This is a genomic window from Actinophytocola sp. KF-1 (assembly GCF_054661535.1).
Window position 1 is genome coordinate 54,024 of the sequence record NZ_BAAFVK010000015.1, and the last position, 115,343, is coordinate 169,366.

At 71.0% G+C, this 115,343-nt stretch carries 99 protein-coding genes, 2 tRNA genes, 1 pseudogene and 1 riboswitch (2 of these 103 cut by a window edge); of the genes and pseudogenes, 66 read left to right on the forward strand and 36 right to left on the reverse strand.

Translation table 11 applies throughout. From position 1 onward, the window contains the following. Positions 1-21: pseudogene (locus ACYQ77_RS36850) on the reverse strand (bifunctional lysylphosphatidylglycerol flippase/synthetase MprF) (its annotated part extends 1,452 nt beyond the left edge of the window); the annotation flags it as partial. A 155-nt stretch (positions 22-176) separates the two neighbouring features. Here ACYQ77_RS36850 and ACYQ77_RS36855 point away from each other — a divergent pair. From ACYQ77_RS36855 to ACYQ77_RS36875, 5 genes are all read left to right on the forward strand, one after another. After that, positions 177-890: a hypothetical protein gene (locus tag ACYQ77_RS36855; RefSeq protein ID WP_459720207.1), complete on the forward strand. Its 714-nt coding sequence runs from the start codon at positions 177-179 to the stop codon at positions 888-890. Between the two features lie 76 nt (positions 891-966). Then, positions 967-2,325 (forward strand): pyridoxal phosphate-dependent decarboxylase family protein, encoded by a 1,359-nt coding sequence (locus ACYQ77_RS36860; RefSeq protein ID WP_459720210.1) that lies wholly within the window; start codon positions 967-969, stop codon positions 2,323-2,325. After that, entirely contained in the window at positions 2,315-3,136 is an 822-nt protein-coding gene (locus ACYQ77_RS36865; protein ID WP_459720213.1) for a putative RNA methyltransferase, read from the forward strand. Before ACYQ77_RS36860 ends, ACYQ77_RS36865 begins: the two co-directional genes overlap by 11 nt. Beyond that, the gene (locus ACYQ77_RS36870) at positions 3,136-4,383 is read left to right on the forward strand and encodes a Gfo/Idh/MocA family protein (RefSeq protein ID WP_459720216.1); all 1,248 of its coding nucleotides are present in this window, start codon (positions 3,136-3,138) and stop codon (positions 4,381-4,383) included. The genes ACYQ77_RS36865 and ACYQ77_RS36870 overlap by 1 nt, the downstream gene beginning before the upstream one ends. Before the next feature lie 1,275 nt (positions 4,384-5,658). Continuing rightward, on the forward strand, positions 5,659-6,039 hold the full coding sequence (locus ACYQ77_RS36875) for a hypothetical protein (RefSeq protein WP_459720217.1): 381 nt from the start codon (positions 5,659-5,661) through the stop codon (positions 6,037-6,039). Between the two features lie 16 nt (positions 6,040-6,055). Here the strand turns inward: ACYQ77_RS36875 and ACYQ77_RS36880 are convergent, their stop codons facing one another. The 6 genes from ACYQ77_RS36880 to ACYQ77_RS36905 form a co-directional block, all read right to left on the reverse strand. Further along, positions 6,056-7,576 (reverse strand): beta-N-acetylhexosaminidase, encoded by a 1,521-nt coding sequence (locus tag ACYQ77_RS36880; RefSeq protein ID WP_459720608.1) that lies wholly within the window; start codon positions 7,574-7,576, stop codon positions 6,056-6,058. 105 nt (positions 7,577-7,681) lie between these two features. Continuing rightward, the gene (locus ACYQ77_RS36885) at positions 7,682-8,512 is read right to left on the reverse strand and encodes a carbohydrate ABC transporter permease (protein ID WP_459720220.1); all 831 of its coding nucleotides are present in this window, start codon (positions 8,510-8,512) and stop codon (positions 7,682-7,684) included. Next, a complete protein-coding gene (locus tag ACYQ77_RS36890) occupies positions 8,509-9,486 on the reverse strand; it encodes a carbohydrate ABC transporter permease (RefSeq protein WP_459720222.1) in 978 nt (325 codons plus the stop codon). Before ACYQ77_RS36890 ends, ACYQ77_RS36885 begins: the two co-directional genes overlap by 4 nt. Further along, positions 9,486-10,772, reverse strand: a complete 1,287-nt coding sequence (locus ACYQ77_RS36895) for a sugar ABC transporter substrate-binding protein (RefSeq protein WP_459720225.1) — start codon at positions 10,770-10,772, stop codon at positions 9,486-9,488. The genes ACYQ77_RS36890 and ACYQ77_RS36895 overlap by 1 nt, the downstream gene beginning before the upstream one ends. Before the next feature lie 226 nt (positions 10,773-10,998). Then, on the reverse strand, positions 10,999-11,442 hold the full coding sequence (locus ACYQ77_RS36900; RefSeq protein ID WP_459720228.1) for a hypothetical protein: 444 nt from the start codon (positions 11,440-11,442) through the stop codon (positions 10,999-11,001). A 9-nt stretch (positions 11,443-11,451) separates the two neighbouring features. Continuing rightward, positions 11,452-12,720, reverse strand: coding sequence for a hypothetical protein (locus ACYQ77_RS36905; protein WP_459720231.1), 1,269 nt, complete (start codon positions 12,718-12,720; stop codon positions 11,452-11,454). Between the two features lie 121 nt (positions 12,721-12,841). Between ACYQ77_RS36905 and lpdA the strand changes: the two genes are divergently transcribed. Next, complete coding sequence (lpdA, locus tag ACYQ77_RS36910) at positions 12,842-14,230, forward strand: dihydrolipoyl dehydrogenase (protein WP_459720232.1); 1,389 nt, start codon at positions 12,842-12,844, stop codon at positions 14,228-14,230. An 84-nt stretch (positions 14,231-14,314) separates the two neighbouring features. Here the strand turns inward: lpdA and ACYQ77_RS36915 are convergent, their stop codons facing one another. After that, on the reverse strand, positions 14,315-15,931 hold the full coding sequence (locus tag ACYQ77_RS36915) for a protein-arginine deiminase family protein (RefSeq protein ID WP_459720234.1): 1,617 nt from the start codon (positions 15,929-15,931) through the stop codon (positions 14,315-14,317). A gap of 256 nt (positions 15,932-16,187) precedes the next feature. Then, on the reverse strand, positions 16,188-18,074 hold the full coding sequence (locus ACYQ77_RS36920) for a propionyl-CoA synthetase (RefSeq protein ID WP_459720236.1): 1,887 nt from the start codon (positions 18,072-18,074) through the stop codon (positions 16,188-16,190). A gap of 144 nt (positions 18,075-18,218) precedes the next feature. Here ACYQ77_RS36920 and ACYQ77_RS36925 point away from each other — a divergent pair, with 144 nt between their 5' ends. After that, positions 18,219-20,060 carry a serine/threonine-protein kinase gene (locus ACYQ77_RS36925; protein WP_459720611.1) on the forward strand — a complete coding sequence of 614 codons (1,842 nt, stop codon included), beginning with the start codon at positions 18,219-18,221 and terminating at the stop codon, positions 20,058-20,060. A 154-nt stretch (positions 20,061-20,214) separates the two neighbouring features. Here ACYQ77_RS36925 and ACYQ77_RS36930 read toward each other — a convergent pair whose 3' ends face one another. Further along, positions 20,215-21,786, reverse strand: coding sequence for a dolichyl-phosphate-mannose--protein mannosyltransferase (locus ACYQ77_RS36930; protein WP_459720239.1), 1,572 nt, complete (start codon positions 21,784-21,786; stop codon positions 20,215-20,217). Positions 21,787-21,891: 105 nt separating this feature from the next. On the opposite strand from ACYQ77_RS36930, the gene rsmI reads away from it, so the two are divergent. Together rsmI and ACYQ77_RS36940 are read left to right on the forward strand one after the other, a co-directional pair. Next, the gene (rsmI, locus tag ACYQ77_RS36935) at positions 21,892-22,725 is read left to right on the forward strand and encodes a 16S rRNA (cytidine(1402)-2'-O)-methyltransferase (protein ID WP_459720242.1); all 834 of its coding nucleotides are present in this window, start codon (positions 21,892-21,894) and stop codon (positions 22,723-22,725) included. Positions 22,726-22,795: 70 nt separating this feature from the next. Further along, positions 22,796-23,764, forward strand: coding sequence for an aldo/keto reductase (locus tag ACYQ77_RS36940; RefSeq protein ID WP_459720614.1), 969 nt, complete (start codon positions 22,796-22,798; stop codon positions 23,762-23,764). On the opposite strand, the gene ACYQ77_RS36945 is transcribed toward ACYQ77_RS36940, so the two are convergent. The 4 genes from ACYQ77_RS36945 to ACYQ77_RS36960 all read right to left on the reverse strand — a co-directional run bounded on the left by ACYQ77_RS36945 (position 23,754) and on the right by ACYQ77_RS36960 (position 26,868). Further along, complete coding sequence (locus ACYQ77_RS36945; RefSeq protein ID WP_459720245.1) at positions 23,754-24,059, reverse strand: antibiotic biosynthesis monooxygenase family protein; 306 nt, start codon at positions 24,057-24,059, stop codon at positions 23,754-23,756. The two genes, ACYQ77_RS36940 and ACYQ77_RS36945, sit on opposite strands and share 11 nt — an antisense overlap. A 409-nt stretch (positions 24,060-24,468) precedes the next feature. Beyond that, on the reverse strand, positions 24,469-25,236 hold the full coding sequence (locus ACYQ77_RS36950) for an ABC transporter permease (RefSeq protein ID WP_459720248.1): 768 nt from the start codon (positions 25,234-25,236) through the stop codon (positions 24,469-24,471). Continuing rightward, positions 25,226-26,200 (reverse strand): ATP-binding cassette domain-containing protein, encoded by a 975-nt coding sequence (locus ACYQ77_RS36955; RefSeq protein WP_459720251.1) that lies wholly within the window; start codon positions 26,198-26,200, stop codon positions 25,226-25,228. Before ACYQ77_RS36955 ends, ACYQ77_RS36950 begins: the two co-directional genes overlap by 11 nt. A gap of 74 nt (positions 26,201-26,274) precedes the next feature. Next, complete coding sequence (locus ACYQ77_RS36960; protein WP_459720254.1) at positions 26,275-26,868, reverse strand: PadR family transcriptional regulator; 594 nt, start codon at positions 26,866-26,868, stop codon at positions 26,275-26,277. Positions 26,869-26,927: 59 nt separating this feature from the next. Between ACYQ77_RS36960 and metG the strand changes: the two genes are divergently transcribed. From metG to ACYQ77_RS37000, 8 genes are all read left to right on the forward strand, one after another. Next, entirely contained in the window at positions 26,928-28,721 is a 1,794-nt protein-coding gene (metG, locus tag ACYQ77_RS36965; RefSeq protein ID WP_459720256.1) for a methionine--tRNA ligase, read from the forward strand. Further along, positions 28,714-29,571 carry a TatD family hydrolase gene (locus ACYQ77_RS36970; RefSeq protein ID WP_459720259.1) on the forward strand — a complete coding sequence of 286 codons (858 nt, stop codon included), beginning with the start codon at positions 28,714-28,716 and terminating at the stop codon, positions 29,569-29,571. Before metG ends, ACYQ77_RS36970 begins: the two co-directional genes overlap by 8 nt. A 262-nt stretch (positions 29,572-29,833) precedes the next feature. Further along, positions 29,834-31,354 (forward strand): transglycosylase family protein, encoded by a 1,521-nt coding sequence (locus ACYQ77_RS36975; RefSeq protein ID WP_459720262.1) that lies wholly within the window; start codon positions 29,834-29,836, stop codon positions 31,352-31,354. A gap of 1,316 nt (positions 31,355-32,670) precedes the next feature. Beyond that, positions 32,671-33,519: a 16S rRNA (adenine(1518)-N(6)/adenine(1519)-N(6))-dimethyltransferase RsmA gene (gene rsmA, locus ACYQ77_RS36980; RefSeq protein ID WP_459720617.1), complete on the forward strand. Its 849-nt coding sequence runs from the start codon at positions 32,671-32,673 to the stop codon at positions 33,517-33,519. Positions 33,520-33,606: 87 nt separating this feature from the next. Continuing rightward, positions 33,607-33,696, forward strand: a riboswitch (SAM riboswitch). A 195-nt stretch (positions 33,697-33,891) separates the two neighbouring features. After that, positions 33,892-34,908, forward strand: coding sequence for a methionine ABC transporter ATP-binding protein (locus ACYQ77_RS36985; RefSeq protein ID WP_459720264.1), 1,017 nt, complete (start codon positions 33,892-33,894; stop codon positions 34,906-34,908). A gap of 33 nt (positions 34,909-34,941) precedes the next feature. Next, positions 34,942-35,907 (forward strand): 4-(cytidine 5'-diphospho)-2-C-methyl-D-erythritol kinase, encoded by a 966-nt coding sequence (locus ACYQ77_RS36990; RefSeq protein WP_459720267.1) that lies wholly within the window; start codon positions 34,942-34,944, stop codon positions 35,905-35,907. Positions 35,908-36,465: 558 nt separating this feature from the next. Further along, the gene (locus tag ACYQ77_RS36995; RefSeq protein ID WP_459720270.1) at positions 36,466-38,235 is read left to right on the forward strand and encodes an ABC-F family ATP-binding cassette domain-containing protein; all 1,770 of its coding nucleotides are present in this window, start codon (positions 36,466-36,468) and stop codon (positions 38,233-38,235) included. A 20-nt stretch (positions 38,236-38,255) separates the two neighbouring features. Further along, positions 38,256-39,926: a fatty acyl-AMP ligase gene (locus tag ACYQ77_RS37000; RefSeq protein WP_459720273.1), complete on the forward strand. Its 1,671-nt coding sequence runs from the start codon at positions 38,256-38,258 to the stop codon at positions 39,924-39,926. Here the strand turns inward: ACYQ77_RS37000 and ACYQ77_RS37005 are convergent. The 7 genes from ACYQ77_RS37005 to ACYQ77_RS37035 all read right to left on the reverse strand — a co-directional run bounded on the left by ACYQ77_RS37005 (position 39,910) and on the right by ACYQ77_RS37035 (position 47,996). Further along, positions 39,910-41,481, reverse strand: coding sequence for a DivIVA domain-containing protein (locus ACYQ77_RS37005; protein ID WP_459720275.1), 1,572 nt, complete (start codon positions 41,479-41,481; stop codon positions 39,910-39,912). The two genes, ACYQ77_RS37000 and ACYQ77_RS37005, sit on opposite strands and share 17 nt — an antisense overlap. 9 nt (positions 41,482-41,490) lie before the next feature. Beyond that, positions 41,491-42,078 carry an aminoacyl-tRNA hydrolase gene (gene pth, locus ACYQ77_RS37010; RefSeq protein ID WP_459720278.1) on the reverse strand — a complete coding sequence of 196 codons (588 nt, stop codon included), beginning with the start codon at positions 42,076-42,078 and terminating at the stop codon, positions 41,491-41,493. A 54-nt stretch (positions 42,079-42,132) separates the two neighbouring features. Then, the gene (locus tag ACYQ77_RS37015; protein WP_459720281.1) at positions 42,133-42,756 is read right to left on the reverse strand and encodes a 50S ribosomal protein L25/general stress protein Ctc; all 624 of its coding nucleotides are present in this window, start codon (positions 42,754-42,756) and stop codon (positions 42,133-42,135) included. Positions 42,757-43,595: 839 nt separating this feature from the next. After that, a complete protein-coding gene (locus tag ACYQ77_RS37020) occupies positions 43,596-44,576 on the reverse strand; it encodes a ribose-phosphate diphosphokinase (RefSeq protein WP_459720283.1) in 981 nt (326 codons plus the stop codon). After that, a complete protein-coding gene (glmU, locus tag ACYQ77_RS37025) occupies positions 44,573-46,054 on the reverse strand; it encodes a bifunctional UDP-N-acetylglucosamine diphosphorylase/glucosamine-1-phosphate N-acetyltransferase GlmU (protein WP_459720286.1) in 1,482 nt (493 codons plus the stop codon). The genes ACYQ77_RS37020 and glmU overlap by 4 nt, the downstream gene beginning before the upstream one ends. Positions 46,055-46,117: 63 nt before the next feature. Then, on the reverse strand, positions 46,118-47,719 hold the full coding sequence (locus ACYQ77_RS37030; RefSeq protein WP_459720620.1) for a GGDEF domain-containing protein: 1,602 nt from the start codon (positions 47,717-47,719) through the stop codon (positions 46,118-46,120). A gap of 206 nt (positions 47,720-47,925) precedes the next feature. After that, positions 47,926-47,996, reverse strand: a tRNA-Gln gene (locus tag ACYQ77_RS37035). Between the two features lie 217 nt (positions 47,997-48,213). On the opposite strand from ACYQ77_RS37035, the gene ACYQ77_RS37040 reads away from it, so the two are divergent. Together ACYQ77_RS37040 and ACYQ77_RS37045 are read left to right on the forward strand one after the other, a co-directional pair. Further along, positions 48,214-49,179, forward strand: coding sequence for an acyl-CoA desaturase (locus ACYQ77_RS37040; RefSeq protein ID WP_459720288.1), 966 nt, complete (start codon positions 48,214-48,216; stop codon positions 49,177-49,179). A 110-nt stretch (positions 49,180-49,289) separates the two neighbouring features. Next, positions 49,290-49,889, forward strand: coding sequence for a TetR family transcriptional regulator (locus ACYQ77_RS37045; protein ID WP_459720291.1), 600 nt, complete (start codon positions 49,290-49,292; stop codon positions 49,887-49,889). Here ACYQ77_RS37045 and ACYQ77_RS37050 read toward each other — a convergent pair whose 3' ends face one another. Together ACYQ77_RS37050 and ACYQ77_RS37055 are read right to left on the reverse strand one after the other, a co-directional pair. Then, positions 49,890-50,564, reverse strand: a complete 675-nt coding sequence (locus tag ACYQ77_RS37050; RefSeq protein ID WP_459720294.1) for a TioE family transcriptional regulator — start codon at positions 50,562-50,564, stop codon at positions 49,890-49,892. A gap of 2 nt (positions 50,565-50,566) precedes the next feature. Beyond that, on the reverse strand, positions 50,567-51,790 hold the full coding sequence (locus tag ACYQ77_RS37055) for a PQQ-dependent sugar dehydrogenase (RefSeq protein ID WP_459720297.1): 1,224 nt from the start codon (positions 51,788-51,790) through the stop codon (positions 50,567-50,569). Positions 51,791-51,854: 64 nt separating this feature from the next. Here ACYQ77_RS37055 and ACYQ77_RS37060 point away from each other — a divergent pair, with 64 nt between their 5' ends. Together ACYQ77_RS37060 and ACYQ77_RS37065 are read left to right on the forward strand one after the other, a co-directional pair. Next, on the forward strand, positions 51,855-53,354 hold the full coding sequence (locus ACYQ77_RS37060) for a hypothetical protein (RefSeq protein ID WP_459720300.1): 1,500 nt from the start codon (positions 51,855-51,857) through the stop codon (positions 53,352-53,354). 12 nt (positions 53,355-53,366) lie between these two features. Continuing rightward, positions 53,367-54,119, forward strand: coding sequence for an enoyl-CoA hydratase/isomerase family protein (locus ACYQ77_RS37065; protein WP_459720303.1), 753 nt, complete (start codon positions 53,367-53,369; stop codon positions 54,117-54,119). A gap of 7 nt (positions 54,120-54,126) precedes the next feature. On the opposite strand, the gene ACYQ77_RS37070 is transcribed toward ACYQ77_RS37065, so the two are convergent. Together ACYQ77_RS37070 and ACYQ77_RS37075 are read right to left on the reverse strand one after the other, a co-directional pair. Continuing rightward, positions 54,127-55,026 carry a CU044_5270 family protein gene (locus ACYQ77_RS37070; protein ID WP_459720305.1) on the reverse strand — a complete coding sequence of 300 codons (900 nt, stop codon included), beginning with the start codon at positions 55,024-55,026 and terminating at the stop codon, positions 54,127-54,129. After that, positions 55,019-55,594, reverse strand: a complete 576-nt coding sequence (locus tag ACYQ77_RS37075; protein WP_459720308.1) for an RNA polymerase sigma factor — start codon at positions 55,592-55,594, stop codon at positions 55,019-55,021. Before ACYQ77_RS37075 ends, ACYQ77_RS37070 begins: the two co-directional genes overlap by 8 nt. A gap of 207 nt (positions 55,595-55,801) precedes the next feature. On the opposite strand from ACYQ77_RS37075, the gene mfd reads away from it, so the two are divergent. From mfd to ACYQ77_RS37105, 6 genes are all read left to right on the forward strand, one after another. After that, a complete protein-coding gene (gene mfd, locus ACYQ77_RS37080) occupies positions 55,802-59,353 on the forward strand; it encodes a transcription-repair coupling factor (protein WP_459720623.1) in 3,552 nt (1,183 codons plus the stop codon). A 24-nt stretch (positions 59,354-59,377) separates the two neighbouring features. Next, positions 59,378-60,340, forward strand: a complete 963-nt coding sequence (locus ACYQ77_RS37085) for a hypothetical protein (RefSeq protein ID WP_459720311.1) — start codon at positions 59,378-59,380, stop codon at positions 60,338-60,340. Further along, positions 60,337-61,272: a nucleoside triphosphate pyrophosphohydrolase gene (locus ACYQ77_RS37090; RefSeq protein WP_459720314.1), complete on the forward strand. Its 936-nt coding sequence runs from the start codon at positions 60,337-60,339 to the stop codon at positions 61,270-61,272. Before ACYQ77_RS37085 ends, ACYQ77_RS37090 begins: the two co-directional genes overlap by 4 nt. A gap of 263 nt (positions 61,273-61,535) precedes the next feature. Then, positions 61,536-64,757: a S41 family peptidase gene (locus tag ACYQ77_RS37095; protein ID WP_459720317.1), complete on the forward strand. Its 3,222-nt coding sequence runs from the start codon at positions 61,536-61,538 to the stop codon at positions 64,755-64,757. A gap of 112 nt (positions 64,758-64,869) precedes the next feature. Next, positions 64,870-65,502 (forward strand): DUF4188 domain-containing protein, encoded by a 633-nt coding sequence (locus tag ACYQ77_RS37100; protein WP_459720320.1) that lies wholly within the window; start codon positions 64,870-64,872, stop codon positions 65,500-65,502. Positions 65,503-66,554: 1,052 nt separating this feature from the next. Further along, positions 66,555-67,400, forward strand: coding sequence for a class I SAM-dependent methyltransferase (locus ACYQ77_RS37105; protein WP_459720323.1), 846 nt, complete (start codon positions 66,555-66,557; stop codon positions 67,398-67,400). Here the strand turns inward: ACYQ77_RS37105 and efeB are convergent. The 3 genes from efeB to efeU are packed head-to-tail and all read right to left on the reverse strand — an operon-like array spanning position 67,393 to position 70,651. After that, entirely contained in the window at positions 67,393-68,658 is a 1,266-nt protein-coding gene (gene efeB, locus ACYQ77_RS37110) for an iron uptake transporter deferrochelatase/peroxidase subunit (RefSeq protein WP_459720326.1), read from the reverse strand. The two genes, ACYQ77_RS37105 and efeB, sit on opposite strands and share 8 nt — an antisense overlap. Beyond that, positions 68,655-69,794, reverse strand: coding sequence for an iron uptake system protein EfeO (gene efeO, locus ACYQ77_RS37115; RefSeq protein ID WP_459720329.1), 1,140 nt, complete (start codon positions 69,792-69,794; stop codon positions 68,655-68,657). Before efeO ends, efeB begins: the two co-directional genes overlap by 4 nt. Continuing rightward, complete coding sequence (efeU, locus tag ACYQ77_RS37120) at positions 69,791-70,651, reverse strand: iron uptake transporter permease EfeU (RefSeq protein ID WP_459720332.1); 861 nt, start codon at positions 70,649-70,651, stop codon at positions 69,791-69,793. Before efeU ends, efeO begins: the two co-directional genes overlap by 4 nt. 222 nt (positions 70,652-70,873) lie before the next feature. Between efeU and ACYQ77_RS37125 the strand changes: the two genes are divergently transcribed. Then, positions 70,874-71,695 (forward strand): lytic transglycosylase domain-containing protein, encoded by an 822-nt coding sequence (locus tag ACYQ77_RS37125; RefSeq protein WP_459720335.1) that lies wholly within the window; start codon positions 70,874-70,876, stop codon positions 71,693-71,695. On the opposite strand, the gene ACYQ77_RS37130 is transcribed toward ACYQ77_RS37125, so the two are convergent. Next, on the reverse strand, positions 71,692-72,078 hold the full coding sequence (locus ACYQ77_RS37130) for a tetratricopeptide repeat protein (protein WP_459720338.1): 387 nt from the start codon (positions 72,076-72,078) through the stop codon (positions 71,692-71,694). The two genes, ACYQ77_RS37125 and ACYQ77_RS37130, sit on opposite strands and share 4 nt — an antisense overlap. Positions 72,079-72,237: 159 nt before the next feature. On the opposite strand from ACYQ77_RS37130, the gene eno reads away from it, so the two are divergent. The 4 genes from eno to ACYQ77_RS37150 all read left to right on the forward strand — a co-directional run bounded on the left by eno (position 72,238) and on the right by ACYQ77_RS37150 (position 76,067). Beyond that, positions 72,238-73,524 (forward strand): phosphopyruvate hydratase, encoded by a 1,287-nt coding sequence (gene eno / locus ACYQ77_RS37135; protein ID WP_459720341.1) that lies wholly within the window; start codon positions 72,238-72,240, stop codon positions 73,522-73,524. A 7-nt stretch (positions 73,525-73,531) separates the two neighbouring features. After that, positions 73,532-74,050, forward strand: a complete 519-nt coding sequence (locus tag ACYQ77_RS37140) for an FtsB family cell division protein (protein ID WP_459720344.1) — start codon at positions 73,532-73,534, stop codon at positions 74,048-74,050. Beyond that, positions 74,047-74,523: a DUF501 domain-containing protein gene (locus ACYQ77_RS37145; RefSeq protein ID WP_459720347.1), complete on the forward strand. Its 477-nt coding sequence runs from the start codon at positions 74,047-74,049 to the stop codon at positions 74,521-74,523. Before ACYQ77_RS37140 ends, ACYQ77_RS37145 begins: the two co-directional genes overlap by 4 nt. Positions 74,524-74,840: 317 nt before the next feature. Next, a complete protein-coding gene (locus tag ACYQ77_RS37150; RefSeq protein ID WP_459720350.1) occupies positions 74,841-76,067 on the forward strand; it encodes a lytic transglycosylase domain-containing protein in 1,227 nt (408 codons plus the stop codon). 97 nt (positions 76,068-76,164) lie between these two features. On the opposite strand, the gene ACYQ77_RS37155 is transcribed toward ACYQ77_RS37150, so the two are convergent. Further along, complete coding sequence (locus ACYQ77_RS37155) at positions 76,165-76,929, reverse strand: SDR family oxidoreductase (RefSeq protein ID WP_459720353.1); 765 nt, start codon at positions 76,927-76,929, stop codon at positions 76,165-76,167. A gap of 74 nt (positions 76,930-77,003) precedes the next feature. Here ACYQ77_RS37155 and ACYQ77_RS37160 point away from each other — a divergent pair, with 74 nt between their 5' ends. The 7 genes from ACYQ77_RS37160 to ACYQ77_RS37190 all read left to right on the forward strand — a co-directional run bounded on the left by ACYQ77_RS37160 (position 77,004) and on the right by ACYQ77_RS37190 (position 85,548). Beyond that, positions 77,004-77,948, forward strand: a complete 945-nt coding sequence (locus ACYQ77_RS37160) for a Ppx/GppA phosphatase family protein (RefSeq protein ID WP_459720356.1) — start codon at positions 77,004-77,006, stop codon at positions 77,946-77,948. A 224-nt stretch (positions 77,949-78,172) separates the two neighbouring features. Further along, positions 78,173-79,807 carry a peptide ABC transporter substrate-binding protein gene (locus ACYQ77_RS37165; protein WP_459720359.1) on the forward strand — a complete coding sequence of 545 codons (1,635 nt, stop codon included), beginning with the start codon at positions 78,173-78,175 and terminating at the stop codon, positions 79,805-79,807. A 70-nt stretch (positions 79,808-79,877) separates the two neighbouring features. Further along, the gene (locus ACYQ77_RS37170; RefSeq protein ID WP_459720362.1) at positions 79,878-80,804 is read left to right on the forward strand and encodes an ABC transporter permease; all 927 of its coding nucleotides are present in this window, start codon (positions 79,878-79,880) and stop codon (positions 80,802-80,804) included. Beyond that, positions 80,797-81,759, forward strand: coding sequence for an ABC transporter permease (locus ACYQ77_RS37175; protein WP_459720363.1), 963 nt, complete (start codon positions 80,797-80,799; stop codon positions 81,757-81,759). Before ACYQ77_RS37170 ends, ACYQ77_RS37175 begins: the two co-directional genes overlap by 8 nt. Positions 81,760-81,788: 29 nt before the next feature. Further along, positions 81,789-82,778 (forward strand): ABC transporter ATP-binding protein, encoded by a 990-nt coding sequence (locus ACYQ77_RS37180; RefSeq protein ID WP_459720626.1) that lies wholly within the window; start codon positions 81,789-81,791, stop codon positions 82,776-82,778. Next, positions 82,771-83,802 carry an ABC transporter ATP-binding protein gene (locus ACYQ77_RS37185; protein ID WP_459720365.1) on the forward strand — a complete coding sequence of 344 codons (1,032 nt, stop codon included), beginning with the start codon at positions 82,771-82,773 and terminating at the stop codon, positions 83,800-83,802. Before ACYQ77_RS37180 ends, ACYQ77_RS37185 begins: the two co-directional genes overlap by 8 nt. Before the next feature lie 30 nt (positions 83,803-83,832). Then, a complete protein-coding gene (locus ACYQ77_RS37190) occupies positions 83,833-85,548 on the forward strand; it encodes a S8 family peptidase (protein WP_459720368.1) in 1,716 nt (571 codons plus the stop codon). Positions 85,549-85,746: 198 nt separating this feature from the next. On the opposite strand, the gene ACYQ77_RS37195 is transcribed toward ACYQ77_RS37190, so the two are convergent. Further along, positions 85,747-87,210, reverse strand: coding sequence for a S10 family peptidase (locus ACYQ77_RS37195; RefSeq protein ID WP_459720371.1), 1,464 nt, complete (start codon positions 87,208-87,210; stop codon positions 85,747-85,749). Between the two features lie 23 nt (positions 87,211-87,233). Between ACYQ77_RS37195 and ACYQ77_RS37200 the strand changes: the two genes are divergently transcribed. The 15 genes from ACYQ77_RS37200 to ACYQ77_RS37270 all read left to right on the forward strand — a co-directional run bounded on the left by ACYQ77_RS37200 (position 87,234) and on the right by ACYQ77_RS37270 (position 97,465). Beyond that, a complete protein-coding gene (locus ACYQ77_RS37200) occupies positions 87,234-87,932 on the forward strand; it encodes a uracil-DNA glycosylase (RefSeq protein ID WP_459720374.1) in 699 nt (232 codons plus the stop codon). Beyond that, a complete protein-coding gene (locus ACYQ77_RS37205; protein WP_459720377.1) occupies positions 87,929-88,405 on the forward strand; it encodes an HAD domain-containing protein in 477 nt (158 codons plus the stop codon). Before ACYQ77_RS37200 ends, ACYQ77_RS37205 begins: the two co-directional genes overlap by 4 nt. Before the next feature lie 59 nt (positions 88,406-88,464). Beyond that, the gene (locus ACYQ77_RS37210) at positions 88,465-89,115 is read left to right on the forward strand and encodes a DUF4129 domain-containing protein (protein WP_459720380.1); all 651 of its coding nucleotides are present in this window, start codon (positions 88,465-88,467) and stop codon (positions 89,113-89,115) included. Then, a complete protein-coding gene (locus tag ACYQ77_RS37215; RefSeq protein WP_459720383.1) occupies positions 89,112-89,561 on the forward strand; it encodes a hypothetical protein in 450 nt (149 codons plus the stop codon). The genes ACYQ77_RS37210 and ACYQ77_RS37215 overlap by 4 nt, the downstream gene beginning before the upstream one ends. After that, the gene (locus ACYQ77_RS37220; RefSeq protein WP_459720386.1) at positions 89,558-90,532 is read left to right on the forward strand and encodes an AAA family ATPase; all 975 of its coding nucleotides are present in this window, start codon (positions 89,558-89,560) and stop codon (positions 90,530-90,532) included. The genes ACYQ77_RS37215 and ACYQ77_RS37220 overlap by 4 nt, the downstream gene beginning before the upstream one ends. Continuing rightward, the gene (locus ACYQ77_RS37225) at positions 90,529-91,902 is read left to right on the forward strand and encodes a DUF58 domain-containing protein (RefSeq protein WP_459720389.1); all 1,374 of its coding nucleotides are present in this window, start codon (positions 90,529-90,531) and stop codon (positions 91,900-91,902) included. Before ACYQ77_RS37220 ends, ACYQ77_RS37225 begins: the two co-directional genes overlap by 4 nt. After that, a complete protein-coding gene (locus ACYQ77_RS37230) occupies positions 91,899-92,411 on the forward strand; it encodes a hypothetical protein (RefSeq protein ID WP_459720391.1) in 513 nt (170 codons plus the stop codon). Before ACYQ77_RS37225 ends, ACYQ77_RS37230 begins: the two co-directional genes overlap by 4 nt. A 78-nt stretch (positions 92,412-92,489) precedes the next feature. Then, positions 92,490-93,815, forward strand: coding sequence for an NAD(P)/FAD-dependent oxidoreductase (locus tag ACYQ77_RS37235; RefSeq protein WP_459720393.1), 1,326 nt, complete (start codon positions 92,490-92,492; stop codon positions 93,813-93,815). 144 nt (positions 93,816-93,959) lie between these two features. Then, positions 93,960-94,033: transfer RNA gene (locus ACYQ77_RS37240), tRNA-Leu, on the forward strand. A gap of 240 nt (positions 94,034-94,273) precedes the next feature. After that, complete coding sequence (locus ACYQ77_RS37245) at positions 94,274-94,600, forward strand: ArsR/SmtB family transcription factor (RefSeq protein ID WP_459720396.1); 327 nt, start codon at positions 94,274-94,276, stop codon at positions 94,598-94,600. Next, positions 94,597-95,034 (forward strand): SRPBCC family protein, encoded by a 438-nt coding sequence (locus ACYQ77_RS37250; RefSeq protein ID WP_459720397.1) that lies wholly within the window; start codon positions 94,597-94,599, stop codon positions 95,032-95,034. The genes ACYQ77_RS37245 and ACYQ77_RS37250 overlap by 4 nt, the downstream gene beginning before the upstream one ends. After that, positions 95,031-95,516, forward strand: coding sequence for a pyridoxamine 5'-phosphate oxidase family protein (locus ACYQ77_RS37255; protein ID WP_459720400.1), 486 nt, complete (start codon positions 95,031-95,033; stop codon positions 95,514-95,516). Before ACYQ77_RS37250 ends, ACYQ77_RS37255 begins: the two co-directional genes overlap by 4 nt. Continuing rightward, positions 95,513-96,166 (forward strand): DUF899 domain-containing protein, encoded by a 654-nt coding sequence (locus tag ACYQ77_RS37260; RefSeq protein ID WP_459720629.1) that lies wholly within the window; start codon positions 95,513-95,515, stop codon positions 96,164-96,166. The genes ACYQ77_RS37255 and ACYQ77_RS37260 overlap by 4 nt, the downstream gene beginning before the upstream one ends. A gap of 41 nt (positions 96,167-96,207) precedes the next feature. After that, on the forward strand, positions 96,208-97,020 hold the full coding sequence (locus ACYQ77_RS37265; RefSeq protein WP_459720402.1) for an alpha/beta fold hydrolase: 813 nt from the start codon (positions 96,208-96,210) through the stop codon (positions 97,018-97,020). A gap of 25 nt (positions 97,021-97,045) precedes the next feature. Continuing rightward, positions 97,046-97,465 carry a PPOX class F420-dependent oxidoreductase gene (locus ACYQ77_RS37270; RefSeq protein WP_459720405.1) on the forward strand — a complete coding sequence of 140 codons (420 nt, stop codon included), beginning with the start codon at positions 97,046-97,048 and terminating at the stop codon, positions 97,463-97,465. An 11-nt stretch (positions 97,466-97,476) separates the two neighbouring features. Here the strand turns inward: ACYQ77_RS37270 and ACYQ77_RS37275 are convergent, their stop codons facing one another. The 4 genes from ACYQ77_RS37275 to ACYQ77_RS37290 are packed head-to-tail and all read right to left on the reverse strand — an operon-like array spanning position 97,477 to position 101,861. Beyond that, positions 97,477-98,334 (reverse strand): hypothetical protein, encoded by an 858-nt coding sequence (locus ACYQ77_RS37275; protein WP_459720407.1) that lies wholly within the window; start codon positions 98,332-98,334, stop codon positions 97,477-97,479. 53 nt (positions 98,335-98,387) lie between these two features. Then, positions 98,388-98,741 carry a VOC family protein gene (locus ACYQ77_RS37280; protein ID WP_459720410.1) on the reverse strand — a complete coding sequence of 118 codons (354 nt, stop codon included), beginning with the start codon at positions 98,739-98,741 and terminating at the stop codon, positions 98,388-98,390. After that, positions 98,738-100,732, reverse strand: coding sequence for an SDR family oxidoreductase (locus ACYQ77_RS37285; protein ID WP_459720413.1), 1,995 nt, complete (start codon positions 100,730-100,732; stop codon positions 98,738-98,740). The genes ACYQ77_RS37280 and ACYQ77_RS37285 overlap by 4 nt, the downstream gene beginning before the upstream one ends. Before the next feature lie 16 nt (positions 100,733-100,748). Beyond that, the gene (locus tag ACYQ77_RS37290) at positions 100,749-101,861 is read right to left on the reverse strand and encodes a polysaccharide deacetylase family protein (RefSeq protein ID WP_459720415.1); all 1,113 of its coding nucleotides are present in this window, start codon (positions 101,859-101,861) and stop codon (positions 100,749-100,751) included. A gap of 214 nt (positions 101,862-102,075) precedes the next feature. On the opposite strand from ACYQ77_RS37290, the gene ACYQ77_RS37295 reads away from it, so the two are divergent. Then, positions 102,076-102,876, forward strand: a complete 801-nt coding sequence (locus ACYQ77_RS37295) for a Bax inhibitor-1/YccA family protein (protein WP_459720418.1) — start codon at positions 102,076-102,078, stop codon at positions 102,874-102,876. Positions 102,877-102,879: 3 nt separating this feature from the next. Here ACYQ77_RS37295 and ACYQ77_RS37300 read toward each other — a convergent pair whose 3' ends face one another. After that, positions 102,880-103,857 carry an ArsR/SmtB family transcription factor gene (locus ACYQ77_RS37300; protein ID WP_459720420.1) on the reverse strand — a complete coding sequence of 326 codons (978 nt, stop codon included), beginning with the start codon at positions 103,855-103,857 and terminating at the stop codon, positions 102,880-102,882. Positions 103,858-103,912: 55 nt separating this feature from the next. Here ACYQ77_RS37300 and ACYQ77_RS37305 point away from each other — a divergent pair, with 55 nt between their 5' ends. The 11 genes from ACYQ77_RS37305 to ACYQ77_RS37355 all read left to right on the forward strand — a co-directional run. Next, entirely contained in the window at positions 103,913-105,115 is a 1,203-nt protein-coding gene (locus ACYQ77_RS37305) for an MFS transporter (protein ID WP_459720422.1), read from the forward strand. A gap of 236 nt (positions 105,116-105,351) precedes the next feature. Further along, a complete protein-coding gene (locus tag ACYQ77_RS37310) occupies positions 105,352-105,771 on the forward strand; it encodes an NADH-quinone oxidoreductase subunit A (protein WP_459720425.1) in 420 nt (139 codons plus the stop codon). A gap of 12 nt (positions 105,772-105,783) precedes the next feature. Then, on the forward strand, positions 105,784-106,332 hold the full coding sequence (locus ACYQ77_RS37315) for a NuoB/complex I 20 kDa subunit family protein (RefSeq protein WP_459720428.1): 549 nt from the start codon (positions 105,784-105,786) through the stop codon (positions 106,330-106,332). 6 nt (positions 106,333-106,338) lie between these two features. Next, complete coding sequence (locus tag ACYQ77_RS37320) at positions 106,339-107,172, forward strand: NADH-quinone oxidoreductase subunit C (RefSeq protein ID WP_459720431.1); 834 nt, start codon at positions 106,339-106,341, stop codon at positions 107,170-107,172. Continuing rightward, positions 107,169-108,542, forward strand: a complete 1,374-nt coding sequence (locus tag ACYQ77_RS37325; RefSeq protein WP_459720434.1) for an NADH-quinone oxidoreductase subunit D — start codon at positions 107,169-107,171, stop codon at positions 108,540-108,542. The genes ACYQ77_RS37320 and ACYQ77_RS37325 overlap by 4 nt, the downstream gene beginning before the upstream one ends. After that, positions 108,539-109,423, forward strand: a complete 885-nt coding sequence (gene nuoE / locus ACYQ77_RS37330) for an NADH-quinone oxidoreductase subunit NuoE (protein ID WP_459720436.1) — start codon at positions 108,539-108,541, stop codon at positions 109,421-109,423. The genes ACYQ77_RS37325 and nuoE overlap by 4 nt, the downstream gene beginning before the upstream one ends. After that, a complete protein-coding gene (gene nuoF, locus ACYQ77_RS37335) occupies positions 109,420-110,727 on the forward strand; it encodes an NADH-quinone oxidoreductase subunit NuoF (RefSeq protein ID WP_459720439.1) in 1,308 nt (435 codons plus the stop codon). Before nuoE ends, nuoF begins: the two co-directional genes overlap by 4 nt. Beyond that, positions 110,724-113,216, forward strand: a complete 2,493-nt coding sequence (locus ACYQ77_RS37340) for an NADH-quinone oxidoreductase subunit G (RefSeq protein ID WP_459720441.1) — start codon at positions 110,724-110,726, stop codon at positions 113,214-113,216. Before nuoF ends, ACYQ77_RS37340 begins: the two co-directional genes overlap by 4 nt. 4 nt (positions 113,217-113,220) lie before the next feature. Next, entirely contained in the window at positions 113,221-114,534 is a 1,314-nt protein-coding gene (gene nuoH / locus ACYQ77_RS37345; protein WP_459720444.1) for an NADH-quinone oxidoreductase subunit NuoH, read from the forward strand. Beyond that, the gene (gene nuoI / locus ACYQ77_RS37350) at positions 114,521-115,069 is read left to right on the forward strand and encodes an NADH-quinone oxidoreductase subunit NuoI (protein ID WP_459720446.1); all 549 of its coding nucleotides are present in this window, start codon (positions 114,521-114,523) and stop codon (positions 115,067-115,069) included. Before nuoH ends, nuoI begins: the two co-directional genes overlap by 14 nt. Further along, positions 115,066-115,343, forward strand: partial view of an NADH-quinone oxidoreductase subunit J gene (locus tag ACYQ77_RS37355; RefSeq protein WP_459720449.1) — the start only. Its footprint extends 568 nt past the window's final position; only the first 278 of its 846 coding nucleotides appear in the window; its start codon is at positions 115,066-115,068; its stop codon lies off the right edge, out of view. Before nuoI ends, ACYQ77_RS37355 begins: the two co-directional genes overlap by 4 nt.

Sequence of the window (115,343 nt, forward strand, 5' to 3'; positions counted from 1 at the left end):
GCGCAACAGGTGGGCTGGCATCGGGTCCTCCTTGTTCGGCACACGAACAAGCCTCGCCCGGACCACGCGAGGAGACACTGGCGCCACCACCCGAGTTGGGGGTAGGGCTAACCCCCGTCTACCGTGAGCACGGGTCTCGTCGACCGACCACTCTGGACACTTGGAAAGACACGCGAATGAGCCGTTACATCCGGGCCACCGTGGCCCTCGCCTCGGCAGTGGCCGGGGCCGTCCTGTTCGCCGCGCCTGCCTTCGCCCAGCCGGCCGACGACCCGGTGCCGGGGGACGACCGGGCAACCGCCCACTCGGGGAACGCCCGCCCCCAGGACTGCTCCAAGCTCTACCCGGGCAGCCACGACGTGACCGCCGACCTGACGGCCACGGACGACGGTCCGGACGACAACGTCCAGGACGGCACGTACGTCGACATCACCGCGGTCGCGGACGACGTCGAGGTCGTCGGTGTGATCGTCAAGGGTGGCCCCGCGTACAACCGGTACGACGTGGCCGACCTCGGCGACCTGCCGTGGCTCGACCTGCACTCGCCGCTGAACCCCAACGGCAAGCCCGCCGGGATCAGCCACTGGTTCGCCTGCGGCGTCGACAAGGACACGACGACCACGACGACGACCACCACCACGGGCACCGAGACCACCACCACGACCACGACGGGCGGCTCGTCGTCCGAGACCACGACCACGACGGGCTCGGGCTCGGAGTCGAGCGGCGCCTCGGTCACCACGACCTCCGCCGACGTCTCGCCCGCCGCCGAGGACGAGGACCTCGCCTCGACCGGTGTCAACGCGGGCTGGATGGTCGCGCTCGCCGCGGGCCTGCTGCTCGCCGGTGGCGCGGTGCTGACGCTCCTGCGGATCCGCGCTCGCGGCTGACCCCTTCCCGGCCACACGGGACGCCCCTGACCTGGGGCGTCCCGTTTTTGTCGGTGGGGCATGTCATCGTGTTGGCATGACAGAACTTCCGACGTGGCTGCGGCAGGGGGTCGACGCGATCGCCGCCTGGCAGGACTCGTTCGCGCCCTACGAGGCGCACCCGAGCGGGCACGTCGACCCGGACGCGTTCAAGGCAGGCTTCGAGGAGCTGGTCGACCGGCTGGGCGCCGCCAACTACCCGTACTTCCACCCGGACTACGCCGGGCAGATGCTCAAGCCGCCGCACCCGGTGGCGGTCGCGGGTTACCTGACGGCCATGCTGGTCAACCCCAACAACCACGCCGACGACGGCGGCGCGGCCACGTCCAGGATGGAGCGTGAGGTCGTCGCCGAGCTGGCGGGGATGTTCGGGCTACCCCAGCACCTCGGCCACCTCACGGGCGGCGGGACGGTCGCGAACCTGGAGGCGCTGTTCGTCGCGCGCGAGTCCCACCCCGGGCGCGGGGTGGCCTACAGCGCGGACGCGCACTACACGCACTCCCGCATGTGCCACCTGCTCGGCATCGAGGGGCACGCGGTGCCCGTCGACGCGGCGGGGCGGATGTCCATGACCGCGCTCGCGGAGCTGCTGGAGACCGGTGCGGTGGGCACGGTCGTCCTGACCGCGGGCACCACCGGCCTCGGCGCGGTCGACCCCATCGACGAGGCGCTGGCGCTGCGGGACCGCTACGGCGTCCGGTTGCACGTGGACGCCGCGTACGGCGGGTTCTACACGCTGCTGCCGGACCTGGCGGACGCGGCGGCGTTCCGCGCCATCGCCCGGTGCGACTCGGTGGTCATCGACCCGCACAAGCACGGGCTGCAGCCGTACGGGTGCGGTGCCGTGCTGTTCGCCGACCCGTCGGTGGCGCGGTACTACCACCACGACTCGCCGTACACCTACTTCACCGAGTCCGACCTGCACCTCGGCGAGATCAGCCTGGAGTGCTCGCGGCCGGGTGCCGCGGCCGCCGCGCTGTGGCTGACGTTGCGGGTGCTCGGCACGCAAGGGCTGCGGCGGGTCCTCGCGGCGAACCGGCGCGCGGCCGAGCACTGGTCGTCGCTGCTGGCGGAGTCGGAGGCGCTGACGCTGTACCAGGAGCCCGCGCTGGACATCGTCACGTACTTCCCGGCGCGGGACACGCTGTCCGGAGTGGACGCGGCCACCGCACACGTGCTGACCCAGGGCATGAACGCCGCGCGGGACCCGGTGTTCCTGAGCGTGCTGCGGATGCCGGCCGACGCGTTCGCGGCGCGCGGGCACGCCGTCACGGCGGACGCCGACGGGGCGCGGGTGCTGCGCAGCGTGCTGATGAAACCCGAGTCCGAGCAGCGGGTGCCGCGATTACACGAGCTGGTCACGGGGCTGGCGGCAGGGGCGCCGGGTGCTCGCTGACGTCCTGCCGTACCTGTCCTGCCCGCACTGCTCTGCGGCGCTGGACCTGGCCGGCGGCTCGGTGCGCTGCGCGTCGGGGCACGCGTTCGACGTGGCACGGCAGGGGTACGTGACCCTGTTGCCCGGCAAGGCGTCCGTGACGGGCGACAGCGCGGAGATGGTGGCGGCGCGGGACGAGTTCCTGTCCGCCGGGCACTACGCGCCGATCGTCGACGCGGTGGTGGCCGCCTGCGCGGGGGAGGGCTGCGTGCTCGACCTGGGCGCGGGCACCGGCCACTACCTCGCCGCGGTGCTCGACGCGTCGCCCGGCCGGGTGGGGATCGCGCTGGAGATCGCGAAGCCGGCGCTGCGGCGGGCGGCCCGCGCACACGCGCGCCTCGGGGCGGTGGGCGCGGACACGTGGCGGCGGCTGCCGGTGCGGGACGGTGTGGTGCCGGTGGCGCTCAACGTGTTCGCGCCGCGCAACGCGGCCGAGATCGCGCGGGTGCTGACGCGGGACGGGCGGCTCGTGGTGGTGGCGCCGACGTCCGCGCACCTCGGTGAGCTGGTGTCCGCACTGGATCTGCTGACCGTGGCCGAGGACAAGGCGTCCCGGGTGACGGCGTCGCTGCCCGGCTTCACGGTGTCCGGTTCGGACACCGTGGAGTTCGCGATGTCGCTGGGACACGAGGAGGTGCTGGCGCTGGTCGGCATGGGCCCCAGCGCGTGGCACGTGGACACCGGCGCGCTGCGCGCGAAGGTGGCGGCACTGCCGTCGCCGGTGCGGGTGACCGCGTCGGTGACGGTGACGACGTACGTGAAAGGGGAGTGATGGTCCGGTACGCGATCGTCGGGGCGGGACAACGCGGAGCCGGGTACGCGGCGTGGGCAGGCAGGCACGCCGACCGCGCGCAGGTGGTCGCGGTGGCCGAGCCGCGCGCGGGCAGGCGGGAGCGGCTGGCCCGCGAGCACGGGGCGGCGCACGTGTTCGAGTCGTGGCAGGACCTGGCCGCGGCGCCGCGGCTGGCGGACGCGGCCATCGTGTCCACACAGGACGCTGAGCACGTCGAGCCCGCGATCGCGCTGGCGCGCAAGGGATACCACCTGCTGGTGGAGAAGCCGCTCGCGCCGACGGCGGAGGAGTGCGTCCGGCTGGTCGACGCGGTCACCGAGGCGGGCGTGCTGTTCGCGGTGTGCCACGTGATGCGGTACCGCCCGTACACGCGGCTGGTGAAACAGCTCGTCGACGACGGCCGGATCGGCGAGGTGGTCAGCGTGCAGCACCTGGAACCGGTGGGGCACTGGCACTACGCGCACTCGTACGTGCGCGGCAACTGGCGCCGCACGGACCTGGCGTCGTTCATGCTGCTGGCCAAGTCGGGCCACGACATCGACTGGCTGCGCCACATCGTCGGCAGGCCGGTCGAGCGGGTGTCGAGCTTCGGCTCGCTGCGCCACTTCACCGCAGGCCAGGCGCCGGCGGGCGCGGCGGCCCGCTGCCTGGACTGCGCGGTGGAGCCGACGTGCCCGTACTCGGCGAAACGCCTGTACCTGGGCATGGTCCGCGCGGGCCGCACCGGGTGGCCGGTGAGCGTGCTGACCGACGAGGTGAGCGAGGAGTCGGTGACGCGGGCGCTGCGGGAGGGCCCGTACGGCCGGTGCGTGTACCAGTCGGACAACGACGTGGTGGACCACCAGGTGGTGGCGATGGAGTTCGCGGGCGGCACGACGGCGACGTTCACGATGACCGCGTTCACCCCGCACGTCGACCGCCGCACCCAGATCTTCGGCACGCGCGGCTTCCTGGACGGCGACGGCACCGAGGTCCGATTACACGACTTCCTCACCGGCTCGACCGAGGTGCTGACGGCCGCGGGCACCGGCCTGGACACGGAGTCGGGCCACTCGGGCGGCGACGCGGGCCTCATGGACGCGTTCACCACAGCGGTGGACACCGGCGACGGCAGCCACATCCTGTCCGGCGCCGAGGAGTCGCTGGAGTCGCACCTGGCGGTCTTCGCGGCGGAACGCGCCCGGCTGGCAGGCACGGTGGAGCGGGTCCAGCCGGGCCGGGTCTGACCGGCCGGGGCTCGGCCGGGCCCGCGTCGCTGCGCTGATCTCGTGAACCGGCGTGGCTGCGCCAGCTGACTGGGTCGGTGGCTGACGCACCGGGCTCGACCGGCGTGGTTGGGCTGGGCCGGTGTGGTCGGGCTGGGGCTGGGCTCGACCGGCGTGGTTGGGCTGGATCGGCGTGGTCGGACTGGACCGGCGTGGTCGAGCCGGGGCGGGGGGCCGGGCTGGGCTGGTGTGGTTGGGGTGGGCTGGCGTGGTCGGGCTGGGGTCGGGCTGGGCTGGTGTGGGTGGGCTGGATCGGTGTGGTCGGGCTGGGCTGGCGTGCTTGGGCTGGACTGGCGTGTCGGGCTGGGGCCGGGCTGGCGGGCGGGGCCGGTGTGGTCGGGCTGGGCTGGCGGGCTGGTGTCGGGCTGGGGCCGGGGGTCGGGGTGGGCTGGCGTGGTCGGGGTGGGCTGGTGTGGTCGGGCTGAGGTCGGGCTGGGCTGGCGTGCTTGGGCTGGACCGGCGTGGTCGAGCCGGGGCCGGGCTGGCTGGTGTGGTTGGGCTGGATCGGTGTGGTCGGGCTGGGGCCGGGCTCGACCGGCGTGGTTGGGCTGGACCGGCGTGGTCGAGCCCGGGCCGGGCTGGGCTGGTGTGGTTGGGCTGAGGTCGGGCTGGGCTGGCGTGCTTGGGCTGGACCGGCGTGTCGGGCTGGGGCCGGGCTCGACCGGCGTGGTTGGGCTGGACCGGCGTGGTCGAGCCGGGGCCGGGCTGGGCCGGTGTGGATGGGCGTGGTCGGGCCGGGGCTGGGCTGGCGGGCGGGGCCGGTGTGGTCGGGCTGGGCTGGCGTGGTCGGGCAAGGGCTGGGCCGGTGTGGTTGGGCTGGTGCCGGGCCGGGGCTGGTGTGGTTGGGCTGGGGTCGGTCGGGGCAGTTTGGTCAGACCGCGGCACGCGCTGGATGTGGGTGGCTGTTCTGGCCTGGCTGACTTCGTGGTGGCTGGGCGGTTGGTGGGTTGGGCTGATTCGGGTGGTGTGGTCAGGCTGGTGGGTGTGGCTGGCTTGCTGGTCGCTGGGCCGTTCCGGCTGGGGTGCCGGGCTGTTTGGCGGCGGCGGTTGGCCAGGCGCTGCAGGCCTGGTGGGCAGTGGTCAGCCGAACAGGCGGGAGCGGTGGCCGGGCCCTGCCGCCCGGGCAGGGTGGCCGGGCAGGGTGGCCGGGCAGTGGAGGCCGTTCGGCGTAGGGAACCTTCCGCTCACTTCGCCGGTCGAAGCGGTCGCCACTGCGACCACCCGAGAGGACCCGCCATGCAGGTGCGCTACAACCCCGCTCTTCCCATCACGTTCCTCGTGCTTGGGGCGGGCAACACCGCGCTCGGCCTGCTCCTGCTGCGGACCGGCGGTGCGGTGGGGATCTCGCTGTTCCTCGGGCCGCTGTTCACGGTGATCGGGCTGTTGCAGCTCACCCGCACGTACTTCGAGTTCGACCCGGCCACCAGGACCATCGCCCTCAAGGCACTTCTCGGCCCGGTGGTGCGGCGGTTCGGCGGCGCCGTGGGCGGCACGCTGCACGTCGACGGCAACCGTGTCCTGTGCACCCGCGCGGACGGCACCGTCAAGAAGGTGCCGGTGAGCCGGCTCCTGGCCCGGGGGGACCAGTGGCGTGCGGTCATCGGCCGGATGGCGTGACCGCACGCCCCCTACCTCACCAGTCGATCTTCGGGGACCGGTAGAAGTCGATCCCCATGGCCTCCCAGCGCGGGGCTTCCGCGGCGAGCCGGCTCCGCATGGCCTCCCAGTCGTGTGTCGACCACGGTGACCAGGCCAGTTCGGCGAGCACGGGCAGCCTCGGGAACGCCATGAACTCGATGTGGTCGCTGTTCTCGAGCGTCTCCGACCACAGCGGCGCCTCGACACCCAGCACGGCCGACTCCGGCACGCCCCGCAGGAACGTGCCCGGGTTCCAGTCGTACGCGTCGTCGACCTCGGTGTAGCCCGCCCACGACAGGCCGAGCGGGGTGTTCTCGTCGTACTTCATGTCCATGTACGCCTTGCTGGCTGGCGACATCAGGACCTTGTGACCGCGGGCCGCGGCGTCGGCGACCAGGTCGTTCGTGTCGGTGGTGCCCCAGTACTGGGCGACGGCCGAGGTCGGCGGGGTGGCCTTCATGTACTCGTGCCAGCCGAACAGCCGCTTGCCGGTCGCCTCGACCATCGGGAACACGCGGTCGAAGAACTTGATGAAGTCCGGGTCGGTCGTCGAGTGCGCCTCGTCGCCGCCGAGGTGCAGGTACGGGCCGGGGGTCAGCTCCGCCAGCTCGGTGATCACGTCCTGCACGAACCGGTACGTGATCTCCTTGTCGATGCAGAACGAGCTGAAACCGACCTCGATGCCGGTGTACAGCGGCGGGGCGACGCCGTCGCAGTTGAGCTCCGCATAGGACGCCAGCGCCGCGTTCGTGTGCCCCGGCATGTCGATCTCCGGGACGATCGTGATGTTGCGGGCCGCCGCGTACGCCACGAGGTCGCGGTACTGCGCCTTCGTGTAGTACCCGCCGGGTCCGCCGCCGACCTCCGTCGAACCGCCGTACGTCGCCAGGCGCGGCCAGCTCTCGATCTCGATCCGCCAGCCCTGGTCGTCCGCGAGGTGCAGGTGCAGGTGGTTGATCTTGTACAGCGCGATCTGGTCGATGTAGGTCTTCACCTGGTCCGGGGTGAAGAAGTGCCGGGCCACGTCGAGCATCGCGCCGCGGTAGGCGAACCGCGGGTAGTCGACCACCTTGCCGCCCGGCACCACCCACGGGCCGCGCTGCTTCGTGCGGGACTCCACCGCGGCGGGGAGCAGCTGGCGCAGGGTCTGCACACCCGTGAAGAGCCCCGCCGGCGTCCGCGCCTTCAGCGACACACCACGCCGGTTCACCGACAGTTCGTAACCCTCGGTTCCCAGCCGGGCCGGGACGTACCCCAGCGACAGATCGATGCCACCGCCGTGGCGACGGTCCGTCACCACCGGCAGCCGGTACCCGGTCGACGGCCGCAGCACGCCGGCCAGGAAGTTCCCCACGCCCTTCGCGGCGCGGTCGACGGTGATCACGGTGCCGGGGGTGATGGTGAAACCGCCGTGGCGGTCAGGTGTGACCGACACGGGGGCCGGTATCACCTGGGTCATGCGGGACTCCTCCGGTGTGGTGGCCCCGGCGGGGACGCCGAGGCCGAGCAGGGCCATGCCGCCGATGGCCAGGACGGAAACGGCACGGGACGCGAGCGACCTGGACACGAGAACCTCCCGAATGGTCCGTACCTCCAGGTCTAACTGGTCCAGACCACCAGGTCAACCCTTGAGCGCCCCCGCGGTCGCGCCGGACACCAGCTTGCGCTGCACGATGAGGAAGAACACCAGCGCGGGCAGCGCGTACATGACGGACGCCGCCATGATGCCGCCCCAGTCGGTACCGAACACCGTCTTGAACGTCGACAGCCACACCGGCAGCGTCTGCTTGTCCTTGTCGCGCATGAACACCAGCGCGTACAGGAACTCGTTCCACGCCGTGATGAACGCGAACACCGACGTCGCCACGATGCCCGGGCCGAGCAGGGGCAGCACGACCCGGCGGAACGCGCCGAACCGGCCGCAGCCGTCGACCATCGCGGCCTCCTCCAGCTCGTACGGGATGCCCTGCACGAACCCGCGCAGCGTCCACACCGTGAACGGCAGCGTGATCGCGAAGTACACGAGCAGCAGCGACGGCAGCTGGTTGAGCAGCCCGGCGTCCTGCATGAGCAGGAACATCGGGATGAACAGGGCCTCCATCGGCGCCATCTGCGCGATCAGCACCAGCAGCAGGAACCCCTTGCGCCCCCGGAACCGCAGCCGCGCCAGCGGGAACGCCGCCAGCACGCCGGCCACGAGCGAGCACAGCACGGCCCCGACCGTGACGATCAGGCTGTTCGTCAGGTGCGTGAGGAAGCCGGGCTTGGCCCACGCGCTGACGAAGTTGTCGAACGTGACCGAGAGCGGGATCAGGTCGTAGTCCGGCGTCAGCATGTCGGTCGACGGCTTGAACGCGCTGGTCAGGAGCCAGTACGTGGGGAAGGCGAAGAAGATCGCGACGACCACGCCCGCCGTGTTCAGCGCGATCCGCTTGCCCCTGGTCGTCTTCACGAGACGTCACCCTCCCGAGTGCGCAGCAGCAGCTGCAGGTAGCGCGCGGTGAGCACGACGAGCACGAGGATCATCAGCACCGCGATCGCCGACGCGACGCCGAAGTGCCGTCCCGCGATGCCCCGCAGGTACAGCAGGACCGGCAGCGTGGTGCTCTCGCCGTCCGGACCGCCCTGGCGGATCGCCCACACCTGCGCGAACACCTTGAAGTCCCAGATCACCGACAGGAACGTGGCGAGCGTGACCATGGGCCGGATCGTCGGCCAGGACACGGTCGAGAACGTCTGCCACGAGGTCGCGCCGTCCATGGCGGCCGCCTCGTACAGCTCCCTGGGCGCCTGCAGCAGGCCCGCGTAGATCGTGAAGCAGACGAACGGGACCGCCTGCCAGACGATCAGGATCCCGATGACGGTGAGCGTGCTCGCGCCGGACGAGAACCACGAGAAGCCCTGGAAGGAGTCGAAGCCCAGCTTGACCAGGGTCTTGTTGAGGATCCCGTACTGCTGGTCGAAGATCCACTGGAACACGGTGGTGGTCGCGAGGATCGGCGTCGCCCACGCCAGCACCAGCGTGACCTGCACGAACACCCGGACCGGCCCGGACAGGTGCCGCATGAGCAGCGCGATCAGCAGCCCTGCCACGACCGTGCCCGCCACGACCGCCGCCGTGAACACGACCGTCCGCACGGTGATCGTCCAGAACTCCGGGTCGGACAGCACGTCCGAGTAGTTGCCGAACCCGACCCAGACCAGTTCGCCGCGCACCAGCTCACCGAGGTCGAGCTTGCGGAAGCTGATGCCGATGACCTGGATGGCGGGCCAGGCGAGCAGCACCAGCATCACGATCACGGCCGGTGCCAGCAGCAGGTAGGGGATCGTCTTCTCACCGAGACCGGCGCGCCCGCGCCCCGACGCGCGCGCCGGTGCCGGCGGGGAGGTCCCCGCCGGCACCGTGGTGTGGATGGTCGCCGTCATCAGCCGGTGAAGGCGGCGTCCAGCGCGGTGTCCGCGTCCTTGGTCGCGGTGTCGATGTCCTTCGCGCCGGTGAGGTAGGCGGTGAGCATGTCCTTCAGCGGGTTCTGGCCCGCCTCGATGGTCGCCCACGTCGGGGTCGCGGGGACCGCCCTGCCGTTCTTCGACGCGGCCGCCATCGCCTTGCTGACCGGGTTCGCGTCCAGCGGGGACAGGTCGGTCGAGGCGCCCGGCACCATGCCGGCCTCGGCGAACTGCTTCTGGTACTTGTCGGACAGCATCAGGCGCAGGTAATCCTTCGCGAGGTCCGGGTTCTTGCTGTTGACCGGGATCGCGAGGTTCGAGCCGCCCTGGAACACGGGCGCGGTCTCACCGGCGTTCTTCGACGGGATCGGGAACGCCGAGGAGTTCTTCTCGATGTCGGGGTTGTCCTTCGCGGCCGTGCCCAGCTCCCACGGCAGCGCGATCATCATCGCGACCTTGCCCTGGCCGTAGATGCCCGCCTGCTCGGGGTTCTGCTCGTCGTTGTCCTTCGGCGCGGTCGTGCCCGACTTCTCGACCAGCTCCTTGTAGAACTCGAGACCGGCCTTGGCTTCCGGCGTGTTCATGGTCGCCTTGAACTTGGTGCCGTCGGCCTTGGCGATGTCGCCGCCCTCGTCGTAGATGAAGGACAGCAGCGTGTACCAGTTCTGGCCGGGCAGGTAGAGCGCCTGGAACTGCTTGTCACTGCCGAACTTGGCGCGCAGCTTGGCGATCGCGTCCAGCCACTCCTGCCGGGACGTCGGCGGGGCCGTGATCCCGGCCTGCTGGAACATGTCGGTGCGGTAGATGACCGACCGGTTCGCGGCGTAGAACGGCGTGGAGTACTGCTTGCCGTCCCACTCGCCGGAGGACTTCAGCGACTGCAGCCACGCGTCACCGTTCATGCTGTCGACGTCGGCCGTGAGGTCGGTCAGCACCCCGTCCGCCGCGAACGACGGCGCCTGGGTGTTGCCGAGCTCGATGACGTCCGGCGGGTCCTGGCTGGCCAGGGCCGTGGTGAGCTTGTCCTGGATGCCGTTCCACTCCTGGACCTCGTACTTGACGGTGACACCGTCGTGGGCGGCCTCGAACTCCTTGTTGAGGGCGTCCGTGAGGGTCTCGGGGGCCGAACCGTTCATCAGCCAGACGGTGAGCGTGCGCGGGCCGCCGCTGCTCTCCTCGCCGCCGCTGCCACCGGAACCGGCACACCCGGCCGTGGCTAACGCGATGGCCGCGGCACCGGCCATCACCTTCGTCAAGCGCTTCACGATCTCGTCCTTCCGTGCGCTGGCCGCGCGATCAACCCAGTGGTTCAGACCTACTGGTATAGACCTAGTGGTTTAGACCAATGGGAGAACTCTGGGCCTGTCGGCCCGCCGTGTCAAGACAATCCGGAAAGACGTTGCCCGTCTGTTTTTGTTGAGAGGCAACGAGATGTGCAATTGGTGCGGGAACCGCTCACCGACATCGTTGTCACCACGGGGGTTGCGGCGGTCAGCGCCGCAGCCGTAGCGGGTTGGCGAAGAACTCGTCCTCGTCCACCGGTTGGCGGGGCGCTTCTTCCGGTTGCGGTGCCGGGAGGTGCGCGGGGAAGACGCCGATCTCGACGAGCTTCGCCACGCTGGGCGGCGGGGTGTTCCGCAGTGCCTCGAAGGCCGCGGCCGTCTCGCGGTCCGCGCCGCCGTGGGCCAGGCCCTCCACCACCTGCCGCCACGTCAGCTGTCCGCGGTCGATGCGGTCCAGGACCGGTTGCCACTCGTCGGTGCGGGCGTGGCCGACGACGAACGCCCTTACGCGCTCGACGTCCTCGTCGGTCACCGCCACCGGCTTGCGGTCCAGCGACGCGACCTGTTCGCGGACGCGGCCCGCGACGCGCAGCGCGTACTCGACGCGGCCGTCGAGCTCGCGCTCCGCCTGTGTCATCTCCGGCGTGTACATGGTGATCTCCTAACCGGCGTGCGCGCCGATGTCGTCCAGTTCGGTCAGGGCGTCGTCGGCGTCGGCGACGCTGTCGGTCAGTTCCTTCCTCGTCTCGGCCAGGTCCGCGCGGTGTTCGCGGATGGCCTCGGCGGTCGCCGCGGCCTCGGTGAGGCTGCCGACGTCCGGGATCCGCCTGACCGTCGCGACGAGCTCCTCGACCGTCGTGAAGTAGCCGGACATGGTCGAGACGATGTCCTCGATCGCGGTGAACAGGTCGAACACGGCCTGCGCGGTGTCGACGATCTGCTTGATGTCGTCGTAGAGGTCGTCGATGTCGATGCCGAACGCCCAGCCGATGTACTTGGCCGCCGACTGGATCGCGGTCCACGCCCAGCCGACGATCGGCAGCGCCTTGGTCGCGATCTTGCGGGCGGCTTCGATGATCAGCTTGATGCAGTCGATCGCGAGCTGGGCGATCTTCTTCGAGACCTCCGCGATCTTGGCGAACCCCGCCGCGACGAACTCGCCCATGCGCTGCCCGGCCCACACCGCGCCGCGGTGCCAGAACAGGTCGACGAACTGGCCGAACGCCTCCGACGCCGGGCCCCGCCAGTGGTTGCCGGCCAGGTTCGTCGTGTTGTCGCCCAGGTTGGCGGCGAGCAGGCCGAGGTTGTTGCCGACGCTCTCCCACGCCTTGCCGTTGGCCTCGATGCTGTTGTAGTTGCCCGCGAGCGGCGCGACGATCGAGTCGGTGAAGCCCTTGCCGCCGTCGACGTCGAACTCCGACCAGATCCAGTCGAGCACGCCGAGCACGGCGCCGGTGTCGAGGTCCGCGGAGTAGTCGGTGTCCGGCCGGTCGATGGCCTCGAGCTCGAGCCGCGTGTACGTGAACGGCGACGGGCCGCCCTCGGCGTGCAGGAAGTAGCCGCGGTGGGGGTCGTGGTTGCCGTACCCGGAGCCGAAGTTGACGTCCTCGTCGGTGTCCCCGGCCAGCCCGGTGCGGTCGAACAGGGACCGGTGGTCGTACTCGGTGTGCCCGTAGTCCTGCGCCACGTCGATGACCGCGTCGCCGAGGTCGCACAGCTTGCGCTGCATGAGGCTGAACGCCGACCCGACGAGCACCGACGCCTCGCCGGTGACGATCTCGCCGAGCGGGGCGAGCAGCCCGGTGAACCCGTCGGCGCTCATGCCCTCGTCGCGGGCCAGCCGCTCGATCTGCGGGACGGTGACGCCTGCCTCCGCCGCCAGGTACAGGCCGAAGTCGGCCACCACCTTCTCGTGGACCTCGAAACCCATGCTCGACTCCCTCGTTGTTTGCGTGTGCGAATCGCGGGGACGGGTGGTCACCGCGCGGGTGGTGTCAGTGCTTGCCGACCGTGGGCGGCGCGGGTGTGCCCGGTTCGCCTAGGGTTGGGTCGTGAGCACACATTTCAACGTCGTGGTTCTCGGGGCCGGGCCCGGTGGGTACGTGGCCGCTGTGCGGGCTTCGCAGCTGGGGCTCTCGACCGCGGTCATCGAGGAGAAGTACTGGGGCGGTGTCTGCCTGAACGTGGGCTGCATCCCGTCCAAGGCGCTCCTGCGCAACGCCGAGCTGGCGCACATCTTCACCACCGAACAGAAGACGTTCGGCATCGAGGTCGACGGCACGGTCCGGTTCGACTTCGGCGCGGCCCACGCCCGCAGCCGCACCGTCGCGGACGGCCGGGTCAAGGGTGTGCACTACCTCATGAAGAAGAACGGGATCACGGAGTTCACCGGCCGTGGCACGTTCACCGGGCCGAACGCGATCGAGGTCAACGGCGAGACCGTGACCTTCGACAACTGCATCATCGCGGCCGGCGCGTCCGCGAAGCTGCTGCCCGGCACGTCGCTGTCCGAGCGCGTCGTGACCTACGAGGAGCAGATCCTCACCGACGAGCTGCCCGGCAGCATCATCATCGCCGGCGCGGGCGCGATCGGCGTCGAGTTCGCGTACGTGCTCGCCAACTACGGCGTCGACGTGACCATCGTCGAGTTCCTCGACCGGATGGTGCCGCTCGAGGACGTCGAGGTGTCCAAGGAGCTGGCGCGCCACTACCGCAAGCTGGGCGTCACCGTCATGACCTCGACCCGCGTCGAGTCCATCGACGACTCCGGCGAACAGGTCACCGTCGAGGTCACCGACGCCAAGGGCGGCAAGAAGACCCTCAAGGCCGACAAGGTCCTGCAGGCGATCGGTTTCCAGCCGAACATCGAGGGCTACGGGCTGGAGAACACCGGGGTGGCGACCACCGACCGCGGTGCCATCGACGTCGACGAGTACTGCCGCACCAACGTCGAGCACATCTACGCCATCGGCGACGTCACCGCGAAGCTCATGCTCGCGCACAACGCCGAGGCCATGGGCATCGTCGCGGCCGAGACCATCGCAGGCGCCGAGACCATGCCGATCGACTACCGCATGGTGCCGCGCGCCACGTACTGCCAGCCGCAGATCGCGAGCTTCGGCTACACCGAGGAGCAGGCCCGCGAGGCGGGCTACGACGTGCAGGTCGCGAAGTTCCCGTTCACCGCGAACGGCAAGTCGCACGGCCTCGGTGACGCCCGCGGGTTCGTCAAGCTGCTGTCCGACGGCAAGTACGGCGAGCTGCTCGGCGGCCACCTGATCGGCCCGGACGTCACCGAGCTGCTGCCCGAGCTGACGCTGGCCCAGCAGTGGGACCTGACCGTCCACGAGGTCGCACGCAACATCCACGCCCACCCGACCCTGGGCGAGGCCGTCAAGGAGGCCGTTCACGGCCTCGCCGGCCACATGATCAACCTGTGACCCGCGCCCCGGCCGCTCCCGCGTGTTCATGATCGTGGGAGCGGCCGGGGGCGGGGCTCGTTCCTGCGGGTAAGAACCCCGTAATCAGTCGACCGCGCGCCACGCGTTGGTCGTGCAGTGGACCTCGCCGCCGCCCAGGTGCGCCCAGCCGACGTCCTCCACCCAGTGCACGTCCACGCCCCGCAGGGCCCGTTCGGTCGCGGTCTTGAAGATGTCCTCGCCGTCAACCACGGGCGCGTGCGGGTCGGGGGCGGCGAACGTGTGCGCGTCGAGGGACAGGCCGTTCGGGATGCCCGGCGTCGCCGCCATGAACAGGCCGACCTCCCGCGGTTTCGTGAACAGGACCGGCACGCGGACCAGCTCGCCGGCCCGCAGGCCGGTCTCGCGCAGCAGCACCGCGACCTGGTCGTCGATGTGCCGGGCGGCTTCCTCGTTGTCGGCCATCAGCTGCCGGTCCGCCAGCACCTCGTCGATGGTGGCGGTGAGCCTGCCCGCGGTGAACCGCGCGTCGCCGTGGTCCTGGTTGGCGCGCAACGTCGCCACCGCCAGCCGCGGGTCGGCCACCATGATCGTCCAGCCGCGGGCGTTGCGTGCCTTCACCACGTGGGTCGTCTCGTCGGCGTGACCCACCAGCAGCCACGACGTGTCGATCACGACGGGCGGCTGCGCGTGCTGGCTGGTCAGGAACCCGATGAACGCCGGGTCCGGGGTCAGCGCACCGCGCGGGTCGGACCCGTAGACGAGGCGCCCGTCCGGGTAGCCCCGGTACGGCGGCAGCGACTCGATGTTGCCGGTCGCGTTGCGCAGGTCCTTGATCGCGTCGCGGCCGTCGTCGGCCATGGCCTGCACGACCGCGACGTCCGGTCCGCGCAGGTCGCGGAACACCGCGCGCGACGCCGGCCGCGGGGTGCGGACGCCCACGTCCCAGATGTTGGCCGAGCGGATGGCGAACCGCATCGTCCGCCCGTTGGCCGTGGCGTAGGCGGGTTCGAAGAAGTCCTGCCACCAGTTGTCCTGCCACCACAGGCCGGTGCCGGTCAGGTACCGCATCGGCGCGCCCGCCTCCTCGAGGTCGCCGCTGAACGACTCCCAGTCGTGCGGTGCCCAGGCGTCGTCCAGCCACTGCCAGCCGTCGGGCCGGCCCTGCCCGGGGCCCGGCCTGGCAGCGAAGACCGTGGTGGCGCGCTGCAGGTCGTGCTGCAACATCAGCGGAGCCACGGTGAGCCGGTGCCGGACCGTTCTGGTGGTGGTCAGCGTGACGGTGATCCGGCCGTCCCAGCCCGGGCGGCGCACGTCCGTGGCCTCGACGCCCAGCTCCACACCCCGCCGGAGCTCGGCGGCGGACAGCTCGGTCGCGGGCACCCACCCACCGCCGCGCCGGACGAACACCCGCGCCCGGCCCTCGACGGTGACACGGCCGGCCGTGGTCGCGTGGGCCTGGAGCCGCGCGAGGTCCTTGGCGTCGGCGCGCCCGTTCACGACATCGTCGGCAGCGTCGTGGCAGGCGGCCAGCTCGGCGTCGACCGCCGGACCGAGCGCGTCCATCTGTTCTGTTGTGACCTGACATCTCCTCCCGTCGTCGTCCAGGTTCGGCAGCACGACGTCGTCGCCCCGCAACGCGACCGCCGTCGCGCTCGCGGTGGGCACGAACACCATCCCCGCCGCGATCGCCAGCACTCCTGCGAAACCCTTGTACCGCAATGGTTCCCCCTCCCAGGTCTCCTGTCATCGAACCTAGGGTGGAACTTCGGTGCCGTCGTCCGCCTTAGGTCGGAGGGAGGGTCGGCACCTCGGGGGACGGGCGCGGTAAACGGCATGACAGCCCGCGCGCATACCGCAGAGCCCGGTCACCGGCGGCTGCGGGCAGGAGGTACTGGCCGCACCTGCGCGGGTGGCGGCGACCGCCGAGGTCGTCACCGACGAGGAGACCGGCGACGTGCTGCTCGAACTCCTCGTCTCACTCTGCGTGCGTGCCGCGGAGGATGGGGCGCAGCGCGTCCAGCACGCCCGGGTCCTCGATGGTCGACGGGACCGGCTCGTCGCGGCCGTTGGCGATGCCGCGCATCGTCTTGCGGAGGATCTTGCCCGACCGCGTCTTCGGCAGGCCGTCGACGACGGACACGTCCCGGAACGCGGCCACCGGGCCGATCTGCTGGCGCACCGCGGCCACCAGCTCGTCACGCAGCGTGGACTCGTCGACGTCCACACCCGCCTTCAGCACCACGAACCCGCGCGGCAGCTGCCCCTTCAACGCGTCCGCGACACCGATCACCGCGCACTCCGCGACCGCCGGGTGTGACGCCAGCACCGCCTCCATCGACCCCGTCGACAGGCGGTGGCCGGCCACGTTGATCACGTCGTCGGTGCGGCCCATGACGAACACGTAGCCGTCCTCGTCGATGTAGCCGCCGTCGCCGGTCAGGTAGTAGCCCTCGTACCGCGACAGGTACGACTCGACGTACCGGTCGTCGTCGCCCCACAGCGTCGGCAGGGTGCCCGGCGGCAGCGGGAGCCTGATGGCGATCGCGCCCTCCTCGCCGCGCGGCATCTCCTCGCCGGTCGCGTCGAGGATGCGCACGTCGTAGCCGGGGACCGGGACGGATGGGGAACCCGGCTTGATCGGCAGGTCGTCGAGGCCGCGGAGGTTCGCGCAGATCGGCCAGCCGGTCTCCGTCTGCCACCAGTGGTCGACGACCGGTACGCCGAGCTTCTCGCTCGCCCAGTGGTAGGTCTCCGGGTCGAGCCGCTCGCCCGCCAGGAAGAGGGTCTTGAAACCGGACAGGTCGTACTTCGCGAGCTCGGCCCCGGAAGGGTCGACGCGCTTGATCGCGCGGAACGCGGTCGGTGCCGTGAACAGCGCCTTCGCCCCGTGCTCGGCGATGACCCGCCAGAACGCGCCCGCGTCCGGGGTCCCGACCGGTTTGCCCTCGTAGAGCACGGTCGTGGCGCCGATGAGCAGCGGCGCGTACACGATGTAGGAGTGGCCGACGACCCAGCCGACGTCCGACGCGGTCCACCACACCTCGCCGGGGTGGAGGTCGTAGATGTTCGGCAGCGACCACGCCAGCGCGACCGCGTGCCCGCCGTTGTCGCGGACGACGCCCTTCGGCTTACCGGTCGTGCCCGACGTGTACAGGATGTAGAGCGGGTCGGTCGCCGCCACCGGCACGCAGTCGGCCGGCGACGCCTTCGCGACCGCGTCCTCCCAGTCGACGTCCCGGTCACCGAGCGTCGCGCGGGCCTGCTCGCGCTGCAGCACCACGACCGCGTCCGGCTGGTGCGACGTCGTCCTCAGCGCCTCGTCGATGATCGGCTTGTACTCGACGATCCTGGTCGGCTCGATGCCGCAGGACGCCGCCACGATCACCTTCGGGGTCGCGTCCTCGATGCGGCTCGCCAGCTCCTTGGGCGCGAACCCGCCGAACACCACCGAGTGGATCGCGCCGAGCCGGGCACAGGCGAGCATCGCGACGACCGCGCGTGGGACCATCGGCATGTAGATGATCACCCGGTCGCCCTTGCCGACCCCGAGGTCGCGCAACGCGCCGGCGAACACGGCGACCTCGTCCCGCAGCTCACGGTAGGTGAACGAGGCCTTGCTTCCCGTCACGGGCGAGTCGTACACGAGCGCCGTCTGGTCCGCGCGACCACCGGCGACGTGGCGGTCGAGCGCGTTGTGGCACGTGTTCAGCACGCCGTCGGGGAACCAGCGGTACAGCGGAGCCGTGGTGTCGTCGAGGGCCCTGGCCGGCGCGGTCTCCCAGTCGATCGACTCGGCGGCCGCCAGCCAGAAGGCTTCCGGGGCCGCGAGGCTCCGTCGGTACGCGTCCTGGTAGCTACCCATGGAAAGTCAACTTAGACCTCTACGGCAACCTGGTCACTGTCGTCAGCGTCGACATAACAGGTCGACATAGGGTGGATCCACGAACGTGTTCGTCTGGTCTCATGGACAACAGGGAGGGGAGGAACAGTGAACCTGCTCGTCGAGATGGGTAGCTCGCTGATCTCCCTCGCCCACGATCTCTTCCAGCCCAAGTTCTGCCCGGGTGACTGGGTGTGGGCCACGATCATGGCCGGTTTCCTGGTGGGGCTGCTGCCGCCGCTGGGCGCCGTGCTGATCGCGCTGGTCCGCAAGGGCACGGGCAACACCTACAACGCGGTGACGCTGTCCGTGTTCGGCCTGCTCGGGGGCGTGTTCGCGTTCCTGCTGCCGTGGCTGTACACGATGGGCACGTCCGAGACGTTCCTCACGGTGTTCACCAACCGGCAGGCGGACGTCCGCCGCAGCACCGGGACCGGGCTCACGATCGAAGAGGCCGACTCGATGGAGCGCGGCTTCTGCGGCTGGGTCAGCAACCAGGACTACTTCCTCGGTGGCCGCCCGACCGTGTACGAGGTGCTGTTCCACCCGTTCGAGAGCGGCCCGATGCTGCTGCTCCGGTACGTGATGCTGCTGGTGGTGCCCGGGCTCGCGCTGCTGTTCGTGTGGATGCAGGCGCGGCTCGCGTTCCGGCGCGGCGCGAAGTGGCCGGGCAGGCTGTTCTGGCTGCCGTTCCTCGCGGCGCTGCTGCTGAGCGTGGCCGTGAAGGTCAACGTCGCCACGTACATGTGGATCGGGTTGCTGCTCGCGAGCGTGCTCGGGCTGCTGCCGTTGCTGGTGGTGGGGCCGCCGAGCTGGTCGGTGATCGAGCGGCGGCAGAAGGCGGAGGGCGCCGCCGAACAACGCCGCGCCGACGCGCAGCAGCGTGCGATGCAGCCGCCGCCACCGCAGCAACAGCACCGGCCGCCGCCCTACCAGCCGCCGCCACCCCCGCCGCCGTACGTGCCGCCGTCGCACAACCAGCCCGTGCGGACGCCCCCGCCGACGAAGGTCGCGCCGCAGCTGCGCGAGCCCGAGCCGGACCGGCAGGCGCTCGCCGCGCTCGCGGCCGACCCCGGTCCGCTGCCGTTCCCGTCGGAGAAGCCGACGTCGGTGCTCAAGCCGGCGAGCGGGCGGTTCCAGAAGCTGCGCCAGCTCGGCACGGGCGGCTTCGGCACCGTGTGGCTGGCGAAGGACACGCAGCTCAACCGCACGGTCGCGATCAAGATGGCGCACGCGCCGGACGCCGAGACCGAGGAGCGGATGCTGCGGGAGGCGCGTGCGCTGGCCGCCGTGCACCACCCGAACTGCGTGCGCGTGTACGACATCGTCTCCGAGGCCGACGGCCTCGGGCTGATCATGGAGTACATCGAGGGTGACCAGCTCGCGGAGGTCGTGCACGGGCGGGGCACGCTGTCCGACCTGCAGGCCGCGCGGCTGTGGCTCACGATGGCCGGTGCGCTCTCGGCGGCACACGCGAAGGGCGTGCTGCACCGCGACGTGAAGCCGGCGAACGTGATCGTCGACCCGGACGGCAACCCGCACCTGATCGACTTCGGCATCGCGCGGTCCAAGGGCGACCAGACGCTCACCGCGGCCGGGATGATGGTCGGCACCCCCGACTTCCTCGCCCCGGAGACGGCGACGGGCGCGACGGCCACCCCGGCGTCGGACGCGTGGCAGCTGGCGGCGACGGTGAGCTTCGCGCTGGCAGGCCACCCGCCACGCGGCGTCCGCGAGAACGCCATGGCGGCCCTCATGGCAGCGGCGAAGGCCGAGCCCCTGTCCCACCTGCCGCAGCGCAGCACCCACCTGCGCCTGCTGCAGGCGTCCCTGGACAAGGACCCGGCCCGCCGCCCGACCCTGGCCGCCGTCCAACGCGAGATGACGGCGTGGATCGCCCGAGCGGGCCAGGAAACAGCGGGCCCGGTGACGCAGGTAGTCCCAAGAGCCCACATAAACCCGAAGTAACCCCCCGAGCCCCGCCCCCAACCCTCGCGAGTCGCGCTCTCACGCACACCGAGTTGTCAGTTTCGTGCACACAGGTCAGGACCAAGATCTGCACGAAAACGGAACTCGGTATGCGCGAGAGCGCGACTCGCGGTGTTCTGGGGCTCGCGGGGGGTCAGCGCCAGCTGGGGAGCCACAGTTCTTGTTGCCAGTGTGACTCGGTGATCGAGTCGCCGTTCAGGACGGGCCACAGCCAGACGAAGTTGGCGACCACCAGGCCCACGTACAGGGAGACCACGAGCAGACCGGTGCCCCTGCGTTCGTAGCCGTCCTGGGTGGTGCCCATGATCTGGCCCAGGACCAGGACTATGCCGAGCACCAGGAACGCGGCCATCGGGGTCGCGTAGAAGAAGTACATCTGGCGGTCGAGGTTGGTGAACCACGGCAGCAGGCAGGTCAGGTAGGCGACGACGAACGCCGCGAACCGCCAGTCCAGCCTGCCGATCATCCGCCACAGACCCCAGCCGAGCACCGGCAGCGACACCCACCACATCGCGGGCGTGCCGATCAGCATGGTGGCGCTGACGCACCGCTCCTCACCGCAGGAGACGGTGCCGCTGTCGTAGTAGTACAGCATCGGGCGCAGGCCCATCGGCCACGTCCACGGCTTCGACTCCCACGGGTGCTGGTCGGTCGCCGGCGTCTTGAGGTTCTCGTGGAAGTCCAGCACGTTGCCCGAGTACTGCCACAGCGACCGCAGCGCCGTGGGCAGGAAGTCGTACCAGCCGTGGTGGTTCGCCTGGTCCGCGAGGTGCCGGTCGACGCCGGTCTCGGACATGAACCAGCCCCACCACGTCGCCAGGTACACGAGCAGCGCGACGACCACCAGCGCCCACAGGCCCGCCAGCACGTCCCGCATGATCGAGCCGACCCACGGCCGCGCCACCCCGGCCGCGCGCCGTGCCGTGGCGTCCCAGATGACCGTCATCAGGCCGAACGCCATGATGAAGAAGACGCCGGACCACTTCGACCCGCACGCCAGGCCCAGCGACACCCCGGCCAGGAACCGCCACCAGCGGAAGCCGAGCCACGGCCCGTACGGCGTCTCGTGCGCCCAGCCCTCCCGGACCGCCACGGCCAGCCGTTGCCGCACCTGGTCGCGGTCGAGCAGGAGGCAGCCGAACGCCATCAGCACGAAGAAGGCCAGGTAGATGTCGAGCATGCCCATGCGGCTCTGCACGTGGGACAGGCCGTCGCAGATGAGCAGCACACCGGCGATGCCGCCGAGCAGCGTGGACCTGGTCAGCCGCCGCGCGATCCGGATGATCATGAGGATCATCAGCGCGCCCGCGAGTGCCGCGGTGAACCGCCAGCCCCAGCCGTTGTACCCGAACAGCCACTCGCCGATCGCGATCAGCTGCTTGCCGAGCGGCGGGTGGACGGTCAGCTCGTAGGCCGGGTTGTCCTCGTACCCGCCGTTGCGCAGGATCTCCCACGCCTGCGGCACGTAGTGCTTCTCGTCGAAGACCGGCGTGCCCTTGTCGGTGGGGAAGCCCAGGTTCTGCAGCCGCACGAACCCGCCGAAGAGCGCCAGGATGCCCGCGACCAGCCAGCCACGCAGGCGGTCGGCCGGCATGGGCTTGCCGATCAGGTGGATCTCGGCGAGGTCGCCTTCGGACAGCGGTCTCCCGCCGGCGCCACCCACGTCGGGTGACACCGCGGCCTGGCGGGTGACGGTGAGACTCACGGGCAGAGATGGTAGGCGGCCCGATGTGGCATCCGCGTCGGGATCGCCGAGAAGGGGCGTGTTGACTGTGGGTGATGTCCGAGCGGAGCTCGCGGAGCGAACGTCATGGTTGAGAAGAACGGCAAGCTCGTGCTCGCGGCGACCCCGCTGGGCGACGCGCGGGACGCGTCGCCGCGGCTCGCGGATGCCCTGGCGACCGCGGACGTGATCGCGGCGGAGGACACCCGCAAGACCCGCGCGCTCGCCGCCGCCCTGGACGCCGCCCCCACCGGCAAGGTCGTGAGCTTCTACGACGCGGTCGAGACCAGCCGCGTCGGCGGGCTGGTGGCGGCCGTCGAGCAGGGGCAGACGGTCCTGCTGGTCACCGACGCGGGCATGCCGAGCGTGTCCGACCCGGGGTTTCGCCTGGTGGCGGCGTGCGTGGAGAAGGACCTGCCGGTCACGTGCCTGCCCGGTCCGTCCGCGGTGACGACCGCGCTCGCGCTGTCGGGGCTGCCATGCGAGCGGTTCTGCTTCGAGGGGTTCGCGCCGCGCAAGGACGGCGAGCGGCGCCGGTTCTTCGCCGCGCTGGCCGAGGAGCCGCGCACGGCCGTGTTCTTCGAGTCACCGCACCGGATCGCCGCGACCCTGGAGGTGGCGGCCGAGGTGCTGGGCGCCGACCGGCGCGCGGCCGTGTGCCGGGAGCTGACGAAGACGTACGAGGAGGTGCGCCGCGGCGGTCTCGGTGAGCTGGCCGGGTGGGCGGCGGACGGCGTGCGCGGGGAGATCACGGTGGTGGTCGAGGGCGCCGCGCCACGACGGCGGGACGTCGCCGACCTGGTCGACGAGGTCCGCGGGCTCGCCGACGAGGGCATGCGGCTGAAGGACGCGGCGGCGCACGTGGCGGCGGCGCACGGCGTGAGCAAGAAGGCGCTGTACGACGCCGCTGTTTCCGTTTGACTTGGAGCGCGCTCCAGGGTGTTGGCTGGTGGCCGAGACCAACACCGGAGGAGTGATCGTGGACAAGCGCATGCTGGGCGACCTGGAGGTTTCGGCGCTCGGGCTGGGCTGCATGGGGATGTCGCAGGTCTACGGGCCCGCTGACGACACGGAGTCGATCGGGGTCGTCCACCGCGCGATCGAGCTGGGCGTGACGTTCCTGGACACGGCCGACGTCTACGGCCAGGGCCACAACGAGGAGCTGGTGGGCCGGGCCATCGCGGACCGGCGCGACCAGGTCGTGCTCGCGACCAAGTTCGGCATCCGCCGCGTCGTCGGCGGCGGGGTGGTGGAGGTGGACGGCAGCCCGGCGTACGTCCGTGCCGCCGTCGACCGGTCCCTCGCCCGGCTGGGTGTGGACGTGATCGACCTCTACTACCTGCACCGGCGTGACCCGGACGTGCCGATCGAGGACACCGTCGGCGCGATGGCCGAGCTGGTGGCGGCGGGGAAGGTCCGGTACCTGGGCCTGTCGGAGGTGAACGCGGAGACGCTGCGGGCGGCGCACGCCGTGCACCCGATCACCGCGCTGCAGTCGGAGTACTCGCTGTTCAACCGCGACCTGGCGGACACGGTCCTGCCGACGGCGATCGAGCTGGGCGTCGGCGTGGTGCCGTACTCGCCGGTGGGCCGCGGCATGCTGACCGGCGACCTCGACACGATGCGCAACCTGCCGGACGACGACTTCCGCCGCGGCCTGCCGCAGTTCCAGGGCGAGAACCTGGGACGGAACATCGCACTGGCGGAGCGTGTCCACGGCGTGGCGAAGACGCTCGGCGTGACACCCGTGCAGGTGGCGCTCGCGTGGCTGCTGGCGCAGAACGAGCACATCGCGCCGATCCCCGGCACCAAACGGGTGAAGTACCTGGAGGAGAACGCGGGCGCGGCGTCCGTGCGGCTGACGGCGGACCAGCTGGCGGAGATCACGTCAGCGGTACCGGCCGGTGCCGTGTCCGGCGCCCGCTACACCCCGGAGGGCCTGCAGGCCGTCAACCGCTGACGCGGACGTCCCGGTGCACCACCGCGGGGTCGCTGTCCTCGAGCATCGCCAGCGCTTCGGGCTCGACCTTCGCGGCGGTCGGGTCGTCGCCCGCGAAGGCGCGGATCGCGTCGAGGGAAGCCCAGGTGGTGTGGGCGGTGATCTCGATTAGTCCGTCGAGGGGGCGGGTCGCGAGCTGCGCGCCGACGAAGCCGGTGCGGGTGCGCAGCTCGGGGAGGAGGGTGTGTTCGAAGTAGTCGCAGTACTGCGCGGCGCCCGCCTCGGTCGCGCGTGCGGACCAGGTTCTGAGGATCATGCGGACAGTCTTCCGGGCGGGTTGTCCACAGGTCATCCGGTTGTCCACAGGCTAGATCGACATCCCGGGGGGTGTCGGTGGGCACCGGTAGACTGGACAGCGGGGTGCCCCCGGGAGTGGTGGGGGCTGCCCGTACGTACTGGGCGGTGTGTTTTCGCAGGTCAGCGCCGTTGTGGCGGTCTGTGTTCCCGGGTTTGGTGGTGTGCCTTGCGCGGGGTTTCCCTCCGGGGGGTCCTCGCCGGACGGGCTGGTCTCCGGGATGGCGGGGGTCTTGCACGGGGATGGGTTGGCAAGGACTGGTGTCCGGGGGGATGGCAGGCAGTCCCTTGGTGGTGAGCTGCGCTCGGCTTGGCGGGTGGGCCCGCTTCGCGGGTCGGGTGGGTGCTGTCGCGGGCACCCACCCGATCGGCTACGCGTTCTCCTTCTGGAACGTGCGTGCGCCCCACCACACGGCGAGCACCGTGATCACGAACAGCACCACGCTCCCCGTCAACAGCCCGTCCACCGAGAAGTCGCCCCGGAACGACGCGCGTTCGGCGTCCATCACGTGTGCGAACGGGTTGATCCGCGACAGTACGTACAGCCAGCGCGGCGCCAGGTCGGTGGTGATCGGGATCAGGATGCCCGTCAACAGCAGCAGCGGCACCGAGATCGTGGTCAGCAGCGCCGGGAACGCCTCCTCGCTGCGTACGAGCAGCGCCATCGCGTACGACGCCGACGACAGGGTCACCGCCAGCAGCATCACCATGATCAGGCACAGCAGCACCCCGGCGACGGGTGCGCGCATGCCGAACACCAGGTACGCGACCAGCAGCAACAACAGTGCCTGTACCAGCAGCTGCACCGTGTCGTGCAGGACGCGGCCCAGCAGCAGCGCCAGCCGCGACACCGGGGTCACCCGCATCCGTTCGACGACGCCGTTGCGCAGGTCGGCCAGCAGCGCGAAGCCCGCGAACATGCTGCCGAACAACCCGAGCTGCACGAGCAGCGCAGGCGCGAGGATCTGCCAGCTGTCGCCGGGCGGGAAACCCGGTGTCGACGACACGATCTTCTCCATCAGCGGGCCGAACAGCAGCAGGTACAGCAGCGGCTGCATGATCCCGATCAGCACCCACGCGGGGTTGCGCAGCGAGATCGCCATGTGCCTGCGGAACACCAGCCAGATGTCACGCAACATCGGAGCCCTCCCCGGATTCGGCGTCCCGCAGGGTGCGGCCGGTCATGGTCAGGAACACGTCGTCCAGCGACGGGCGCTGCACCTGCAGCGACGTCATCGGGATGCCCTTGCCGTCGAGTGCGCGCAGCAGCTCCGGCAGCGCCGTGTCGCCGCGCGGGACGCGGAAGCGCACCGTGTTCTCCGCGGTGGTCACGTCGGTGGCGCCGGGCAGCCGGCCCGCGACCTCGGCGGCGACCGTGACCGACTCGGCGGGCACCTCGACCGTCACGCCGTCGCCGGACACGCGTGCCTTCAGCTCGTCCGGTGTGCCCTCCGCGACGATCTGCCCGTGGTCGATGACGAGGATCCGGTCGCACAGCGAGTCCGCTTCCTCGAGGTAGTGCGTGGTCAGGAACACCGTCACGCCGTGTTCGGCGCGCAGCGACCGGATGTGCTCCCACAGGTTCGCGCGGCTCTGCGGGTCGAGACCCGTGGTCGGCTCGTCGAGGAACACCAGCTCGGGGCCGTGGATGAGCCCCAGCGCGATGTCCAGCCGCCGCTTCTGACCGCCGGACAGCGTGCGCACGAGCCGCTGCTCCAGCCCCGCGATGTCCAGCTGCTCCGCCAGCTGCGCACCCCGCCGGACCGCGTCCGCCCTGGACAGCCCGTAGAACCGGCCCTGGATCTCGATTTCCTCGATGACCCGGCACTCGGGCGCGGTGCCGCCGCCCTGGGCGACGTAACCGATCTTCTTGCGCACCCCGACCGGGTCGGCGAGCAGGTCGACGCCGCCGACCTTCGCCGTGCCCGCGGTGGGGCGCAGGAGGGTGGTGAGCATGCGCAGCGTGGTGGTCTTGCCCGCTCCGTTCGGACCGAGGAACCCGACCAGCTCACCCGCATGGACGTCGAGGTCGACCCCTCGTACGGCCTCGACGGTACGGCCTCGGGACGTGAACGTCCGCGCGAGACCGCGTGCTTCGATCATGTCCGTCCTTTCGTAGTCAAGTTTGACTAGAGCGTGGACAGCATGGTCCTTCGGCCGCTTCTAGTCAAACTTGATCAGCCGGGCGTGCCGAACGCGACCTCGTCGTCGTCCGCCATCACGTAGTGGCCGGCCGCGAGCCGGTCCACCAGCTCCCGCAGCCACTTCTCCTGCGCCTCGATCGACGCCAGCCACAGCCGGTACAGCTCGTTGACGTGCGCGGGCTGACCCCAGTCCGTCCCGTGTTCGAGCAGGTCGGTGGCGCTCGCCCGCTGTCCGCCGAGCTGCGTGAGCCGGTGGCGCAACAGGCTCAGCGCCTTGTCCCTCGGCAGCGCGGGCAGGAACGTCACCGCCGCGGCGAGCCGGTACGCGCCCTGCGCCGAGTCGTCGCTCTCCGCCAGGTACTTCGCGAGCAGCAGCTGGAACTCGGTCTCGCCGTCGTGCGTGAGGCGGTACGCGGTGCGGTCCGGGCCGCCCGGGTGGGCGTAGCTCGACGCCACCTCCAGGAGCTTCTCCGTCTCCATCTTCTTCAGCGCGTGGTAGATCGAACCGGGCGCGACGTTCGCCCACTTGTCCGCCGACCAGGTCAGCAGCTCGCGCCGCACCTGGTACCCGTGGGCGCTGCCGTGCATGCGCACGACCCCGAGCACCAGAAGCCGGGTGGCGGACAAGCGTGCCTCCTCATAACCCGTTCGAAACCGATAGACGCTGCTCCGTAGGCTATTCCGACATGAGCAACCCCGTGCTGACAGCGGTGGCCTGGCCCTACGCCAACGGCCCCCGCCACATCGGTCATGTGTCCGGATTCGGAGTCCCGTCCGACGTCTTCTCCCGGTACATGCGCATGGCCGGGCACAAGGTGCTCATGGTGTCGGGCACGGACGAGCACGGCACGCCGATCCAGGTCCAGGCGGACAAGGAGAACGCGTCGCCGCAGGAGACCGTCGACAAGTACGCCCGCCAGATCGGCGGCGACCTGCAGGGTCTCGGGCTGTCCTACGACCTGTTCACCCGCACCACGACCGGCAACCACTACAAGGTCGTGCAGGACCTGTTCTCGGCGCTGTGGAAGAACGGGTACGTCATCCCGAAGACCCAGCTGGGCGCCATCAGCCCGTCCACGGGCCGCACGCTGCCGGACCGCTACATCGAGGGCACCTGCCCCATCTGCGGTTACGAGTCGGCGCGCGGCGACCAGTGCGACAACTGCGGCAACCAGCTCGACCCCGCCGACCTCAAGAACCCCCGGTCGAAGATCAACGGCGAGGTGCCGGAGTTCGTCGAGACCGAGCACCTGTTCCTCGACCTGCCCTCGTTCGCGGGCGCGCTCGGGACCTTCCTCGGCAGCAGGCAGGACTGGCGGCCGAACGTGCTCAAGTTCAGCCAGAACCTCCTCGAGGACCTCAAGCCGCGCGCGATCACCCGCGACCTCGACTGGGGCGTGCCGATCCCGCTCGACGGCTGGCGGGACAAGCCGATGAAGCGGTTCTACGTGTGGTTCGACGCGGTCATCGGGTACCTGTCGGCGTCGGTCGAGTGGGCCCGCCGCTCCGGCAACGACGACGCGTGGCAGGAGTTCTGGACCAACCCGGACGCCCAGGGCTACTACTTCATGGGCAAGGACAACATCGTCTTCCACTCGCTGATCTGGCCCGCGCTGCTGCTCGGCCAGAACGGCGCCGGTGACAAGGGCGGCGAGCCGGGCGTGTTCGGCACGCTGAACCTGCCCACCGAGGTCGTGTCGAGCGAGTTCCTCAAGATGAGCGGCGCCAAGTTCTCCACCTCGCGCGGCACGGTCATCTACGTGCACGACTTCCTGCGCGAGTTCGGGCCGGACAGCCTGCGCTACTTCATCTCGGTGGCGGGCCCGGAGACCCAGGACGTCGACTTCACGTGGGAGGAGTTCGTCCGCCGCACCAACTTCGAGCTGGCCAACGAGTGGGGCAACCTGGTCAACCGGTCGATCTCGATGGCGCACAAGAACGTCGGCGCCATCCCGAACCCGACCGCGCTGACCGACGACGACGAGGCGCTCAAGGCCCAGTCGCGCGCCGCGTTCGACGTCGTCGGCGCCCACCTGCGCCAGTCGCGGTTCAAGCAGGCCGCGTCGGAGGCCATGCGCGTGGTCAGCGCGGCGAACAAGTACATCTCCGACCAGGAGCCGTGGAAGAAGAAGGACGACCCGGCCCGGCGCGACACGATCCTGCACACCGCGCTGCAGGTCGTGCAGGACGCCAACACGATGCTGACGCCGTTCCTGCCGCACGCCGCGCAGAAGATCCACGAGGCGCTCGGCGGTACGGGTGTATGGGCCGCGCAGCCCGAGCTGCAGGACGTCGAGGACCTCGACCGGCCGGGTCAGATCAACCCGATCCTGACCGGTGACTACGCCGGTGAGCAGGCGAAGTGGGGGTCGACGCCGATCGAGGTCGGCCGTCCCCTGGAGAAGCCGTCGCCGCTGTTCGCCAAGCTCGACCCGAAGCTGGGCGAGACCGGTCCCGATTGGGCGCCGGTCGTTGACTGAGCGTCGCGGGGAGCGTCCTCCGGTTCCGGAGGCGCTCCCCTTTCCCATTGTCGACGCGCACACGCACTTGGACGCGTGTGGCGCCAAGGACGCCGCTGACGTCGCCGAGATGGTCGACCGGGCCGAGGCCGCGGGGGTCACGCGGGTCGTGACCGTCGCCGACGACCTCGCGGCCGCCCGGTGGGCCGCCGAGGCGGCCACGTGGGACGAGCGGGTCTGGGCGGCGGTCGCGGTACACCCGACCCGCACCGCGTCGTTCACCGACGCCGACCGCGCGGTCATCGAGGAGCTGGCCCGGCAGCCGCGCGTGGTGGCCGTGGGGGAGACCGGTCTCGACTACTACTGGGACTACTCGCCGCCCTCCGCCCAGCAGGAGGCGTTCCGGTGGCACATCGACCTCGCCAAGCGGGTCGGCAAGCCGCTGATGATCCACGACCGGGACGCCCACGAGGACATCTACCAGGTGCTGGAGGAGGAGGGCGCGCCCGAGAAGGTCGTGTTCCACTGCTTCTCCGGCGATGGGGAATTCGCCAGGAAGTGCGCGGACAAGGGGTACGTGCTGTCGTTCGCCGGAACGGTGACATTTCGCAACGCCCACGCCCAACGTGACGCAGCCGCACTCATTCCCAGTTGCCAGATCCTCGTGGAGACCGACGCGCCCTTCCTGACGCCGCACCCGTTCCGCGGCAGGCCGAACGAGCCCTACTGCGCCGCCTACACGCTCCGTGCCCTTGCGCAGCTCAGGAAGGTCGATCCGGCCGACCTGGCCGCCGAGGTGAACGCCAACGCGGAACGTGTGTTCGATCTTCCGGCGACTACCCCTCGTGACCTCGGCGGTCGCGAGGGGTGAGGACTGCGATGATCGGGCGACGCGCGCTGCTCCATCCGTGGAGTGGCCAGGATCACAACACTGTTGGATGTGTTTGCGCAACCTGCCCGTCACCGTTACTGTCCCGTGACCGTACCCGGGACGAGGTGGTCCAGGGGACACCCGCGGTGAGGCCGGAGCAGGTCGGGGACCGGTGGCCAGCCACGGGAAGTCGTAACAAACGAAAGCGCGTATGCCGCGCAGTAGATGGGCTCGGCTACGGCCTTCTGGAGGTATCGACCCAGTGACTGGTTCCGGAAACAGACCGGTCGGCAACGGCTTCGCCGACACCGACTGGTTCACCCCGGTAGACGCCGGCGCCGCCGTGAGCACCGCGGTCCTCGACCTCGAGGACTCGGACTTCCGCAAGTGGCGCGCCGAGTTCCCCGACTTCCACGACCTGCCGGACGTGGACGAGAACGCCTACTCCGGCACCCTCGCGATCACGGACCACGACGTCCGGCTCGCGCTCGGCCCGCAGGCCGACGAGCTCATGGCGGCGGCCGACGTCGACGTCGACGAGCTGATCCGGCTGATCAACGCCGAGACCACCGTCCTCCCCGTCATCCCGGACGAGCTGTCCGGTGGACGTGCGTACGCGCTGCCGCTGACCGAGACCGACGAGGCCCCGCCCGAGGTCGTCACCGGCATCAAGCGCTGGAAGAAGACGGTCCTCAAGGCCACCATCGCGTCCATCCTGGTCTCGCTGATCGGCGGCGGCGCCGCGGCGATCGCGATGAACAAGTCCGTCACCGTCGACATCGACGGTGAGGCCCACCAGGTCAGCACGTACGCCGACACCGTCGGCGAGGTGCTCGAGGACGAGGGCATCCAGGTCGGTGCCCACGACGCCCTCTCCCCGTCCCCCTCCGCCGCGATCGGCGACGACGGCAAGATCGTCCTGCAGCGTGGCCGCCAGCTCCACCTGACCATCGACGGTGAGAAGCGGGACCTGTGGGTCCGCTCCACCACGGTCGGCGAGGCGCTGCAGCAGCTGAACCTGTCGGTCGAGGGCGCGAAGCTCTCCCACGGCGAGGACCACGAGATCCCGCTCAACGGGATGGCCCTCGAGATCAAGACCCTGAAGAACATCACGCTCTTCGACGGCGGCAACGCCCCGAAGGCGATGCAGACCACCGCGGTGACCGCCGGTGAGCTGCTCAAGGACCTGAAGCTGTCCCTCGGTCCGGACGACACCATCACCCCGGCGTCCGACCTGAAGATCACCGACGGCGCCGAGGTCCGCATCACGCGCAACGGCGTCACGGTCGTCAACAAGACCGAGAAGATCCAGCCGCCGGTCAAGGAGGTCGAGGACCCCAACGCCCTCGAGGGCACCGAGACCGTCGTCGACCCGGGCGTCGCGGGCGAGCGCATCGCGACCTACCGCATCACCGTCAAGAACGGCAAAGAGGTCGGCCGCGAGGAGATCGGCTCGAAGGTCACCAAGCAGCCGAAGCCGAAGATCGTCAAGGTCGGCACCAAGCAGCCCCCGCAGCCGGTCATCTCCGACGGCGCCGTGTGGGACCAGCTGGCGATGTGCGAGTCGACCGGCAACTGGGCCATCAACACCGGCAACGGCTACTACGGCGGCCTCCAGTTCGACAAGCAGACGTGGGACGCCTACGGCGGCAGCCAGTACGCGTCGTACCCGCACCAGGCCACCCGCGAGCAGCAGATCGCGATCGCGACCAAGGTCCGCGACGAACGCGGCGGCTACGGCTCGTGGCCGCACTGCGCCGCTCAGCTCGGCCTGCCTACGTAAACCCGGTTTCCCGCCGTGGGCCGGCTCCTCGTTGGGGCCGGCCCACGGTTGTGTTTCGGGGGTGGGCGGCCTCCGGCCCCCGGAATCCAGCGTAACGGCGAGCACCGACAGCGGCGGGCGCTCCGACTGGGGTTGTCCACAGGCTCTGGCGCGTTTCGAGTTCCGGCCCTCGGGAGTCTTGCCTTCGGGGGTGCGCCTTTCGGGAGTCTTGCTTTCGAGTGTGCGGGTTTTGGGAGTTTCGCTTTCGGGAGTCTGCCCTTCGAGAGCTTCGCCTCGGGGATTCGTCGTTGGGCGTCGCGCTTCCGTTGTGCGGCCTTCGGGAGTCTCGTTGTCGGGGAGTCTCGCCTTGTGGGCTCGCCCTAGGGAGTCGCGCGGCCTTTGGGAGTCTCGCCGTGGTAGCTCGCCCTTGGAAGGCGCGTTCGTTGCGCGGCCTTTGGGATTCTCGCTTTGGGGAGTCCGCCCATCGGGAGTCTCGCCTTGGGCATCTCGCCCATGGAAGTCGCGCTTGCGCTGCGCGGCCCTGTGGGAATCTCGCCTTCGGACGTCTCCCTTCGGGATCTTCACCTTGGGGTCTCGACCTCGGGGGTCTCGTGGGCGGATGCCCCGCGATAGGGAGTCTCCCCATCGGGGAGTCCGCCCTCGGCGGCTTCGCCTTGGATGTCTCGCGGTCGGGGATCCCGCCTTGGAGAGTCTCGCTTGCAGCAGTGCGCCCCTTCGCGAGCTTCGGCTTGGGCGTCTCGCCCGTGGGAGTCCGCTTCAGGTGTGCTCCCTTCGGAGCCTCACCTGCGGGAGCCCGCCCTTCGCGGGCTTCGCTTCGGGAGGTTCGCCCTTCGCGGCTCGGCCCGTCGGGCGTCTCCCCTTGGAGGTCTCCCGTTGGGAGTCTCGCTTCTGAGCGTCTCGCCGCCGGAAATCTCGCCCTTGGGAATCTCGCCGTCGGGAGCCCCGCCTTGGCGAGTCTCGTCTTCGGACGTCTCGCGAGCCGCCTCCGGGAGTCTCGCCATTGGAGGCCCCACGGCCCGGACCTTCGCCCGGAGAGAACCTTCCCCACCGCGCGTCCCGGGAGCTTCCCCGACCGGAGCTTCAGCGCCCCAAAGCCCCGCCGCCGGAAAGGGCGCGGCCTCCGGCCCCCCGGAATCCAGCGTAGTGGCGAGCACCGACACGAACGTCCGCCCGCGACGACCGCTGTGGACAACCCCCTGACCTGTGGACAACCGCTCCCGAGCCGCGCGGACATGTCGGTCCCCTCTGGCAGACTGGACACCGGGGGCCGGAGGCCGCCCCCGCCTGGCTACGCTCGCCGGGTGACCGAGGCCGACGTGAGTGCGCTCCTCGGCCCCGCCGACATCCGGCGGCTGGCCGCGGAGCTGGACGTCCGCCCCACGAAGAAGCTCGGGCAGAACTTCGTCCACGACCCCAACACGGTCCGCCGCATCGTCGCCGCCGCCGGGGTCGGGGCCGACGACACCGTCCTCGAGGTCGGGCCCGGGCTCGGCTCGCTCACCCTCGCGCTGCTGCCCGCCGTCCGCCGGGTCGTGGCCGTCGAGATCGACCCCGTCCTCGCCGGCCGGCTCCCGCGGACGGTCGGCGAACGCGCGCCGGACGTCGCGGACCGGCTCACCGTCGTCAACGCCGACGCGCTCAGGACGACCGCCGCCGACCTGCACGCCCCGACGGCCCTCGTCGCCAACCTGCCCTACAACGTCTCCGTGCCGGTCGTCCTGCACCTGCTGGCCGAGCTGCCGACCATGACCCGCGCGCTCGTCATGGTCCAGGCCGAGGTCGCCGACCGCATGGCCGCCGGACCCGGCTCCAAGGTCTACGGCGTGCCCAGCGTCAAGATCGCGTGGTACGCCGAGGCGCGCCGGGTCGCGACCGTGCCGAGGAGCGTCTTCTGGCCGGTGCCCAACGTCGACTCCGCGCTCGTCCTCCTCACCCGCCGCGAGCAGCCGGCAGGCGACCGGGCCGCCGTGTTCGACGTCGTCGACGCCGCGTTCGCGCAGCGTCGCAAGACGTTGCGGGCGGCGCTCGCCGGCTGGGCCGGGTCGGCCGACCTGGCGGAGAAGATCCTGGTTGGCGCGGCTGTCGAGCCGGCATCGCGCGGCGAAACACTGTCGGTGGACGACTATTCCGCCATCGCCGAGGCCGCGCGTAAGGTCCGGCCGTAAGGGATGTGATCTGCCGGATATAGGGACTCAAATAGGGGTCCCGCGGGTTGCAATCCGGTGGGCATGTCAGGTGTACTACTTAGCGGTATTCCATCCCGAGCGGCCGAGAGACCTGGCTCTGTGACGCCGCAGCAACCACCCGTCGCGGGCAGGTGCTACCGCCAGGAGCGATGGAGGAGTGAGAACGGTGCAGATCCTCACCACCAGGCGAGTCATAGACCAGTGTCGTCGCACGGTCACAGGCTGTCGTCGCATGCGCTCAACCTTCTGAAGCTGATTCGAGCCATCCGACTTCGCTGAGCCCCCGCCGACCGGGGCCCCTCACTCACACGCGCGAGCTGTCGTTCGCGCGCGCCTGGACTGGAGCACATCGTGATCACCGTCGAGAACCTGACCAAGTCGTTCCGAAGTACGACCGGCGCCGTCGTCGCGCTGGATGACATCAACCTGGACGTGCGCGCCGGCGTCATCGCCGGTGTCGTCGGGCCATCGGGGTCCGGCAAGTCCACCCTCGCCCGCGTGCTCGCGCTCCGCGAGCGGCCCGACAGCGGCGTGTTCCGCCTCGACGGGCTCAACACCGCGGCACTCGACCAGCGGAGCCTCCGCGCCGCCCGCGCCCGCATCGGCCTCGTCCCTGCCGGTGACTCGCTCCTCCCGCAGCGCACCGCCGCCGGCAACATCGCGCTCCCGCTCGAGCAGGTCGGCATGGAGGGTCCGCGCCGCCGCGAGAAGGTCGGCAAGCTGCTCGACCTGATCGGCCTCACCGACAAGGCCGCCACCTACCCCGACCAGCTCACCGCAGGTCAGCGGCAGCGGATCGCGATCGCGCGCGCGCTCGTCGGCGACCCGACCGTCGTGCTGGCCGACGACCCGACGGGCGGGCTGGACGCCACCGGCGCCGCCGGCGTGCTGGCCGTGCTGGACCGCGCCCGCGGCGAGCTGGGCACAACCGTCCTCGTCACCACGCCGGACGCGAACGTGGTCCGCAAGATCGCCGACGACGTCGCCGTGCTCGAGGACGGCCGCGTCATCGAACAGGGCAGGCTGCTCGAGCTCGTGCAGGACCCGGACAGCCGAGTGGCGCGTTCGGTGCTGCCCGCGATCGAGACGACCGCGCGCGGCGACGCCGACGTGGTGCTCGTGGGCTTCGCGTCGATCGGCGCGCTGCTGCCGGAGGCGGCGAGCCGGTTCGGCATCGACATCGCGGTGGCGGGCGGTGGCGTGACCAAGATCGGTGAGACGCCGGTCGCACGCTTCCGGCTCGGCATCACCGGCGACCGCGGCGACGCGGCGCTCGGCTGGCTGGCCGAGCGCGGTGCGCACGTGCAGCGCGCGCTCACCGGACCGCGGGCGGTCGCGGCGTCGGTCGCGGCGGCGTCGGCCGCGTAACGGCCGGTCCGGGCGGGCCGTAGGCTTGCCTGCGTGCTTGCGGTAGTGCCCCGCCCGGTGACCGTCCGGGTCCCGTCGAAGGTGAACCTGCACCTCGCGGTGGGCGACCTGCGCAGGGACGGTTTCCACGAACTGACGACCGTCTTCCAGTCGCTGTCGCTCACCGACGAGGTGACGGTCGCCGTCGCCGACGAGCCCGGGGTCGAGGTCCAGGGCGAGGGCGCGGCCGCCGTGCCGACCAACGGCGCGAACCTCGCGTGGCGTGCCGTGGAGGAGCTGGCGCGGTACGTCGGCAGGGACGTCGACGAGCTGAAGGTCCGCGTGATGATCCGCAAGGGCATCCCGGTGTCCGGCGGCATGGCGGGCGGCAGCGCCGACGCGGCGGCGACCCTCGTGGGCCTCGCGAACCTGTGGAAACTGGAGATCGGCCGCGACGAGCTGGCCGGGATCGCCGCCAACCTGGGCAGCGACGTGCCGTTCATGCTGCACGGCGGCACCGCGCTGGGCACCGGCCGCGGCGAGTCGATCGTGCCGGTGCTGACGCGGCACACGTTTCACTGGGTGCTGGCGTTCGCGCGCGGCGGCCTCGCGACGCCGAAGGTGTACGGGGAGCTGGACCGGCTGCGCGCCGAGGGTGACCCGCCGCGCGTCGGCGAGGTCGAGCCGGTGCTGGAGGCGCTCGCGTCCGGGGATCCTCGGCAGCTGGCGTTGTTGCTCGGGAACGACCTGCAGGCGGCGGCGGTGTCGCTGCGACCGGGGTTGCGGCGGACGTTGCGGGCCGGGGTGGCGGCGGGCGCGCTGGCGGGCACGGTGTCGGGGTCGGGGCCGACGTGCGCGTTCCTCTGCGCCGATGCCGACGACGCCTTGCGGGTGGCTGCCGAGTTGTCGGGGGCCGGGGTGTGCCGGACGGTTCGGGTGGTCCACGGGCCGGTGCCCGGCGCGCGCGTGATCGGCGGCGACGATGAGCCGCGTTCCGCGCCGCCACAGGTGCATGCCTGAGCAGTTGTCCACAGGTGGGGTCGTTGTCCACAGCCAAGATCGACTTCCGTCCCTCTGTCGGTGGTCACCGGTAGACTGGACAGCGGGGTGCCCCCGGGAGTGGTGGGGGCTGTCCGTACGTACTGGGTGGGGCGTTTTCGCAGGTCAGTGCCGTTGTGGTGGTTTGTGTGCCCCGGGCGTGGTGGTGTGCCTTGCGCGGGGTCTTCCCTCCGGGGGGTCCTCGCCGGACGGGCTGGTCTCCGGGATGGCGGCGGGTTGGGCACGGGGCTGGGTTGGCAAGGACTGGTGTCCGTGGTGGTGCCTGCCATCCCGTCGACCTCCCACGGGCTATCACACCGCGTCAAGGGGGCCCGGCGGCTTTGGGCACGGGGCTGGGTTTGGTTTCGGGCCCCCTTGACACGGTGTGATCGGGCTTCGCCAGGTCGACGGGATGGCAGGCAGCAGTCCTTGAGTGGTGAGGTGCGCTCGGCTTCCCGCGTGGTGGTGCCATGAAAGGCGACCCACTCTGGCGACGCCCGGATCTCGAGGGGCTGATCCGGCTCGGTAACGTTGCCGCTCGTGGTCAACCTGGTCAATCTCGAGGTGGTCGCCAAGAGCTACGGTGTGCGGCCGTTGCTTGACGGCGTTTCCCTCGGCGTGGGTGCCGGTGACCGCATCGGGGTGGTCGGCCTCAACGGGGGTGGCAAGACGACCCTCCTCGAGGTGCTCGCCGGGATCGAGCCGCCGGATTCGGGGCGTGTCAGCCGGGGGCGGAACCTCCGCCAGGCCGTCGTCACGCAGCGGACCGAGTTGCCCGCTGGGTCCACCGTTCGCAACGCCGTGCTGGATCCGCTCGGCATCACCGCCGAGCACGAGTGGGCTGCCGACCCGCGTGCCCGGTCGATCCTCGGTGGTCTCGGCATCACCGCGTTCGGGCTCGACTCGCCTGTTGCCGACATGTCCGGTGGCGAGCGGCGGCGTGTCGCGCTCGCCGCGGCGCTCGTGCAGGAGCTCGACCTGCTGATCCTCGACGAACCGACCAACCACCTCGACGTCGAGGGGGTGCACTGGCTCGCCGACCACCTGCTCGCGCGCGGCACCGCGCTCGTCGTCGTCACGCACGACCGGTGGTTCCTCGACACCGTCTGCACCCGCACCTGGGAGGTCGTCGGCGGTCGGGTCGAGCAGTACGAGGGCGGGTACGCCGACTGGGTCTTCGCCCGCGCGGAACGGGCCCGGCTCGCCGCGACCCTCGAAGAGAAGCGGCGCAACCTGGCCCGCAAGGAACTCGCGTGGCTGCGGCGTGGGCCGCCCGCGCGGACGTCGAAGCCGCGGTACCGGATCGAGGCCGCCGAGGCCCTGATCTCCGACGTGCCGCCGCCCCGGGACTCCGTCGAGCTGCTCGCGTTCGCCAAGCGGCGGCTCGGCCGCACCGTGCTGGAGCTGGAGGACGTCACGCTCCGCGCGGGGGACAAGACCCTCGTCGAGGGCCAGACGTGGCGCATCGGGCCCGGCGACCGCATCGGGCTCGTCGGCGTCAACGGGTCCGGCAAGACGACGCTGCTGCGGCTGCTCGCCGGGGAGACCGAACCCGAGACCGGCAAACGGATCCAGGGCCAGACCGTGCGGATGGCCTACCTGTCGCAGGAGCTGCACGACCTGCCCGCCGAACTGCGCGTGCTGGAGGCGGTCGAGGAGATCGCGCGGCGGGTGACGCTCGGCAAGCAGGAGATGTCGGCGTCGCAGCTCGCGGAGCGGTTCGGGTTCCCCGCCGCCCGCCAGTGGACGCCGGTCGGCGACCTGTCCGGCGGCGAGCGGCGGCGGCTGCAGATCGCGCGGCTGCTCATGGCCGAACCGAACGTGCTGCTGCTCGACGAGCCGACCAACGACCTCGACATCGACACGCTGCAACAACTCGAGGACCTGCTCGACTCGTGGCCGGGCACGCTCGTCGTCGTCTCGCACGACCGGTACCTGGTCGAACGCGTCTGCGACACGGTCGTCGCGCTGCTCGGGGACGGGCGGATCACCGACCTGCCCGGCGGCATCGACGAGTACCTGGCGCGCCGGGACGCGGCGATCGTGGCGCCGCCGCCGTCGAAGGCCGCGCCGGCCGAGAAGCCGAAGTCCAGCGCCGCCGAGCGCCGTGCCGCGCAGAAGGAACTGGCACGCCTCGAACGGCAGCTGGACAAGCTGTCGACGCGCGAGACCGAGCTGCACGAGGCGCTGGCGGCGGCCGCGACCGACGCCGGGAAGCTGCTGGCGCTGGACGCCGAACTTCGCGCCGTGGTCGCCGAGAAAGCAACTCTCGAGGAACGTTGGCTGGACGTGGCGGACGAGGCCGAATAGTCGCCTATACGCTTTTGGGTATGAGTCGTTTCGTCGACAAGATGGTCGCCACCGCCACCGACGGCGGGCGGCGGCGCGGCGTCACCACCGGTGCGCCGGGCAACCCGGTGCACACCACGTGGGCGCAGGTGCACGAGCAGGCCAGGGCGATGGCGGGTGCGCTCGTCGCACACGGCCTGACCAGGGGAGAAGCGGTCGCGGTGCTCGCCGGGGCGCCCGCCGCGATCGGCCCGGCCGTGCAGGCCGTGTGGCTGTCCGGCGGCAGCGTCACCATGCTGCACCAGCCGACGCCGCGGTCCGACCTCGCCATGTGGGCCGAGGACACCGTGCGCGTGCTCAACATGATCTCGTCGAAGCTCGTGCTGCTCGGCGAGCCGTTCGACCAGCTCGCGCCCGTGCTGGAACAGCACGGCATCGGGTACCTGCTGATCAGCGACCTGGTCGGCGGCACGCCATTGGAGACGTTCGTCGAGGTCGACGAGGACGCGCCCGCGCTGCTGCAGCTGACCAGCGGCTCGACCGCCGACCCGAAGGCCGTGCGGATCACCCACGGCAACCTGCTCGCGAACATCACCGCGATGGCCGACCGCGCCGAGCTCGACCCCGAGCACGACGTGATGGTGTCGTGGCTGCCGATGTTCCACGACATGGGCATGGTCGGCTTCTACACCACCCCGATGGCGTGGGGGATCGAGCTGGTCAAGGTCACCCCGGTCGACTTCCTGACCGCGCCGCTGCTGTGGGCGAAGCTGATCTCCGACTACGGCGGCACCATCACCGCCGCCCCGAACTTCGCGTACGCGCTGCTCGGCAGGCGGCTCGGGGGCGTCGACAACGACGACGAGTACGACCTGTCGAAGCTGCGGATCGCGCTGAACGGCGCGGAACCCATCGACGAGAAGGCCGTCGCGGCGTTCGTGACCGCGGGCGCCCGCTTCAAGATGCCCGCCGAGTGCGTGTTCCCGGCGTACGGCATGGCCGAGGGCACCCTCGCGATCTCGTTCGCGTCGCCCATGATCGGGCTGCGGCTCGACCACCTCGACGCGGTGGCGCTGGAGGAAGAGAACCGCGCCGTGCCGGTGCCTGCTGACGCGCCTGAGTCGGAACGCCGCACGTTCGCGATCCTCGGCCCGCCGCTCGACGGGTTCGAGGCCAGGATCGTGCTCGACGGCGCCGTCCGGGCCGAACGCGAGGTCGGCGAGATCCAGGTGCGCGGCCCGTCGGTGACGCCCGGCTACCTGACCGTCGACGGTCCACTCGCGACACAGGACGAGGACGGCTGGCTCCCGACCGGCGACCTCGGGTACATAGTGGACGGTGAGATCGTCATCTGCGGCCGCGCGAAGGACGTGATCATCCTGGCGGGCCGCAACATCTACCCGACGGACATCGAACGCGCCGCGACCTCTGTGGACGGTGTGCGCGCGGGCAACGCGGTCGCGGTCCGCCTCGACGCGGGCACCCGCCGCGAGCGGTTCGCGGTGGTGGTCGAGTCGCGGTTCGCCGGTGACGCGGACAAGGAGAAGGTGCTGCGCAAGGAGGTCGGCGCGCGGGTCTTCGAGGCCGTGAACGCCCGCCCGTCGGCGGTGCTGGTGCTGCCGCCGGGGACGCTGCCGAAGACCCCGTCGGGCAAGCTCCGCCGCGCCGCCGCCGGTGAGCAGCTCGCGGACTCGATCAAGGCCGCTTCGTAGCGAGGGCGTCGAGCCAGGCCTGGCGGAGCGCGTCGATCGTGCCCGTGTGGTAGCCGCCGGTGGCGGTGGTCGTGAGGGTGAGGCCGGCGAGCTGCTCGCGATCCGGTGAGTTCGCGAGCAGGTTCGCCAGCCGCGCCACGTCGGCGGGCGCATAGCCCGGCTCACCGGGCGGCGCGGGTGGGAACGGGAACGCCGGGTGCTCGCCGCCTGCCGGTTCGGGTGTCTCGGCCTGCTCCGGTTCGCGAGCCGGTTGAGACGCGGGTGCCTGGGCTTGCCTCGACGGCTCGGGCTGCTGCGGTGTGGTGGCCTGGTGCGGGGTTTCGGCCTGCTGGGGTGGCTCCGCCTGTCGGGATGGCTCGGGTTGTGGCGGCGCGGGTGCCTGGGCGTGCTTCGGTGGCTCGGGCTGTTGCGGTGTGGTGGCCTGGTGCGGGGTTTCGGCCTGCGGGGGTGGCTCCGCCTGTCGGGATGGCTCGGGTTGTGGCGGCGCGGGTGCCTGGGCGTGCTTCGGTGGCTCGGGCTGTTGCGGTGTGGTGGCCTGGCGTGGGGTTTCGGCCTGCGGGGGTGGCTCCACGTGTCGGGACGGCTCGGGTTGTGGCGGTGCGGGTGGTGTCGGTGCCTGGGCTTGGCTCGGTGGCTCGGGCTGTTGCGGTGTGATGGCCTGGCGCGGCGATACCGGCTGGTGCGGCGGCATGGGCGGGTGCGCTGGAGCGGCCTGCCGGGATGGTTCGGCCGGTTGCGGCAGAGGCTGCTTCGGCGCGTAGTCGGCGAGGGTCCTGGGTGCGGGCGGCTGCTCCTGCACCTCCGAGGTGGAGCCCGCGCGGAAGGCCGACGCCGCCTGCCCGGCGGCTACGGACGCCTCGCCCGTCTCGTTCGGCTTGGTCTCGCGTGGTGCGTCGGTGGTCGTCCGCGTAAGTGGCTGTGTGCTCGGCGACGGCAGCGACGGCGGCACCACGAACAGCATGGGGTTCGTCTGCTCGGCGGGCGTGGGCGGAGGAGCCGACCGCGGCGTCGCGGGGAACGGGACCCAGGCGACCGGGGTGCTCGGGTCGGCGGCGGGCAAGCCCCGCGCGGGCGTCCCGGGAGCGTGCTGCGCAGGGCCAGGGAAGCTCGCCGGAGGCGCGGTGAGGTGGGTGGTGGGGGCGTGGGTGCTGCTCGGCAGACCTGCGGGCACCGCGCTCGCACCGTTCGTCGGGGCCTGGGTGCCGGTGGTGGCGGGCGCGGTGTCGACGGCCGGCGCGCCGGGAGCGGCCGGGGCCGCCGTGGGTAAGCCGGGTGTCGCGCCCGCGCCGCCGTTCTCCCGGCGGGTCAGTTCCTCCACCACGAGGTCGAGGAACTCGTCGACCTGGTCCTCGTGGTACCCGCGGCGGATGAACGGCGCCGCGTCGAACTCGGCTGCCCGGACGTCCGCCGCGGTCAGGTTGTCCTTGCCCGCGAGGGTGGCCTGCACGCGGTCGAGGAGGTCGTCGACCTGGTCCTCGTTGTAGCCACGTCTGCCCAGCGGCGCCCGGTCGAACGTCACGACGTCGACGACGATCGGGGTCAGTGGCACGTCCATCGGCACTCCCTAGCGGGCGTGGAAGAGGTTCTGCGCCGCCTCCAGGCCCTTGCCCACCAGCGCCTCCGTCGCGTCCGCGCAGTGATCGACGGCCAGCGCCAGTTCCTTGCGTTCGGTTGCCGAGAAGTCCCGCAGCACGAAGTCGGCTGGGTCCATGCGTCCCGGCGGTCGTCCGATGCCGAACCGTACCCGCAGGTAGTCGCGCGTGCCGAGGCTTTTGGAAATCGAGCGCAGGCCGTTGTGGCCGTTCTCGCCGCCGCCGAGCTTCAGCCGCACCGTCCCGTACGGGAGGTCCAGTTCGTCGTGCACGACGACGACGTCGGCGGGGGCGACCTTGTAGAAGCGGGCGGTGCCCACGACCGGCCCCCCGGAGACGTTCATGAACGACCGGGGCTTCGCCAGCACGGCACGGCGGCCACCGAGACGGCACTCGAGCACTTCGGCACCGCCCTTGTGGGCCTTGAACTTGCCGCCGACGCGGGCCGCCAGTTCGTCGACCACCAGGAAACCGATGTTGTGCCGGTTGCCGGCGTAGCGCGGGCCGGGGTTGCCGAGCCCCACGACCAGGACCGGCTCGTCAGCGGAAGCGGAAGTCATGGCAGAAACGCTAACCGGGCGGCCCCCGAAGGGACCGCCCGGTCAGGAGAACTCTCAGGCCTCGGCGGCCTCGGGGGCGGGGGCCTCGGTCTCCTCGGCCTCACCCTCGGCGGTCTCGCCCTCCATCTCACCGGCGGTCGGCGCGACGTTCACGGCGACGATCAGCGTGTCGGGGTCGGTGACCAGCTCGGCGCCGGACGGGATCTTGACGTCCTTGGCCAGGACCTGCGTGCCGGCCTCGGCGCCCTCGAGCGACACCTCGAACTGCTCCGGGATGTGCAGCGCCTCGACGGACACCTCGATGGTGGTGGCGTCCTGGGTGACGAGCGTGCCGGGCTGGGCCTCTCCCGTGATGACCACCGGCACCTCGACGTTGACCTTCTCGCCGCGCTGGACGAGCAGCAGGTCGACGTGCTCGATGTAGTTCTTGATCGGGTGGGTGGTGACGGTCTTCGTGAGCGCCAGCTCGCTCTTGCTGTCGATCTCCAGCGTCAGGACGGCGTTCTGACCGTGCTCACGCACGACGCGGGCGAACTCGATCGCGGGCAGCGCCAGGTGCTTCGGGTCGGAACCGTGACCGTAGAGCACCGCGGGGATCTTGCCTGCGCGTCGCGTGCGGCGCGCGGCGCCCTTGCCGAACTCGGTACGGGCTTCGGCGGCGAGACGGACCTCGGACACGGTGGTGCACTCCTTGCTACAAGAAACCTTGGGGGCGGCGGCGACCTGCGGCGACGGGGCATGAGCGTGCGGCAGTCAAGCCGCCGCGTCGATCACGCCGGGCATGACGCCCGCCCTCGCCGAGGCAACCCGGATAGTCTACGCGGCCCGTTTTGGCAAGGGCACCAGGGGGCCGGTTCGCATGTACCGTGCGGCCGAGTTGTCCACAGCCGCCCTGGTTATCCACAGCTCGCGGCGCTGGCCTGGAATTGTCGGTCCCCACTGGTAGACTGGCATGGCGGGTGGCCCCCGGGATCGGGTGGGGGTTGCCATCGCGCGCGAGCGGCGAGGGCCGACCCCAGGATGGCGACCCCGGCGTGAGGATCGGAACCCCGGAATGAGGACGCCGACCCCGGCATGCCGGGCACGCAGCGCCCGAACCCTGCGAAGCGGGGCGAAGCCCCATAACCCCGTGAGGGGTGTCTGCCATCCCGTCGACCTGGCGAAGCCCGATCACGCCGGGTCAAGGGGCCCGGATGCCCAACCAACCCTGTGCCCAAGCCTCCCGGGCCCCTTGACGCGGTGTGATAGCCCATGGGAGGTCGACGGGATGGCAGGCAGCCACGGACACCAGTCCTTGCCAACCCAACCCCGTGCCCGACCCGCCGCCATCCCGGAGACCAGCCCGTCCGGCGAGGACCCCCCGGAGGGAAACCCACGCAAGGCAAGTCCCACCCGACTTTGACGGACCTTGGCGAGGCTCGCGAACGAAGAACGCGCGAGCGACCGCTCGACAAAGCGCGCGCAGCAGATCGAGATCGCCGCCCCCGAGCCGAGGACGGCGACCGCAACCGCAAGCGTCAGGCGTTGCCGTCGAACAGGCTGGTCACCGAACCGTCCTCGAAGACCTCCTGGATGGCCCGCGCCAGCAGCGGCGCGATCGACAGGACGGTCAGCTTCGGGAAGCGCTTGGCGTCGGGGATCGGGAGCGTGTTGGTGAACACGACCTCCTTCGCGCCGCACTGGGACAGCCGTTCCGGCGCCGGGCCGGACAGCACGCCGTGCGACGCGGCCACGACCACGTCCGCGGCGCCCTCGTCCAACAGCTGGTCGACGGCCTTCGCGATGGTGCCGCCGGTGTCGACCATGTCGTCGATCACCACGCACAGCCGGTCCCGCACCTCGCCGACCACGCGGTTGGCGACGACCTCGTTGGGTCGCAGCGGGTCACGGGTCTTGTGGATGAACGCGATCGGCACGCCGCCGAGGTCGTCCGCCCACTTCTCCGCCAGCTTTGTGCGGCCCGCGTCCGGCGACACGACCGTCACGTTGTCCGCGCCGTACTGCTCCTTCACGTAGTGCGACAGCAGCGTCTGCGCGAACAGGTGGTCCACCGGGCCGTCGAAGAAGCCCTGGATCTGCGCGGTGTGCAGGTCGACGGTCATGATCCGGTCCGCGCCCGCGGTCTTGAACAGGTCCGCGATGAGCCGTGCCGAGATCGGTTCGCGGCCCTTGTGCTTCTTGTCCTGCCGGGCATACGGGTAGAACGGCATGATCACGGTGATCCGCTTGGCCGACGCGCGCTTCAGCGCGTCCACCATGATCAGCTGCTCCATGATCCACTGGTTGATGGGCTCGCAGTGGCTCTGGATGACGAACGCGTCGCAGCCGCGGACCGACTCCTCGAACCGGACGAAGATCTCGCCGTTGGCGAAGTCGTACGCCGACTGGGGCGTGATCGACACGTTGAGGTGCTTCGCGACCTCCTCGGCGAGCTCTGGGTGCGCCCGCCCGGAGAAGAACATCAGGTTCTTCTTCGGCGTCCCGGACTTGGCGTTCATGGTTGCTGCTCCTCCGACTCGGATGTGATCCCGAGCGCCCGCCGCGCGGCCTCCGCCGCCGGCGTGCCCGGTCGCTTGCGCAGCACCCAGCCCTCGATGTTGCGCTGCGAGCCGGCCGAAACGGCCAGCGCACCCGGCGGCACGTCCTCCCTCAGCACGGCCCCCGCCCCGCTGTACGCGCCGTCCCCCACGTTGACCGGCGCGACGAACATGTTGTCGCTGCCGGTGCGCGCGTGCGACCCCACGGTCGTCCTGCGCTTGGTCACCCCGTCGTAGTTCACGAAGACGCTGGCGGCCCCGATGTTGGAGTACTCGCCGATCGTGGCGTCGCCGACGTACGACAGGTGCGGCACCTTCGTGCCCTTGCCGATCTCGGAGTTCTTGACCTCGACGAACGTGCCGATCTTGCCCTTGTCGTGCAGCACGGTGCCGGGCCGCAGGTAGGCGTAGGGGCCCACGTTCGCGCCGTCGCCGATCGTCGACTCGCTGCCGTGCGTGCGGATGACCTTGGCCTCGGCGCCGACGCGCACGTCGGTGAGCGTCGTGTCCGGGCCGATGGTGGCGCCCTCGCCGACGGTGGTGGCGCCGCGCAGCTGCACGTTCGGCTCCAGCACCACGTCCCGGCTCAGCTGGACGCCCGCGTCGAGCCACACGGTGGCCGGGTCGGTCATGGTGACGCCCGCCCGCATCCACTGCTCGGTGAGGCGGCGGTTCAGCTCGCGGCCGAGCGCGGCGAGCTGCACGCGGTCGTTGACGCCCTCGACCAGCCACGGGTCGTCGCAGGTCCACGAACCGCAGCGGTGCCCGTCGCCGCGTGCGATGGCGAGCACGTCGGTGAGGTACTGCTCACCCTGGGCGTTGTCGGTGGACAGCCGCCCCAGCGCGTCGGCGAGCACGGCCGCGTCGAACGCGTACACGCCGGAGTTGATCTCGGTGATGGTCGCCTGCTCCGGCGTGGCGTCCTTCTGCTCGACGATCGCGGCGACCGTGCCGTCGGCGTCGCGGACGATCCGGCCGTAGCCGTGCGGGTTGTCGACCCGCGCGGTCAGCACGGTGACCGCGTTGCCCTTCTCGCCGTGCTCGGCGAGCAGCGCGGACAGGGTCCGCGTGTCGAGCAGCGGCACGTCGCCGTAGGTCACGAGCACCGTGCCGGTCAGCTCCGCGGGCAGCACGTCGAGCGCGCAGCGGACCGCGTGCCCGGTGCCGTGCTGCTCCTCCTGGACGGCGACGGTGACGGTCGCGTCGATGCCCTTCTCGACCTCGGCGAGGTGCTCGGTGACGGCGTCCCTGCCGTGGCCGACGACCACCGCCACCCGTGCGGGACGCAGGCCCGCGGCGGCGCGGACGGCGTGCTCGACCAGCGAGCGGCCCGCGATCCGGTGCAGCACCTTCGGGGTGCGGGACCGCATCCTGGTGCCCTCGCCGGCGGCGAGGATGATCGTGCTGACTTCTCCGAGCCCGGACGAGCCCTCCGGCATGGCAGCCGTCTCCCTTGGCCTGAGATCGATTTTCGAGGCCCGGACGAGCCCCGGGACTCGATCCTACGTGCCCTCCGGGAGTACCCACGCAGGGTCGGTCGAAGGCTCCTCGGCGACCTCCGGTGCGTCCGTTTCGTCCCCGGAGACGGCGACCACGTCGTTGCCGCCGCCACGTTTTGCCTGGTACATGGCGGCGTCGGCGCGGGCGAGCGCACGGGCGGCGGTTTCACCCGGCCGTAGGGACACGACACCCACGGAGAGTGTGACGCCGTGGCTGAGGTCCTGCGGGAGCCGGGCCACCGCGTCGGCTGCGCGGCGCAGCGCGGCGGCCGCGGGCTGCAGCGGCGCTCCGGGCAGCAGCACGATGAACTCGTCGCCGCCGTAGCGGGCCACCATGTCCGAGCCGCGCAGGGTGTCGCGGACCGTGCTGGCGATCACACGCAGCACGTCGTCGCCGTCGGCGTGCGACATGCGGTCGTTGACGCCCTTGAACCCGTCGAGGTCGACCAGCGCGATCGCGAGCGGTTTCTCCCCGACCTGCGCCGACAGCTCCTCGAGCCGTTCGTCCAGTGCGCGGCGGTTCGGCAGGCCGGTCAGCGGGTCCTGCAGCGCCTGCCGGGCGATCGCGCCGTGCTTGCGGGACAGCCGCTCGTGCTCGCGGCGGGTGTCGAGCGTGGTCTTGCGCGACAGCCGCTGGTCGGACAGCTGCGCCTCCAGCTCGGCCACGTACAGCTGCAGCGCGCTGGCGGTCCGCTCGCCGCCGTCGTCGGCGCCCGCGATGCTGGACAGCCGCGCGAACTCGCGGATGAGGCACAGGTACAGGCCCTGCTCGATGGTCGAGGTGTAGAGGCGTTTCTGCACGGCGCCGAGGGCCTCGACCGCTTCCTCGACGTGCCCGCAGTGCTCGAGGCAGCGGGCGAGCGCGATGGCGACGAAGATCAGCTCGCGCTGCGGGGCCAGCTCCAGCAGGCCCGCCAGCCGCTCCAGGTGCACGCTCGACGGGTTCGCGAGCGCGTGCGCGGCGCCGATCACGGGGACCTGGTCGGCGGCCGGCCGGTCGAGCCTGCGCCGGAACAGCGACTCCTGGAACGGCAGCTCGATGCCCTTCGCCATGGCCGCGGCCTCGGCGAAGTGCTGTGCCGCCTCGTCGTCCTGGCCCGCGCGTTCCAGCCGCAGGCCCCAGCCGAGCTGCAGCCGGGTGCGCGTGAGCAGGTGCACGGAGATGTCGTGGCTGCCCGCGCCGTTGCGGATGTGCCGGTTCGCCTTCTTCATCACCTGGTCGGCGACCTCGTACACGCCGAGCTGGGCGAGGACGGTGCCGAGGTCCATCAGCGTGGACGTCATCAGCACGTGCCAGGTTCGGCTGCCGTACAGCGGGTCCGGCTCGATCTTCTCGTCGAGCATGGCGAGGCCGACCGCGACCTCGGACAGCGCGTCGTCCTCCTCGCCGATCATCAGCAGGCGGGTGCCGCGCAGCGCGTGCGCGTCGGCCTCCAGCACGACGAGCTTGTGGTTGCGGGCGTGCGCCAGGAACTCCTCGGCCATGTCACCCGCGTCCGCCGCGGACTCGGTGTCGACGACGCGGATCGCGGTCGCGGCCCGCAGCAGCTGGCCGACGAGCCTCGGCTCGTCGCGGCGGCGGGCCTGGGCGAGGAGGCGGTCCATCTCGTCGACGTGGCGGGCGTGGTCGCCACGCTCACCGGCCTGGGTGATCGCGAGCAGTTCGCGGGCGCGCCCCACCAGCCACGCGTCGGAGCGCTCGTCCAACGCGGGCCGGTCAGCGTCGACCCGCACGTCGGTCCGCTCGCCGCCATCCACGTGGATTGTCCACCTCTACCGAACCGGAAGCCCTGCCCGCCGGGCGCGGACAGCTCCGCCGCCAGGGATCGAACCTGGACCATCAGAACCAAAATCTGAGGTGCTGCCTTTACACCACGGCGGATCGCGGACGGAGTAATCCGCCCACGGTTGGACATCGTGGCATGCATGTCCTCCCCGTGGCAGTGGTACCCGGTCGATCGGAAGGAAGCGCGTCCAAATGGGTGTGACGCGGCTCACGTGAGTGGTCGCGTCGTGGCTTCGCCTGGTTCATTGGGACACGTAAGTTACGGTTGCGTAGGCGAGGCTCGCCTAACATCTGGAAGACGGGGTAGCTAGGGATGACGACGACCCTCGACGAGTCCGCGGGCGGTGCCGCGCCACCGAAGAAGAGCCCGAAACCGATCACGGTCGGGGAACGGAAGACGTACGCCCAAGTGGGCGTGTACATCTTCATCCTCCTGCCGTTCGCCGCGCTGATCGCCGCGGTGCCACTCGCGTGGGGCTGGGGCCTCACGTGGACCGACGTGATCCTCGCGTTCGCGTTCTTCTACTTCACCGGGCACGGCGTGACCGTCGGCTACCACCGGTACTTCACGCACGGCTCGTTCAAGGCCAAGCGGCCGTTGAAGGTCTTCCTGGCGATCGCGGGCAGCATGGCCATGCAGGGCCCGCCGATCATCTGGGTCGCCGACCACCGGCGGCACCACGCGTACTCCGACAAGGAGGGCGACCCGCACTCGCCGTGGCTGTTCGGCACCGGCCCGGTCGCGCTCGCGAAGGGCTTCTGGCACGCGCACATGGGCTGGCTGTTCGACCGCAGCCTCACCAACAAGGAGCGCTTCGCCCCCGACCTGCTCGCCGACAAGGACATCGTGCGGGTCAACAACACCTTCGCGATCTGGACGGCGCTGACGTTGCTGCTCCCCGCGGTGCTCGGCGGGCTGATCACGTGGTCCTGGTGGGGCGCGCTGACCGCGTTCTTCTGGGCCGGTCTCGTGCGGGTCGCGATCCTGCACCACGTGACCTGGTCGACCAACTCGATCTGCCACATGATCGGCGACCGGCCGTTCGTGTCCCGTGACAAGGCGGCCAACGTGTGGCCGCTCGCGATCCTGTCCTTCGGCGAGTCGTGGCACAACCTGCACCACGCCGACCCGACCTGCGCCCGCCACGGCGTCAAGAAGGGCCAGATCGACACCTCCGCCAGGATCATCTGGTTCTTCGAGAAGTTCGGCTGGGTGCACAGCGTCCGCTGGCCCACCAAGGCACGCCTCGCCAAGATCTCGGCGGGTGCGGAGGCGTAATTGCCCGCGGACCGTCGGTGGTTGCCTCTAGGGTGACTCAAATGGCGGTCAGGCGGCGGACCCGGACGGCGCCTCCCCGACGTGGGGAGGCGCCGGCACCACGGGTGCGCATGACGGGTGAAGAGCGGCGGCAGCAGTTACTCGACGTGGCGCGGTCCCTCTTCGCCGAGAAGGGGTTCGACGGCGCGTCGATCGAGGAGATCGCACACCGCGCGAACGTCTCCAAACCGGTGGTCTACGAGCACTTCGGCGGCAAGGAAGGCGTCTACGCGGTCGTGGTCGACCGGGAGATGCACTACCTGCTGACGTCGATGACCACCGCGCTGGCCGAGGACGCGCACCCCCGGCTGCTGCTGGAACGTGCCGCCGTGGCCCTGCTGGACTACGTCGAGGGGTCCGCCGACGGGTTCCGCATCCTCGTGCGCGCGTCCCCGGTCGCGTCGTCGACGGGGACGTTCTCGTCGTTGCTGAACGACATCGCCTCGCAGGTCGAGAACATCCTCGGGGTGCAGTTCTCGTCCCGCGGCTACGACGCGAAGCTCGCCGCCCTGTACAGCCAGGCGCTGGTGGGGATGGTCGCGCTGACCGGGCAGTGGTGGCTCGACTCGCGCAAGCCCCGCAAGGAGGAGGTGGCCGCGCACCTGGTCAACCTCTCGTGGAACGGGCTGTCACACCTGGAGAACGCGCCCGTGCTGCGCGAAGAGCACTGATCAGCCCAGGTAACCGTGCAGGAGGGCGGCGCCCGCCAGCATGGCGCGCGTCCGCGCGACCAGTGCCGACCGCCGCGTCTCCACCGCCGCCAGCAGGGCGTCGCTGCTGCCGGACTCCCGCAGGCCGGCCAGGATCGGCTGGATCTGCTCCAGGCCGTACCCGTTCTGCCGCAGCATGGTGATCATCCGGGCGTCGCGGACGTCCGCCGGGGTGTAGAAGCGGTAGCCCGTGCCGCGTTCCCGTGCGGGCACCAGCAGTCCCGCGTCCTCCCACACGCGCAGCGCCGACGTGCGGACGCCCAGCACCCTCGCCACCTCGCCGATGCGCAGGTTCGAGCGCGGCGGTGGCTCCGTCGACGCGACCGCGGTGAGCGCCTCGGCCGTCGCCGCGAGCTTGCGGGTCTGGTCGTGCACGTCCGCGTGTGCCTCGTTCACCAGGGCGAGCGCCGCGGGCACGTCGCCGTCGTGGACCGCGTTCATGATCGCCTTGGCGGCCGCCCAGCCGAACCCCTTCGCCAGTGCGCGGTAGGTGAGCAGCGCGTCCCGGTGCCGTTCGTCGAGCACGCGGTAGCCCGACTCGGTGCGCGGCGCGGGTGGCAGGACGCCCCAGTCCACGTAGTTGCGGACCTGCTGCGTGGAGACCCCCGCCGCCCGCGCGAGGTCGATCGGCCGCACGGTCAGGCCGGGGTGACGCGCAACAGCTTGTCGTCCGTGCCGTTGCTCGTCGTCAGGTAGAGGGCACCGTCGGGGCCGGTCCGTGCCGCGCGCAGGCGGCCGAACGTGTCCGTGAACTCCTTCGGCACCGACACGGTCTCGACGTCACCCTGTTCCGTCAGGGTCAGCAGGATGACCTTCGCGCCCTTCAGCGCCGTGATCACCAGGGCGCCGTCGAGCGCGCCCCACTGGTCACCGTCCAGGAACGTCGCCGCGCAGACCGCCTCGGTCATGTCGCCCGTCTGCCACTTCGCGGGCACCGCGTCCGGGAACCGCTGGAGGTCGGTCATCTCGACGCTCTCGTCGTAGCCGCCGACCGTGCCGCCCCGCGACGGGTCCCAGCCGTAGTTCTTGCCCGCCTGGATCAGGTTGACCTCGTCGTTCTTGCTCGGGCCGTGCTCGGCGGTGAACACCTGGTCCGAGTCCGGCCGCAGCGCGACGCCCTGGATGTTGCGGTGGCCGTACGTGTAGACGTACCGCTCGCGCTCGTTCGCCGAGCCGATGAACGGGTTGTCGGGCATGGGTTCGCCCGTGTTCAGGTCGAGCCGCAGCACCTTGCCGCCCAGGTTCGTGCGGTCCTGCGGGAACGTGCCGTGCGCGGTGTCGCCGGTGCCGACCAGCAACGACCCGTCGCGGGCCAGCGTCGGGCGGCAGCCGGAGTGCCTGCCGGACTGGGCCAGCGGCAGGCCGGTCAGCAGCTCCTTCTCGCGCGTCGCGACCAACTCGTCCTCGGTCAGACGCCACGTGACCAGCCGGATGTCGGCCGGCTCCCCGTTCTCCGTGTGCGTCTGGCAGGTCGTGAACCGGCGCGTCCGCTCGAAGTCCGGGTGCACCACGAGCCCCATCAGGCCGCCCTCGCCCTGGACGAACACGTCGGCCAGGTCGGCCTTCAGGGTCGTGACCTTCGCGCCCGGCTCGCTGCTCGACAGCAGCGCGATGCGCGCCGGCCGCTGCGTCACGAGGACCTTGCCGTCCGGCAGGAACCCGACGTCCCAGCCGTGCGACAGTCCACCCGCGACCGTCTCCACCTTCAGCTGGGGTGTTTCCGCGGCGCTCGGCGTGGTCGGCGCGCTCGTACCGCTGCGCGGGACCTGACCCGTGCCCTCACGCTCCGCGGGCGCGTCGGTGCAGGCGGTGAGCACGGCCAGTGCCGCTCCGACAACGAGAAAACTCGTCCGGGTTCGCATGGGTCCAGAATGCTGCCTCGCGCGTCGCACTGCTGTGTGGTGACGCCGGCACGGGAGAGGGCGAATGAGCGACGACTGGTGGACAGAGCGGCAGCAGAACAAGCGGCTCGCGGGGCTCGAGGAGGACCTGAGCTACGTCTCCGCCTCGTTGTCGCAGGCCCGGGCGTCGCAGAACCGGCTGAAGGCCGAGCTGTCGAAGGTCAGCGGGTCGCTCGAACAGCGGCTGAACCGGCTCTCCGCCGCGTTCGACGCGTTCGTGGAGATCAGCGACCTGCGGGTGACGCTCGGGCTGTTCGACGCGCACGGGCGGGTGCGGCACCAGGCCAAGCAGCTGCTGGCGGGTGCGGGCATCGCGGACGTGTCCGACGCCGAGGGTTACTGGCTCGCGCCCGCGCTGATCGCGCTGCGCGGTGTCGCGGACGGCGTGGTCGACGACGAGGCCCTCGCACTGGCCACCGCCCGGGACCCCCTGCGCACCAGCGTGTTCCACGTGTTGCTCACGTCCGTGCTCGGCGGCCGCTCGACGGTGCCCTCGCTCGCACCGGCCCTGCCCGCGCTGCCCGAGGAGGTGCCCGCCTACCAGCGGGCCGTGTGGCTGCTCGCGGCCGACGGCTTCTTCGGCGCCGACGGGTGGGACCTGGCGCGGCAGCGCTGCGCGGAGTTCGTGGCGGGCGTGACCGACGGTTCCCTGGTCACGGCGCTGCGGGACGTGGCGGCGCCCAGTGCCGTCGTGCAGGTGCCCAAGGAACTGGACGGCGGCGGGTCCATGGCGAACTCGCTGCACGCGTGCGAGAAGCTCGCCGTGCTGCGGACGTGGGTCACCGAGGCGCTGGACGGCTACACGAACGAGCCGGACGGTGAGCCGGACGAGCTGGCCCGCACGTCGTTGAACCTGCTGGTCGACGAGGGCAGCCCGGTCGAGCTGCCGCTGCTCGCGCGGGAACGGGAGCTGCGGGCGGTCATCGAGGGCGCCGCGACCGCGAAGTCCACGTGGGACAGCCCGGCAGGCACGGCACGCGAGCTGCTGCGTGCGGACATCGCCTCGGACCGCCCCAACCGCAGGGCGCTCGCGGCCCGGGCGAGCGCACCGGTGCTGGTCACCGTGGCCGAGGAACTGGCGGCGGCGGCACGGGTCGAGGCACCCGCCTCGCTGGAGGTCCGCACCCGCTTCGGCCGCGTGACGATCACCCCGGCCGGCCCGGACTCGACGTCGATGCGGAAGGCGCTCGAGCTGGCGGAGCGGTCGGGACAGGTCGACTCCAAACGCCGCGAGGTGGCGATCGGCGCCGCGGTCGTCGGCGTGATCTTCCTGGTCATCGGCCTGCTCGCCGGGTGGGGCTGGCTGTTCGTCGCCGCCGCCGCTCTCGGCGCCGCCGGGTACCAGTGGCTGGCGGCGGGCAAGGAGCAGCGCGACGCGGCGGCACAGGGGGAGCAGGCGCAGCAGACGCTCACCGCCGACGTGGCGAAGCGGGTCGAGGCCTTCGCGAAGACCCGCCGCGAGCTGGAGGACCGGCAGTCCGCGGTGGCCGGCGACCTGACCGCCGTGCGGGCCGCGCTCGCGTGAGATCGTGAGCGGGTGACGCTCAGGCTGGAGATCGAGGACGCGGTCGCGACGCTGACCATCGACCGCCCGTCGAAGCGCAACGCGATGAGCTTCGAGATGTGGTCGGCCGTGCCCGGCCTGCTCGACAAGGTCGCGGCGGACGACGCGGTGCGGGCCCTGGTCATCCGGGGCACCGACCACTTCTCCGCGGGCGCCGACATCAGCGAGTTCGCGACGCTGCGCGCCGACGCGGCGGGCGCGGAACGCTACGGCGCGGCCGTCCTCGCCGGCGAGCGCGCCATCGCCGACCTGCCGAAACCGACGATCGCCGCGATCACCGGCGTGTGCGTCGGCGGGGGCTGCGAGATCGCGCTGGCCTGCGACATGCGGGTCGCCGCGCCGGACGCCCGCTTCGGCATCACCCCGGCCAAGCTCGGCATCGTCTACAACTTCACGTCCACCAAGCAGCTGGTCGACGTGGTCGGGCCGGCGTGGGCGCGGCAGATCCTGTTCACCGCGGAGATCCTCGACGCGGCCACCGCGCTGCGGATCGGCCTGGTCAACGAGCTGACCGACGATCCGGTGGCCCGCGCGCTCGAACTCGCGGCGACCATGGCGTCACGCGCGCAGGTCAGCGTTCGCGGCGCCAAGCGCATCATCGCCAAGATCACCGAGGGCGACCACGAGGACGACGAGGTCCGCGCCCTGTACACCGAGTCGGTGCAGAGCGCGGACTACGCCGAGGGCGTGGCCGCCTTCCTGGCGAAGCGCACCCCGCGTTTCTAGGCCGCGGCTACGGCCGCTCGCCGACGGCGTCGACGATCGCCTGCTCCACCACCGCGTCCATGCCGGTGACCCCCAGGAACGCGTGGGTCTTCCGGTCGAAGACGAGCGTCTCGGTGTACCCGTGGCGGGTCCAGCGCACGCCGATGCCCGGCCTGCCCGCGGCGTCCACGGCGTCGTCCACGACGGTCAGGCCCGGGAAGTCGGCCATCGCCTCGAACAGGGCGGCCAGCGACGCGGGCGGCACGTACGTCTCCCCGAACGTGAAGCGGATCAGGCCGCTGACGTCCTCGGGTTCGCCCGGTTCGCCGCCGGTGTCCTGGCTCAGGTACGCCCGCATGCCCGCGGCGTCGGTCGGCAGGTCGGCGCGGTACGCGGGGCTCGGGGTGCATGACTCGAACACCCCCGGCAGCGGCTGGTCGCCCTTGATCACCGCCATCCTGCCGTCGCGGCAGCCCGCGAGCGGGATGTCCTCGCCCTCCTGCGAGATCCGGCCGTCGTGCGTGCCGTCCGCCGACAGCCACGACTCCCGCACCGAGCCGTACGTGCGGTGCGTCTTCGTGTAGATGAACTGGTCCGGTCGTGGTGGGGTGGCGGGCAGTTCCCGGACCGCGTCGGCGGCCTGGTGCAGGATCTCCGCCGCGCTGGCCTCCGGCTGGTCGACACCGACCGGCGCCAGCCCACCCAGCGAGACCACGGCGGTGATCGCCGCGGCCAGCCCGACCACGATGCCCGCGGACACCACGAGACGTCGACGGCGCGGCCTGACCGGTTCGCGGGTCGCCGTGTTCGTCGCGGTGGGCGCCCCGGTGATCGCCGCCATCAGGCGGGCGCGGGCGGGGTCGAGGTCGGCGGCGGACGGCAGCGGGGTGCGGTCGGCCACGTCCTTGAGGAGTGCGAGGTCATCCATGGTTTGCGGGCTCCTTGGTCGATGCGGTGAGTGCGGCGCGCACCTGCTTGCGCGCGCGGTTGAGCCGGGAACGGACGGTGCCGACGGGGATCACGAGCGCCCCGGCGACCTCCTCGTAGGTGAGGCCTTCCCAGGCGATCAGCAGCAGCACGTCCCGGTCACCGGCCGACAGGCCGGCGAGCGCCTCGGCGAGCATCCGGTGCATGGCCGCCGCCGTGACCTGCGCGGCCACGCGGTCGGCGTGGCCGTCCTGGTCCGGCTCCGGCGCGATGCTCGCCCGCAGCCGGTACTCGCGGGCCTCCTCGCGGTGGTGCTGGCGCACGAGGTTCGTCGCGATGCCGTACAGCCACGGCCGGGCGTCTGGGCGGGCCGGGTCGTAGCCCGCCCGCTTGCCGAACGCGACCAGGAACGTCTCGGCCACCAGGTCGTCGGCCACCTGCGCGCCGAGCCGGCGCGCGAGGTAGCGCTGGATGTGCGGCGCGTGCCGGTCGAAGATCGCGGCGAACCGCTCGGGGCGGCCCAGCGATCGCGCGATGATCGCCGCGTCGTCCTCGTCGGGTTGATGCATGGGCTCCTCTTCCGCCTGCGACAGGGTCACCCGCTATCCGCGCCATCCCCGCGACGAGTTCACGGGCACCGCTCACCGACCGGGGGTCGGCGCGCATGAATTGGGTCGCACCGGGCACGTAGGGTGGGTGTCGAGAACCCCTCCGCCGGGCTCGTCCGGGGCAGGGGTGTGTCCGTGCGTGTCCTCCGAGGGGTATCTCCAGTGTCGTTGTCCGGTCTGTTGCGAGCCGTGCTGCCCGACCCCGCCCTCGTCAAGATCGCCGAGTCGGTCGGGGCACCCAGCCTCGAACTGGAAGGTCCGACCGCCGTCCGGCCGCTGGTCACCGCCGCCGTGGCCGCGCGGAAGCACGTCCTCGCGATCACCGCCACCGGCCACGAGGCCGACGACCTCACCGCCGCGCTCCGCGACCTGCTGGGCCGCGACGCGGTCGCGAACCTCCCCTCGTGGGAGACGCTGCCGCACGAGCGGCTCTCCCCGAGAGCGGACACCGTCGGCCGCCGCCTCGAGGTGCTGCACCGCATGCGCCACGACGACCCGCCGCAGGTCGTGGTCGCCACCGTGCGCAGCCTCATCCAGCCGATGGCGCCCGGCCTCGGCACGCTCGACCCGGTGCACCTCGTGGTCGGCGAGGAGCACGACTTCGACGGCGTCGTCGAGCGCCTCGTCGAGCTCGCCTACACCCGCGTCGACATGGTCGAGAAGCGCGGCGAGTTCGCCGTCCGCGGCGGCATCCTCGACATCTTCCCGCCCACCGCCGAACACCCGGCCCGCGTCGAGTTCTGGGGCGACGAGGTGTCGGAGATCCGGTGCTTCTCCGTCGCCGACCAGCGGTCGCTGCCCACCGAGATCACCGAGGTCAACGCCCCGCCCTGCCGCGAGCTGCTGCTCACCGAGGACGTCCGGCAGCGCGCGATGGCGCTCGCCGAGGAGCAGGCCGCGGCCGGCAGCGCCGACGCCCACCTCGCCGAGATGCTCGGCAAGCTCGCCGACGGCATCCCCGTCGAGGGCATGGAGGCCCTGATCCCGGTCCTGTGCGAGGGCGAGCTGGACCTGCTCACCGACGTCCTGCCCGACGGCGCCCACGTCCTCGTCATCGACCCCGAGAAGGTCCGCACCCGCGCCCACGACCTCGTCCGCACCGGCCAGGAGTTCCTGGAGGCGGCGTGGATGGCCGCGGCGGGCGGCGGCTCGGCGCCGCTGGACCTCGGCGCCTCGGCCTACCGCGGCCTCGGCGAGGTCGCCCAGCACGCCCGCGACACCGGCCACCCGTGGTGGACGCTCTCCCAGCTCACCACCCCCGACGAGAACGTCGTCCAGCTCGACATCGCGGGCGTCGAGGGCTACCGGGGCGACGTCGCCCGCGCCTTCACCGACCTGCGCGCCCACACCGCCACCGGCGGCGCGGCCGTGCTCGTCGTCCCCGGGGCAGGCACCGCCCGCCGCGCGGTCGAGCAGCTCTCCGACGCCGACGTCGCCGCCACGTTCGCCGAGGAGGGCCTCACCGAGCCGCCGGCAGGCGGCATCGTCACCGTCGTCCGCGGTGCGCTCGAGGAAGGCTTCCTCGCCCCGGAGCGGGCCCTCGTGGTGCTCACCGAGACCGACCTCACCGGCGGCAGGCACGGCACGTCCACCCGGGACCTCTCCGCGAAGATGCCGTCCCGGCGGCGCAACGCGGTCGACCCGCTCGCCCTCAAGGCCGGCGACTACGTCGTCCACGAGCAGCACGGCATCGGCCGCTACGTCGAGATGGTCCAGCGCACCGTCGGTGGTGCGACCCGCGAGTACCTACTGCTCGAATACGCCTCCTCCAAGCGCGGCCAGCCCGGCGACCGCTTGTTCGTGCCCACCGACCAGCTCGACCAGGTGTCCCGCTACGTCGGCGGCGAGCTGCCCACCCTCAACAAGCTCGGCGGCTCGGACTGGAAGAACACCAAGGCCAAGGCACGCAAGGCGGTCAAGCAGATCGCCGCCGAGCTGGTGCAGCTCTACGCCGCCCGCCAGTCCGCGCCGGGGCACGCGTTCGGCCCCGACACCCCGTGGCAGCGCGAGCTCGAGGACGCGTTCCCGTTCACCGAGACACCCGACCAGATGGCGGCCATCGACGAGGTCAAGGCCGACATGATGCGCAGCGTCCCGATGGACCGCGTGATCTGCGGCGACGTCGGCTACGGCAAGACCGAGATCGCCGTGCGCGCCGCGTTCAAGGCGGTGCAGGACGGCAAGCAGGTCGTGGTGCTGGTGCCCACCACGCTGCTCGCCCAGCAGCACCTCAACACGTTCACCGAGCGCATGGCCTCCTTCCCGGTCACCGTGAAGGGCCTGTCCCGGTTCACGCACGGCCAGGACGCCGACGCGGTCATCGAGGGCCTCGCCTCCGGCGAGGTCGACGTGGTGATCGGCACGCACCGCCTGCTGCAGACCGGCATCCGCTACAAGGACCTCGGCCTCGTGATCGTCGACGAGGAGCAGCGGTTCGGCGTCGAGCACAAGGAGCACATCAAGGCGCTCCGCACCCACGTCGACGTGCTCACGATGTCCGCCACCCCGATCCCGCGGACCCTCGAGATGTCGCTCGCAGGCATCCGCGAGATGTCGACCATCCTCACCCCGCCCGAGGACCGGCACCCGATCCTCACCTACGTCGGCGCCTACGACGACAAGCAGGTCGGCGCCGCGATCCGCCGCGAGCTGCTGCGCGACGGCCAGGTCTTCTACGTGCACAACCGGGTCTCCTCGATCGAGAAGGCCGCGCGCCGGATCCGCGAGCTGGTGCCGGAGGCGCGGGTGGTCACCGCGCACGGCCAGATGAACGAGGACCGCCTCGAGAAGATCATCGAGGGGTTCTGGACCCGCGAGTTCGACGTGCTGGTGTGCACCACGATCGTCGAGACCGGTCTCGACATCGCCAACGCCAACACGCTGATCGTGGAGCGCGGCGACATGCTCGGCCTCGCCCAGCTGCACCAGCTGCGCGGCCGCGTCGGCCGCGGCCGCGAACGCGGGTACGCCTACTTCCTCTACCCGCCGGAGGCGCCGCTCACCGAGACCGCCCACGACCGGCTCGCCACGATCGCCCAGAACACCGAGCTGGGCGCGGGCATGGCGGTGGCCATGAAGGACCTCGAGATCCGCGGTGCGGGCAACATCCTCGGCGCCGAGCAGTCCGGGCACATCGCGGGCGTCGGCTTCGACCTCTACGTCCGGCTCGTCGGCGAGGCGGTCGAGGCGTTCCGCAAGCACGCGGGCGCCGAACCCGGCGAGGAGGAGGAAGAGCTCGCCGAGGTGCGGGTCGACCTGCCGGTGGACGCGCACATCCCGCACGACTACGTGCCGGGCGAACGGCTGCGGCTCGAGGCCTACCGCAAGATCGCCGCCGCGGCCGACGCCGACGCGCTCGCCGGCGTCGAGGAGGAGCTCAAGGACCGGTACGGCAACCCGCCGCTGCCGGTGCAGCGCCTCTTCGCGGTGGCGGCGTTCCGGCAGAAGTGCCGCGAGCACGGCGTCACCGAGGTGACCCTGCAGGGCAGCTCGATCCGGTTCGCGCCGCTGTCGTTGCGCGACTCGCAGATCGTGCGGCTGAAGCGCCTGCACCCCAAGGCGAACTACAAACCGGTGAGCGAGCTCGTCACCGTGCCGAGGCCGACGGAGGGCGCCGCGGGCGGCCGGATCGGCGCGCCGCCGCTGCGCGACGTCGAGCTGCTGGAGTGGTGCGCGAAGCTCCTCGAGTCGCTGGTGATCGCCCCCGCTCCGGTCGGCTAGCAGGCTGTGAGAGGCTTGGCGACCGTGACGAGTGTCCTTCGCCGTGCCGTAGCGCCGTTCGCCGCCGTGACCGCGCTGGTCGCGACGCTGTCCGCGTGTGGGACCGGGCCAAGCCAGGTCAACTCCGCAGTCATCATCGACGACCACGTGATCTCGGTCGACGAGGTGCAGTCCTTGATCGACAAGGTCGTCAAGGAACCGGCGGCCCGGCCGCTCGCCCAGCAGCACAAGCTCGACCTCGTGGCCAGGGAGATCGTGACGCAGCTGGTCACGCACCAGGTCCTGACCGAGGTCGCCGAGGAGGAGAACCTCAGCGTCGACCAGGAGCAGCTCGCCATGCTCCGCGAGCAGGACCCGCTCGGCCAGGAGCTGCCCGCCGACGGCAGCGTGCCCGCCGACCAGCTGGTGCCCGCGCTCGTGAACCGCGCCCGCGGCTTCGACGCGTACGCCAACGACAACCTGCTGCTCGTCGAGCTGGCGCAGAAGTACCTCGGTCGCGCGGACGTGAAGTACAACGTCGCGGGCCTCACCGACTACGACGACGCCAAGGCGCTGGCCGAGAAGATCGCGGCCGACCCGGACAACGGCCCGTCGCTCATGCGGTCCGCGTCGTCCGAGGAGCTGCCGCCGCAGCTGAACTCGAACACCGGCCCCGGCCCGCTCGCGCTCCAGCTGCTGGTGCCGGACGACTCCGTGCTCCTCATCAACGAGCCGGCCACCGCGCAGAGCCCGGGCGGCTTCTTCGTGGTACAGGTGCTGTCGAGCGAGGTCGCGTCGAGCGCGTCGCCGGAGTCCGACCCGAGCCAGATGGACCCGAACCAGCTGCCGACGTACGGCAAGTACCTCCTTCGCGACGAGCTCGCGGGCAAGGACGTGCGGGTCAGCCCCCGCTACGGCGAGTGGAACCTGGCGGAGATGAAGGTCATGCCGAAGTCCGAGGCCGGTGTCGCCGGGCTCCTGCTGATGCCAGAGACCGACAAGTCGTGACCCGAGCGGCCGAGGCCACGTCGGCGGGAACGGCGGTCGTGCTGCTCGGACCCGGCGATTCGGTTCCGGTGGCCGCCCTCCCGCTCGTGCGTGCCGCGGCCGCCGTGTACACGGCAGCGGACGCGCCACCGCCCGGCAGGCTCGCGGACGAGGCACTGTCCGGTCCGGTCGTGCTGCTGGTCGCGGACCTGGACGACCCGGGTGCCGCGGAGCTGGTGGCTCGTGGTGCCGAGGTTGTGCGGCCCACGCCGGTGTACGGCTCCGGCTTGCTGGACGCGGTCGCCGTGATGGACCGGCTGCGTTCGCCGGGCGGCTGCCCGTGGGACGCGGAGCAGACGCACGACTCGCTGAAGCAGTACCTCGTCGAGGAATGCTTCGAGCTGCTGGAAGCCATCGAGGACGGCGACCGGGCCGCGCTGCGCGAAGAACTCGGCGACGTGCTGCTGCAGGTGCTGTTCCACTCCCGTGTCGCGCAGGAGTCGCCGGACGCCCCGTTCTCCATCGACGACGTGGCCGCCGAGCTGGTGGCGAAGCTGGTGGGCCGCCATCCGCACGTGTTCGCGGGCGGGGACCCGGCGGTGCGGGACGCACGGACACAGGAACACCGCTGGGAACAGTTGAAGCAGCAGGAGAAGAAGCGCGCGTCGAGTGTCGACGGCGTGGCCATGGGACAGCCCGCGCTGGCGCTGGCCGCCAAGCTGGTGCAGCGCACGAAACGCGCCGGGCTGCCGGCCGGCCTGCTGCCGGACTCGCCGCTGTTCGGGGCGGCGGCGCGGTCGAAGCTCGCGGGCGACGATCCGGAGGGTGCGCTGCGCGCGGAGGCCAGGAAGTTCGCGGCGGACGTGCGTGCCGCGGAGGACGCGGCCCGCTCCGCGGGCGTTGATCCCGCGGCGATGTCCGAGTCGGACTGGCGTCGCTTCTGGCCGTCCTGACGGTGCCCGCTGCGGTCGTGGTCATCGGTGTCATGCCCCCACCATGCGGCCGACCTGCGCCGTTGTCACGAACTTGTCCGTACGAATGGGACACTCGTTCGAGTTTTTCGTTGCTGGGCCCGGTTTCGGGTCGGTCGTCGATGGCGCGGAAGTGCATGTCCGCGGGGCGAAAATCGCGTGAATGGACCGTTCGTTCGCACTCGTCCGGCTGACTGCCCTTTTTGGCCGTCATTTCGTCGGTGATCGCGGCTAACGTGGCGGCCGTGAACGACGCGTACCTCCGATTCCCACACCTCCACGGCGAACTGGTCACCTTCGTGGCCGAGGACGACGTCTGGCTGGCGCCGCTCGGCGGCGGCCGGGCCTGGCGCGTGTCCGCCGACCAGACCACGGTCAGCTCGCCGCGCTTCTCCGCCGACGGCACGCACCTGGCATGGACCAGCTGGCGGGACGTCGAGCCGGAGGTGCACGTCGCGCCCGCCGACGGCGGACCGAGCCGTCGGCTGACCCACTGGGCGGACGTCAACACCGAGGTGCTCGGGTGGACGGCGGAGGGCGAGGTGCTGGCGATCAGCACCGTCGGGCAGCCGAGCATCCGCCGCACGTGGGCGTACGCGATCGCCCTGGACGGCAGGACGCGGAAGCTGCCGTACGGGCCGGTCGGCGGCGTCGCCACCGGGCCGGGCGGCGCGGTTCTCCTGCTGGGCGCCGCGTCCCGGGAACCGGCGTGGTGGAAGCGGTACCGCGGCGGCACGATGGGCAAACTGTGGCTCGACGCCGACGGGGCCGGTGAGTTCAGCAGGTTCCTCCCGGACCTCGACGGCAACCTGGCGTCGCCGATGTGGGTGGGAGACCGGATCGCGTTCCTGTCCGACCACGAGGGCGTCGGCGAGCTGTACTCGTGCCTGCCGGACGGCTCCGACCTGCGCAAGCACGGCGTCGACGCGCCCGGCGGGTACTACGCGCGCAACGCGACGACCGACGGGCGCCGGGTGGTCTTCCACCGCGCCGGGCGGCTGTGGCTGGTCGACGGGCTCGACAGCGAGCCGCGTGAGCTGGACGTCCGGCTCGGCGGACCACGGCTCGCCCGCGCCCCGTACCCGGTGCGCGCGGCCGACGAACTCGGCGACGTCGGGCCCGACCACACCGGCCGGGGCAGCGCCATCGAGGTCCGCGGCACCGTGCACTGGCTGACACACCGGGACGGGCCGGTGCGTGTGCTGTCGGCCCAGCCGGGCGTGCGCGCGAGACATCCGCGCACACTCGGCGACCAGGTCGTGTGGGTGACCGACGCCGACGGCGAGGAGGCCTTGGAGATCTCGCCGGTCGGCGGGACGGCGCCCGGCGACACCCCGCGCCGGATCGGGGCGGGCAGGCTCGGCAGGGTCCTCGAACTCGCGGGCTCGCCCGACGGGCGGCGGGTCGCCGTGGCGACGCACGACGGCCGGGTGCTGCTCGCCGAGGTGGAGAGCGGGGAACTGCACGAACTCGTGCACACCACGGAGGGCGACCCGTGCGATCTCGCGTTCTCGCCCGACTCGGCGTGGCTCGCGTGGTCGCACCCGGGGCCGAACCCGTTGCGCCACATCAGGATGGCCAACACCACCGACCTGTCCATTGTGGACGTGACGCCGCTGCGGTTCGTCGACTCCGATCCACAGTTCACGGTCGACGGCAAGCACCTCGCGTTCCTGTCCATGCGCAGCTTCGACCCGGTCTACGACACGCACGTGTTCGACATGTCCTTCCCGTACGGCAGCCGGCCGCACCTGGTGCCGCTCGCGGCGACCACGCCGTCGCCGTTCTCCCCGCAGCTGCGGGGCAGGCCGGTCGACGACGAGCCGGACGGCAAGGACAAGGACGGTGACGACGACGCGCCGCCGCGCACCGCGGTGGACCTGGAGGGGCTCGGCGAGCGGGTGGTCGCGCTGCCGGTGCAGGCCGCGAGGTACGGCCACCTCCGCGCGGTGAAGAACGGCCTGGTGTGGCTGCGGTACACGCTGTCCGGTGTGCTCGGCCACGACGGGGACGGCGACGACGACGGCAGCGACAAGACCGTCCTCGAGCGCTACGACTTCACCAAGCGCAAGCACGAGACCCTGAACGACGGTGTCGACGGCGTGTGGGTGACCGGGGACGGCGAACGGCTGGTGGTGCGTGAGGGTTCACGCCTGCGGGTGCAGGCCGCGGACGCGAAACCGGACTCGTCCGACGACGGCGACGACGTGTGGGTTGACCTGTCGCGGGTGCGGGTGCAGGTCGACCCGGCCGCGGAGTGGCGGCAGTCGTTCGACGAGGCCGGACGGTTGATGCGGGACCACTTCTGGCGGGCGGACATGAGCGGTGTCGACTGGCCCGGGGTGCTGGCGCGGTACCGGCCGCTGGTGGAGACCGTCAACTCGCACGACGAGCTGGTCGACCTGCTGTGGGAGGTGCAGGGCGAGTTGGGCACGTCGCACGCGTACGTGACGCCGCCGGACGGCGGGGTGGAATCCGCGCGGCGGCTCGGGTTGCTCGGCGCGGACCTGGTGCGCGACGGGGACGTGTGGCGGATCGAGCGCATCCTGCCGGGGGAGTCGTCCGACCCGAGGGCGCGGTCGCCGCTGCGGGCGCCCGGGGTCGCGGTCCGGGCGGGCGACGCGATCGTCGCGGTCGACGGGCGGCCGGTCGACCCGGCGGTGGGGCCGTTCCCGTTACTGGCGGGCACCGCGGACAAGCCGGTGGAGCTGGTGATCGCGCCCGGTGGCGGGGGCGCGCACCGCAGCGTGGTCGTGGTGCCGCTGCTGGACGACATGCCGCTGCGCTACCACGACTGGGTGGCCGGCCGCCGAGCGCACGTGCACGAGACGAGCGGCGGCAGGCTCGGCTACGTGCACGTGCCGGACATGGTCGCGAGCGGCTGGGCGGAGCTGCACCGCGACCTGCGCCTGGAGGTCCGGCGCGAGGGCCTGATCGTGGACGTGCGCGAGAACCGCGGCGGGCACCTGTCCCAGCTGGTGGTGGAGAAGCTCGCCCGCAAGATCATCGGGTGGCAGATCACCCGGGACGCGCACACGGCCGAGAGCTACCCGCACGACGCGCCGCGCGGGCCGGTCGTGGCGGTGGCGAACGAGTTCTCCGGGTCGGACGGGGACATCGTCAACGCGGCGATCAAGGCGCTGGGGATCGGGCCGGTGGTCGGCACCCGGACGTGGGGCGGCGTCATCGGGATCGACATGCGGTACCACCTCGTGGACGGGACCCTCGTGACCCAGCCCCGGTACGCCACGTGGATCGAGGGGCCCGGGTGGGGAGTGGAGAACTACGGCGTCGATCCGGACGTCGAGGTGGTGATGACGCCGCAGGACCACGCCGCCGGGCGGGACCCGCAGCTGGACACCGCGGTCCGGGTGGCGTTGGAGGCGCTGGAGGTCACACCTGCGGCGGTCCAGCCAGCGTTGCCCCCGCTGTCGTCACCGGCGACGGGAGGTGAGCGTCGGGACTGAGCGGCTGGACCGTGAGTGCGCACTGCTGGTACCCCTGTCAGGACCGGGAGAATTCGGCACTCCCGGCGGGTTCGCACCGGAGGTCCGGATGGCGAAGGTGGTACCGGGTCGGATGACCCACCAGCACGACGGGGAGCTCGTGGTCTTCCTGATCGGCATGACCATCAACAAGCCGTGGCGGGTGGATCTGTGGTGGCCGACGTTCCGGGCGATGCCGAGGATGCTGCGCGAGTTGTCGGAGGCCGAGGACTCCGGGTTGCTGGGGTATCGCCTCATGCTGGAGGGCCGCAACCCCACGCTGGTGCAGTACTGGGACAGCCTGGACCGCCTGTACACCTACGCGACGGCCCGCGAAGCAGAACACTGGCCGGCATGGCGCGCGTTCAACCGCCGCGCGGCAAGAGCATCGGACGCGGTCGGCATCTGGCACGAGACCTACGTGGCAGGCCAGACGGAAACCGTCTACGTGAACACCCCAAAGCTGGGCCTGGCGAAGTGCACCGACCTGACGACACTGCGCCGCACGGAACCACTGTCCCAGCCCGCCTCCGCCGCCGAAGCACCAGCACACGCCGGAACCGACGGCGATGCCGAGCCCGGTGAGGTAGGAGCTGCCGCGGGGACCGGATCTGCCCCCGCGGCGGAGATCGACGGTGGGGCCGACGCCACCACCAAGACCGCAGCCAACGCCGGGACGGGTTTAGGAGAGGCCACCAAGCCCGACACCGCGAAGACAGAGACCTAAGACGACCACCGCCGCGAAGACCGAAAGCGGCTCCGAGGCCAGGACCGACGACGAAGATGGCGCTGATGCGAGGAACAGCCGCCGCTGAGCCGGGCTGCCTTGATGGCCCGGGCTGGTGCAGATGTCGACGCCGAGCGCGATGCAGCCGCGACCGCTGCCCAGGCCGATCGATGTCAGGGCGCGGCTGACGCCGCAGCCAAGGCGGCGGCTGGACTCCGCAGCCGACACTGCGGCTAACACCGCCGCTAATGCGGCGGCCGAGGGCCGCAGCCGACAGCGCAGCCAAGGCCGCAGCTCGCGTCGCAGTCTGACGGCGCGGCCAACACCGCGGTCTTGCGGCTTTCGCCGCTGCAAGGCCTGCGGCTGACGCCGCACGCCAACGGTGGCTAACGCAGTCAACTTCGCAAGCCGATGCCACAGCCTGACTCTGCCACTAACAGCGCCGCTAAGGCGGCGGCTAACACCGCGGCGGAGGGCCGCAGCCGATACTGCGGAATTCGCCGTTGCAAGGCCGTAGCTCGATTTGCGGCTAACGCTGCACCCACAGAGGCTAAACGCCGAGGCCGACGTCGTGAATCGACGCTGCGGTTCGCGCCGCAGCCTGACGTTGCGGCTAACACCGCAGCCAAGGCCCTAACCACGCCGCGGCTAACACCGCGGCTTTCGCTGTTGCATGGCCGCAGTCCCGTTTTGCGGCTGATGCCGCAGGCCACCGCGGCTGAGGGTCGCAGCCGACAGTGTGGCTTTGGCCGCTGCGAGGCTGGAGCCCGATTTGCGGCTACCGCCGCAAGCCTCGACCGCGGCGTTAGTCGCGGTCGAGGCCGCAGCCGACACCGGCCGCCTGCGCCGCAGCCACCGGCCCCAACGGCTCCCCACGGTGAGAGCGACCGTGGAGCCGAGGCCCACCGCCGGGGCGGCGGGATGTCGGCGGCTTGCGGGAATCCCGAAGCAGGCGTCCAGCTCAGGGGGAGCCTCCCCCCTCTGGGTTGTTCTCGCTTGATTCCTACTTGCGTCGGTGGACATGAGTCTTCTTCGTGTGGCTGTATGGCTCTGTGCGTGGGTTCGAGCCTCGGGTCGAGGAGATGATGCTGGCCAACCAGGCCAACTGGGATCAGCGGACGCCGATCCACCTCGCCAGTTCGTTCTACGGGGTGGACGGGTCGCGGCCGGCTGAGTCGTGGTTCGCCGAGTACGAGTGGGGGGACCTCGGGGAGTTGGACGGGGTCGACCTGCTGCACCTGCAGTGCCACCTCGGGGTGGAGACCATCGCGCTTGCGCGGCGGGGGGCTCGGGTCGTCGGGCTGGACATCTCCGGGGAGTCCGTCGTGCAGGCGCGGTCCGTGGCGGCTCGGCACGGCGTGGACATCGAGTACGTGCAGGGGAACGTGTACGACGCCCTCGACGTGCTCGGGGGCCGCACCTTTGACCGGATCTACACGGGCAAGGGAGCCCTGTGCTACCTGCCGGACCTCGACCTGTGGGCGGACGTGGTCAGCCGGCTGTTGCGGCCCGGAGGCACCTTCTACGTCGTCGAGTTCCACCCGCTGCTGTACTCGCTCGGGGTGGTGCCGCCTGCTGACGGCTCACAGGAGCTGCTGTTGCGCGACGACTTCCTGTCCGGGCGCGGGGCCGAGGAGCGGGACGCCACCTACACGTACACCGACGGGCCGCCGCTCACCGAGGCGCGGGTCGCCTACGAGTGGCGGCACGAGGTCGCCGCCGTCGTCAACGCGTTGATCGGGGCGGGGCTGGTGATCGAGCGGCTGCGGGAGACGTCGAAACTGCCGTGGCCGCGCTGGGAGGGCATGGTGCAGGACGACGACGGGTGGTTCCGGCTGCCTGACGACGCACCCCGGATCCCGCTCCTGTACGCGGTGTCGGCGCGCCGGCCTACGTGAACAGCGTCTCGCCCCAGTAGCCGTCCTTCGGCACGCCCGGCGGGACCGCGAACAGGCCCGAACCCGTGTGTTCCAGGTACTCCATCATGCTGTCCTTCGCCGACAGCGCCTTCTGCATCGGCACGAACTGCTTGCGGGAGTCCCTGTTGAAGCACACGAAGAAGAGGCCCGCGTCGAGGTGGCCGAGGCCGTCGGTGCCGTCGGTGAAGTTGTAGCCGCGGCGCAGGATGCGGACACCGTTCAACGACTCCGGGGACGCGAGGCGGATGTGGGCGTCCTCCTTGATCACCGGGACCCCGCCCGCACCTCTGACGTGCAGGTCCGGCTCGTCGAACTCCGCTACCTGACCCAGCGGTGCACCGGTGCCCTTCGTGCGGCCGACGATCTGCTCCTGCTCGACGAGCGGGGTGCGGTCCCAGATCTCGATGTGCATGCGGATGCGGCGGGCCACGAGATAGGTCCCGTCCACCATCCAGTCCGGGCCGTCGCCCCGCGCGACCCAGACGTGCTCCGCCAGGGCCTCGGTCTCCTCGGCCTTCAGGTTCCGCGTGCCGTCCTTGAAACCGAACAGGTTCCTCGGCGTCGCCTGCGCCGTCGACGTCGACGACGTGCGGCCGAAACCGAGCTGCGACCAGCGCACCGCCACCTTGCCGAAGCCCAGCCGGACCAGGTTGCGGATCGCGTGCACCGCCACCTGCGGGTCGTTCGCGCAGGCCTGGATGCAGATGTCGCCGTCGGACCGGGCCGGGTCCAGGTCGTCCTGCGGGAACCTCGGCAGGGGCGCCAGTGCCGGCGGCAGCCTGTCGGCCAGGCCGAAGCGGTCGTCGAACAGGGACGCGCCGAACCCGATGGTGAGGGTCAGCGCCGACGCCGGCAGGTCCAGTGCCTCACCGGTGTCCGCCGGGGCCGCCTCCGGGAGGCCGCCGACCGCACCGTCGGGCTTGGCCTCCAGGCCCTGCGTCATGCGTTCCGCCGCCCTGGTCCAGTCCTTCAGCAGCTCCACCAGCTCGGCGCGGTCGCTGGTGCGCACGTCCAGGGCCACGAAGTGCATCCGGTCCTGGGCCGGGGTGACGATCCCGGCCTGGTGGCGGCCGTGGAACGGCACGGCCTCGGCCGCGTGCGACGCGTTGGTCACCGGGTCGTCGGACAGCGCCCGCGACGTGAACGCGCCCGCGGCGGCACCGGCGCCCGCGGCCGCCGCGCCCGCGCCGACGACGCCGAGCAGCTTGCGCCTCGAAAGCCTCGCCTGCCCGGTCACTGGCCCGCCACCACCTCTGCCACCTGGCTGATCGGCTCACCGAGCGCGTCCACGGCCTCCGCCATCTCCTTGATGTCGGCCTGCGTCAGCTCCGTGTAGAGCTTGAAGCCGTCGCCCTTGCGGTGCTTCTCCAGCACGGCGTCGACGGCGGCGAAGCGGTCGTCCAGCGTCGTGAGCAGCGCAGGCTCACGTTCCTCGATCACCGGGCGCAGCGCGGCGATCGCCGCCTGGGAGCCGTCCACGTTCGAGCGGAAGTCCCACAGGTCGGTGTGCGAGTAGCGGTCCTCCTCGCCGGTGATCTTGCCGGTGGCGACCTCGTCCAGCAGCTCCTTCGCGCCGTTCGCGAGCTGCAGCGGGGTCAGCTCGACCGTCTTCGCGCGCGACGCCAGGTCCTCGATGTCCGACTGCAGCTGGTCGGCGATCGCGCCGGAGTCCGGCTGCAGGCCGGTGGTCCACAGGTCCTTCTCGAGGCGGTGGTAGCCGGTGAACGCCATGCCCTCCTCGATGACGTCCTCGCGGCCGTCGATCTTCGGGTCGATGTCGCCGAAGCTCTCGGCCACCGGCTCGATGCGCTCCCAATAGATCCGCGACACCGGGAACAGGGCCTTGGCCTTCGCGACGTCGCCCGCCTTGACGGCGGTGGTGAACTCCTTCGTCTTGTCGACCAGCGCGACGACCTGCGAGTTCACGTACCGCTGGTAGTTCTTGGTGGCGTCGGCGAGCTTCTCGTCGGTGTCGACCGCCTTCTTCGCGTCACCGGTCACGGTGAACTCGCTGCGGATGCCCTTGCCCTGCATGCCCGGCTTGCACGCGGTCTGGTACTTGCCGGACTCGGACACCTCGACGATCAGCCGCCGCGTCAGGCCGGGGGTGATGTTCTCGACCTCGCCCATGATCCGGTCGCCCTCGGCGTACAGGTAGAACTCGGTGACCCGGCTGCCGTCGTTGGTCACCTCGAAGGTGATGGTGCCCGCGTCGGCGGACGTGCGGGCCACCTCGCAGGCCGAGTCGTTCGCCTTGACGGCGATGGCGCCGCCCGCCTCCTCGGACGGGGTGGCCGTGCCGCAGGCGGCGAGCGCGACGGCGGCGAACGCACCGACGCCGGCGAGCGCGGCGCGGGTGTTGGTCGGGATCACAGGTGCTCCTTGACGGGAACCGGGGTGGAGGTGGGGGCGGCCGCGGGCTTGACCTGCTTGCGCGGCCACAGGAAGACGGTCAGGACGACCGCCACGTACAGGGCCCACACGACGGCCTGCAGCACCGTGGTCTGGGCGGAGTAGTTGAAGAGGCCCTTGAGCAGCGCGCCGTACCAGGAGTCCTCCGGCATCGGGCCGGACAGGTCGAACGCGAGCGTGTCCAGGCCCGGCAGCACACGGGCTTCCTGCAGGTCGTGCAGGCCGTAACCGAGGATGCCCGCCGCGACGAACACCAGCAGCACGCCGGTCCACGTGAAGAACTTGGCCATGTTGAACTTGATCGCGCCGCGGTAGATCAGCCAGCCGAGCACGATGGCGACGGCGATGCCGACGACGAAGCCGATCAGCGGCTGGTGGGTGCCGCGCTCGGCGGTGCGGACGTTCGCGTAGAAGAACGCCATCGTCTCCAGGCCCTCGCGGCCGACCGCGAGCAGCGCCATCACGGCGACGGCGACCGGCCCGATCGCGAGCGCGTCGGACAGCTTGCCGCGCAGCTCCTTCGCGATCGTGCGTGCCGTCGCCCGCATCCAGAAGATCATCCAGGTCACGAACCCGACCGCGATGATCGACAGCGAACCGCCGACGATCTCCTGCTGCTCGAACGGCAGCTCGCCGATCGTGTACGCGATCGCGGTGCCGATGCCCACGCAGATCAGCAGGGCCGCCGCGACGCCGCCCCACACCCACTTCAGGGCGGACCGCTGGTCCGACTTGACGAGGAAGGCGATGAGAATGCTGACCACCAGGGCTGCTTCGAGACCTTCGCGCAGTCCGATCAGCGCGCTGCTGAACAGCACGGCTTCCTCCCATTGGTATGCCTAACCTTGCTGAAGATAGGTAAGGCTTCCCTGCAAAGTCCAGCGGCAGCGGCGCGCTGCAACCGAAACGCGTTCAGCGCTGCCTGGAATAGGGTGTTTGTCCAGCTCAGGCAACGGATTTGCGGGTCGAAACCGGACGATTCGCGACCCTTTTCGGCCGGGTGAGCCACACCACGTCGCCGGGATACGTAGCCTGAGGTCGTGGCATCTCCCGTTCCGACGATCGACCGCCCCACGCCGGAGCCCCCACCTCGCCGCCGGCTGGGCTGGGTGATCCTGGTGGTCGCCGCGTTGGTGGCGGGCGTGACGGTCGTCGTGGTCGGCCTCGACCGGTTGTCCGGCTCGCCGCCCGCGCCCACCCAGCCGCCCCCCGGTTTCGAGGTGCCGGAGCTCAACGCGGCGCCCGGCGCCACGGTGCCGACCGCGACCGCGGTCGCGAAGGGCCGGGGCACCGAGAACATCGAGGCGTGGGCGGAGCGGCTGTCGGAGAAGACCGAGATCCCGGCACGCAGCCTCGTCGCGTACGCGCGCGCCGAGGTCGCCATCCGGGCGAGCGACCCCGACTGCAAGATCAACTGGGCGACGCTCGCCGGCGTCGGCCGGGTCGAGTCGCACCACGGGCGCTACAACGGCACCAGCATCGGCGACGACGGCAGGTTGACGCCGCCGATCATCGGCATCCCGCTCGACGGCTCGCCAGGCGTGCGGGCCATCGCCGACACCGACGGCGGCCGCCTCGACGGCGACACCACGTGGGACCGCGCGGTCGGCGCCATGCAGTTCCTGCCGACGACGTGGGCGCGCTGGGGCGTGCGCGCGAACGGCGACGGCGCCGCGCCCGACCCGCAGGACATCGACGACGCCGCGCTGTCGGCGGCGGGCTACCTGTGCGCGTCCGGCGGCGACCTGTCCAGCGCGGAGGGCTGGTGGCGGGCCGTGCTCACCTACAACGAGTCGGTCGCCTACGGCCGGAACGTGTTCGACGGCGCGGACGCCTACGCCCGGGCCGCCGCCAAGCTCTAACGGTCGCGTTCGACCGACAGCCGGGCGCTGACCTCGCCGAGGGCTTCCTGGTAGGCGGGGTCGGGGTGCATGGCGACCGCGAGCCGCAGCTGCGTCTGCGCCTCGGCCAGCCTGCTCATCCGCTGCAGCGTCTTGCCCAGCGCGAACAACGCGTAGTGGTCGGTCGGGTCCAGCTCGATGACGCGGCGGAACGCCTGCTCGGCGCGGCGGAGCTGCGCGGAGATGAGGTAGGCGCGGCCGGCCAGCAGGTGCACGGACGACTTGTCCGGTTCCGCGTCGAGCACCGGTTCGAGCGCTGCCAGGGCGTCCAGGGGCCGGCGTTGCGCCACCAGCGACTCTGCGCGGCGGAACGCCTCGAAATAGCCCTGGGCGTCGGGAGTCATGGTGGGCACAACGCTACCCCCGGGTGGGGTGTTCCGCGAAGATCCACGCGGGTGATCACGCTCCGTTCACCCCCGCGATGCGCGTGCCTCCAACGGGGGAAACCAGGGGCTGGGTACTCTCGTGTCGAGTCATCCCTGAACCGGTTGAGGAGCAAGCACGTGGCGGTAATCGAGCAGGTCGGCGCGCGGGAGATCCTGGACTCGCGTGGTAACCCGACCGTCGAGGTTGAGGTCGCTCTCGACGACGGCACGCTGGCCCGCGCGGCGGTGCCGTCGGGTGCGTCCACGGGTGAGCACGAGGCCGTCGAGCTGCGCGACGGGGATGCGAAGCGCTACTCCGGCAAGGGCGTGGAGAAGGCCGTCGCGGCGGTGCTCGACGAGATCGGCCCGGAGCTCTCCGGTGTCGACGCCGTGGACCAGCGGATCGTCGACCAGAAGCTGGTGGACCTGGACGGCACCCCGGACAAGTCGCGGCTGGGCGCGAACGCCATCCTCGGCGTCTCCCTCGCCGTGGCGAAGGCGGCCGCGGAGTCCAGCGGCCTGGAGCTGTTCCGCTACATCGGCGGCCCGAACGCGCACGTGCTGCCCGTCCCGATGCTGAACATCCTCAACGGTGGCGCGCACGCCGACACCGACGTGGACATCCAGGAGTTCATGATCGCGCCGATCGGCGCCGAGTCCTTCCGCGAGGCCCTGCGCTGGGGCGCGGAGGTCTACCACTCGCTGAAGTCGGTGCTCAAGGGTCGCGGCCTCGCCACCGGCCTGGGTGACGAGGGCGGGTTCGCGCCGTCGCTGTCGTCCAACCGCGAGGCGCTCGACCTGATCGTCGAGGCCATCGAGAAGGCGGGCTACAAGCTGGGCTCGCAGGTCGCGCTGGCCCTGGACGTGGCGGCGACCGAGTTCTACTCGGACGGCGCCTACGTGTTCGAGGGCACCAAGCGCAGCGCCGAGCAGATGAGCGCCTACTACGCGGAGCTGCTGGGCTCCTACCCGCTCGTGTCGATCGAGGACCCGCTGTCCGAGGACGACTGGGACGGCTGGGTGCGGCTGACCGACGAGATCGGCGAGCGCGTGCAGATCGTCGGCGACGACCTGTTCGTCACCAACCCGGAGCGGCTCGAGGAGGGCATCGCCCGCCGCGCGGCCAACGCGCTGCTGGTGAAGGTCAACCAGATCGGCACGCTGTCGGAGACGCTGGACGCGGTCAACCTGGCCACCTCCTACGGCTACCGCAGCATGATGAGCCACCGGTCCGGCGAGACCGAGGACACCACGATCGCGGACCTGGCCGTCGCCACCGGCGTCGGGCAGATCAAGTCGGGCGCCCCCGCCCGCGGCGAGCGCACCGCCAAGTACAACCAGCTGCTGCGCATCGAGGAGATCCTCGGTGACGCGGCCCGCTACGCGGGCGACCTCGCTTTCCCCAGGTACAACCCGGAGAGCTGAGGTCCCCATGGCCGACGAGCCCGGACGGGACACCGAACGGCGGCGCACCACCGGTGGCCGGCGCCCGCAGAGCGTGCGCAGGCCACGGGACGGCAGGCCGAAGCGTCCGGTGTCCCCCGGGCGCACGGCCCGCAGCAGGACCGTGCGCGCGGCGGCCACGTTCGGGCTCTCCACCACGCGCCGGGCGGCGGTCTTCGCGATCGTGTTCTGCGCGCTGGCGCTGTCGGTGGCGGTGCCGCTGCGCACCTACCTCAGCCAGCGCGACGACGTGGCGCGGCAGGAGCAGCTGCAGGCCGAGCTGCGCGCGCAGGTCGACAAGCTCGAGGCGCGCAAGGCCGAGCTGGACGACCCGGCGCAGGTCGAGGCGGAGGCCCGGCGGCGGCTGCGGTACGTGATGCCGGGGGAGACGCCGTACATCGTCGAACTGCCGGAGGGCCAGGCAGAAGGCGCCAAGGAACCGGACAAGGGCAAGGTGAAGGAAGCGTCGTGGTACCAGCTGCTGTGGAACGCGGTGTCGGGGGAATGACGGTCAGCGAAGCCGACCGCGCCGCCGTCGCCGCACAGTTGGGCAGGCCGCCACGGGCCATCCGGGCAGTCGTGCACCGCTGCCCGAGCGGGCATCCGGCCGTGATCCAGACCAGCCCCCGGCTCGAGGACGGCACGCCGTTCCCCACGCTCTACTACCTGACGTGCCCGCGCCTGACGTCGCTCACGAGCACGATCGAGGCGAGCGGGCTCATGAAGGAGATGACCGCGCGGCTCGCCGAGGACGAGGAGCTGGCCGCCGCCTACCTCGCCGCGCACGAGTCGTACCTGGCGGAGCGGAACGCCATCGAACCGCTGGGCACCGACGTCAGCGCGGGTGGCATGCCGGGGCGGGTCAAGTGCCTGCACGTCCACGTCGCGCACGCCCTGGCGGTCGGCCCCGGGGTCAACCCGTTCGGCGACGAGACCGTCGAGCTGCTCAAGAAGGACTGGCCCGCGGGCGATTGCCTGTGACCCGGATTCCGGGTAACTGGTAACTGGCAAGTTTCGTCAAGAAGTACCCACGCGTACCCGAAAGGGCAACCAGGAGGCCCTATATCGACGTCGAGGATGCGGAAGGTTACGACTTGACCGTCCACTGACCCCTTTCTTGTGATGATGGATCGTGAGACGGTGTCATGCGGAACACAGGCTGCGACGGACGGCGACCTGTCCGTCGAGCTCGGCGAAGGGGTTCGGTACTGGTGAGCGCGCGGAACGGAAAAGCAGCTGAGCGGCGGCTGCGGAGACGGCGCAGAAAGATCGCGGCGGCGACCAGCACGGTGTTGCTGGTGGCAGCGGCGGTGGCGGGTGAACCGATCAGTCTGGCCAGCACTCCCATCCAGGTCGCGGGTGGGGTCGGCGACGGGCTGAACGGCATGACCGATCCCGGCTCGGTGAGCGCCTCCGGCGACGTCGCCGTGGACGACGAGATCGGTGCCGACCTGCTCGACGGCGTCGACGACGAGGACACGGTCTTCCACCTCGGCCGGGACGTGCCCGCCGGCCTGCACCGCATCAGCGGCACGATGCTCGGGGCGTACATGCGGGCGGCGGAGACCCTCGCGTCGACCCAGCCCGACTGCAACCTGCACTGGTCGCTGCTCGCCGGCATCGGCAAGATCGAGTCGAACCACGCGCGTGGCGGCATGCTCGACGCCGAGGGCAACACCGTGCCGCACATCCTCGGCCCGGTGCTGAACGGCGGCGGCTTCGCCGCGATCGCCGACACCGACGGCGGCGCCTACGACGGCGACGCCCGCTGGGACCGCGCGGTCGGTGCGATGCAGTTCATCCCGTCGACGTGGGCGGGGTACGCGGCGGACGGCAACGGCGACGGCGTGCGCAGCCCGCACAACGTCTTCGACGCGACGGTCGCGGCGGGCAAGTACCTGTGCTCCGGCGGCTTGGACCTGTCGAAGCCGCAGGACCGGGCGACCGCGGTGTTCCGCTACAACCACTCGAACAGCTACGTGGCCACGGTGCTCGCCTGGGCCGACGCGTACGCGCGCGGGGTCGACCCGATGGCAGGCGACCCGGTGCTCCCGGACACGGACGCGTTCGCGATGGGCCCGCCGTCGATCGGCAACACGCCGCCGAAGCAGACGCCGTCGACGAACGCGCCGAAGCCGCCGACGTCGGGCACCACGAGCACGCGGACCTCGACGCCGACGACCACGCCGACGACCACCAGGCCGCCGTGCGGCACCACCACGTCGCCGACGTCCACGACGACGCCGCCGACCTCGACGTCTACCACCACGACCACCACGACGACGTCGCCCACCTGCACAGCGACCCGGCCGCCGACTTCCACCTCGCTCCCGAGCTCGGGGTCGAGCTGGAGCAGCGCGCCCAGCGGGACCTCGCCCGACGGCGGCCCGTCGTCGTCGAGCCCGGTGGACAGCAGCTCGTCGTCCGCGCTGAGCAGCAGCAGCTCCTCGTCCTCCGCCGCGGGGGACAGCAGCTCGTCGAGCGACTCGGTCACTTCGACCGAGGAAGCGGTGCCCAGCACCTGACAGCGACACCTATATATAAGGAAGGGCGCGCCCGGCTCTCCGGGCGCGCCCTTCCTCATCTCCGGGGTGCGCGCTGCACTGTATATAGGGGCTGTCGTCAGGCGGTCTTGTCCATGCCGCCGTCGACCACGTAGTCGGCTCCCGTGATCCAGGCCGCGCGGTCCGACGCGAGGTACGCGACGAGGTCCGCGACCTCCCGCGGTTCGCCGACCCGGCCCGCCGTGATGGCCATCGTCTCCGGCAGCACCTTGTCCATCACCTCCTCGGCGGTCGTGCCGAGCTGCGCGGCGAACACGTGCGCGAAGCCCTGCTCGCCGGTCCACATCGGCGTGCGGACCGGGCCGGGGGAGACCGTGTTGACGCGGATCCTCGGCGCCAGCTCCTCCGACAGCATCGTGCCGAGGTTGGTGAGCGCCGCCTTCGCCGCGCTGTAGGGGGCGATCATGCCCGCGGGGAACCGGGCGTTCAGCGAGCTGATGTTCACGATCGACCCGCCGTCGCGCATGTGCGGGACCGCCGCGCGGATCGTGCGGACGGCCGAGAAGAACGTCGCGTCGAAGACCCGCTGCCACGACTCGTCGCTGAACGCGAGCACGGAGGCGCCCGGTTCGCTCACGCCGACGTTGTTCACCATCACGTCGATGCCGCTGAACAACTCCATCGCGGCGCTGACCAGGGCGGCCGGTCCGTCCGACGTGGACAGGTCCACCGGGACCACCGTCACCCCGTCGATGTCGGCGGCCGAACGGGCCCCGGCGACCACCGACATGCCTTCTGCCGCAAGCGTTTGCGCGATGGCGAGCCCGATGCCCTTCGTACCGCCCGTGACCAGGGCGGTCCTGCCCTTCAGGTTGAGATCCATGGCACCAAGACTCGCGGGTTCCCGCAGGCAGTGCTGGCGGGAAGACGACCTGGCGTTCCACCTAGGCTTGCGGCATGGCACGAGTAGCGGCGATCGACTGCGGAACCAACTCCATCCGGCTGCTGGTCGCGGACCTGACCGAGCACGACGACGGGACCGTGCACCTGCGTGACGTGCACCGCGAGATGCGGATCGTCCGGCTGGGCGAGGGCGTGGACGCGACGAAGCGGTTGTCGGACGCCGCCATCGGCCGCACCAGGGACGCACTCGCCGACTACACGCGGATCTGCGCGCGCAAGGGCGTGGAGCGGGCCCGCATGGTCGCGACCTCCGCCACCCGCGACGCGACCAACCGCGCCGAGTTCTTCGCCATGACCAAGGAACTCCTCGGTGTGGAGGCGGAGGTCATCTCCGGCGACGAGGAGGCGCGGCTGTCGTTCACCGGCGCGGTCGGCGACCTCGACCCGGCCGACGGGCCGTTCCTGGTCACCGATCTCGGTGGTGGCTCGACGGAACTGGTCGTCGGCACGTGGGACGGGAAGCGCGCGGACATCGCCGGAGCCATGTCGGTCGACGTCGGCTGCGTGCGCATCACCGAGCGCTGCCTGCACGAAGACCCGCCCACAGCAGGGGAAATCGCGGCCGCGCGGGCCTTCGCGGCCGAGGCGCTGCAGCCCGCGTTGGACGCCGTGCCGGTCGCGGACGCCCGGACCTGGGTCGGGGTGGCGGGCACCATCACCACGCTTTCGGCTGTCGCACAGGGACTTCCGGAGTACGACTCCGAACGCACGCACCTGTCCCGCCTTTCGCGCGACGAGATCAGCCGAACGGCCCAGCGGCTTCTCGCTGCCACGAAAGAAGAGCGCGCGGCGAACCCGGTCATCCACCCCGGCCGCGTCGACGTGATCGGCGGCGGCGCGCTCATCACCGCCGTGCTCGCGGACAAACTCCCTGGTGTGCGCGAACTTCTGGTCTCCGAACACGACATCCTCGACGGGATCGCACTTTCCTTGCGGTGACGGGACGAGCATCCGGGTGACGCCACCCGGATGGCGCAGTCCCGGTCGCTCGCCGTCACCGCGCCGCTCCGCAGCGTCCAGTTTGGCGTCAGGAACGGACGATTGTGATTTCTTTGTGACTCAGGTGCGCCTGGGCCGGGCAACTCCGGGCCGTTAACGTCCTCTCACATTCCGGGAGGATGGCCAGGTTTGGAGGAGGAACCCCCATGCGTAGACCGCGCTGGTTGACAGCCGGAGCGATTCCGATTGCGGCCGCGCTCGCCCTCGCGAGCTGCGGCAGCGGTGGCGAGGAGGAGCCCGGCGCGGGCGGTGGTGACCCGGCGAAGAACGAGTCGACGGAGGTCACCGTCTTCGGCACGGAGCCGGAACGGCCGCTGGTCCCAGGGGACACGAGCGAGACCGGCGGCGGCAAGATCGTCGACGCGTTGTTCACCGGCCTGATGGACTACGACCCGGTCTCCGGGCAGCCGCGCGAGGCCAACGCCGAGTCGTTCGAGCTGACCGCGCCGGACGAGTACACCGTCAAGCTCAAGAAGGACTGGACGTTCCACGACGGGACGCCGGTCACCGCGGACAGCTACATCAACGCCTGGAACTACACGGCGTACGGCCCGAACGCGCAGCAGCACGCGACGTTCTTCACGCAGATCCAGGGCTTCGAGGACGTCTGGACGCCGGACCCCGACGGCCCGGAGGGCCCGAAGCAGGCCGCGAAGCCGAAGACGGACAAGCTCTCCGGTCTGACCAAGGTCAGCGACTACGAGTTCAAGATCAAGTTCACCAAGCCGCACGCGATCTTCAAGGACAAGACCGGGTACTCGGCGTTCATGCCGCTGCCGGACTCGTTCTTCAAGGACCCGGAGGCGTGGAAGAAGAACCCGATCGGCAACGGTGGCTGGAAGTACGTCGCCCGCGTGCCCGACCAGGAACTGCAGGTCGAGCGCTACGACGACTACAAGGGCGCGGACAAGCCGAAGATCAAGAAGGTGAAGTTCGTCTTCACCGACTCCGACGCGGCCTACACCCAGATCAAGGGCAACCAGCTCGACTTCCTCGACACCGCGCCGCCGCAGGCGATCGCGGGCAACGTCTGGGAGACCGACCTGCCCGGCCGCGCCAAGGCCTACCCGGTCATGGCGATCCAGGCGATCGCGTTCCCGTTGTACGACAAGAAGTTCCAGAGCGCCGACTTCCGGCACGCGATCTCGATGGCGATCGACCGCGAGCAGGTCACGAAGACGATCTTCGAGGGCAACCGCCAGCCGATCAAGGGCTACGCCATGGACAAGGTGCCGGGCTACGAGGACGGCGCCTGCGGCAAGTGGTGTGAGTACAATCCGGAGGAGGCCAAGAAGCTCTTCCAGAAGTCGGGCTACACCGGTCCCATCGAGCTCACCAGCAACGCCGACGGTGGGCACAAGGAGTGGATCGAGGCCGTCTGCGGTCAGATCGAGGCCTCGCTCGGCACCGAGTGCACCTTCGAGCCGGTCCAGGAGTTCGGCCAGATCCGCGACAAGATCAACGCCCGGCAGATGACCCAGATCTACCGGTCGGGCTGGCTCGCGGACTACCCGCTGGTCGAGAACTTCCTGAACCCGATCTTCCGCACGGGTGGTTCCTCGAACGACAACGACTACTCCAACCCCGAGGTGGACGCCAAGCTCGCCGCCGCCGACTCCGCGGAGACGACGGAGGAGGCCTACCGGCTCTACCACGAGGCGGAGGAGCTGATCGCCGAGGACATGCCGGTCGTCCCGCTGTGGAACACCCCGTCGATCGCGTGCTGGTCGGAGCGCCTGACCAACGTGCGGCTGACCCCGAAGCGTGAACTGGACCTCTCGTACGTCGAGGTCAAGTAACCGCTGGCAGCACAAGTGGGCCGGCATCCCGTCCGGATGCCGGCCCACTCGGGGGTTCGAGGGAGATGACATGGGACGCTACGTCCTCCGCCGTCTGCTGCAACTGATCCCGGTCTTCATCGGGACCACGTTCCTGATCTACTTTCTGGTGTGGGCAGTGCCGGGTGACCCGTTCACCGGCATGTGCGGCGAACGGCCGTGCCCACCGCAGTTCGTCGCGGCGATGACCGAGAAGTACAACCTCGACGACAACGTCGTCGTGCAGTACCTGAAGTACATGGGAGCGCTGCTCACCGGTGACTTCGGGCAGACCTACGCCGAGCAGCCCATCGGCGAGATGATCGCGAACGCGGCGCCGGTGTCGCTGCGGCTCGCGGTGGTCGCGGTGGCCATCGAGGCCATCATCGGCATCAGCGCGGGCATCCTGACCGGCCTGCGCGGCCGCGGGTTCCTGGACAACCTGGTGCTGGTGTCGACGCTGTTCCTGATCGCGATCCCCACGTTCGTCACGGGTTTCGTGATCCAGATCGTGCTCGGCTTCCAGCTGGAGATCCTCACGCCGACCGTCTCGTCCAAGGCGACGTGGGGTGAGCTGCTCATCCCCGGGTTCGTGCTCGGCAGCCTGTCCATGGCGTACGTGTCGCGGCTGACCCGTGCGTCGATCGCGGAGAACAGACGCGCCGACTTCATGCGCACCGCACTCGCCAAGGGGCAGCCGCAACGCCGCATCGTGGGCATCCACCTGCTGCGCAACTCGGCGATCCCGGTGATCACGTTCCTCGGCACGGACATCGGCAACCTGATGGGCGGCGCGATCGTCACCGAGGGCATCTTCGGCATCCACGGTGTCGGCCGCCTCGTGTTCGACGGCATCCTCGACAAGCAGGGCGCCATCGTGGTCGGCGTCGTCGTGCTGCTGGTGCTGGTCTTCCTGCTGGTGAACCTGTTCATCGACCTCCTGTACGCCGTTCTCGACCCGAGGATCCGCTATGACTGACCCGACGACGGCGGCCGTGGGGACGGCCGCGGACCAGGGTGTCTCGGCCTACGTCACGGCGCCCGAACACCAGACCGGCGAGCCCGGCAAGCCACGCAGCCTGTGGTCGGACGCCTGGCGGGACCTGCGCCGCAGGCCGCTGTTCATCATCTCGGGCGCGGTCATCCTGCTGCTGGTCGTGGTCGCCGTCTTCCCCGGCTGGTTCACCTCGGTGGACCCCGGCCACAAGGACCTCGACTTCTCGCGGCAGCCACCGTCCGGGGACGCGTGGTTCGGCTACGACCTGCAGGGCCGCGACGTGTTCGCCCGCGTGGTGTACGGCACCCGCTGGACGTTGCTCGTCGGCGTCGCGGCGAGCGTGCTGACCGTGCTGCTCGGCGGGTTCTTCGGCATCCTCGCCGGCTACTTCGGCGGCTGGGTGGACAGCCTGCTGTCCCGCCTCGGGGAGATCTTCTTCGGGCTGCCGTTCGTGCTCGGCGCGATCGTGATCCTGAACCTGGTGCGCAACGCGGAGGTCCGCGGCGCGGTGCCGATCGTCGCCGCGGTGGTGGCGTCGATCGCCGTGCTGTCGTGGCCGGTCGCGATGCGGATCATGCGCTCGGCGGCGATCGCGACGAAACAGCAGGACTACGTGAAGGCCGCGCGTGCGCTCGGCGCGGCGCCGTCGCGGATCATCTTCAAGCACCTGCTGCCGAACTGCCTCGCGCCCGTGCTCGTGTACGGCACGATCGCGCTCGGCGCCTTCATCGGCGCCGAGGCCACGCTGTCGTTCCTGGGCATCGGCCTGCGCGACCCCGCGGTGTCGTGGGGCGTGATGATCTCCGACGCCCGCAACTACGTCCGCGTGGCGCCGCACATGCTGTTGTTCCCGGCGGGCTTCCTGACCGCGACCGTCCTGGCGTTCGTGATGCTGGGCGACGCGGTGCGCGAGGCCCTCGACCCGAAGCTGAGGTGACCGTGACGGATACCTACGAACCGGGCACGGTGCCGGACGGCCCGCTGCTCGAGGTCGAGGACCTGTTCGTCGAGTTCCGCACGCGGGACGGCGTCGCCAAGGTGCTCAACGGCGTCAGCTACCACGTCGACGCCGGCGAGACGCTCGCGGTGCTGGGCGAGTCCGGGTCCGGCAAGAGCGTGACCGCGCAGGCGATCATGGGCATCCTCGACATGCCGCCCGCGGTGGTCACCGGCGGCGAGATCCGCTTCCACGGCGAGAACCTGCTCGCCGTGAACGACGAGCGGCGCAACGACGTGCGCGCCGAGGGCATCGCGATCATCTTCCAGGACGCGCTGTCCGCGCTGAACCCCGTCTACACGGTGGGGTTCCAGATCGAGGAGCAGCTGCGGGTGCGCCTCGGGATGTCCCGCAAGGACGCCCGGGCCCGCGCCATCGAGCTGCTCGACCTGGTGCGCATCCCCAACGCGGCGCGGCGGGTGCGGCAGTACCCGCACGAGTTCTCCGGCGGCATGCGGCAGCGCGCGATGATCGCCATGTCGCTCGCGCTGGACCCGGAGGTGCTGATCGCGGACGAGCCGACCACCGCGCTCGACGTCACCGTGCAGGCCCAGATCATGGACCTGCTCAAGGAGATCCAGGTCGAGCGCAAGATGGGGCTCATCCTCATCACGCACGACCTCGGTGTGGTGGCGGAGGTCGCGGACCGGATCGCGGTGATGTACGCGGGCCGGATCGTGGAGCACGCGGACGCGGTGTCGCTGTACCGCAACCCGGGGCACCCGTACACGGCCGCGCTCATGGACTCGCTGCCGAGGCTCGACCAGAAGGGCTCGACGCTCAACACGATCAAGGGCCTGCCGCCGAGCCTGCTCGCCATCCCGCCGGGCTGCCCGTTCCACCCGCGCTGTCCGCGCGCGGAAGCGGTCTGCTCGGTCGACGTGCCGCCCGACCACAAGCTGGGCTTCGGGCGCACCTCGAAGTGCCATTTCGCGGAGGAGCTGGTGAGCCGTGTCTGAGCGGAGCTTGCGGGGCGAGACGTCGGGCACCGAGCCGATCCTCGAGGTCCGCGACCTGGTCAAGCACTTCCCGGTGCGGGTCGGCGTGCTGTTCAAGCACACCGTCGGGCAGGTGCGCGCGGTCGACGGCGTCTCGTTCGACCTGCACAAGGGCGAGACGCTGGGCGTGGTCGGCGAGTCCGGCTGCGGCAAGTCGACGCTCGCGCAGGTGCTGATGCGGCTCGAGCCGCCGACCAGCGGCACGGCCAGGTTCAACGGCCGGGACATCTTCGCCATGCGCGGCAACGAGCTGCGCAAGCTGCGGCGCAGCATCCAGATCGTGCTGCAGGACCCGTACACGTCGCTGAACCCGCGCATGACCGTCGGCGACATCGTCGGTGAGCCGTTCGAAATTCACCCGGAAGTGGCGCCGAAAGGGTCGCGGGCGGGCAAGGTGCGGGAGCTGCTCGACGTGGTCGGGCTCAACCCGGAGCACATCAACCGGTACCCCCACCAGTTCTCCGGCGGGCAGCGGCAGCGCATCGGCATCGCCCGCGCGCTGGCGCTGCGGCCGGACGTGATCATCTGCGACGAGCCGGTGTCCGCGCTGGACGTGTCCATCCAGGCGCAGGTGATGAACCTGTTGGGAGACCTGCAGTCCGAGTTCGGGCTGTCCTATGTGTTCATCGCGCACGACCTGTCGGTGGTGCGGCACCTCTCGGACCGGGTGGCGGTGATGTACCTCGGCAAGGTCGTCGAGATCGGCACCGAGGAACAGATCTACAACCACCCCATGCACCCGTACACACAGGCGCTGCTGTCGGCGGTGCCGGTGGCCGATCCGACCGTGCGCGGGCAGCGACAGGTCATCCGCCTTGAGGGTGACGTGCCGAGCCCGGTCGATCCGCCATCCGGGTGTCGTTTCAGGACCAGGTGCTGGAAGGCGCAGGAGATCTGCGCGGAAGAGGTACCTGAACTGGTGCCACGCGCCGGGGGGCATCCGAGCGCGTGTCACTTCGCTGAGGAAAGATCGGTCGTGCCCTGAGCGGGTACGTGATCGGCGAGGAGGAAGTGCGTGAAACGGAAGTTGGTCCTCGCGGCGCTGCCGGTGGTGCTCGGTGCGGCGGTCGTCGCCGCGCCCGCCACGGCCGCGGCGCAGCCGGAGCTGTCCGGCAAGACCGTCGAGTACAACGTGCTCGCGGCCGACGGCGTCGCTGTGCGCCTGGCGGAACGCGCGGTCGAGAAGGCGGGCGGTGACGTCACCCGCAGCAACGCGGCGGCCGGCCTGCTCACCGTCACCGCGCCCGAGAACGGGTTCACCGAGCGGCTGCGCTCGGTGCGGGAGGTGCTGTACGCGAGCCGGTCCGTCGCGATCGGACACTCGCCGCAAGGGCGCAAGGTCAAGGTCGACCAGGACGCGATCGAGAAGGAGAACCGGGGGCAGGGCCGCCACGGCAAGCGCAAGGCCGCGCCCGTCGGCATGGACCCGCTCGACGGGCAGCTGTGGGGCCTCACGTCCGTGCGCTCGGACCTCGCGCGCACCGAGCAGCCCGGTGACCGCCGGGTGAAGGTCGGCGTGCTCGACACCGGTGTGGACGGTTCGCACCCGGACATCGCGCCGAACTTCGACGCGAAGCTGTCCCGCAACTTCACCCACGACATCCCGGTCGACGAGAACGGCAACGTCGTCGACGGGCCGTGCGAGTTCGCGGGCTGTGTCGACCCGGCGAACTGGGACGACGGCGGCCACGGCACCCACGTGGCGGGCACCATCGCCGCCGCGGCCAACGGTTTCGGCGTCTCGGGTGTCGCGCCGAACGTGTCCATCGTGAACATCCGCGGTGGGCAGGACTCGGGCTCGTTCTTCCTGCAGCCGGTGGTCGACGCGATCACCTACGCCGGTGACGCCGGGCTCGACGTGGTGAACATGTCGTTCTTCGTCGACCCGTGGCTGTACAACTGCCAGGCCAACCCGGCGGACACGCCGGAGCAGCAGGCGCAGCAGCGGACCATCACCACGGCGATGACCCGCGCGCTGAACTACGCGCACCGCAAGGGTGTCACCCAGGTGGTGTCGCTCGGGAACCAGCACGAGGACAACGGCGACCCGCACGACGACCTGTCGAGCCCGAACTTCCCGGTCGGCACCAACCACCCGCGCGACATCGACAACGCGACGTGCAAGGTGCTGCCGATCGAGGGCCCGCACACGATCGGCGTGTCGGCGTACGGCCCGTCGATGGCGAAGGCGGACTACTCGAGCTACGGCCTCGAGCAGATCTCGGTGTCCGCGCCGGGCGGCTGGTTCCGCGACTACTTCGGCACGCCGAAGTTCCGCACCAACGAGAACATGATCCTGTCGACCTACCCGAAGAACGTGGGCATCGACGAGGGCAACATCGACCCGGCGACGGGCGAGATCACGCCGGACGGTGTCGACGCGGGTGTGCAGAAGCAGTGCCGCGGCGACGTCTGCGGGTACTACCAGTTCCTGCAGGGCACGTCGATGGCGTCCCCGCACGCCACCGGTGTGGCGGCGCTGATCGTGTCCGAGTACGGCAAGTTCCGCGGCGGCAAGGCGTCGATGGACCCGGACGACGTGCAGCGCGTGCTCGAGGAGACCGCGTTCGAGCGCCCGTGCCCGACCCCGCGCACGGTCGACTACCTCGACGAGGGCCGCGACGCCTCCTACACGGCCACCTGCGAGGGTGACCTGGAGTTCAACGGCTTCTACGGCCACGGCAACGTGGACGCGTGGGCCGCGGTCACCCTGGGTGGCAAGTTCCTGTAAGTCTCACCGACGAACGGCCGCCGCGTCCAGGACGCGGCGGCCGTTCCCATGTGGACTCCCCGCACCCGCCCCCCGAACACCGCGAGTCACGCTCGCACGCATACCGAGTTGCACGTTTCGTGCAGATCCCGAGGCCACGGGCATGCACGAAACCGACAACTCGATGTGCGCGAGAGCGCGACTCGCGAGGGGCCGGGGTCAGCGGTTGGACGCCGTGCGGATGAACTCCGCGATGTCGTTCGACTGCTTGAGCCGGGACGGTTCGTGGGCGTACATCATGTGGCCCGCCTCGTAGTACGCCACCTCGATGTTGGCGCGCAGCTCGGCGGGCAACTGCAGGTGGGCCAGCACGTGCTCGGTCGCGAAGTACGGTGTCGCGCCGTCGTGGTAGCCCGACGCCACGTGCACCTTGAGGTACGGGTTGGCCCGCATCGCGGCGCCGAGCTTGTCGGTCACCGTCACGTGGGAGTTCTCGAACTCCTTGTACGACCACGCCTCGTGCGTGGAGTGGCTCAGCACCTCGTACGGGAGGTCGTTCGGGTACTCCAGCTCCGTGCGCACGTAGTGGTTGAACGCGGCCGTGTACGCACCCGTCAACGCGGTGAACGACGGGTCGTCCTCCCAGTGCTCGCGGCCGTAGTCCGGGTCCCAGCCGGTGAACCGGCCGTCGAGCCTGCCGACGACCTGGCGGCGGTTGCGCAGCAACTCGGTGTAGAAGCGGACGTGCTCGACGCGCATGTCGACGCGGTCGACGTAGTCCTCGGAAAGCCCGGTCAGCGCGGCGAAGCGGGCGACCGTCGTCGCGCGGTCCTCTTCGGACAGACGGCTGCCCTGCGCCAGCGCCCACGGGTAGTCGCGGTGCGCGAACTCCTCCGCGTCGGCGAGCACGTCGGCGAGCGTGCGGTCGCCGTGCAGGCCGTGGTAGTGCGCGATCGCGGCGTACGTCGGCAGGAACGTCACGTACGGCAGGTCGTTGCCGGTGGTGAAGTCCAGCGAACCGAAGTCCAGCACGGCGGAGATGAGGATGAGCCCGTTGAGGTACATCCCGTGCCGCTGCTGCAGGTGCTGCGCCAGCCCACCCGCACGGGTCGTGCCGTACGACTCACCGGCGACGAACTTCGGCGACAGCCAGCGGCCGTTGCGGGTCGTCCACAGGCGGATCACCTCGCCGACGGACTCGATGTCGGCCTCGAAACCGTGGTGGTCGGCCGGTTTCTCGCTCTTGGTGGCCCGCGAGTAGCCGGTGCCGACCGGGTCGATGAACACCAGGTCGCTGTGCTCCAGCAGCGACTCGGCGTTGTCGGTCAGCCCGTACGGCGGCGGCTCGAGCGCGCCGGCGTCCCCGGAGACCACGCGGCGCGGGCCGAACAGGCCCAGGTGCAGCCAGACGCTGGACGAGCCGGGCCCGCCGTTGAACGCGAACGTCACCGGCCGGGTGGCGGGGTCGGCGTCGTCCAGGGTGTACGCGGTGAGGAACACCTCGGCCTTGGGCAGGTGCCCGTCGAACTTGCCGTCGGTGAGCACCTCCTTGCGCAGCACGACGCGGCCCGTCGTGGCCGTGTAGTCGAGCTTGCCGCGGCCGGTGGACAGCGTGTGCGAAGTGGTGACGAGGTCGTCGGACGGTTCCGGCGGAGTGCGCTCCTCGTCCTGAGTGTCTGCCATGGCCGCACCCTACGCTGGACGCCGTGCCCGATCTCGCCGATTTGGATCACCGCGTCACCACCTGCCGCCGGTGCCCGCGCCTCGTCGCGTGGCGCGAGGAGGTGGCCCGCGTGAAGCGCGCGTCCTTCGCGGACTGGGACTACTGGGGCCGCCCGGTCCCCGGCTTCGGCCCGGCGGACGCGTCGATCGCGATCGTCGGTCTCGCGCCCGCGGCCCACGGCGCCAACCGCACGGGCCGCATGTTCACCGGTGACCGATCGGGTGACGTCCTCTACGCCGCGCTGCACGCGGTGGGCCTCGCGTCCCAGCCGACGTCGACGCACATCGACGACGGGCTGGAGCTGTACGGGGTGCGGATCACGGCGCCGGTGAAGTGCGCGCCGCCGGAGAACAAGCCGACCCCGGCCGAGCGCGACAACTGCAGGCCGTGGCTCGCCGAGGAGCTGTCGCTGCTGGCGCCGACGCTGCGGGTGATCGTGGTGCTGGGCGCGTTCGGGTGGCAGGCGCTGCTGCCGGTGCTGTCCGCGGCCGGCTGGCACATCCCGGTGCCGAGGCCGAAGTTCGGGCACGGGGTGAGGGTGCCGTTGGAGGGGCCCGCGCCGCTCACGCTGCTGGGCTGCTACCACGTCAGCCAGCAGAACACGTTCACCGGCAAGCTCACCCCGGCGATGGTGGAAGCCGTCCTGACAGCGGCGAAGGAGATCGCGGCCGGGGAACCGTGAGCGGTCTGCTGTTCCTCGACATCGACGGGGTGCTGAACCCGTGGGCGGCGGCCCGGTGCCCGCCGGGGTACGTCGAGCACCGGTGGCGGCGCAGGAAGGCCTGGCTGTCGGCGGCGCACGGGCCCGCGCTCCGCGCGCTCGCGGAGCGGACCGGGTTCGAGCTGGTCTGGGCGACCAGCTGGGGTGACGACGCGAACCGCCTGGTGGGCGCCGCCATCGGGTTGCCGGCGCTGCCGGTCGTGACCTTCGCCGGGCCGCACGCCGACACCGGGGCCGAGTGGAAGTTCGCCGCCGTCGGGCGGTTCGCCTACGGGCGGGCGCTGGCCTGGTTCGACGACGACTTCGCGTTGCGGGCCGGTGCGCGGGAGCGGTTCCTGGCGCGGCGGGACCTGCCCACGCTGCTCGTGCCCGTCGACCCGGTGGTGGGGCTGACCGCCGCGCACCTCGACGCCGTCGCTGGGTGGCGGCCGTAGGTATCGATCCGAACAAGGGCGGTTCCCGGGGTCGTGCCGGTCCGGCATGCTTGTCCGCCATGGGGGGTAACCGGACGGCCCTGCTGTTCGCCGCCGCCGCGTCGTTGCTGCTCGTGGTGGTCGCGGCGCGGGGGAGTTCGCCCGTGCCCAGCGAGCTCAACGACATCCAGCTGGAGCGCGGGCTGCCCGGGGTGCTGCTCTCGCCGGGCAACGTCGGGGCGCACGGGACGCCCGCCGTCGACGTGGACCCCGACCTCGTGGCGAAGATCGTCGTCGGGTTGCTGGTCGTCATGTGCGTGCTGGCCGTGACCCTGTCGGTGCTGAGCTTCCTGCGCGGCCGCCGCCGGCTCGGGGTCGGGCAGGTGGTCGAGGCCGTCGAGGGCACCGTCGACACCGTGCCGCGGCTCCGCCTCAAGGACGCCGTCGAGCAGGCGCGGGACCTGCTCGCGCGGGACGGCGGGGCGCCGGGGGACGCGGTGATCGCGGCCTGGGTGACCCTCGAGAACGCCACCGAGCACACCCGCGAACCCCACCAGACGGCCACCGAGTTCACCGTCGCCCTGCTGGCGGACGAGCGCGCCGACGAGGCGGCGCTGCGCGAGCTGCGCACGCTCTACCAGCGCGCCCGCTTCAGCGCCACCGGCGTCGACGCGGGCAGCGCCGCCCGTGCCAGGGCCGCGCTCGAGCAGATCCTGGCCACCATCCGATGACGCTGCGCCGCGCACTGGTCTTCGCCGTCGTGGTGGCCGCCGCCGTCACCGCGGCCGCGATGTACGGGATGACCGTGCCGCTGGGCTGGGCGCTGCTGATGGCGCTGCCCGCCGCCGCGCTCACGTTCGCGGGCTGCCTGCTCGCGGGCACCTTCGACGCCGACTGGACCGCGGAACCCGACCCGCCGTCCGCCAGCGTCACCCTGCACGCCACGTTCCTCACCGAACGCCTGGAGCGGTCCGCGCTCGACCAGTACCGCTTCACCTCCCGGGTCCAGCCGCGCCTGCGCCGGGTCGCGCAGTCCGTGCTGGGCCCCGACCTGCACACCCCCGCGGCCAAGGAACGGCTGGGCGCCGACCTGCACCGGCTGCTCACCGCACCGGACGCCCAACTGCCACCGCCGAAGACGTTCGCCGCGCTGATGCGGCGCCTGGAGGACCTGTGACCACGCTGACCACCACCGACATCCGCGGCGAGGCCGACGCGGTGCTGAGCGCCGTCGGCACGGTCGTCGTCGGCCGGGACCGGACGTTGCGGCTCGCGCTCGCGGCCGTGCTCGCCGGCGGGCACGTGCTGTTCGAGGACGTCCCCGGCCTCGGCAAGACGCTGATGGCACGCAGCCTCGCCCAGGCGCTCGGCCTGGCGTTCAAGCGCATCCAGTGCACGCCCGACCTGCAGCCCGCGGACATCACCGGCTCGTTCGTGTACGACCCGGCCGAGCGCGAGTTCAGCTTCCGCGAGGGCCCGGTGTTCGCCGGCCTGCTGCTCGCCGACGAGATCAACCGCACGCCGCCGAAGACGCAGGCCGCGCTGCTGGAGGCCATGCAGGAGAAGCAGGTCACCGTCGAGGGCCGCACGTTCGGCCTGCCCCGCCCGTTCCACGTGCTCGCCACCGCCAACCCGGTCGAGTACGAGGGCACCTACCCGCTGCCGGAGGCGCAGCTCGACCGGTTCCTGCTGCGCCTGGACATCGGCTATCCGCCCGCCGAGGAGGAGGCCGAGGTGCTGCGGCGGCGCATCGCCCGGCAGCGCGAGGAGACGGTGCTGGCGCCGGTCATCGACGCGGCCCGGCTCGCCGACCTGCAGGCCGCGCTCGAACGGGTCGACGTCGACGACGACGTGCTCCGCTACTGCGTCGACCTCGCGGGTGCCACCCGCACGCACCGGGCGGTCGAGGTCGGCGCCTCACCACGCGGCTCGCAGGCGTTGCTGCTGGTGGGCAGGGCCCTCGCGGTGCTGGACGGCCGCGAGTACGTGCTGCCGGAGGACGTGAAGGAGTGCGCGGTCGCCGCGCTCGCGCACCGGCTGACGCTGCGGCCGGAGACCTGGAGCAGCGGGGTCACCACCACGCAGGTCGTGACCGAGCTCCTCGGTCAGGTCCCCGGCCCGGCCACCACGCGGCCGGAACCGGCGTGACCACCGGGGCGCCCCCTCGGCCCCGCGAGCCCAAGGCCGTCGCGTGGCTCAAGGCCCGGCGCGCCGCGCGGAACGAGGGGTGGCGGCGCACCGACGCGCTGGTCCGCGCGCTCGTGTGCGGGGTCGGCCTGATGCTCGCCGGGCTCGTCATGCACCGGGTCGAGCTGGCGCTGATCGGGCTGCCGCTGGTGATCAGCCTGCTGCTCACGCGTACCCCGTCCGGCGACCCGTCGGTCGTCTCGACGGCCAGCGCCGACACGGTCGACGCGGGCGGCGACGCGGTGGTCGCCGTGACCGTCCGGCCCGGCAACGACGCCGTGCTGATGGCGTTGCGCATGCCGCTGCCCGCCACCCCGGGCGTCGGCCCGGTGCACCTGCTGCCCGCCAGCGACGGCGAGGTGCGCACGAAGGTCGAGTGGAACGCCTGGGGCCACGGCATCTACCTGCGGCCCGACCACCTGTTCGCGAGCCACGACGGCCTGCACGTGTACGGCCCGGTCGTCGGCGTCGCCGCGCAGCACACGGTCCTGCCACCCATCGAACCGCTGACGCCGGGCCCGCTGCCGCCGCGCGCGGCCGGGCTGGTCGGCGCGCACCGGGCACGCAGGCCCGGCGACGGCATGGAGCTGCGGGACATCCGCCCGTTCCAGTCCGGTGACCGGCTGCGGCGCGTGGACTGGCGGGTGTCGCTGCGGGCGTCGGCCGCGGCGGGCGGCACGCTCGTGCCCGGCACGCTGCACGTCCGCGAACGGCACGCGGAGGCCGACGCCGACCTGGTGCTGGCGCTGGACACGCGCCTCGACGTGGGCCGCGACGTCGGCGACTGGAACGCCGAACCGGTCGGCATGGACGTCCGCAAGGGCGGCAGCCTCGACCTCGGCGTGCGGGCGGCCAGTTCGATCGCGGCGGCGCACCTGCGGCACGGCGACCGCGTCGGGCTCGTCGACCTCGGCCACCCGCGCGGCGGCGTGCCCGCCGGGTCCGGGCACCGGCAGCTGCAGCGGATCCGCCACCAGCTCGTGCACGCCGCCCGCCGCGTCGCGGGCAGCGGCGACCCGGTGCTCAACCACACGCAGGTGCCGCCGGGCGCGACGGTCGTGGTGCTGTCGCCGTTCCTCGACGATCTGCTGGTGGACCTGACCGTCCGGCTCGCCCGCCGCGACCGGCTGGTGCTCGCCGTCGACCTGCTGCCCGCCGAACTGGCGGCGGACCGCACGACGCCGTGGGGCACGAGTGTGGTGTCGATCCTGCGTGCCGAGCACCGGATGCGGCTGCGTGCCCTGGAGGAGCACGGGGTCGTGGTGGTCCCGTGGGACGGCGGCGGGCAGCTCGCGGCGATCCTGCGGCGGCTCAGGGGGCGGCGGCGGTGAAGGCGGACGCACTCGTCGTCGGCAGGGGCGTCCCCGCCTGGCTGCTGCGCGTGGTGATCCTGGTGGTCGGTGCGGCGATCGTGCTGCTTCCGCTGTCCGAGGGCACCACGACCGGCACGTTCTTCGTGCTGGCGCCCGCCGTGCTGGCGTCGGCCTACGCGCCGGCGTCGCCGGCACCGGCGGCCGTGGTCGTGGTGGCCGCGGTGCTGCTCGCACTCGCGGGCGGCGACCCGCTGCGTGCCGAGGTGCTGATCACGGTGCCGCTGGTGCACCTGTTCCACGTGGCGTGCGGGATCGCGGGCGTGGTGCCCGCGTCCGGCCGCGTGCACCCCGCCGCGCTGCGGTCGACGGGGCTGCGGTTCGTGGTGATCCAGGCCGTGACGGCGGTGGTGGCCGTCGTGCTCGCGCTGCTGCCGGACGGCCGGACCCAGCCGGTGGTGGAGGTGCTCGCGCTGGCCGGGCTGGCCGGGGTCGCGCTGCTCGTCGTGTGGTTCCAGCGGGTGACGTAGGTGTGCGGGGCACCACAGCGAGGACTGTCACAGGTGGCCCGCCGGGCTTTTCGCGGACCAGGATGACACCATGGAGATATGGCGCGAGGACTTTCGCAACCGAAGCGGATCGTGATATTGGGCGGCGGGTACGTCGGCCTGTACACGGCTCTGGGTCTCCAGCGGAAGCTCAAGGGCAACGAGGCGTCCGTGACGGTCATCGACCCGCAGCCGCACATGACGTACCAGCCGTTCCTGCCCGAGGCCGCCGCCGGTGCGATCGAGCCGCGCCACGTGGTCGTGCCGCTGCGCAAGACGCTCAAGCGCTGCCACGTGCTCACCGCGCGGGTCACGAAGATCTCGCACGCGGACAAGTGCGTGGAGATCGAGGCGCCGGACGGGCACCACGAGCAGGTCGAGTACGACGTGCTCGTGGTCGCGCTCGGGTCGGTCGCGCGCCTGATGCCGATCCCCGGCCTCGCGGAGCAGGGCATCGCGTTCAAGACCATCGGCGAGGCGATCTTCCTGCGCAACCACGTCATGTCCAAGCTGGACGCGGCGGCGAGCACAGTGGACCAGGAGCTGCGCCGCAAGCTGCTGACGTTCACGTTCGTCGGCGGCGGGTTCGCGGGCATCGAGGCGCTGGCCGAGCTCGAGGACATGGCCCGGTTCGCGACCAGGTACTACGAGAACATCGAGCCGTCGGACCTGCGGTGGGTGCTCGTCGAGGCGGCGGGCCGGATCCTGCCCGAGGTCCGCGAGAGCCTCGGCGTCTACACGGTGCTGCAGCTGGAGAAGCGCGGCATCGAGGTCTACCTGTCCACGCTGGCGAAGTCGTTCGAGAACGGGCACGTGGTGCTCTCCGACGGCACCGAGTTCGACAGTGACACGATCGTGTGGACCGCGGGCGTGAAGGCCAACCCCGTGCTGGCCACTTCGGACCTCCCGCTCGACGAGCGGGGCCGGCTCAAGGCGACGCCGACGCTGCAGGTCGAGGGCCTGCCGGACGTGTGGACCGCGGGCGACAACGCGGCCGTGCCGGACCTGTCGCGCGCCGACGAGGACCCGACCGCGCTGTGCGCCCCGAACGCGCAGCACGCGGTCCGCCAGGCGAACCGGATGGCGAAGAACATCGTGGCCGTGTTGCGTGACAAGCAGCCGGTCGATTACTTCCACAAGAATGTGGGCTCGGTGGCGAGCCTCGGCCTGCACAAGGGCGTCGCGGACGTCTACAACGTGAAGGCCAAGGGCTTCATCGCGTGGGGCATGCACCGCGGCTATCACGTCGCGCGGGTCCCCACGTTCAACCGGAAATTCCGCGTGGTAGCCGACTGGTTACTGAGTGGACTGTTACGCCGCGAGGTCATCTCGATGGGCCAGATCAACAATCCGCGGGCCGAGTTCGATCGCGTGTCACGGAGCTGATCAGCGCGATTTCGGTGGACACCGCCAGGTAGCCTTACCCCGGCCGGCCGGGGTAGCGCCAACTGGCGTATCCCGGATTGGGCCAGCGGAAGGATTTTCCGAAAACCCCTCCGTAGCCGTGTGATCACGTCCTAGGCTGCGGCTGCCCCCGTAGCCCAACTGGCAGAGGCAGCCCCCTTAAAAGGGGTGGAGTGCCGGTTCGAATCCGGTCGGGGGCACAGCGTTTCTCACCTTTCTCGCCCGTTTCTCGCGACTCCCTGCAATTGCGCTGATACGCAGTGTGCTCACATTTCGCGCGCTTTTTGTGGGAACGTTTGCATCTTTGCAGGTGAGGCCGTGTGTGGACACGGTGGACACATGGACGATCGCGTTCCGCGACCAGGAAAGCGCTAACCCCGGGACTTGACGGCGGAGGTATGTTCAACCTGTTGGTTAATTAACCAGAAGGTTGAACAGAAGTGGACCAGTTGAGCAGTACGTTCGCCGCCCTGGCGGACCCCACCCGGCGGGCCATCCTCGCGCGGCTCGCGGACGGCGAGGCGACGGTCACCGAGCTGGCCGAGCCGTTCGCGATCAGCCTGCCCGCGGTCTCGAAGCACCTGAAGGTCCTCGAGCACGCGGGGCTGATCTCGCGCACCCGCACCGCGCAGTGGCGGCCGTGCCGGCTCGAGGCCGGTCCGCTGAAGGAGGCGACCGGCTGGCTGGCCGAGTACCGCCGGTTCTGGGAGGACAGCTTCGACCGGCTGGACGACCACCTCCGTGGACTGCAGGGGAAGGACCGATGACCGACCTGACGATCACCCGGCTGTTCGACGCGCCGCGCGAGCTCGTGTTCGCGGCGTGGACGAACCCGGACCACCTCGCGCGGTGGTGGGGCCCGGCGGGCTTCCACGCCTCGTCCTGCACGGTCCGCCTCGAGGAGGGCGGCCGGTGGCGGACCTGCATCACCGACGGCACGGCCGAGCACTGGGCCAGCGGCGTCTACCAGGAGATCGTGCCGCCGGAGCGGCTGGTGTTCAGCTTCTCGTGGGAGGAGCCGGCGGGCACGCGCGAGCACGACACGCTCGTCACCGTCACGTTCTCCGACCGCGACGGCAAGACCGAGATGACCTTCCACCAGGCGATCTTCCGCACGGTCGCCGAACGCGACAGCCACGTGGGCGGCTGGCAGGAGTGCTTCACCGACCTCGCGGCACACCTCAAGGAGAGCACCGCATGACGACCACACTGGAGCAGGGCGACCTCCGCCTGCTCGACACCGACATCGCCCGGCGCAGGCTCGCCGCGGCCGGCCCGCTGCGCCTGGCGTACGTGGCGCTCGACAGCACCCCGCGCGTCGTCCCCGTGCAGTTCCACTGGACCGGCGAGGAGATCGTGATGGGCGGGTTCGCGCCGTCCGCCCGCGGCCGCGCACTGCGTGCCCGCCCCAGGGTGGCGCTCACGCTGGACACCGACGAGCAACCACCCGAGGTGCTGCTCCTGCGCGGCGACGCCGTGGTCACCGAGGTGCGCGGCGTGGTCCCGGAGTACGAGACGTACATGCGCGCGGGCATGCCCGAGGCCGCGGCGGACGCGTACTTCGCCGAGCTGCGGTCGCGGGACGTGGTCATGGAGCGCGTCGCGGTCCGCCCGGACTGGGCCGCGGTCGTGGACTTCCAGACGCGGTTCCCGGCCGCCATGCCCGAGTGGCTGCGGTCGTGAGCGCCGCGCTGCCCCAGGTCGTGACGCCCGAGGAGTGGGCGGCGGCGCGGGAGGACCTGCTGGTGCGGGAGAAGGCCGCGCTCCGCGAGCTGGACAAGGTGAACGCCGCGCGCCGCCGCCTGCCGATGGTCCGGTGGGACACCTCGTACGTGTTCCGCTCCGCCGACGGCGAGGCGAGCCTGCCCGACCTGTTCGCCGGCCGCCGCCAGCTGATCACGTACCACTACATGATGTTCCCCGGCGACCCGCACCGCTGTTCCGGCTGCGCGTTCCTGGTGGACAACATGCCGGTGCACCACGAGGCGCTGAACGACCGCGACGTGACGCTCGTGGTCACCGCGCCCGCGCCGCTCGCGGAGAGCGAGCCGTTCCGGGACCGGATGGGCTGGACCGTGCCCTGGTACTCGACGTACGGCTCGACCTTCACGGCGGACTGCGGCGCGGGCCGCGGGTTCGGGGTGAGCGTGTTCCTGCGCGACGGGGACGACGTGTACCGGACCTACTACACCACCGGGCGCGGCGGGGACCTGCTGGTCGGCACCCTGCGCTACCTGGACCTGACCCCGTTCGGCAGGCAGGAGGCGTGGGAGGAGTCCGGCCGCGGGACCGACGCCCCGGGAAGTTGGTGGCGACTCCACGACGAGTACTGAGTTACTGTTAATCGCGGTAACACTCAACGTGGAGGTGGCGCATGGCCCGGCAACCGATCGAGGTGGCGTTCGAGCGGCGCGGCAAGGGCGACCCGCTGGTGCTGCTCCACGGCATCGGGCACCGCTGGCAGGCGTGGGAGCCGGTGATCGACACCCTGGCCGAGCGGCACGACGTGATCGCGGTCGACCTGCCCGGGTTCGGCAGGTCGCCGCTGCTGCCGGAGGGCCGCGGGTACGACATGCCCAGCGCGGTGCAGGCGTGCGCCGACATCTTCGAGGACATGGGGCTCGGCCGCCCGCACGTGGCAGGCAACTCGCTCGGCGCCGTGATCAGCATCGAGCTGGCCTCCCGCGGCCTGGTGTCGTCGGCGACGGCGCTCGCCCCGGCCGGGTTCTGGACGGCCCGCGACCGGGCGTGGGCGCTGCGGGTGCTGACGATGATCAGGCGGAGCGGACGGACGCCGTCGTGGCTGCTGACGCCGCTGATCCGCAACCGCCTGTTCCGGATGGCGGCGGGCTGCGTGCTCTACGGCCACCCGTCGCGGATGACCGCCGAGATCATGCTGGCCGACCTCGCGTCGATGGTGGGCGCGGCGGCCTTCGACCTGGTGGCGGCGGCCGGCCGGGACTACACGTACAACTCGCCCGCGCCGACCGTGCCGCTGACCGTGGCATGGGGGACCCGCGACCGCATCCTGTGGCCCCGGCAAGCACGCCGGGCGGCGTCCCTCCTGCCGCGGGCACGGCACGTGTGGCTGCACGGCGCCGGTCATGTCCCGATGATCGACGCGCCGGAGCAGGTCGCGGCGCTCATTCTCGAGACGTGCGCGTCGGTCGCCGCCCGTGCCGCTTGATCTCAGGTGCGGTGGAGGTTGCACGATGGGGGACATGGATGATCGACTGCGTGCGCTGCTGGCGGAGCGGAACCAGGGCGTACTGACCACGCTGAAGCGCGACGGCCGTCCGCAGCTGTCGAACGTGAGCTACACGTTCGCGGACGGCGTCGTGCGGATGTCGGTGACCGCGGGCCGGGCCAAGACCAGGAACCTGTCGCGTGATCCGCGGGCCAGTTTCTACGTGTGCGCGCCGGACTTCCGGTCGTACGCCGTGGCGGAGGGGACCGCGCAGCTGACCCCGGTCGCGACGGCGGTGGACGACGCCACGGTGGACGAGCTGGTGGCCGTGTACCGCGCCATCGCGGGGGAGCACCCCGACTGGGACGAGTACCGGACCGCGATGGTCGCCGACCAGCGGTTGGTGGTGCGGATCCCGGTCGACCGGGTGTACGGGATGGCGTGAGCCGGGGCTCGTCAGCGCTTCGCGGGCAACCGTTGCGGTGGGACGGCGCGCTTGTCCTTCTCCGGCTCCGGTGGGAGGTCGGCCTCCGCCTCGCCGTCGACCGGTTCCATCAGGGACGTGCTCAGGTCCAGCAGCTCCTTGGTCTCCCGGAGCCTGCCGCTCAGCTGCTCGCGGACCGACGTCAGCTTCTTGACCTGCACGGTCACCGCGTCGACCCGGCGGCGGGCCTCCTCGTCGGCCGCGGCGAGCCTGGCCGTCACCTCGCGGTCGGTGTCCGTCTTCGCCTTCTCCAGCTCGCGGCGCAGCGCCTCGCGCTTGGCGGTCATCGACTCCGAGAACTCGCGGTCGATGCGGATCCGGTCGCGTTCCGCCGACTTGTCGATGGCCTCCTGGCGGCGTTCCGCGTCGGTGGTCATCTTCTCCGTCTGCGCCCTGGCCGACGCGAGCATCGTCTTGTGCGTGCGGTTCAGCTCCGCGTGCTGTTCCTCCAGCGCGCGCAGCATCTGGCGGTAGTGGTCGCGGACCTCCGCCGACGCCTTCTCGGCCGCCGCCCACGTCTCCTCCGCCGCCGCCTTCGCGCGTGCCTTGACCTCCGCTGCCTGCGACTTCGCGACCGCGAGCATGCGGGCGGCGCTCTCCTCGTCGGCCTGGCTGTCGAGGCGTTCGGTCAGCGCCGCGATCTCCCGGCGCGCGATCTCCAGCTCGCCGCGCAGCTCCGCGACCTGCGCCGTCGCCTCGTCGCGTTCCGACGCGATGCGCTCGACCGCGGCGTTCAGCTCGGCCACGCGCTGTCTGACCTCGCCGCGGTCGAAACCGTGGCGCACCACGGTGAAGCCATCCTCTGGGGCGTGGTCATCGACGGCTGCCATGGTGGAACCGTACTCGGGTGACCGCATACCGCAACAGTTCTCCGCCGATATGTCTACTGTGGACGGATGGCCACCGGGTGTTTCGGCTCGTACAGGTCCAGGGTGCCCGCCCCGGGAACACGCAGTGTGGCGAGCAGTCCCCACCCCCGGTCGGTGACCGGACCGGTGAACTCGACACCCTTCCGGGTCAGTTCGGCGACCGTCGCCTCGATGTCGTCACACATCAGGTAGAGCTCGTGCGTCCCCGCGGCATCGGCCGGGTGAACGGCCAGTTCCGCGGGCGGGGCGCGGAAGATGAGCCAGCCGTCGCCCGCGTCGACGTTCGGCAGTGCGAGCACGTCGCGGAAGAACGCGCGCGCCCGCTCCGCGTCGTCGGCGTAGACGATCGTGTGCAGTCCGGTGATCACCAGTGGAACCCCCTCGTCAGGCGCGCCAGCGCCATGGCGGCGGCGCCGAGGTGGCGGTCGCCCTTGCCGATCTTCATGCGGCCCGACCCGCCCGCCGCCGCCGAGTCCGGGAAGATCCGGTAGCCCTGGTAGGCGATCGCGTCGACGAGGCCCGGCGCCACCGTGTACGCGGCAGAGATCATCCGGCCGGTCGGCGTCCCGATGTGCTTGGGGCGCTTGAGCAGCGCGTCCATCACCATGTCCGCCGCCTGCTCCGGCGACTTCGTCGGGAACGCGTCGTAGATCTTGGTCGGGCGGATCATCGGCGTCCTGACCAGGGGCATGTGCACCGTGGTGAACGTGATCCCGGCGCCGTGGGTCTCCGTGGCGACGATCTTGGAGAAGTAGTCCAGCGCCGCCTTCGACGCCACGTACGCGGAGAACCGCGGCGCGATGCCCTGCACGCCGATGGACGACACGTTCACGATGTGGCCGAACCGGCGCTCGATCATGTGCGGCAGCAACGCGAGGATCAGCCGGACCGCGCCGAAGTAGTTGATGGCCATCGCGCGCTCGTAGTCGTGCATCCGGTCGTAGGACAGCTGCACGGACCGCCGGATCGACCGGCCCGCGTTGTTCACCAGCATGTCGATGCCCGGCTGCTCCACCAGCATCCGCGCGACCGTCTTCGCCACCGAGTCGTCGTCGGTGAGGTCGCACGGGTACACGAACGCCTGCCCGCCCGCCGCGGCGATCTCCGCGCGGACCTCCTCCAGCTCGGTCTGCCGCCGCGCCACCAGCAGCGGCACGCCACCGGCCGCCGCCACCTTCAGCGCGGTCGCCCGCCCGATGCCCGACGACGCGCCGGTGATCACCACGCGCCTGCCGTCCAGCTCGCCGCGCTGCCCGTGCCTGCGCGCGCGGAACGGGTCGAGGTGCTCGCGCCAGTACCGCCACAGCACGTCCGCGTACTCCTCGAGCGGCGGCACGTCGACGTCCGTGCCCGCGAGCGCGAGGCGGGTCTCGGTCGAGTCGAAGACCGGCTGGAACGTCAGCGTCGTCAGCAGCACCGGCGGGATGCCCAGCCGGTCGAGCACGGCGTCCCGCGCGATCGTCACGCCTGGCACGTGCTCGGCCAGCTTGACCAGCCCGACCAGTGGTTTCGCGATCCCGGAGCCCAGTTCGACGGTCGAGACCGGTGCGCCCGCGGCCTTCGCGAACGCGTCGTAGACGCTGCGTGCCGACTGCGGCGACGGGTTGACCAGGTGGAACGCGCGCCCGTCCATGCCCGGCGCGGTCACCAGGTGCGCCATGGCCTTCGCGACGTAGTCGACCGGCACGATGTTGGTGTCGCCGATGTCCGGGAACACGACCGGCACGGTCGGCAGCGCGGACAGCCGCTGCAGCGCGGGGAAGAAGTAGTACGGTCCGTCGATCTTGTCCATCTCGCCGGTGACCGAGTTGCCGACCACGATCGCGGGCCGGTACACCCGCCACGGCACGTCGGTCTGGGTGCGGACCAGGCGCTCGGACTCGAACTTCGTCCGGTGGTAGGGGGTGACGAGCCGCTGGCCCGCGTCGAACATCTCCTCGGTGAACCGGCCGCGGTAGTCGCCGGCGACCGCCACCGACGACACGTGGTGCAGGCAGCCGACGGACAGCGCGGCCGCCAGGTCGAGCACGTGCTTGGTGCCGTCGACGTTCGCGGCGATGCTCGCGTCGTCGTCGGCAGCGATGTCGTACAGCGCGGCGAGGTGCACGAGGTGGTCGATGGTCCCGGTCAGCTCGGCGACCTGCTCGTCGCCGATGCCGAGGCGCTCGGCGCGCACGTCGCCGATCAGGTTGCGGACCTTCTCCGCGGCCGGCCAGTCCAGCGCCACCTCGGCGAGCTTGTCCTGCGAGCGTTCGCGGACCAGCACCCACACCCGTTCGGTGTCGGGCCTGGCGAGGATCTCCGCGACGAAGTGCCGTCCGATCAGCCCGGTCGCGCCGGTCACCAGGTAGGTCGCCATCGAGAAGCTCCTTCCGCTAGGACACCTGAGCGTGCGGCTTCGCCCGGTAGGTGTCCAGGGTCTTCGGGTCCTGCAGGGCCATCCACTCGATGACCTCGGTGTAGGTCGCGCACACCGTCTGCGGGCGCACGCACACCTCGTTCATGAACTGTTCCGTCGCCCGGCTGAACGCGCCACCCGACCAGTCGTTGAAGTGGTTCCCGACGGTCAGCGGCGCGCGGTTGGTGTTGAACGCGGCCTGGTAGGCGGCCCGGTACGTGTCCAGGGTGACCGCCGTGAACTCCGCGTCGCGCGCGGGCTCCTCCTTCGCGCCGTTCAGCGAGTACCAGAGGTTGTAGTCCATCATGATCACCTTCTTGCCGGACAGCGCGGGCACCCGGACCACCGGCACCCAGAACTCCCACACGCCGTTCCGCAGCTCCGGCCAGGCCACGCCCTCCGTGGTGATGCTGGTGTCGTAGGTCATGCCGTGCTCGGCCATGGCGGGGAAGAACGCGTCCGGGTCGCCCTCCAGGCACGGCACGCGGCCGCCCTTGACGGCGTCGTCCGGCAGCGCGAGCCCCCTGCTGGTGGCGCCGCGCACGATGGCGAAGAACTGGTCCAGCTCGCTCGTCCAGTCGGCCCGCGACCAGCGGGCGCCGCTCGGCTCGTTGCCCGCGCAGAAGTGCCCGTTGTAGTGCGTGCCGATCTCGTGGCCCTGCTGGTACGCGGTGTTCAGGTCGTCGATCCTGGTGGCCACCTCGGCGTCGGTCCCGCCGAAGCTGATCGACGCGCGGCCCGCGCCGTGCCCGGGACCGGTGTACTCGCCGCGCAGGTGGTCTGGCAGCAGGTAGATGCCGGACAGGAAGCCGGTGACGTGCGCGTTCACCTTCCGGGCGAGGGGGAGGATGCGCCGCCAGTGCGCGTGCGAGCCTGCGCCGTCGAAGGAGAACAGGACGAACTGCGGTGGTTTCTCGCCGGGCGCTAGCTTGCGCATCCAGTCCGGCGGCGGTGGCTTGCCCTGCGCGACGGGCGTCCCGCCCGCGGTGGCCGGCCGGTCCGGGCCGCCTACGGTGCCGAGCACCAGCAGGACCAGGAACGTCAGCGCGAGCGCGATCCCGGTGACGATCGGCCCCCAGCGCCGGCTCATGGCGTCCTCCCGTGATCCTCGGTAAGGCTAACGGAGAGTAGTCCCACTGGTGGGGGACCCTGGGCCGGGTGAGTCGGTGATGTTTAGTGTTCCCCCAGGGTTGGGCATAACGATCAGGGCAAAACGGGTAAAGTCACTTTTACTCGCCGGGAACGGACCGGCATGGTTGTGCGTTGAACCCGGTGCAGGAGCCATACAGGCCCAGGAGGAACAGGTGCGTTCTACCAGTAATCCCGCGTTCCGGAACTTGCCTCAGGGCGGGTTCGGCGGCGGCTACGCGGGCTTCCAGACCCAGCCGCAGGCGAACATGCCGGGATACGGCGGCTACCAGGCGCCGCCGACCACGGGTGAGCGCCCGATGACGGTCGACGACGTGGTCACCAAGACCGCGTTGACGCTCGGCGTCGCACTCGTCACCGGCATCATCACCGCCGTCGCGGTGCTGAGCGGCGCCATCAGCCCGTTCCCGCCGATGATCATCGGCCTGATCGTCGGCCTCGTGCTGTCGCTGATCATCATCTTCAAGCAGACGGCCAACCCGGGCATGGTGCTCGGCTACTCGGCCGCGGAAGGTGTGTTCCTCGGCGCCATCACCGGCGTGTTCGAGGCGTTCGTGCCGGGCATCGCGTTCCAGGCCATCCTCGGCACCGCGCTGGTGTTCATCGTGATGCTCGTCGTCTACAAGACGGGCGCGGTCCGGGTCACGCCGAAGCTCACCAAGTGGATCATCGGCGCCACGGTCGCGGCCGCGGGCCTGATGCTGATCAACCTGATCACGTCGCTGTTCGGCCTGAACATGCTGCGTGACGGTGGCACCCTGGCGATCGTCTTCTCGATCATCGTGATCGGCATCGCGGCGTTCAACTTCCTGCTGGACTTCGACATGGCCGACCAGATGATCCGCACGGGCATGCCCGCCAGGTTCGCGTGGCTGGCCGCGTTCGGCCTGATGACCACGCTGGTCTGGCTGTACCTGGAGATCCTGCGCCTGCTGTACTACTTGAACTCCGACTGAGGCTCATTCCGGGAAGGGGCGTTCTGCCGTGCGGGCGGGGCGCCCCTTCTGCTGTCCGCCGACCAAGTGCTCGGCCACCTCGGTGCGTGAGTAGAGGACGAACCGCCCGGCCCGGTGGGCCGCCACCAGCCCGGCCGCCCTCAGCGCGGTCAGGTGCTGGCTGACCCCACCCGGGGTGAGCCCGGTCCGCGCGGCGAGGTCGGTGGTGGACGCCGGGTTGTCCAGCTCGGCGAGCAGCCGGGCGCGGCTGGCCCCGAACACCCCGGCGAGCGCCGCCGACGGCGCCGTGCGCCGCTCGGTCCAGAGGTCCCCGATCCCGCGCGGCGGGTACCGCAACGTCGGCTGCCACCCCGGCGCGGTGATCGAGAAGACGCGCGGCCACGCGAACGCAGACGGCACCAGCAGCAGGCCCTTGCCCCGCAGTCCGCGCCGCGCCGACACCTGGCGGTGCGCGATGAACAGGCGCTCCTCCCGCCACGTCACGGCCGGGTTCAGGTCGGCGAACAACGCGGACGCGCCGCCGGTGGTCAGGCGCCGGGCCCGGTACTGGACGTCGGCTTCGAGCAGCGCCCGGATCCGCGGCCAGAACGGCGCGAGCACCCGCTCCCAGTACTCCTCGACGACGTCGGCCACCTCCGCGGCGCCGGGCACGGTCGTGATCTCGGGGATCGCGGCCAGCTCCCGCGCCACCTGCTCGGCCGGTGTCGCGCGCACGGTGGCCAGCTCGTCCGCCAGCTCCGGCAGGGGAGCGGTCGGCGGCGGGCAGAGGAACCCGGGGATCACCCGCAGGGGCACCAGGTCGTGGAGCACGTGCCAGTCGAACCCCGTGAGCCGGTCGCGTGCCTGGGCCACCCACCGGGCGTGGACGTCGTGCCCGGCGCCGCTCTTCAGCAGCCACACCGACGCGACGACCTCCCACAGCGGCGAGAACGCGAACCGCGTGTAGGCCACGTCGGCGGCGGTGAACGACAGCTCCAGCATTCAGCCCAGACTAAATCAATCGGCGGCGGACCGGGGCCCGACCAGGCTCTTCGCCGTGAACAGAGACTTCCGACTCCTCTTCACCGCGGCCGCGGTGAGCCGTTTCGGCACGTCGGTCACGTACGTGGCGATGCCCCTGATCGCGGTGACCGCGCTGGACGCGTCCCCCGGCGAGGTCGGCCTGCTGGCGACCTTGAGCACGATCGCGTTCCTCGTCATCGGCCTGCCCGCGGGCGCGTGGACCGATCGCGTCCGGCGCCGGGGCGTACTGATCACCGCGGACCTGGCCCGCGCGGCGGTGCTGCTGTCGGTGCCGGCCGCGTGGTGGCTGGACGCGCTGACGCTGGGCCAGCTCTACGTGGTGGTCCTGCTGACCGGCGTGGGCACGGTGTTCTTCGACGTGGCGAACCAGTCGTACCTGCCGCGGGTGGTGGGCAGGCCTGCCCTGCTGGCGGCCAACACCCGCCTGGTCGGCATGGACGCGCTGAACGACATCGCGGGCCGCGGCGTGGCGGGGTTCGTGGTCGCGCTGGTGACCGCCCCGGCCGCGCTGCTGCTGGACGCGGCGAGCTACGTCGTGTCGGCGTGGTGCGTGCTGCGGATCCGCCACCGCGAACCCCGTCCCGAACGTGCGGAGGGCCGCGGCCACATCCGCGAGGGGGTGGTGTTCGTGGTGTCGCACCCGGTGCTGCGGGCGCTCGCGGCGGCCGGTGCGCTGAGCAACCTGGGCATCGTGCTGGTGCTGACCATGCTGCCGGTGGTGCTGGTGGACGAGCTGCGCCTCGGCGCCGGGGTGCTGGGCCTGTTCCTGGCGTCGGGCGGCGTGGGCATGCTGGCGGGGTCGCTGCTGGCCCGCCCCCTCGCGGCACGCTTCGGCACGGGCCGCGTCCTGCTGCTGGGGAACGTGGTGACCTGCCCGTTCGGCTTCGGCATGGTGTTCGTCGACCGCGGGGCCGCGCTGTGGCTGGCCGGCGCGACGTGGCTCGTGGTGACGACGAAGGTCGGCTCGGACAACGTGCTGAGCGTGAGCTTCCGCCAGCAGGTCACCCCGGACGCCCTGCTCGGGCGCGTGATGGCGACGTTCCGGTTCCTCCTGACGGGCGCGGTGGCGATCGCCGGTGCGCTGGCGGGCGGGCTGGGCCAGCTGTGGGGACCGAGGGCGGCGCTGGTGGCCGGTGCGTGCGCGATGGCGTGCATCTGGATCCCGGTGCTGCTCTCGCCGCTGCGCCACACGCGAGAGCCGGCGACGGCGAGCTGACGGGGTCACCGCGGAAACCACATCCCGTGTTACAGCGGGATTTTACGAGTCCTACACTTGCGTCGGTCTTGTGAAGCGCTTCACAACAGAGCACGCGGGAGCTTGTGAAGATTTTCACAAGGCCGGGGTTAGGCATGCCTAACCCCGAGTGCCGTCGGCGAGACCCATAGGGTGCCCGACGGGCGGTGTCAACGGTGAGCTCCGCAAGCTCCGCTCACGGGGAAAGGACGGCGAAGGTGTCACTCGCAGCTGTCAGCACATCTGTAGCACAGAACGAGAACGTCTCGGCAGGGTTGGGCAGTTATCTGCCCCTGCTTCTGCTCTTCGTACTGGCCGCCGCCTTCGCGGTGTTCTCCGCCGTGCTCGGGCCGCTGGTCGGGCCGAAGCGGTACAACCGCGCCAAGCTCTCGGCCTACGAGTGCGGCATCGAACCGTCGCCGCAGCCGGTGGTGGGCGGCGGCCGCGTGCCGGTGGCGTACTACCTGACGGCGATGCTCTTCATCCTGTTCGACATCGAGATGGTGTTCCTCTACCCGTTCGCCGTCTCGGCGGACGCGCTGGGGCTCTTCGGGCTGGTGGAGATCTTCTTGTTCATCGCGACGCTCGGCTTCGCCTACGCCTACGTGTGGCGGCGCGGCGGGCTCGACTGGAACTGACGGGAGGCGGACATGGGACTCGAAGAGCGGCTCCCGAACGGCATCCTCTTGGCCAGCCTCGAGAAGCTGGTCAACTGGGGCCGCAAGAACTCGCTGTGGCCGGCCACCTTCGGCCTGGCCTGCTGCGCGATCGAGATGATGACGACCGGCGCCCCGCGCTACGACCTCGCGCGGTTCGGCATGGAACGCTTCAGCGCCACGCCCCGCCAGGCCGACCTGATGATCGTCGCGGGCCGCGTGACCAACAAGATGGCGCCGGTCCTGCGCCAGATCTACGACCAGATGGCCGAGCCCAAGTGGGTGCTCGCCATGGGCGTGTGCGCGTCGTCCGGCGGGATGTTCAACAACTACGCCGTCGTGCAGGGCGTCGACCACGTGGTGCCGGTCGACATGTACCTGCCCGGCTGCCCGCCGCGCCCCGAGATGCTGCTGGACGCGATCCTCAAGCTCCACGCGAAGATCGCCGACGAGCCGCTGAACGCGCGCCGTGCCGCGCTGCGCGAGGCCGAGGGCAAGCGGACCGAGCTGATCGCCTCCTCCGTCAAGTACGCGAAGAAGTGAACCGACATGGCTGACGAACCCACCACCCCCGACCACGAGCCGGAGGCGTCGCCCGCGGCGGGCGAGCCCGGCTCGGACGCCGAGCGGCCGGCCTCGGCCGAGCTGCGCCCGGACACCGAGGACGCGCTGCCCAAGCCGACCGACGCGCTGCCCGCGCCGGGCGACCCGCTCGTCACCGGCAGGGCCCGCAAGGGCATGTTCAACGTCTCCGGCTCCGGCGACACCTCCGGCTTCGGCGGTCTGCGCCTGCCCGCGCACGTCGCGGCGCCCGCCGAGCGGCCCTTCGGCGGCTGGTTCGACGAGTTCACCGACCAGCTGCTCGCCGCCATGCGCGAGCAGGGCATCCCGGTCGAGGCGATCCAGCAGGTCACCGTCGACCGCGGCGAGATCACCTACTACGTGAAGGCCGAGCACCTCGTCGCGCTGTGCCAGGTGCTGCGCGACGACCCGGCGCTGCGCTTCGAGCTGTGCAGCTCGGTGTCCGGTGTGGACTACGGCGTGGACGTGCCGCAGCGCCTCCACTCGGTCTACCACCTGACCTCGATGACCTACCGCCGCCGCATCCGGCTCGAGGTGGCCATCGACTGGAACGGCGACCAGGACGGCCAGCCGCACTGCCCGTCGGTCGTGGGTGTCTACCCGACCGCCGACTGGCAGGAGCGCGAGGCCTGGGACATGTTCGGGATCGTCTACGACGGCCACCCGGCGCTGACCCGGATCCTCATGCCGGACGACTGGGACGGCCACCCGCAGCGGAAGGACTACCCGCTGGGCGGCATCCCCGTGGAGTACAAGGGCGCGGAGATCCCCCCGCCGGACCAGAGGAGGTCCTACTCGTGACCGAGAACCTCAGCGACGTCACCACCGGCACCAAGCCCGACTCGGGCCGTCCGCACGGCACCGGCGAGCCGTACGCCGTCGAGCGGGAGACCACCGAGGGCCGGATCTACAACGTCACCGGCGGCGACTGGGACACCGCGCTCGACGACGCGATCCACGACGAGCGGATCGTCATCAACATGGGTCCGCAGCACCCGTCGACGCACGGCGTGCTGCGGCTGGTGCTCGAGCTCGAGGGCGAGACGGTCACGCAGGCCCGGTCGGTCATCGGCTACCTGCACACCGGCATCGAGAAGAACACCGAGTACCGCACCTGGACCCAGGGCGTCACGTTCGTGACGCGCATGGACTACCTCGCGCCGCTGTCCAACGAGGCCGCCTACTGCCTCGCGGTCGAGAAGCTGCTCGGCATCGAGGCGCCGCCGCGCGCGCAGACCATCCGGGTCATGCTCCTGGAGATCAACCGCATCTCCTCCCACCTGGTCGCGCTCGCGACCGGCGGCATGGAGCTGGGTGCGCTGACCGCCATGACCGCGGGCTTCCGCGAGCGTGAGGAAGCGCTGCACCTGCTGGAGTTCCTGACCGGTCTGCGCATGAACCACGCGTTCATCCGCCCCGGCGGTGTCGCGCAGGACCTGCCCGAGGGCTACGAGATCAAGGTCCGCGAGTTCCTCAAGGTCATGAACGAGCGGCTCCCGCAGTACGACAAGCTGCTCACCGGCCAGCCCATCTGGAAGAACCGGCTCAAGGGCATCGGCTACCTCCCGGTCGACGCGTGCCTCGCGCTCGGCGTCACCGGCCCGATCCTGCGCTCCGCGGGCCTGCCGTGGGACCTGCGCAAGACCGAGCCGTACCTGGGTTACGAGGACTACACCTTCGAGGTGCCGACCTCGACCGCGGCCGACTCGTACGCGCGTTACCTGCTGCGCGTCGAGGAGATGCACCAGTCGCTGCGGATCATCAACCAGTGCCTGAAGAAGCTCGAGCCGGGCCCGGTGATGGTCGAGGACGAGAAGATCGCGTGGCCCGCGAAGCTCTCGATCGGCGCGGACGGCATGGGCAACTCGCTCGACCACGTCCGCAAGATCATGGGCCAGTCCATGGAGGCCCTGATCCACCACTTCAAGCTGGTGACCGAGGGCTTCTCGGTGCCCGCGGGCCAGGTGTACGTGCCCATCGAGTCGCCGCGCGGCGAGCTGGGCTACCACCTGGTGTCCGACGGCGGCACCCGGCCGATGCGGGTCCACGTGCGCGAACCCAGCTTCGTGAACCTGCAGTCGATGCCCGCGATGTCCGAGGGCGGGCTGGTCGCGGACGTCATCGCGGCCATCGCGTCGATCGACCCGGTGATGGGAGGGGTAGACCGGTGAACGAACCATTGAGCACCGGCTCCACGTACGGCGGTTCGAGCGTCGGCGCCGGGGAGACCTACGCCGCCGCGGGACCCGACACGGACGTGAACGCGGCGTCCCCGTTGAGCCGCGCGGAGAACGCGGCGCTCACCGAGGAGTCCACTCCGGACCTCTCGGTGTTCGGCCCGGACATCGTCGCCAAGGCGGCCGAGCAGATGGCGCGCTACCCGGAGACCCGGTCCGCGCTGCTGCCGATGCTGCACCTGGTGCAGTCGGTCGAGGGCTACGTCAGCCAGGCGGGCATCGAGTTCTGCGCCCGGCAGCTGAACCTGACCAACGCCGAGGTCAGCGCGGTCGCGACGTTCTACACGATGTACAAGCGCAAGCCGTGCGGTGAGCACCTCGTGAGCGTCTGCACCAACACGCTGTGCGCGGTGCTGGGCGGCGACGCGATCTACAAGAAGCTCTCCGAGCACCTGTCGGACACCGACCAGCCGCTCAAGCACGAGGACACCGCGGGCGAGCCGGGCACGCCGGGCTCGATCACCCTCGAGCACGCCGAGTGCCTCGCGGCCTGCGACCTCGGCCCCGTGCTGCAGGTCAACTACGAGTTCTACGACAACCAGACCGTCGAGTCCGCGGTCGAGCTCGTGGACGCGCTGCGGCGGGGCGAGAAGCCCGCGCCGACGCGCGGCGCCCCGCTCACCGACCTGCGCACGGTCGAGCTGGAGCTCGCCGGGTTCTACCCGGAGGACGAGGCGGAGTTCCGCGCCCGCATCGACGGCCCGTCCGCCGCGGTCGAGACGCTGCGCGGCGCGCAGCTCGCCGCGGACCGCGGCTGGACCGCACCGGCGATGCCCGAGAAGGCACCGGCGCTTCCGGAGGTCGAGAAGAAATGACAACTCCCGAACAGACCCGCCCCGACCCGGTGACCCCGGTGCTCACGAAGCGCTGGCTGTCGCCGAACTCGTGGCGTCTCGACACCTACGAGAAGCTCGAGGGGTACACGGCGCTGCGCAAGGCGCTGTCCGGCACCCCGGAGCAGCTGGTCCAGCTGGTGAAGGACTCCGGTCTGCGCGGCCGTGGCGGCGCTGGCTTCCCGGCGGGCGTGAAGTGGTCCTTCATGCCCCCCAACGAGGACAAGCCGCACTACCTCGTCATCAACGCCGACGAGGGCGAGCCGGGCACCTGCAAGGACATCCCGCTGATGATGGCGGACCCGCACTCGCTGATCGAGGGCATCATCATCGCGGCGTACGCGATGCGCTCCCACCACGCCTTCATCTACGTGCGCGGCGAGGTGCCGCACTGCATCCGCCGCCTCAACGCGGCGGTGCGCGAGGCGAAGGCCGCGGGCTACCTCGGCACGGACATCCTCGGGTCGGGCTTCGACCTGGAGATCACCGTGCACGCCGGCGCGGGCGCGTACATCTGCGGTGAGGAGACCGCGCTCCTCGACTCGCTCGAGGGCCGCCGCGGCCAGCCCCGCCTCAAGCCGCCGTTCCCGGCGGCCGCCGGCCTCTACGCCGCGCCCACCACGGTGAACAACGTCGAGACCATCGCGTCGGTGCCGTTCATCGTCAACGGTGGCGCGGACTGGTTCCGCACCATGGGTTCCGAGCGCTCGCCCGGCCCGAAGATCTACTCGATCTCCGGCCACGTCGAGAAGCCCGGCCAGTACGAGGCGCCCCTGGGCACCACGCTGCGCCAGCTGCTGGACATGGCGGGCGGCATGAAGGACGGCATCCCGCTGAAGTTCTGGACGCCGGGTGGTTCCTCCACGCCGATGTTCACCGCCGACCACCTGGACGTGCCGCTGGACTTCGAGGGCGCGGTCGAGGCCGGCTCGATCCTCGGCACCACCGCGGTGATGGTGTTCAACGAGACCGTGTCCGTGCCGTGGGCCGTGATGAAGTGGACGCAGTTCTACGAGCACGAGTCCTGCGGCAAGTGCACCCCGTGCCGGGAGGGCACCTACTGGCTCGCCGGGATCCTCGAGCGGATGGTCGAGGGCCACGGCACCGAGTCGGACATCGAGACGCTGCTCGACATCTGCGACAACATCCTGGGCCGCAGCTTCTGCGCCCTGGGCGACGGCGCGGTGAGCCCGATCCAGAGCGGCATCAAGTACTTCCGGGACGAGTTCCTCGCGCTCTGCGAGCAGAACAAGTCCACCCCTGCGCTCGCTGGAGCACACTCATGACAGCGATTGAAGAGAAGCCCGAGGCGGCTCCCGTACCCGAGGGGCACGTGCGGCTGACCATCGACGGGGTCGAGGTCGTCGCGCCCAAGGGCGAGCTGCTGATCCGCACGGCGGAGCGCCTCGGCACGGTGATCCCGCGGTTCTGCGACCACCCGCTCCTCGACCCGGCGGGCGCCTGCCGCCAGTGTCTGGTCGAGGTGGAGATGGGCGGGCGGCCGATGCCGAAGCCGCAGGCCTCCTGCACCATCACGGTCGCCGACGGCATGGTCGTGAAGACGCAGCTGACCTCGCCGGTCGCGGACAAGGCCCAGCAGGGCGTGATGGAGCTGCTGCTCATCAACCACCCGCTGGACTGCCCGATCTGCGACAAGGGCGGCGAGTGCCCGCTGCAGAACCAGGCGATGGCGCACGGCCGCACGGACTCCCGCTTCCGGGAGACCAAGCGGACCTTCGCCAAGCCGATCCCGGTGTCCACGCAGGTGCTGCTGGACCGCGAGCGGTGCGTGCTCTGCCAGCGGTGCACCCGGTTCTCCGACCAGATCGCGGGCGACCCGTTCATCGACCTGCTGGAGCGCGGCGCGCAGCAGCAGATCGGCATCGCGCAGAACAAGCCGTTCCAGTCGTACTTCTCGGGCAACACCATCCAGATCTGCCCGGTGGGCGCGCTGACCTCCGCCGCGTACCGGTTCCGGTCGCGCCCGTTCGACCTGGTGTCCACGCCGAGCGTGTGCGAGCACTGCTCCTCGGGCTGCGCGGAGCGCACGGACTTCCGCCGCGGCAAGGTGATGCGCAAGCTCGCGGGCGACGACCCCGAGGTCAACGAGGAGTGGATCTGCGACAAGGGCCGCTTCGCGTTCCGGTACGTCACCGCGGGCGACCGGGTCACCCGGCCGCTCGTGCGCGACGCCAAGACCGGTGAGCTGGCCCCGACGTCGTGGACCGAGGCGCTGCGCGTCGCCGCCGAGGGCCTCGCCAAGGCCCGCGACGGCAAGGGCGCCGCGGTCCTGACCGGCGGCAGGCTGACCGTCGAGGACGCCTACGCGTACGCCAAGTTCGCCCGCGTCGCGCTGAACACCAACGACATCGACTTCCGCGCCCGTGCGCACTCCGCGGAGGAACTGGACTTCCTGTCCTCCCGCGTCGTGGGCACCACGCCCGCGGACGGGGTCACGTTCTCCGCGATCGAGGCCGCGCCGTCGGTGCTGTGCGTGGCGTTCGAGCCGGAGGAAGAGGCGCCGATCGTGTTCCTGCGGCTGCGCAAGGCGGCCCGCAAGCACCGCGCCAAGATCTTCCACATCGGACAGTGGACGTCCCCGGGCGTCGAGAAGACGATCCGGCCGTTCTCCGTGGACAAGGGCGCCATCGGCACGCTGCTCGCGTGCCAGCCCGGCGGCGAGACCGCCGCGGTCGAGGGCCTGGTCACGCACGCCCCGGACGTCTCCGACGCGCTGTCGCAGCCCGGTGCGGTGATCCTCGCAGGCGAGCGGGCCGCGCAGATCCCCGGCCTGCTGACCGAACTGGTCAAGCTGGCCGAGGTCACCGGCGCCCGGCTCGCCTGGATCCCGCGCCGTGCCGGTGAGCGCGGTGCGCTCGAGGCCGGTGCGGCGCCGACGCTGCTGCCCGGTGGCCGCCTGGTCACCGACGCGGCCGCGCGTGCCGAGGTCGAGCAGGCGTGGGGCCTCGCGGCGGGCACGCTGCCCGCGACCGCGGGCCGCGACACCACCGGCATCCTCGCCGCCGCGGCGGCCGGTCAGCTGGACGGCCTCGTCGTCGGCGGCGTCGAGATCGACGACCTGCCCGACCCGGCGCTCGCCGAGGAGGCCCTGCGGACGGCGGGCTTCGTCGTCAGCCTCGAGCTGCGGGCCTCCGCGGTCACCGAGTTCGCCGACGTGGTCCTGCCGGTCGCCCCGGCCGTCGAGAAGTCCGGCACCTTCGTCAACTGGGAGGGCCGCCGCCGCGAGTTCGGCACGACCCTCGAGGGCACCGGCGCGCTGCCGGACTGCCGGGTGCTCGACACGCTCGGCGTCGAGATGGACGTCGACCTGTTCACCCAGACCCCGAAGGCCGCCGCGGGCGACCTGGCGAAGCTGCCGTCGGTGCTGCGCAAGGCGGCGCTGCCGGTCGAGCTCGCCGCGCCGGCGCCGTCGGTCGGCGAGGGCCAAGCGGTCCTCGCGACCTGGCGCCAGCTGCTCGACAACGGGTCGCTGCAGTCCGACGAGCCGCACCTGGCCGGCACGCAGCGCCCGGCCGTGGTCCGGCTCAACGCCGAGACCGCGGCGCGGCTGGGTGTCGACGGCACCGCGACCGTCAAGACCGAGCACGGCTCGATCACGCTGCCGGTCGAGCACGCCGACCTCCCCGACGGGGTGGTCTGGCTGCCGTCGAACTCCGGCCCGTCGAAGGTCCGCCGCGTGCTGCGGGCCGGGCACGGTGATGTCGTGACCGTGACGGCCGAAAACCTGCTCACCGGAAGCACAGGAGGCGAGTGAGCCAATGGACAGGGCTGCACTCCTTGCCGACGACCCCGTCTGGCTGATCCTGATCAAGGCCGTGGTCATCCTCCTCATCGGACCGATCATGACCGTGATCCTGATCGTCGCCGAGCGGAAGATCATCGGGCGCATGCAGCAGCGGCCCGGCCCCAACCGGGTCGGCCCGTTCGGACTGCTCCAGTCCGTCGCGGACGCGCTCAAGCTCCCGTTCAAGGAGCAGATCATCCCGGAGAGCGCGGACCGCAAGGTCTACTTCCTCGCCCCGGTGATCGCCACCATCCCCGCGCTGATCGGCCTCTCCGTGATGCCGATCGGCCCGAAGGTCTCGATCTTCGGTGAGGAGACGGTGCTGCAGCTGGTCGACCTGCCGGTCGGCGCGCTCCTGGTGCTGGCCTGCTCCTCGCTCGGCGTCTACGGCATCGTGCTCGCCGGCTGGGCGTCCGGGTCGCCGTACCCGCTGCTCGGCGGTCTGCGCTCGGCGGCGCAGGTGATCTCCTACGAGATCGCGATGGGTCTGTCGATCGTGGCGGTCGTGCTGTACGCGGGCTCGCTGTCCACCGGCGACATCGTGGACAGCCAGCAGAACGGCTGGTACTTCTACCTGCTGATCCCGAGCTTCCTGATCTACCTGATCTCGATGGTCGGCGAGACCAACCGCGCGCCGTTCGACCTCCCGGAGGCCGAGTCGGAGCTGGTCGGCGGCTTCCACACCGAGTACAGCTCGATGAAGTTCGCGCTGTTCTTCCTCGCCGAGTACGCCAACATGGTGATCGTCTCGGCGTTCGCCACCACGCTGTTCCTCGGCGGGTACATGGCGCCGTGGCCGATCTCGCTGATCGGCGACAACTACTTCAACTCGGGCTGGTGGCCCGCGCTCTGGTTCTTCGCGAAGATGTTCGTGCTGCTGTTCGGCTTCATCTGGCTGCGCGCGACGCTCCCGAGGTTCCGCTACGACCAGTTCATGAAGATCGGCTGGAAGATCCTGGTCCCGGCCAACCTGGTCTGGATCGTCGCCGTGGTCGCGGTGCGCGCGTTCCGCAACGAGCAGAACATCTCCACCGGCCAGTGGGTGTTCTGGCTCGGCGCCGGGGTGATCGTGCTGATCCTGCTGGCGCTGCTGCTGCCCGACCGCAAGGTCGAGGACGACGAGGACCGCGTGCCGATCACCGGCGGCGGCTTCCCCGTGCCGCCGCTCGACCTGGAGATCCCCCAGCCACCGAAGCGCAAGGCCGTCCGCGGCCGCGAGCGCAGGCGCCAGCGGGCCACCGTGGCCGCCTCGGCGCAGGAGAAGGAGTCCACCGATGGGGATGTTTGATCCGTTCAAGGGCTTCGGCGTCACCTTCTCGACGATGTTCAAGAAGGTCGTCACCGAGCAGTACCCGGAGGACTTCCGGCCGACCGCACCGCGCTACCACGGCCGCCACCAGCTCAACCGGCACCCGGACGGGCTGGAGAAGTGCGTCGGCTGCGAGCTGTGCGCGTGGGCGTGCCCGGCGGACGCGATCTTCGTCGAGGGTGGCGACAACACCGAGGAAGAGCGCTACTCGCCGGGGGAGCGGTACGGCAAGGACTACCAGATCAACTACCTGCGGTGCATCGGCTGCGGCCTGTGCATCGAGGCCTGCCCGACCCGGTCGCTGACCATGCTCAACGACTACGAGCTGGCCAACGACAACCGGCAGGACCTGATCTGGACCAAGGAAGACCTGATGGCGCCGCTCATGAAGGGCATGGAGCAGCCGCCACACCCCATGCGCCTCGGTGACGACGAGAAGGACTACTACGTCGACGCGCCGCGCCTGGCTCGCAAGTGGGGCTACCCCGACCCGACCAAGGAGGCCGCCAAATGATCGCGGCACTCGAACTGGCCCAGGGCGTCCAGAACCAGATGTCGACCGGTGAGTCGATCTCGTTCTGGGTGCTCGGCCCGCTCGCGCTGCTCGGCGCGCTCGGCATGATCTTCGCGCGCAACGCGGTGCACTCGGCGCTGTTCCTGGTGCTGACGATGCTCTCGCTCGGTGTGCTCTACATGGTCCAGCAGGCGCCGTTCCTCGGCTTCGTGCAGATCATCGTCTACACCGGCGCGATCATGATGCTGTTCCTGTTCGTGCTGATGCTGGTCGG

What these genes read in the sequence shown, in the direction of transcription:
- ACYQ77_RS36855 (WP_459720207.1), top strand. Translation starts at nt 177, where the DNA reads ATGAGCCGTTACATCCGGGCCACCGTGGCCCTCGCCTCGGCAGTGGCC.
- ACYQ77_RS36860 (WP_459720210.1), top strand. Translation starts at nt 967, where the DNA reads ATGACAGAACTTCCGACGTGGCTGCGGCAGGGGGTCGACGCGATCGCC.
- ACYQ77_RS36870 (WP_459720216.1), top strand. Translation starts at nt 3,136, where the DNA reads ATGGTCCGGTACGCGATCGTCGGGGCGGGACAACGCGGAGCCGGGTAC.
- ACYQ77_RS36875 (WP_459720217.1), top strand. Translation starts at nt 5,659, where the DNA reads ATGCAGGTGCGCTACAACCCCGCTCTTCCCATCACGTTCCTCGTGCTT.
- ACYQ77_RS36880 (WP_459720608.1), bottom strand. Translation starts at nt 7,576, where the DNA reads ATGGCCCTGCTCGGCCTCGGCGTCCCCGCCGGGGCCACCACACCGGAG.
- ACYQ77_RS36890 (WP_459720222.1), bottom strand. Translation starts at nt 9,486, where the DNA reads ATGACGGCGACCATCCACACCACGGTGCCGGCGGGGACCTCCCCGCCG.
- ACYQ77_RS36900 (WP_459720228.1), bottom strand. Translation starts at nt 11,442, where the DNA reads ATGTACACGCCGGAGATGACACAGGCGGAGCGCGAGCTCGACGGCCGC.
- ACYQ77_RS36905 (WP_459720231.1), bottom strand. Translation starts at nt 12,720, where the DNA reads ATGGGTTTCGAGGTCCACGAGAAGGTGGTGGCCGACTTCGGCCTGTAC.
- ACYQ77_RS36920 (WP_459720236.1), bottom strand. Translation starts at nt 18,074, where the DNA reads ATGGGTAGCTACCAGGACGCGTACCGACGGAGCCTCGCGGCCCCGGAA.
- ACYQ77_RS36925 (WP_459720611.1), top strand. Translation starts at nt 18,219, where the DNA reads ATGGGTAGCTCGCTGATCTCCCTCGCCCACGATCTCTTCCAGCCCAAG.
- rsmI (WP_459720242.1), top strand. Translation starts at nt 21,892, where the DNA reads ATGGTTGAGAAGAACGGCAAGCTCGTGCTCGCGGCGACCCCGCTGGGC.
- ACYQ77_RS36940 (WP_459720614.1), top strand. Translation starts at nt 22,796, where the DNA reads ATGCTGGGCGACCTGGAGGTTTCGGCGCTCGGGCTGGGCTGCATGGGG.
- ACYQ77_RS36945 (WP_459720245.1), bottom strand. Translation starts at nt 24,059, where the DNA reads ATGATCCTCAGAACCTGGTCCGCACGCGCGACCGAGGCGGGCGCCGCG.
- ACYQ77_RS36950 (WP_459720248.1), bottom strand. Translation starts at nt 25,236, where the DNA reads ATGTTGCGTGACATCTGGCTGGTGTTCCGCAGGCACATGGCGATCTCG.
- ACYQ77_RS36955 (WP_459720251.1), bottom strand. Translation starts at nt 26,200, where the DNA reads ATGATCGAAGCACGCGGTCTCGCGCGGACGTTCACGTCCCGAGGCCGT.
- metG (WP_459720256.1), top strand. Translation starts at nt 26,928, where the DNA reads ATGAGCAACCCCGTGCTGACAGCGGTGGCCTGGCCCTACGCCAACGGC.
- ACYQ77_RS37000 (WP_459720273.1), top strand. Translation starts at nt 38,256, where the DNA reads ATGAGTCGTTTCGTCGACAAGATGGTCGCCACCGCCACCGACGGCGGG.
- ACYQ77_RS37005 (WP_459720275.1), bottom strand. Translation starts at nt 41,481, where the DNA reads ATGGACGTGCCACTGACCCCGATCGTCGTCGACGTCGTGACGTTCGAC.
- pth (WP_459720278.1), bottom strand. Translation starts at nt 42,078, where the DNA reads ATGACTTCCGCTTCCGCTGACGAGCCGGTCCTGGTCGTGGGGCTCGGC.
- ACYQ77_RS37020 (WP_459720283.1), bottom strand. Translation starts at nt 44,576, where the DNA reads ATGAACGCCAAGTCCGGGACGCCGAAGAAGAACCTGATGTTCTTCTCC.
- glmU (WP_459720286.1), bottom strand. Translation starts at nt 46,054, where the DNA reads ATGCCGGAGGGCTCGTCCGGGCTCGGAGAAGTCAGCACGATCATCCTC.
- ACYQ77_RS37030 (WP_459720620.1), bottom strand. Translation starts at nt 47,719, where the DNA reads ATGGACCGCCTCCTCGCCCAGGCCCGCCGCCGCGACGAGCCGAGGCTC.
- ACYQ77_RS37040 (WP_459720288.1), top strand. Translation starts at nt 48,214, where the DNA reads ATGACGACGACCCTCGACGAGTCCGCGGGCGGTGCCGCGCCACCGAAG.
- ACYQ77_RS37045 (WP_459720291.1), top strand. Translation starts at nt 49,290, where the DNA reads ATGACGGGTGAAGAGCGGCGGCAGCAGTTACTCGACGTGGCGCGGTCC.
- ACYQ77_RS37055 (WP_459720297.1), bottom strand. Translation starts at nt 51,790, where the DNA reads ATGCGAACCCGGACGAGTTTTCTCGTTGTCGGAGCGGCACTGGCCGTG.
- ACYQ77_RS37060 (WP_459720300.1), top strand. Translation starts at nt 51,855, where the DNA reads ATGAGCGACGACTGGTGGACAGAGCGGCAGCAGAACAAGCGGCTCGCG.
- ACYQ77_RS37070 (WP_459720305.1), bottom strand. Translation starts at nt 55,026, where the DNA reads ATGGATGACCTCGCACTCCTCAAGGACGTGGCCGACCGCACCCCGCTG.
- ACYQ77_RS37075 (WP_459720308.1), bottom strand. Translation starts at nt 55,594, where the DNA reads ATGCATCAACCCGACGAGGACGACGCGGCGATCATCGCGCGATCGCTG.
- ACYQ77_RS37100 (WP_459720320.1), top strand. Translation starts at nt 64,870, where the DNA reads ATGACCCACCAGCACGACGGGGAGCTCGTGGTCTTCCTGATCGGCATG.
- ACYQ77_RS37130 (WP_459720338.1), bottom strand. Translation starts at nt 72,078, where the DNA reads ATGACTCCCGACGCCCAGGGCTATTTCGAGGCGTTCCGCCGCGCAGAG.
- ACYQ77_RS37140 (WP_459720344.1), top strand. Translation starts at nt 73,532, where the DNA reads ATGGCCGACGAGCCCGGACGGGACACCGAACGGCGGCGCACCACCGGT.
- ACYQ77_RS37145 (WP_459720347.1), top strand. Translation starts at nt 74,047, where the DNA reads ATGACGGTCAGCGAAGCCGACCGCGCCGCCGTCGCCGCACAGTTGGGC.
- ACYQ77_RS37155 (WP_459720353.1), bottom strand. Translation starts at nt 76,929, where the DNA reads ATGGATCTCAACCTGAAGGGCAGGACCGCCCTGGTCACGGGCGGTACG.
- ACYQ77_RS37160 (WP_459720356.1), top strand. Translation starts at nt 77,004, where the DNA reads ATGGCACGAGTAGCGGCGATCGACTGCGGAACCAACTCCATCCGGCTG.
- ACYQ77_RS37170 (WP_459720362.1), top strand. Translation starts at nt 79,878, where the DNA reads ATGGGACGCTACGTCCTCCGCCGTCTGCTGCAACTGATCCCGGTCTTC.
- ACYQ77_RS37175 (WP_459720363.1), top strand. Translation starts at nt 80,797, where the DNA reads ATGACTGACCCGACGACGGCGGCCGTGGGGACGGCCGCGGACCAGGGT.
- ACYQ77_RS37195 (WP_459720371.1), bottom strand. Translation starts at nt 87,210, where the DNA reads ATGGCAGACACTCAGGACGAGGAGCGCACTCCGCCGGAACCGTCCGAC.
- ACYQ77_RS37210 (WP_459720380.1), top strand. Translation starts at nt 88,465, where the DNA reads ATGGGGGGTAACCGGACGGCCCTGCTGTTCGCCGCCGCCGCGTCGTTG.
- ACYQ77_RS37215 (WP_459720383.1), top strand. Translation starts at nt 89,112, where the DNA reads ATGACGCTGCGCCGCGCACTGGTCTTCGCCGTCGTGGTGGCCGCCGCC.
- ACYQ77_RS37235 (WP_459720393.1), top strand. Translation starts at nt 92,490, where the DNA reads ATGGCGCGAGGACTTTCGCAACCGAAGCGGATCGTGATATTGGGCGGC.
- ACYQ77_RS37250 (WP_459720397.1), top strand. Translation starts at nt 94,597, where the DNA reads ATGACCGACCTGACGATCACCCGGCTGTTCGACGCGCCGCGCGAGCTC.
- ACYQ77_RS37255 (WP_459720400.1), top strand. Translation starts at nt 95,031, where the DNA reads ATGACGACCACACTGGAGCAGGGCGACCTCCGCCTGCTCGACACCGAC.
- ACYQ77_RS37265 (WP_459720402.1), top strand. Translation starts at nt 96,208, where the DNA reads ATGGCCCGGCAACCGATCGAGGTGGCGTTCGAGCGGCGCGGCAAGGGC.
- ACYQ77_RS37270 (WP_459720405.1), top strand. Translation starts at nt 97,046, where the DNA reads ATGGGGGACATGGATGATCGACTGCGTGCGCTGCTGGCGGAGCGGAAC.
- ACYQ77_RS37275 (WP_459720407.1), bottom strand. Translation starts at nt 98,334, where the DNA reads ATGGCAGCCGTCGATGACCACGCCCCAGAGGATGGCTTCACCGTGGTG.
- ACYQ77_RS37285 (WP_459720413.1), bottom strand. Translation starts at nt 100,732, where the DNA reads ATGGCGACCTACCTGGTGACCGGCGCGACCGGGCTGATCGGACGGCAC.
- ACYQ77_RS37290 (WP_459720415.1), bottom strand. Translation starts at nt 101,861, where the DNA reads ATGAGCCGGCGCTGGGGGCCGATCGTCACCGGGATCGCGCTCGCGCTG.
- ACYQ77_RS37300 (WP_459720420.1), bottom strand. Translation starts at nt 103,857, where the DNA reads ATGCTGGAGCTGTCGTTCACCGCCGCCGACGTGGCCTACACGCGGTTC.
- ACYQ77_RS37315 (WP_459720428.1), top strand. Translation starts at nt 105,784, where the DNA reads ATGGGACTCGAAGAGCGGCTCCCGAACGGCATCCTCTTGGCCAGCCTC.
- ACYQ77_RS37320 (WP_459720431.1), top strand. Translation starts at nt 106,339, where the DNA reads ATGGCTGACGAACCCACCACCCCCGACCACGAGCCGGAGGCGTCGCCC.
- nuoF (WP_459720439.1), top strand. Translation starts at nt 109,420, where the DNA reads ATGACAACTCCCGAACAGACCCGCCCCGACCCGGTGACCCCGGTGCTC.
- ACYQ77_RS37340 (WP_459720441.1), top strand. Translation starts at nt 110,724, where the DNA reads ATGACAGCGATTGAAGAGAAGCCCGAGGCGGCTCCCGTACCCGAGGGG.
- nuoH (WP_459720444.1), top strand. Translation starts at nt 113,221, where the DNA reads ATGGACAGGGCTGCACTCCTTGCCGACGACCCCGTCTGGCTGATCCTG.
- nuoI (WP_459720446.1), top strand. Translation starts at nt 114,521, where the DNA reads ATGGGGATGTTTGATCCGTTCAAGGGCTTCGGCGTCACCTTCTCGACG.